We start from the raw sequence: 106,222 nt of genomic DNA, 5'->3' as shown, positions 1-106,222 counted from the left end.
GTGCGCTACCACGTGCTCCGCGGCGTGCTCGACACGCAGGGCGTCAAGGATCGCCGCCAGTCGCGTTCGAAGTACGGCGCCAAGCGTCCGAAGTAACAGCCATAGTAAGCCCCGGACGTGTTCCGGAACCGGCTGAAGTTTTAGAAGGAAGTTCAAGATGGCTCGTCGTCGTCGTCCCGAAAAGCGGGAAATCCTGCCTGATCCCGTCTATGGCGATCAGGTCCTTTCGAAGTTCATGAACTCGGTGATGCTGGACGGCAAGAAGTCCGTCGCCGAGAACATCGTCTACTCGGCGCTCGAAACCGTCGAGCAGCGCGCCAAGAAGGACCCGCTCTCGGTGTTCCACGAAGCGCTCAACAACATCAAGCCGGGCATCGAGGTCCGCAGCCGCCGCGTCGGCGGTGCGACCTATCAGGTTCCGGTCGAGGTGCGCCCCGAGCGCGCCCAGGCGCTTGCGATCCGCTGGCTGATCTCGTCGGCGCGCAATCGCAGCGAGCACACCATGTCGGCCCGCCTCTCGGGCGAGCTGCTCGACGCCTCGAACAACCGCGGCAACGCGGTCAAGAAGCGCGAAGACACCCATCGTATGGCCGAAGCGAACCGCGCCTTCAGCCACTACCGCTGGTAAAAATCGTAACTATATCGTGGGGAGTCGGCACGGCCGGCTCCCCACATCGCTAAGGAAGCAACGATCATGGCCCGCAGCCATCCGCTCGAGCGTTACCGCAATATCGGCATCATGGCGCACATCGACGCCGGCAAGACGACGACGACCGAGCGCATCCTCTATTACACCGGCAAGTCCTACAAGATCGGCGAAGTGCACGAAGGCACCGCGACGATGGACTGGATGGAGCAGGAGCAGGAGCGCGGGATCACGATCACGTCCGCGGCGACCACCTGCAAGTGGCGCGCCGAAGACGGCAAGGGTGAAGAGCACCTGATCAACATCATCGACACCCCCGGCCACGTCGACTTCACGATCGAAGTCGAGCGTTCGCTGCGCGTGCTCGACGGTGCCGTGGCTTGCTTCGACGGCGTTGCCGGCGTCGAGCCGCAGTCGGAGACCGTGTGGCGTCAGGCCGACAAGTACGGCGTGCCGCGCATGTGCTTCGTCAACAAGCTCGATCGCACCGGCGCCGATTTCTATTTCTGCGTCGACTCGATCGTCGAGCGGCTCGGCGCGCGTCCGGCCGTGCTGTATCTGCCGATCGGCATCGAAGGCGGCTTCAAGGGCCTCGTCGACCTCGTCGAGAACCGTGCGATCGTGTGGCTCGAGGAGTCGCTCGGCGCGAAGTTCGAATATCAGGACATCCCTGCGGACCTGGCCGAGAAGGCTGCCAAGTATCGCAGCGATCTGATCGAGATGGCCGTCGAGCAGGACGACGCGCTGATGGAGGCATATCTCGAAGGCAACGAGCCGTCGGTCGCCGACCTCAAGAAGCTGATCCGCAAGGGTACGCTCGCCATGGCTTTCGTGCCGGTGGTGTGCGGCTCGGCGTTCAAGAACAAGGGCGTGCAGCCGCTGCTCGACGCCGTCGTCGACTATCTGCCGAGCCCGCTCGACATTCCCGACGTGCAGGGCGTGAAGCTCGACGGCGAGACCGCAGACTCGCGTCCGCCGGAGGACAATGCGCCCTTCTCGGCGCTGGCGTTCAAGATCATGAACGACCCGTTCGTCGGCACGCTGACCTTCACCCGCATCTATTCGGGCACGCTGACCAAGGGCAGCTACCTGAACTCGGTGAAGGACAAGAAGGAAAAGATCGGCCGTATGCTCCTCATGCACGCGAACTCGCGTGAGGACATCGACGAAGCGCGCGCCGGCGACATCGTCGCGATCGCGGGCCTCAAGGAGACCACGACCGGCGACACGCTGTGCGACTCGGCGAACCCGATCATTCTCGAGCGGATGGAATTCCCCGAGCCGGTGATCGAGCTGTCGGTGGAGCCGAAGACCAAGGCCGACCAGGAAAAGATGGGCATCGCGCTCAATCGTCTGGCCGCCGAGGATCCCTCGTTCCGCGTTTCGACCGATCACGAATCGGGCCAGACGATCATCAAGGGGATGGGCGAGCTCCACCTCGAGATCCTCGTCGACCGCATGAAGCGCGAGTTCAAGGTCGAGGCGAATGTCGGCGCGCCGCAGGTGGCGTATCGCGAATATCTCGCGAAGAAGGTCGACATCGACTACACCCACAAGAAGCAGTCGGGTGGTTCGGGTCAGTTCGGCCGCGTCAAGGTGACCGTGGTTCCCGGCGAGCGTGGTTCGGGCTACCAGTTCTTCGACGAGATCAAGGGCGGCAACATCCCGCGCGAGTACATCCCGTCGGTCGAGAAGGGTTTCCGCGAGACCGCCGAATCGGGTTCGCTGATCGGCTTCCCGATCATCGACTTCGAGGTCCATCTGACGGACGGCGCGTACCACGACGTCGACTCGTCGGCGCTGGCCTTCGAAATCTGCGCCCGTGGCGCGATGCGTGAAGCGGCCCAGAAGGCCGGCATCAAGCTGCTCGAGCCGATCATGAAGGTCGAGGTCGTCACTCCGGAGGATTATCTGGGCGACGTCATCGGCGACATGAACAGCCGTCGTGGCCAGATCCAGGGCACCGACAGCCGCGGCAACGCGCAGACGGTCGAGGCGATGGTGCCGCTGGCGAACATGTTCGGCTACGTGAACCAGCTCCGCTCGTTCACCCAGGGCCGCGCGCAGTACTCGATGCAGTTCAGCCATTACGACGAAGTGCCGCAGAACGTGGCCGACGAAGTGAAGGCGAAGCTGGCGTAACGCGAAATCAACCGCTATGGGGCCGCCTTCTCGCGAGTCCCCTGGCGGTCCGGGAAATTTGAATCAGAAGGTAGGGAAACAATGGCCAAGGCAAAGTTTGAGCGGAACAAGCCGCACCTCAACATCGGCACCATCGGTCACGTCGACCATGGCAAGACCTCGCTGACCGCAGCGATCACCAAGGTGCTGGCCGAGAACGTCGCGGGCAACGCGGCGGTCGACTTCGCCAACATCGACAAGGCTCCGGAAGAGCGCGAGCGCGGCATCACGATCTCGACCGCGCACGTCGAGTACGAGACCGACAAGCGTCACTATGCGCACGTCGATTGCCCGGGCCACGCCGACTATGTGAAGAACATGATCACCGGCGCCGCGCAGATGGACGGCGCGATCCTCGTGGTCGCCGCCACCGACGGCCCGATGCCGCAGACCAAGGAGCACATCCTGCTCGCGCGTCAGGTCGGCGTGCCGACGATGGTCGTCTTCCTCAACAAGGTCGACCTGGTCGACGACGAGGAGATCCTCGAGCTCGTCGAGATGGAAATCCGCGAAGAGCTCTCGAAGCGTGACTTCGACGGCGACAACATTCCGATCATCCGTGGCTCGGCTACCGCCGCGCTTTCGGGCTCGGACGACAAGCTCGGCAAGGACGCGATCCTCGCGCTCATGGCCGCCGTCGACGAATCGATCCCGCAGCCGGATCGTCCGCTCGACAAGCCGTTCATGATGCCGATCGAAGACGTGTTCTCGATCTCGGGCCGCGGCACCGTGGTGACCGGCCGCGTCGAGACCGGCATCGTCAAGGTTGGCGAGGAAGTCGAGATCGTCGGCATCCAGGAAGCCGTCCGCAAGACCACCGTCACGGGCGTCGAAATGTTCCGCAAGCTGCTCGATCAGGGTGAGGCCGGCGACAACATCGGCGCGCTGATCCGTGGCGTGGGCCGTGAGGAAGTCGAGCGTGGTCAGGTTCTGGCCAAGCCGGGCTCGATCAAGCCGCACACCGACTTCAAGTCGGAAGTGTACGTCCTGTCGAAGGACGAGGGCGGCCGTCACACGCCGTTCTTCGCGAACTATCGTCCGCAGTTCTACTTCCGCACCACCGACGTCACCGGCACGATCGAGCTGCCCGAGGGCACCGAGATGGTGATGCCGGGCGACAACGTCGCGCTGGGCATCAAGCTCATCGCGCCGATCGCCATGGACGTCGGCCAGCGCTTCACGATCCGCGAAGGCGGCCGCACCGTGGGTGCCGGCGTCGTCGCCGAGATCCAGAAGTAAGCTAATCGAGGACAAACAGCCGCCCGGTACCCCAAAAAAGGGGTGCCGGGCGGTTGCCTTTTTATGAGGGGCGCTGTAAGGGCGCGCCTCCGGTTTTGGGTTTAACAGCAAGAGCCTCGAGTACGAGGCCCGCTCTTTCGCATCGGTAGGACCATGGAAACGCAGAATATCCGCATTCGCCTGAAGGCGTTCGACCATCGCGTGCTCGATCAGGCCGCCGGCGACATCGCCGACACCGCCCGACGCACCGGCGCACTCATCCGTGGCCCCATCCCGCTGCCGACTCACATCGACAAGTTCACCGTCAACCGCGGCCCGCACATCGACAAGAAGTCGCGCGAGCAGTTCGAGACGCGCACCTACAAGCGCATGCTCGACATCGTGCAGCCGACCCCGCAGACGGTCGACGCGCTGATGAAGCTGGACCTCGCCGCCGGCGTCGACGTCGAGATCAAGCTGGCCTGAGCCGGCTGAGGCCCTCGCGAAAGCGGGGGCTTTCTCTTTCCGACGCATTCCCGCACGGGATCGCAGGTGAAGGGGTGGACAGGGAAGCGCTGCTAACGTAAAGGCGCGCCTCCACACGAGATTCGCGATTCCCTTCAGGGGATTCGCCAGGTTCCTCCACCGGATCGATCCCGATCCAAAGCAAGGAACCGGAGGGCGCCACGGGCGCACTCATATCGCGATAGGGATACCGCCGGCCTCTTCGGAGAACCGGGCCTGCGTCCCCCGTCTTCCTTCCTTCGGGAAGGGGTCAGCCCGGACGGGGGCTCGCATCGATTTTTGGGCTGAGGCACGCACCCGGGGGAATGGTCCCGCGGGTGCCTCTGTATGGGAGTGAGTGGATCATGCGCACTGGCGTGATCGCGAAGAAGTTGGGGATGACCCGCCTGTTCCAGGACGACGGCCGCCACGTGCCGGTTACCGTCCTGGCGCTCGAAGGCTTGCAGGTCGTTTCCATCCGCGAAAAGGATCGTGACGGCTACACCGCCGTCCAGCTCGGCGCCGGCACGGCGAAGAGCAAGAACGTCGCCAAGCCGCAGCGCGGCCACTTCGGCAAGGCCGAAGTCGAGCCCAAGGCGGTTGTCGCTGAATTCCGCGTCGACGCGGACGGCCTGCTCGAAGTGGGCGCCGAGATTTCGGCCGACCACTATGTCGCCGGCCAGTTCGTCGATATCCAGGGTCGCACCCAGGGCAAGGGCTTCGCGGGCGGCATGAAGCGTTGGGGCTTCGGCGGTCTGCGCGCCACCCACGGCGTCTCGGTCTCGCACCGTTCGCTCGGTTCGACCGGTCAGCGCCAGGATCCGGGCAAGGTCTTCAAGAACAAGAAGATGGCCGGCCACATGGGCGACAAGTATCGCACCCAGCAGAATCTCGAGATCGTCGGCACCGACGTCGAGCGCGGCCTGATCTTCGTCAAGGGCTCGGTCCCTGGCTCGAAGGGCGGCTGGCTGTTCGTCAAGGACAGCGTGAAGGTTGCCCGTCACGCCGACGCGCCGTTCCCGGCCGGCCTCAAGCAGGTCGCCAACAACAATGACACCGCCCCCGCGGAAACCCCGGCTGAAGTGACCGAGGCTCCCGAGGCGACCGAAGGCCAGGAGGGCTGAACGTGAAGGTCAAGGTTCAAACCCTCGACGCCAAGGCTGGCGGCGACATCGAGCTCAAGGACGAGATTTTCGGTCTCGATCCGCGCGCCGACATCCTGCATCGCGTCGTCACCTGGCAGCTCGAAAAGCGTCGCGCCACGGCGCGCGGCACTCGCGAGCGCGCCGACGTCGCCCGCACCGGCAAGAAGTGGGGCCGCCAGAAGGGTGGCGGTACCGCCCGTCACGGCGATCGCCGCGCTCCGGTGTTCATCGGCGGTGGTAAGGCGCACGGCGCCCGCGTCCGCGACTTCAATCCGTCGCTGAACAAGAAGATCCGCGCGCTGGGCCTCAAGATGGCGCTGTCGAGCCATGCCAAGGCGGGCTCGCTGATCGTCCTCGACGCGTTCGGCACCGCCAAGACCGCCGAGCTCAAGGCGCAGTTCGCCAAGCTCGGCACCGGCAAGACCGCGCTGGTGATCGACGGCGAGGCCGGCAACGGCTTCCTCGCGGCCCGCAACCTGGTGGGCGTCAACGTCCTCCCGGCGGTCGGCGCCAACGTCTACGACATCCTGAAGCACGACACGCTGGTCCTGACCCGCGCTGCCGTCGAGAGCCTGGAGGCGCGCTTCAATGGCTAAGAAGCAGAAGGCCGCGATCGACAACCGTCACTATGACGTGATCGTCGCGCCGCACATCACCGAGAAGTCGACTCTGGTCTCCGAGCACAACGCGGTTGTGTTCAAGGTCGCCGGCGACGCCACCAAGCCCGAGATCAAGGCTGCCGTCGAGGCGCTGTTCTCGGTCAAGGTCACCGGCGTCAACACGATCGTCCAGAAGGGCAAGACCAAGCGCTGGAAGGGCAAGCCCTACACGCGGTCGGACATGAAGAAGGCCATCGTCACGCTCGCCGACGGCGACCAGATTGACGTTACCGCGGGAGTGAACGGGTAATGGCACTCAAGAACTACAACCCGACGTCGCCTGGCGTCCGCGGGCTGATCCTGATCGACCGCTCGGCCCTGTACAAGGGTCGTCCGGTCAAGGGTCTCACCGAAGGCAAGACCAAGACCGGCGGTCGCAACAACAAGGGTCACGTGACCTCGCGCGGCATCGCCGGCGGTCACAAGCAGCGCTATCGCATCGTCGATTTCAAGCGCCGCCTGTGGGACGTCGAGGGCACCGTCGAGCGGATCGAGTATGACCCGAACCGCACCGCTTTCATCGCGCTCGTGAACTACGGCGCCGACGAGAACGGCAAGGATCGTCTGGCCTATATCATCGCGCCGCAGCGTCTCGCGGTCGGCGACAAGGTGATCGCGGGCAAGAAGACCGACGTGAAGCCGGGCAATGCCATGGAACTGGCCTCGATGCCGGTCGGCACCATCGTCCACAATGTGGAGATGAAGCCGGGCAAGGGTGGTCAGATCGCCCGTTCGGCCGGCACCTATGTGCAGGTCGTCGGTCGTGACCGCGGCATGGTCATCGTCCGTCTGAACTCGGGCGAGCAGCGCTACATCCATGGCAATTGCATGGGCACGGTCGGCGCGGTGTCGAACCCCGACAACCAGAACCAGAATCTCGGCAAGGCCGGCCGCAATCGTTGGAAGGGCATTCGCCCGCTGACCCGCGGCGTTGCCAAGAACCCGGTCGACCACCCGCACGGCGGTGGTGAAGGCCGGACCTCGGGCGGCCGTCATCCGGTCACCCCGTGGGGCAAGCCGACCAAGGGTGCGCGCACCCGCCACAACAAGGCGACGGACAAGATGATCATCCGTTCGCGTCACGCCAAGAAGAAGGGCTAACCGCTCATGGCTCGTTCCGTCTGGAAGGGTCCGTTCGTGGACCTCCACCTCCTGAAGAAGGCGCAGACCGCGCAGGAGACCAACGCGCGTGCGCCGATCAAGACCTGGTCGCGCCGCTCGACGATCCTGCCCGACTTCGTCGGCCTCACCTTCAATGTCTACAACGGCCGCAAGTTCGTGCCGGTGTCGGTCAACGAGGACATGGTCGGCATGAAGCTCGGCGAATTCGCGCCGACCCGCTTCTTCCCGGGCCACGCCGCCGACAAGAAGGGTAAGCGCTAATGTCCAAGCCTCAGGCACCCCGCAAGGTCGGCGACAAGGAAGCGCTGGCCGTTGCGACCCAGATCCGCGGTTCGGCCCAGAAGCTGAACCTCGTCGCGGGCCTCATCCGCGGCCGCAAGGCCGGTGACGCGCTGAACATCCTTCAGTTCTCCACCAAGGCGATGGCGGTCGACGCGCGCAAGGTTCTGGCTTCGGCCATCGCCAATGCCGAGAACAACCACAACCTCGATGTCGACGCGCTCGTCGTCGCCGAGGCGTCGGTCGGCAAGTCGATCACGATGAAGCGCTTCGCGACCCGCGGCCGTGGCAAGTCCACCCGCATCCTGAAGCCGTTCAGCCGTCTGCGCATCGTCGTGCGCGAGCAGGAAGAAGCATAATGGGTCACAAGAGCAACCCGATCGGTCTGCGTCTGCAGATCAACCGCACCTGGGACAGCCGCTGGTTCGCGGAGGGCGCCGATTACGGCCGTCTCCTCCTCGAGGACCTCAAGATGCGCCAGTACATCCTGAAGACGCTGCCGCAGGCCGCGATCTCCAAGGTGGTGATCGAGCGTCCGGCCAAGCTGTGCCGCGTCTCGATCTACGCGGCGCGCCCCGGTGTGATCATCGGCAAGAAGGGCTCGGACATCGAGAAGCTGCGCAAGACGCTCGGCGCGATGACCAGCTCGGACGTGTCGCTGAACATCGTCGAGATCCGTAAGCCCGAAGTCGACGCCAAGCTCGTCGCCCAGGGCATCGCCGATCAGCTGGAGCGCCGTATCGCGTTCCGTCGTGCCATGAAGCGCGCCGTCCAGTCGGCGATGCGTCTCGGCGCCGACGGCATCCGCGTCGCTTGCGGCGGCCGTCTCGGCGGCGCCGAGATCGCGCGTTCGGAAGGCTATCGCGAGGGCCGCGTGCCGCTGCACACGCTGCGCGCCAATCTCGACTACGCCGAGGCCGAAGCCCACACCGCCTATGGCGTGTGCGGCGTCAAGGTCTGGATCTTCAAGGGCGAGATTCTCGGCCATGATCCGATGGCGCAGGACCGGCTCAACATGGAGGCCCAGACCTCCGGCGTGCGTCCCGCGCGCGAAGACCGCCGCTAAGGACTAGAACATGCTGCAACCGAAGAAATTTGCGCACCGCAAGCAGTTCAAGGGCCGCATTCACGGCACCGCCAAGGGCGGTACGTCGCTGAACTTCGGCTCCTATGGCCTGAAGGCGCTCGAGCCCGAGCGGATCACCGCACGCCAGATCGAGGCGGCCCGCCGCGCGATCACGCGTCACATCAAGCGCCAGGGCCGTCTCTGGATCCGCATCTTCCCGGACGTTCCCGTTTCGTCGAAGCCGGCCGAAGTCCGCATGGGCTCGGGCAAGGGCGCTCCGGAATATTGGGCAGCCCGCGTCAAGCCCGGCCGCATCCTGTTCGAGCTGGACGGCGTTCCCGGCCCGCTCGCAGCGGAAGCGTTCAGCCGCGCGGCGATGAAGCTGCCGATCAAGACCAAGGTCGTGGCGCGCCTCGGCGACACGTCGCACCTGGAGGGTTGATAGAATGACCAAGGCTACCGATCTCCGGGCCAAGACCGACGACCAGCTCTCGGAAGAGCTGGGCAACCTCAAGCGCGAGGCGTTCAATCTCCGCTTCCAGGCTGCGACCTCGCAGCTCGAGAAGCCGAGCCGCGTCCGCGAGGTCCGTCGCGACATCGCCCGCATCAAGACGCTGCAGACCGAGCGTAACCGCTCGGATGCGAAGTAAGGAAACGAGACCATGCCGAAGCGCGTGCTGACCGGGAACGTGGTTTCCGACAAGGGCGACAAGACGGTCGTCGTGCAGGTGGAGCGTAAGGTTAAGCACCCGCTCTACGGCAAGATCATCCGTCGCTCGAAGAAGTATCATGCCCATGACGAGGGCAACGAGTATCGGGCCGGCGAGACCGTGCGCATCGAGGAGACTGCGCCGATCTCGAAGTTGAAGACCTGGAAGGTGATCGAGCGGGTCAACACCCACGCGACCCCCGCCAAGGCCGACAACGCCTGAGGTCTTCGGACCTGAGTTTTAACTGGAACCACCGGGCCCTGGGTCCCGGCAGGCCAAACGAGAAGGAACCGGATCGATGATCCAGATGCAGTCCAATCTCGACGTCGCTGACAATAGCGGCGCGAAGCGGGTGCAGTGCATCAAGGTGCTGGGCGGGTCGAAGCGTCGCTTCGCCGGCGTGGGCGACGTCATCGTCGTCAGCATCAAGGAAGCTGCTCCCCGCGGCAAGGTGAAGAAGGGTGACGTGCATCGCGCCGTCATCGTCCGCACCGCCAAGGATGTCCGTCGTACCGACGGCTCGGTGATCCGCTTCGACGGCAATGCCGCGGTGCTGGTCAACAAGAACGAGGAGCCGATCGGCACGCGTATCTTCGGGCCGGTGGTCCGCGAGCTGCGCTCGAAGGGCTTCATGAAGATCATTTCGCTCGCGCCCGAGGTGCTGTGATGGCTGCTGCCAAGATCAAGAAGGGCGACCAGGTCATTGTCCTGTCCGGCAAGGACAAGGGGCGGACCGGTGAGGTCGTCAAGTCGCTGCCGAAGGAAGGCAAGGTCGTCGTGTCCGGCGTCAATGTCGCCGTGCGCCATGTCAAGCCGAGCCAGGGCGATCCCCAGGGCGGCCTGAAGCGCTCGGAAGCGCCGATGCACGTTTCGAAGGTCGCGCACGTGACCGCCGACGGCAAGCCGACCCGCGTCCGCTTCGAGGAGCGCGACGGCAAGAAGGTTCGCGTCGCCGTCAAGACCGGGGAGGTCATCAATGGCTGATAAGTATACCCCGCGCCTCAAGAAGCAGTACGACGAGACCATCGCCAAGGCGATGACCGAGAAGTTCGGCTACAAGAACGCGCTCGAGATTCCGCGCATCGACAAGATCGTGCTGAACATGGGCGTCGGCGAGGCCACCCAGGACAAGAAGAAGGTCGAGCAGGCTGCTTCGGAGATGGAGCTCATCTCCGGCCAGAAGCCCGTCATCGCCAAGGCGAAGAAGTCGATCGCACAGTTCAAGCTGCGCGAAGGCATGCCGATCGGCTGCAAGGTCACCCTGCGCCGCGAGCGGATGTACGAGTTCCTCGATCGCTTCATCACGATCGCGCTGCCGCGCGTTCGCGACTTCCGTGGCCTCAACCCGAAGTCGTTCGACGGCCGTGGCAACTATGCCTGCGGTCTCAAGGAGCAGCTGATCTTCCCGGAGATCAGCTATGACAAGGTCGACAAGATCCGCGGCATGGACGTGATCGTCACCACCACCGCCAAGACCGACGAGGAGGCTCGCGAGCTTCTCCGTCTCTTCGGCTTCCCGTTCCCGCAGGATGCGGACGGCGAAGCGAAGCAGGCAGCGTAAGGGAAAGAGAACTTAAGTCATGGCGAAACTGAGTTCGATCAACAAGAACGAGCGTCGCAAGCAGCTGGTGAAGAAGTACGCCGGCAAATATGCGAAGCTCAAGGCGATCGCGAACGACGAGTCCCTCGATGAAACCGAGCGCCTCATCGCGCGGCTGAAGATGGCCGAGATTCCCCGCAACGGGAACCCGACCCGCATCCGCAATCGGTGCGAGCTGACCGGCCGCCCGCGCGCCTATTACCGCAAGTTCCGTCTCGCACGCGTCATGCTGCGCGATCTGGCCAACAAGGGCCTGATCCCCGGCGTCACCAAGTCGAGCTGGTAAGGACTACGAGATGGCTTTGACCGATCCCCTGGGTGATATGCTCACCCGCATCCGCAACGGCCAGCGCGCCCGCAAGGACTCTGTCCTGACGCCGGCGAGCAAGCTGCGTGCGCGCGTTCTCGATGTTCTCCAGCGCGAAGGCTACATCCGTGGCTATAGCGAGGAGCAGATGGGCCCTGCCGCTGGCATCCGCATCGAGCTGAAGTATTTCGAGGGCCAGCCGGCGATCAAGCACGTCGCCCGCGTCTCGAAGCCCGGCCGCCGCGTCTATTCGGGTTCGCAGGAACTGCCCCGGATCCGCAACGGCCTCGGCATCACGATCGTTTCGACGCCTCGCGGCGTTCTCTCGGACGCGGAAGCGCGCGAGCAGAATGTCGGCGGCGAAGTGCTCGCGGAGGTGTTCTGATATGAGCCGCATCGGCAAGAAGCCGGTCAGCGTACCGGCGGGCGTCACCGCCTCGATCGACGGCGGCGTGCTGAACGTGAAGGGCCCCAAGGGCGCCCTCTCGCTCAACCTGCGCGACGAGATCAGCTACACACTCGAGGACGGCGGCATCCTGGTGAAGCCGGCCAACGAGACCAAGGCGGCGCGTGCCTTCTGGGGCATGCAGCGCACGCTGGTCCAGAACCTCGTCACCGGCGTGACCGAGGGCTTCACCAAGAAGCTCCTGATCACCGGCGTCGGCTATCGCGCTGCGTCGCAGGGCAAGGTGCTCAAGCTCCAGCTCGGCTATTCGCATGACGTGAACATCGACGTGCCGGAAGGCATCGAGATCAAGACCCCCGATCAGACCACGGTCGAGATCTCGGGGATCGACAAGCAGAAGGTCGGCCAGATTGCGGCCGAGATTCGCCGCTGGCGGAAGCCCGAGCCGTACAAGGGCAAGGGCATCAAGTACGACGGCGAATTCATCTTCCGTAAGGAAGGGAAGAAGAAGTGATCAGCACCAAGGGTCTTTCGCTTTTCGAAAAGCGTCGCCGCCGCAATCGCTCCGCGCTTCGTGCGCGCAGCGCTGGCCGTCCGCGCCTGTCGATCCACCGCTCGGGCAAGCACATCTATGCCCAGGTGATCGACGATGCCGAGGGCAAGACGATCGCCTCTGCCTCGACGCTCGAGAAGGACGTGCGCGGCCAGACCGGCGCGACCGTCGCCGCGGCGCAGGAAGTGGGCAAGCGCGTTGCCGAGGCCGCCAAGGCCGCCGGCGTCACGCAGGTCGTCTTCGATCGTGGCGGCTTCCTCTATCATGGTCGCGTCAAGGCGCTGGCCGATGCCGCTCGTGAGAGCGGGCTGGAGTTCTGAGAATGGCTGACGAAATCAACCAGGCGCCGGTCGAGGCGCAGGATGCCGGCCAGGAGCAAGGCCGTGGTCCCCGTGGCGGCCGTGGCCGCGGCGGCGGCGGTGATCGTGGTGGCCGTGGCGGCCGCGAAGGCGGCGGCCGTGGCCGTCGCGACGATCGTCGCGGCGCGCAGGACGACGGTGGCGAGGAGCTGATCGAAAAGCTCGTTCACATCAACCGCGTCTCGAAGACGGTGAAGGGCGGCAAGCGCTTCGGTTTCGCGGCGCTGGTCGTCGTGGGCGACGGCAAGGGTCGCGTCGGCTTCGGTCATGGCAAGGCGCGCGAAGTGCCGGAAGCCATCTCCAAGGCGACCGCTTCGGCGAAGAAGGCGATGGTTCGCGTTCCGCTCAAGGAAGGCCGCACGCTGCACCATGACGGCAAGGGCCACTTCGGTGCCGGACGCGTCACGGTCCGCACTGCGCCTGCCGGTACCGGCATCATCGCGGGTGGCCCGATGCGCGCCATCTTCGAGAGCCTGGGCGTTGCCGACGTCGTGACCAAGTCGGTCGGCACGTCGAACCCCTACAACATGATCCGCGCCACTTTCGAAGCGCTCGGCGAGCAGACCTCGCCGAAGAGCGTTGCGCAGCGCCGCGGCAAGAAGATCGCCGACCTGCTCGGCCGTGGCGGTTCGTCGACCGCCGAGGCCGACGCGGCCGCGATCGCGGAGTAAGCGACATGGCGAAGATCAAGATCCAGCAGATCGGCTCGCCGATCCGCCGCACCAAGGATCAGCGCGCGACGCTGATCGGGCTCGGCCTCAACAAGATGCACAAGGTCTCGGAGCTGGAAGACAGCCCCGAGGTCCGCGGCATGATCCGCAAGCTGCCGCACATGGTGAAGGTGCTCGAGGGCTGAGCCTTCGTCTCCTGTCCAGGGTGACAGAAAGTTTGTGACAAAGTGCGGAAGGGGGGCTAAGGGCCCCCCTTCCAATTTTCCAGCGCGACAAAAGCGAAAGCGAGTGCACGACATGAAACTGAACGATCTCCGCGACAACGCAGGCGCCCGTCCCTCCAAGATCCGCGTCGGACGCGGCATCGGCTCGGGCAAGGGCAAGACCGCCGGCCGGGGCCAGAAGGGCCAGAAGAGCCGCGAAGGCGTCTCGATCAACGGCTTCGAGGGCGGCCAGATGCCGCTCCACATGCGCATCCCGAAGCGCGGCTTCAACAATCCGTTCGCCAAGGACTATGCCGAAGTGAATCTCGGCGCGATCCAGAAGGCAGTCGATTCGGGCAAGCTCACCGGCGCCGACATCACCCAGTCCGAGCTCAACGCAGCGGGCCTGACCCGCGGCGGCAAGGACGGCGTGCGTCTGCTCGGCAAGGGCGCGCTGACCGCCAAGCTCAACTTCACCGTCGCCGGTGCGTCCAAGTCGGCGATCGAGGCGGTCGAGAAGGCCGGCGGTTCGGTGACGATCCCCGAGATCGTTCCCGCCGCCGAGAAGGCCAAGGCCAAGCACCGCTCGGTGCAGAAGGTCATTGCCGCCAAGAAGGCCGGCAAGGCCTGATCTCTCGAGGGGCGGGGCAACCCGCCTTTCGTTCGTGCCGGACCCCGTCGAACCGCGACGGGCGCAGGCCGAACGGACTTGGGGGCAGGCGCCGCATTGCCCTCGGGACCGAAGGACTTATATGAGCGGCGGGGGCGGTCGAACGCTTTCCCGCCGCTTTGGTTTCCAGGATAATCGCGAACATGGCATCCGCAGCCGACCAACTCGCCTCCAGCATCAATCTGTCGAAGTTCGGCAAGGCGACCGAGCTCAAGAAGCGCCTGTGGTTCACCCTCGGCGCGCTGATCGTTTTCCGGCTGCTCAGCTATGTGCCGCTTCCCGGTGTCGATCCGACCCAGCTCAATCTGCTCGCGCAGCAGACCTCGGGCGGCGTGCTCGACTTCTTCAACAACTTCACCGGCGGCGCATTGAACCGCATGTCGGTCGTCGCGCTCGGCGTGATGCCCTACATCACCGCCTCGATCGTCGTGCAGCTCGCCACCTCGCTGAGCCCCACGCTCAACGCGATCAAGAAGGAAGGCGAGAGCGGGCGCAAGCGGCTCAACCAGTACACCCGCTACGGCACCGTCGGCCTCACCGCGGTGCAGGGCTATTTCATCGCGGTCGGGCTCGAGACCTTCGGCGCCAGCCAGGGGCTGCAGGCAGTGATCGAGCCGGGTCTGCTGTTCCGCGTCGGCGCGGTGATCAGCCTTGTCGGCGGCACGCTGTTCCTGATGTGGCTCGGCGAGCAGATCACCAGCCGCGGCGTCGGCAACGGCATCTCGCTGATCATCATGGCGGGCATCGTCGCGCGCCTGCCCACCACGCTCGTCCAGCTGTTCGAGAGCGGCCGCACCGGCACGATCGATCCGCTGCGCCTGATCCTGATCCTCGTCGCGGTCGCCGCGATCGTTCTCGGCATCTGCTTCATGGAGCGCGCCCAGCGCCGCATCCTGATCCAGTATCCCAAGCGCCAGACCGCGCGCGGGGTGCAGGCCGAGCGCAGCCATCTGCCGCTCAAGCTGAACACCGCCGGCGTGATCCCGCCGATCTTCGCCTCGTCGCTGCTGCTGCTGCCGCTGACGATCACCCAGTTCGCCGGCAACATGACCGCGGGCGAGAGCCAGTGGGGCGATTTCGTGATCAGCCTCAACACCTGGCTGCGCCACGGCTCGCCGGTCTACATGGCGCTCTATGCCGCGGGCATCATCTTCTTCTCGTTCTTCTACACCGCCGTGGTGTTCAATCCCGAGGAGACTGCCGAGAACCTCAAGCGCTATGGCGGGTTCATCCCCGGCATCCGCCCGGGCAAGAACACCGAGACCTATTTCGATTACGTGCTGACGCGCATCACCGTGATCGGTGCGGCGTATCTGACGGTGATCTGCCTGCTGCCCGAATATCTGGTGTCGGCGATGGGCATCCCGTTCCTGATGGGCGGCACTAGCCTTCTGATCGTGGTCAACGTAACGATGGACACGGTGACGCAGATCCAGTCGCACCTGCTGGCGCACCAGTATGGCGATCTGATCAAGAAGGCGAAGCTGAAGGGCCGCATGCGCTGAACGCGCAGCTTGGGACGGGGATAACCGAGTGAACATCATCCTGTTGGGCCCTCCGGGTGCAGGCAAGGGCACCCAGGCGAAGTGGCTCGAGAGCGAGCGCGGCATGGTCCAGCTCTCGACGGGCGACATGCTGCGCGCCGCGGTCAAGGCGGGCACGCCGACCGGGCTCAAGGCCAAGGCGGTGATGGAGGCGGGCGAACTCGTCTCGGACGCAATCGTCTCGGGGATCATCGGCGAGCGGCTCGACATGGCCGATACCGATGCCGGCGCGATCTTCGACGGCTATCCGCGCACCCAGGCGCAGGCCGAGTCGCTCGACGGGCTGCTCGCCGAGCGCGGCCGCAAGCTCGATTACGTCATCGAGCTCGAGGTCAACGAAGAGGCGCTGGTCGAGCGCGTCGAGGGCCGCTTCACCTGCGCCCAGTGCGGCGAGGGCTATCACGATCGCTTCAAGCAGCCCAGGGTCGAGGGCACCTGCGACGTCTGCGGCAGCCACGAGTTCAAGCGCCGCCCCGACGACAATGCCGAGACGGTGCGCACGCGCATGGCCGAATATCGGGCCAAGACCGCGCCGATTCTGCCCTTCTACGAAGCCAAGGGCCTCGTCCGCCGCGTCGACGGCATGGCGGACATCGAAGAGGTCAGCCGGCAGATCGCCGCGATCCTCGACGGGCAGGGCTGATTCGGCGTACCCTCCCGGCAACGGGAGGGTTTCCTATGCGCGCTTGCCTGCTTGCATTGCCGCTGCTTGCCGCAGTGCCGGCCTCGGCCGAAGTCATCGCGTCTTCCGAGACCAGCTTCGCCAGCCATCACGTCCTCACCGTCGCCGCGCCGCCGGCGCAGCTATGGGCAACGCTGCTTCGCCCCGCCAGCTGGTGGGACGGCGCACACAGCTATAGCGGCAATGCCGCCAATCTCAGCCTCGATGCCCGACCGGGCGGCTGCTGGTGCGAGAAGACGCCGGGCGGCGGCGTCGAGCATATGCGGATCGTCTATCTCGCCGCGAACGACACGCTGCGGATGACCGGCGGGCTCGGCCCGCTCCAGGCGATGCCGGTCGCCGGGGTGATGACGATCACGCTCAAGCCCGCGGGGGCGGGCACCACGCTCACTCTCGACTATGCGGTCGCCGGCCCGGGCCTCGCGAGCCTCGCCGCGCCGGTCGATCAGGTGCTCGGCGTGCAATGGACGCGGCTCAAGGCCGCGGCGGAGCGTCAAGGGCAATGACCAAGGCACGCGACATCGCCCCGTCGCCGCCCCCCGAGGCGCCGCTCGCCGCGTCGCAGCGCGCGGCTGCCCGGCTCCAGATCGGCGAGCGTTTCTATGCCGTCGCCGAGGTCGAGGTGACGCCCGCCGGCCTGCTCGCGATCGGCGGCATGGTCGGCGCGATCCTGCTCGGCGCCGCCGCCGTGGTCCGCGCCGCGCGGCGCTGAGCGGGCTTTCGCGCGCCGGCGCACATGACAAAATCTTCATGCGCGCGTCACCGCCGCGTGAGCCCGTGGCTGCCAGAAGAGGGCAGGGCCGGCCGCCTTGCCGGTTCCTTCTGCCACGGAGGATTTCGATGAAGCTTTCCCGCATCCTGCTCCCGGCTGCCGCGGTGGCGATGATCGCCGCGCCGACTCTCGCCAGCGCCGCGGCCGCGCCCGCCGCCAAGCATCACAAGGTTGTGAAGGCGGCCAAGACCGCGAAGACCGAAAAGACCGTCAAGAAGGCGAAGAAATAATTCGACACCGGTGCCTTGCCCTTGCACCGGCGCGGCCGGCGGAAGATCCCCCTCTTCCGCCGGCCGCTTCGCGTGTCCCGCGCAGGGAGGGGGAGGGCTCTCGCCGCCGCCTCCGGCTTGGCGCGCGCGCAACGTTCGTGTATGGGTCTTGTTCCGGCAAAAGCGGTCCGCGGCGCTTGACAGCGCCCCTGCGGCTGCATATGTCGCGCAACTTCCGAAACACCGGTTGCCCGGCGGCGCTTGCCTGCGCACGTCGCGCCACTGCATTTTCGGAGCAACGCTACGAGATGGGGTGCGAGCTGCCATGCAGGCACCCCGTGGAGCTGGGAGAATAATTTCATGGCACGTATTGCGGGTGTCAACATCCCGACCAACAAGCGCGTTCTGATCGCGCTGCAGTATATCCACGGCATTGGCCCGGCCAAGGCCAAGGAGATCACCGACAAGCTCGCGATCGCTCCCGAGCGTCGCGTGCAGGACCTCACCGATCAGGAAGTTCTCCAGATCCGCGAGGCGATCGACGCGAACTACACCGTCGAGGGTGACCTCCGTCGCGAGACGGCGATGAACATCAAGCGCTTGATGGACCTCGCCTGCTATCGCGGCCTGCGCCATCGCAAGGGCCTGCCGGTCCGCGGCCAGCGCACGCATACCAATGCGCGCACCCGCAAGGGCAAGGCCAAGCCGATCGCCGGCAAGAAGAAGTAAACCGTCCGGGGGACGGTTTACTCCGCCGGAGTTCGGCTTCGGCGCAGTGACCACCCCACTCTAGGGATAAAGGTCAGAGATAATGGCACGTGAACCGCAGCGCATTCGCCGTCGCGAACGCAAGAACATCACCGCCGGCGTCGCCCATGTGAACGCCAGCTTCAACAACACCATGATCACCATCACGGATGCTCAGGGCAACGCCATTTCGTGGTCGTCGGCCGGCATGATGGGCTTCAAGGGCTCGCGCAAGTCGACCCCTTACGCCGCCCAGGTCGCCGCCGAAGATGCGGGCCGCAAGGCCGCCGAGCACGGCGTTCGCACCCTCGAGGTCGAAGTGAAGGGTCCGGGTTCGGGCCGCGAGTCGGCGCTGCGCGCGCTGCAGGCGGTCGGCTTCCAGATCACGTCGATCCGCGACGTGACCTCGATCCCGCACAACGGCGTTCGTCCGTCGAAGCGCCGTCGCGTCTGATTTGCAATCCTGCCCGGCTTACGGGCCCCGGGGGCGGGGTCCGGACCGGGCAGCAGTTACCTGGCAGGATAGCCCCATCCTGCCCAACATGAGGAAAGCCCGTGTCGGTCAACCCTAAGAACTGGCAGGAACTCAAGAAGCCCAACGGTCTCGAAAAGAAGGCCGGTGGCGACCCCAAGCGCAAGTCGACCTTCGTGGCCGAGCCGCTCGAGCGCGGTTTCGGCCTTACGCTCGGTAACGCGCTGCGCCGCGTGCTGCTCTCGTCGTTGCAGGGCGCCGCGGTCACTTCGATCAAGATCGAGAACGTCCTTCACGAGTTCTCGAGCCTCGCCGGCGTGCGCGAGGACGTGACGGACATCGTCCTCAACGTGAAGCAGATCGCGCTCAAGATGCAGGGCGAAGGCCCGAAGCGTCTCCAGCTCTCGGCCACTGGCCCGGCGGAAGTCAAGGCCGGCGACATCGCCGTTTCGGGCGATATCGAGGTGATGAACCCTGAGTTGGTGATCTGCCATCTCGACGACGGCGCGACGCTCAACATGGAGCTCACCGCCGACACCGGCAAGGGCTATGTCCCCGCCCAGTCGAACCGCCCGGCCGATGCGCCGATCGGTCTGATCCCGGTCGACGCGCTGTACAGCCCGGTCCGCCAGGTCTCGTACAAGGTCGAGAACACCCGCGTCGGTCAGGAGCTCGATTACGACAAGCTCACCCTGACGATCGAGACCGACGGCACGATCACCCCTGAGGACGGCCTCGCCTATGCGGCGCGCATCCTGCAGGACCAGCTCGCGCTGTTCGTCCACTTCGACGATTCGGCGGTCACCCGTCAGGCGCCGATCGGCATGGCGGCGCCGGCCTCGGCCGATGGCGCTGCGGCTGCCGGCGATACCGCGCAGATCAATCGTTACCTTCTCAAGAAGGTCGACGAGCTCGAGCTGTCGGTGCGTTCGGCCAACTGCCTCAAGAACGACAACATCATCTATATCGGCGATCTGGTCCAGAAGACCGAGGCCGAGATGCTGCGCACGCCGAACTTCGGCCGCAAGTCGCTCAACGAGATCAAGGAAGTCCTTTCGAGCATGGGGCTCCGCCTCGGGATGGAAATCCCGGGCTGGCCGCCCGAGAACATCGAAGAGATGGCCAAGAAGCTTGAGCAGGAAATTATGGGGTAAGCCTTTCCCTGCCGTCGCTCTGGCGAGAGCTGGAGTGGCGGCGGGGGAGGAACCCCAAGGGATCCCGGCCTTCGCCGGGATGACGGTAATCGGGTGGCTCACCGTCCCACCTGGCTTGGGGTTCCGTAAGACGGCCCCCTGACGAACGAGAAGGAAGTTACCATGCGTCATCGCGTCGGCGGCCGTAAGCTGCAGCGTACCTCGGCCCATCGTGCCGCCCTGTTCCGCAACATGAGCGCCGCGCTCATCAAGCACGAGCAGATCACCACCACGCTCGCCAAGGCGAAGGAACTTCGCCCCTATGTCGAGAAGCTGATCACCCTCGCCAAGAAGGGCGGCCTTTCGAACCGCCGTCTGGCGCATGCCCGCCTGCTCGACGACGCGCAGCTGGTGAAGCTGTTCGACACGCTCGCCGCGCGCTACGCCGATCGCAACGGCGGCTATACCCGCATCATCAAGGCCGGCATCCGCGCGTCGGACGCCTCGCCGATGGCGGTGATCGAGTTCGTCGACCGCGACGTCTCGGCCAAGGGCCAGGATTCGGGCCCGGTGCTGATCGACGAGGACTTCGACGAAGCCGCCTGATCGGCGCCGTCGCGGTTGAATTCGGGAAGAGGCCGGGCCATCAGGCTCCGGCCTTTTTCCGTTTCCGGAGTCTGCCGTGACCGACCCCATCGCCTATCCCGAGACCCGCCGCGAAGATCTGGTCGAGGAGCAGTTCGGCATCGCGGTGGCGGACCCGTATCGCTGGCTCGAGAACGACGTCCGCAACGATGGCGAGGTCGCTGCCTGGGTGGCGACGCAGAACGCGGTCACCGACGCCTATCTCGCCGGGCTGCCGGGCCGCGACTGGTTCCGCACCCGTATCCGCCAGCTCTTCGACTATGAGCGCTTCGGCTTGCCGCAGAAGAAGGGCGGCCGCTATTTCTACATGCACAATAGCGGGCTGCAGAACCAGGCGGTGCTGTTCGTCCGCGATCAGCTCGACGGCCCCGGCCGCGTCCTGCTCGACCCCAATGGTTGGTCCGAGGACGGCGCCACCGCGCTCTCCGAATGGATCCCGTCGGACAATGGCGAGCATCTGCTCTACGCGGTGCAGGACGGCGGCAGCGACTGGCGGGTCGCGCGGGTGCTCGACGTCACTACGGGCAGGGAGACCGGCGACGTCGTCCATGGGATGAAGTTCACCCTCGCCGCGGCCTGGGCGAAGGACGGCAGCGGCTTCTTCTATTCGCGCTATCCCGAGGTCGCCGAGGCCGAGAAATTCCAGGCGCCCAACGCGAACCACAAGATCTGGTTTCACCGGCTCGGCACGCCGCAATCGGCCGACCGGCTGGTCTACGAGACCCCCGCAGCGCCGAGCCACAGCCACTATGCCCAGGTGACCGACGACGGCCATTGGCTGGTGATCACCACCAGCGAAGGCACCGACGATCGCTACGAGATCACGCTGGCCGATCTCAACGACCCCGCCTGGCCGACGCGGACGATCATCCACGGGCTCAACCATCACTGGTCGCTCGCCGGCAATATCGGCACGCGCTTCTACTGGACGACCAACAACCATGCCCCGCGGATGCGCGTGGTGACGATGGACATCGGCGCCAGCGAGCATCCCGAGCCACACGCGCTGATCCCGGAGGACAAGGCCACGCTGGAGGGCGCGGCGATCGTCGGCCATGTCCTCGTCGCGAGCTATCTGGTCGACGCGCGCACCGAGATCCGCCGCTATGCGCTCGACGGGACGCGGCTCGAGCCGGTGGCGCTGCCCGGGATCGGCACCGCCTCGGGCTTCGGCGGCGAGCAGGACGATCCCGAGACCTTCTACGCCTTCACCAGCTTCAACGAGCCGACGACGATCTACCGGCTCAACATCGCCACCGGCGAAAGCGCGCCCTGGGCCGCGCCGAAGCTGTTGTTCGATCCCGCCGACTATCATGTCGAGCAGCGTTTCTATGCCTCGAAGGACGGCACGCGCGTGCCGATGTTCGTGGTGCGCAAAAAGGGCCTGACCGGGCCCGCGCCGACGTTGCTCTATGCCTATGGCGGGTTCAACATCCCGCTCACCCCCAGCTTCTCGTCGTCGCGGATCGCGTGGATGGAGCAGGGTGGGGCGGTCGCGATCGCCAACATTCGCGGCGGCGGCGAATATGGCAAGGCGTGGCACGATGGCGGGCGGCTCGCCAACAAGCAGAACAGCTTCGACGATTTCATCGCCGCGGCCGAATATCTGATCGCGCAAGGGATTGCCGGCGCGGGGCAGGTCGCGATCCAGGGCGGCTCGAACGGCGGGCTGCTCGTCGGCGCGGTGGTCAATCAGCGCCCTGAGCTGTTCGCCGCGGCGCTCCCCGCGGTCGGCGTGATGGACATGCTCCGCTTCGATCGCTGGACCGCCGGCCGCTATTGGGTCGACGATTATGGCCGGCCTTCCGACGAGGCGGATTTCCACCGCCTCTACGGCTATTCGCCGTATCACAACGTCCGGGGCGGACGCGCCTATCCGGCGATCCTCGTCACCACCGCCGACACCGACGACCGTGTCGTGCCCGGGCACAGCTTCAAATATACTGCGGCGCTGCAGGCGGCCGAGATCGGCGACAAGCCGCACCTCGCCCGAATCGAGACGCGCGCGGGCCATGGCTCGGGCAAGCCCACCGACAAGGTCATCGAGGAAGCGGCCGACATCTGGGCGTTCGCCGCGGAGTGGACCGGGCTCGCGGTGAAGCGGGGCTGACGATCGTTCAGCCGTGCGAAAGCCGCGCCTTCCTAGCGTTCGTTACGCGAGGGCAAGGGAGGGAACCAATGCAGTTTTTTCGACCGCTGGGCGGCGCCGGCGCAGCACTCGCCGTCATGACCATGGCCGTGCCGGCCGAGGCCCAATCGTGGCGCTCGCGCGGGCCGCAGCGCCATCATCACCATCATCGCGAGGACAAAGTCGATGCTGGCGGGCTGATCCTCGGCGCGCTGCTCATCGGCGGGATCTTCGCCGCCACATCCGCCGAGAAGAAGCGCCGCGAGCGCGAGGCGGCCTATTTCGAGAATTACGAAGCGCCGCCGCTCGACGCGGGCACGCTCGATGGCGGGCCGGCGGCCGCGGGCGATGGCGGGCCGGGGGCCGGGGGCGATGGCGCTCCGCCGCCGCCCGAGGGATCGCCGGTGCCCGACATCCCCGCGCCGGGCGCCGCCGACTATGACGGGCTCTACGATCAGGATGCCGCCGCCGATCGCTGCGCCGTCGCCGCCGAGACCCAGGCGCAGCAATTCGCCCGGCTCGCCCGGGTGACGGCGATCACCGACAATCTGTGGAACGGCAAGAGCTGGGTGATCAAGGGCCGCGTCGAGGTCGCCGAGAGCTACAACGACGCGACCAAGCCGAGCCATAAATTCCGCTGCTCCCTGCGCGCCGGCAACGAGCCGGTGGTCCTGATCGAAGGGCTCGGGACGATCTGAGCCTTCATCGCCCCAAGGGCGGAGTTCGACGCGAAACCGCTGATCGCGCGGTCCGGCCACGCGACCCTGGGGGAGAGATGCCCGGGGGCGTGGGAGAAGAGACGATGCTTCGATCGCTCGCAAGCGGTGCGGCGGTCGCCGCTGCGCTGTCGCTGGCCATGCCCGCCGCGGCGCAGGACGATCGACACGAGCGTCGCGGCACATCGTGGCGCTCGATCGTCGGCGCGCTCGTCCTCGGCAGCCTGTTCGGCGTTCCGACGAGCGCCGATACCGGCGTCGAGGACGGCATCTCGGTGGAGATCGATCCCGACGGCTATCACGCGCCGCCGGGCGAGGCGCCTCCCGGCTCGCCCGAGCAGATCGCCGAGGCGCGTTGCGGCGATGCCGTCGAGGCGGCGGCGCAACGCTATGCCGGCAGCGCCGAAGTCGTCTCGATCACGTCCTATGTCGCGCTCGGCAAGCGGGTGATCATCAAGGGCAAGGTCGATCTCGCGCAGGGCTTCAGCGACGCAGTCAAGCCGCAGCACAAATTCCGCTGCGAGCTCCGCCGGGGCAGCGCGCCGGACGTCAGGATCGACGGCCTGAGCCCCGCCTGACCCGTTCATCGTAGCGACAGCCCGGCATCGGCAGCTTCTCGCGCGAAGGGGAGAGGCCGATGCTGACTCGCGCGGGGATGGCGATGCTCCTGCTGGCGACACCGGCGGCGGCGCAGCGGGCGTCGGTCGATAGCGTCGCACGAGCGGCCGGCGCCGACTATCTCGCCGCCGAGCAAGGCGTCGGCCTGTCGATCGGCATCGTCCGGAACGGCAAGGTCTCCACATGGCATTTCGGATCGATCGCGAAGGGCGGTCCCGCGCCGGGCGACGCGGCGGCGTACGAGATCGGCTCGATCGCCAAGACGATCACCAGCCTGTTGCTCGCCCGCGCGGTGGTCGCCGGCAAGGCCAGCCTCGACGACGATGTCCGCAAATATCTCGACGGCGACTGGCCCAATCTCGCCTTTGAGGGCGAGCCGATGCGGCTGCTCCATCTCGCCAACATGACCTCGGCGCTGCCTGACAATCTCCCTGATCTCTCGGCGATCAAGGACGATCCCGGCCGCTTCCGCATGGCCAGGGCGATCGCCGCCTATGACAAGGGCGATTTCCTTGCCGATCTGCACAAAGTGTCGCTCGCCCGGCGCCCCGGCGCCGAAGTCGCGCATTCGAACGTCGGCGCGCAGCTGCTGATCTATGTCGTCGAGCGCATCTACGGCGCGCCGTACGAGACGCTGCTCGCCCGCGAGATCGAGAAGCCGCTGGGCTTCGCCGCTGGCGCGGCGGTCACCGGCTACGACGCCGGGGGCGTCGCGGCCGCGACGCTGCCGCGCGAGAAATTCGGCTGGCGCTATTCGCTCGCCGACATGCTCCGCTACGCCGCGCTCCAGCTCGACGAGAAGGATCCTGCGGTGGCGCTCAGCCACAAGGGCACGTGGTTCACGCTCGACAAAAAGACCTGGGTGGCGCTCAACTGGATCGTCACCGCGCTGCCCGGCGGCGGGCGCCAGCTGCGCACGTCGGGCGGGACCTTCGGCTTTTCGAGCGTGATCCAGCTCTATCCCGAACGCGGGCTCGGGATCGTGCTGCTCGCCAACCGCTCGACTCCGACCGCGCAGGGCAAGCTTTCGGAAATCGCCGACCGGATCGCCAGCGAATGACCGCCTTCGAGAAGCGCCCCGATCCTCGGTGGATTTGAATAGCTATTAAGAAAAAGCGGGTATCGCACGTATAGATTGCGCGCGGGGTGTCCGATGTTCGGCCGAAAGCGATTGAAGGCGGCGGCTCCCGACGTCGAGGTCGATGCTGCCAAAGCGGCGTATCAGGAATTGATGGCGCAGATCATGTCGGAGGCGCCCACTTGCCACTCGCTGGTGCTGGCCGCGAAGTTCGTCGGATATTTCAGTTCTCCGTCGGACCGACGCGATCCCGACCAGATCACGGTAGACGACATCGACAAGCCGGTCATCTGCCAGGCGAACCATGAGGGCCGACTGATCGAAGGGCTCTCTTTCACCTTTGTCGGCCAGCGCGGCGAACGGGGCGTCGTGTATCTGTTCGAGGAATTCGGCGATATCGCTCCTGAAGGAAACGCGCAGCGATTCCGGGTGCCTGTCAGCAAGTTCGAGAGCGGCGTTCGCGACTATCGTATCGTTCTAAGGGACGTGATGCAGAAGATGCGGCCGGTACCGGCCCATGATGTCGAGCAAGCTGCTCGGCTTCAGGCGCAGCTGAAGCAGTTTTTGGGCTGACGGCAATGCTGTCGCGCCGACTACGCCAAGGCCGGCAATCTGTACGCCGGGCAGGTTTATCTTAACGGTCGCGCCTTATGACCTGCGCTCGTCTGCACGAAGGGGAGTGGCATGGCGATCATCAAATTCTGCGCATCGATTGCGCTGATGGTGCTCTGGGGCCCGTATCTCCTGTACGTCTGGGCGGTGCCTGCGGCGGTGCCGGAATGGGCGTATGGCCCGGGCCTGCGGCGCGTCTTCATGCTCAGCTCGAATTTCGAGCCGACGGTGTTCACCTTGCTGTTCGGCCTCGGCTTCACCGGGATCGCGTTGCTTGGAGTCGGGGCGGTGCTGAGCGGCAAGGCGCAGTTCCAGAACTGAGGTGCAGCCACGCCCTTCCCATGGCGGCCGCATCTGCTATGCGCGCTGGGCATGGAACATCATGCCGATTCAATCCTGATCGTCGATTTCGGGAGCCAGGTGACCCAGCTGATCGCGCGCCGCGTGCGCGAGGCGGGAGTCTATAGCGAGATCGCTCCCTTCAATTCCGCCGCCGAGGCCTTTGCCCGGATGCGGCCCAAGGGGATCATCCTCTCCGGCTCGCCTGCCTCGGTGCTCGACGAAGGCAGCCCGCGGGTGCCGCAGGAGATCTTCGATTCGGGGCTGCCCATCCTCGGCATCTGCTACGGCCAGCAAGTGATGATGGAGCAGCTGGGCGGCACCGTGCAGCAGGGCGATTCGGGCGAGTTCGGGCTCGCCTTCATCGAGATCCAGGACGGCTGCGTGCTGTTCGACGGGCTCTGGGCCGAAGGCGAGAGCCATCAGGTCTGGATGAGCCATGGCGACAAGGTCACCGCGCTCGCCCCGGGCTTCCGCCCGGTCGCGGTCAGCCCCGGCTCGCCCTTCGCGGTCGTCGCCGACGATGCCCGCCGCTATTACGCCACCCAGTTCCACATGGAGGTGGTCCACACCCCCGACGGGGCGAAGCTGCTCGCCAATTTCGTCCGCCATGTCTGCGGGCTGCAGGGCGACTGGACGATGGCCGAGTTCCGGCAGGCCAAGATCCGCGAGATCCGCGAGCAGGTCGGCTCGGGCCGGGTGATCTGCGGGCTTTCGGGCGGCGTCGACAGCGCGGTCGCCGCGGTGCTGATCCACGAGGCGATCGGCGAGCAACTCACCTGCGTGTTCGTCGATCACGGGCTGATGCGCGCCGGCGAGGCCGATCAGGTCGTCAGCCTGTTCCGCGGCCACTACAACATCCCGCTCGTCCATGTGAACGCCGAGACGCTGTTCCTCTCGGGCCTCGCCGGGGTCACCGATCCCGAGGCCAAGCGCAAGTTCATCGGCAAGACCTTCATCGAAGTGTTCGAGGAAGAGGCGAGGAAGATCGGCGGCGCCGATTTCCTCGCCCAGGGCACGCTCTATCCCGACGTGATCGAAAGCGTCAGCTTCACCGGCGGGCCCTCGGTGACGATCAAGAGCCATCACAATGTCGGCGGCCTGCCCGAGCGGATGAACATGAAGCTCGTCGAGCCGCTGCGCGAGCTGTTCAAGGACGAGGTCCGCGCATTGGGCCGCGAGCTCGGCCTGCCCGACATCTTCGTCGGCCGGCACCCGTTCCCGGGGCCGGGCCTCGCGATCCGCATTCCCGGCGAAGTCAGCAAGGAACGCTGCGACATCCTCCGCAAGGCCGACGCGATCTATCTCGAGGAGATCCGCAATGCGGGGCTCTACGACGCGATCTGGCAGGCCTTCGCGGTGCTGCTGCCGGTGCGCACCGTCGGGGTGATGGGCGATTACCGCACCTATGACTATGTCCTCGCGCTGCGCGCGGTGACCTCGACCGACGGCATGACCGCGGTCGCCTTCCAGTTCCCAGGCGATTTCCTGCCGCGCGTCGCGACGCGGATCGTCAACGAGGTCCGCGGGATCAACCGGGTGACCTATGATTTCACCTCCAAGCCGCCCGGCACAATCGAGTGGGAGTGAGGGGGGCTGCCGCCGCGCGCCGGACGCGCCGATAATATTTGCCCGGCGGCGTCGATTCCCCGCAATCTCGTTCGTCGTCCCAAGTGAGAGGCCAGAAGGGCCGGCTCGAGCAAGGAGACGGATGATGCGGGTAATGGTATTCGTGAAAGCCACCGAGGCGACCGAGCAGGGCATGGCGCCCACGCCCGAGATGCTCGCGGCGTTCGAGGCGATGGACAAGTTCACCGAGGAGCTGGTCGAGGCCGGCGTGTTCGTCGCGGCGGCGGGGCTCAAGCCGAGCAGCGCGGCGCGGCGCATCACCTTCGACGGTCCGCGCGCCACGGTGATCGATGGCCCGTTCGCCGAGACCCGCGAGCTGATCGCGGGCTTCTCGATCTGGGAAGTCAAGGACATGGACGAGGCGCTGGAATGGGCGAAGCGCTGCCCCAATCCGATGCCGGGCGCGCAGATCGAGATCTGGCCGTTCCTCGAGGCGGCGGATCTCGGCGATTTCGTCTCGCCCGAGGAGCTCGCGGCACCGCGCGAGGGCGAACGCGGCAAGCTCGGCGTCGCCTGACGTCATTGGGCGGGTCGGGCGCCGGGCGCGTTCGCCCGCCCGAAAAGGCGCAGCGCGATTTGCCAACCGAATCGGCGGCGTAGTATCACCGGGTCTGTCGACGGGTCGGTAGGATAAAATATTGCGTAATCGGATGCTTGGTCGTCGCACGCGGCTCGCCGCCGCGCTTGTCGCGCTGCTTGCCGGCTGCAGCCCTGCCGAGCCCGAGCAAAATGCGACGCGCTCGATCACCTTTCAGGGCAATGCCGAAGAGCTGATCCTGCCCAGCCCTGCGCCGGCCGAAGCCAACGCCGCAGAGGCGGCCGGCCCCGCGATCAATCTCGCGCCGGACGGGCTCAGCCTCGTGCTGCCGAGCGGCGCCGCGCGGCAGGTGACCTTCGGCATGCCGCGCGCCGACGCCACGCGGATGATCGCTGCTGCGCTCGGCAATCCGATCGAGGAGGGCGACCAGCAGGAATGTGGCGCCGGCGCGCTGTCGTTCGCCAATTTCCGCGACGGGCTCGGCCTCTATTTCGAGGGCGGCAAGTTCGCCGGCTGGGATCTCGACGGCCGCGAAGGCGGCCGCTTCGCCACGGCGGCCGGGGTCGGCATCGGCTCCACCCGTAAGCAGCTCGAATCGGCGCATGCGATCACGCTCGAGGATTCGACGCTCGGCATCGAATTCACCAGCGGCGGGCTGTCTGGCCTGCTCAGCACGCGCGAGCCCTCGGGCGAGATCACCAACCTATGGGCCGGCATGACGTGCATCGCCCGCTAACGGCGACGGCGAAAATCTCGCGGGCGGCGGAGGCCAAAGGCGCCACGCACCATAGATCCGGCTGGAGTGAAGCCCGGCCGGATCGATGGCAGACTAGCGTTGACGATCAGCGTTTGGGAATGACGGCGCCGGTGAAGGCCCCGTTGTTCGGCGCGACATTGTCGGGATTCGCGTCGAGCAGATTGTCGCCATAGCTGAAGATCGCGGAGCTGTTCGCGAAGGAAACGCCGGTGGTGTTGCCGGTGATCGTCGTGTCGCTGACGCGAACCGTCGCGAAACCGCCATTGGCGATGATGCCGGTGCCGTTGCCGCTGACCGTCGAATCACTGAGGATGACGCCTGCCGCCGCGGTCCCCGCGAACGCATTCACATTAAGCCCCGCGGTGTTGTTTCCGGAAAGCTCCGAATCATAGATCGTGATCCGGTTGCGCGTGCCCGTGTTGCCGGTCGAATCGACGCGCACACCGTTGCTGGAGTTATTGACCGCGAACACGTTGCGCATGGTGACCAGCGCGGTGCCCGTGCCGGTCGGCTGAACGAGGACGCCGGTGCCGCCATCGGCAACGGTGACATGGGTCAGATAGACCTCGACATTGGTCGTCGGCTGAATTGAAACGCCGCTGCCGCTCTTCTGATTTTGAATGAACACGTCCTCGACGATCAGGGACCTGCCCGTCACGAACCGGATGCCGTTGAGTCCCGGGGTGGTGCCGGCGCCGTCGATGGACAGCCCGCGCAGCTTGACGTCGATCGTGCCCGGCGTGGCAGTCGCCGAGTCGTTGACGACGACGCCGTTGATGCCGCCCGAATTGAGCACGCTGCCGAAGGTACCGGAGCAATCGATGGTCATCGACTTGGTGATGGTCACCGTGCCAAAGCCGCCCGGATCGAGGCAGTTGATCTCGCCACCCGCGGCGGTCTTGGAGATCGCACCCGCGAACGTCTTGCACGGCGCGGTGCGGCTGCACGGGTTGACGTCGTCGCCGACGCCGGAAACCCAGGTCCGGGTCGCCTGCGCGGCGGCCGGCGATGCCCAGAGGGCGGCCGCGCTCATCGCGGCGATTGCCAGTTTCGTCTCAAATCGCATGATTGTCTCCCCTGTACGTGGTCGGGAAGGATGCGGCCCTCATGCCCCCCCCCGCATATTTTAATTAAAGAATGCACCTTCCTGAAGCTATTTGCAAGCAACCCTCGGATTCTGCTTTGCTGATCGCGCGGGTGTCCAAGGCCTGCTTGCCAGCCGCATAGCAAGGAGCGAACACGCGCATAGATGACGATCGAATCTGCGATCCCCGTCGATGGGCCGGTCACGGTCGCGCTGTGGCGCGCCTGCGGCCTCACCCGCCCGTGGAACGACCCCGACGCCGATTTCGCCCTCGCTCTCGACAGCCCGAGCTCCACCGTCCTCGTCGCGCGCGGCGCCAGCGGCATCGACGGCAGCGTGATGGTCGGCTTCGACGGGCATCGCGGCTGGGTCTATTATCTCGCCGTCGCGCCCGATGGCCGCCGCGCCGGGCTCGGCCGCGCGCTGATGGAAGCCGCCGAGACTTGGCTCCGCGCCCGCGGCGCCCCCAAGATCCAGCTGATGGTCCGCGAGGACAATCACCAAGCGCTCGGCTTCTATCAGGCGCTCGGGCTCGAACCGCAAAAGGTCGTCACGCTCGGCCGCTTTCTGAAGGACGATTCATGACGATCACGATGTACGGCATCAAGAATTGCGACACGATCAAGAAGGCGCGCGACTGGCTCGCCGGGCATGCGATCGCCTATGATTTCCACGACTACAAGACCGCCGGGATCGACGCCGCCAGCCTCGCACGCTGGATCGCAGCGGAAGGTTGGGAGACCGTGCTCAACCGCGCCGGCACCACCTTCCGCAAGCTCGACGATGCCGACAAGGTGGGTCTCGACGCCGCGAAGGCGACCGCGCTGATGCTGGCTCAGCCCTCGATGATCAAGCGCCCGGTGCTCGAGCATCCCGGCGGCCTGCTGATCGGCTTCGCGCCCGATCGCTACGCCCGCGCGCTGCTCTGAAAAGCATCCACGGTTGAGGGCGCGGATTCTCTCCGCTGGCGGATTCGTTCGATTTCCGTTACGTTCGCCAGCCAGAAAAAGACAGACATGGGAGGGATGCGTGGCGACCTGGATCCGGCAGCGGCCTACGGGCTGGTTCACCCTCATCGCGGTGCTGTTGGTAGCGTGGGGGCTGCTGGGCTGCCTCTCGCTCTATCTGCACATCGCCTATGGCCCCGACATCGATCCGGCCGCCACCGATTGGGACCGCGCCTTCTACGCCGCACTGCCGGCGTGGCTGAACGCGGTCTATGCCGTCGCGGTGGGCACGGGGCTGCTCGGCTCGATCGCGCTGCTGATGCGCTCGCGGCTCGCCCGGCCGCTCTATCTCGTCTCGCTGATCGCGGTGATCGTCCAGTTCGGCACTCTCTTCCTCACCACCGACCTCATCGCGCACAAGGGCGTGGTCGTCGCCACCGGCTTCCCGATCTTCATCGCGCTGATGGCGGTCTTCCAGATCTGGTTCGCAGGGTACGCCCAGCGCCGCGGCTGGCTCGGTTGAGCTGAGGGCGCCTCCGCTGGCGCCCGCGACCGCGCGGCGCTAGACAGCGGCCATGTCCACCTACACGCTCGATACCGGCACCAGCCGCGCCAATCCCACGCCCGCGCCGATGAAGCGGCTGACCATCCCCGCGATCCGCAACCGCAAGGGCAAGGATCCGGTAGTGATGCTGACGGCATACACCACGCGGATGGCGCAGCTGCTCGATCCGCATTGCGACGTGCTGCTCGTCGGCGACAGTCTCGGCCAGGTGATCTACGGCCTGCCTTCGACCCTGCCGGTGACGCTCGACATGATGATCGCGCACGGCGCCGCGGTGGTGCGCGGCAGCTGGCATTCGGTGGTGATCGTCGACATGCCCTTCGGCAGCTACGAGGCGAGCCCCGAGCGCGCCTTCGAATCGGCCGCGCGCGTGCTCGCCGAAACCGGCGCGGCCGGCGTGAAGCTCGAAGGCGGCACCGCGATGGCGCCGGTGGTCGAGTTCCTCACCCGCCGGGGGATTCCGGTGATGGGCCATATCGGGCTCACCCCCCAGGCAGTGAACGCCCTCGGCGGCTATGGCGCGCGCGGCCGCAGCAATGCCGAACATGCCAGCATCCTCGACGATGCCCGTGCGATCGCCGATGCCGGCGCGTTCGGCATCGTCGCCGAGGGTGTGGTCGAGGGGCTCGCCAACGAGATCACCGCCGCGGTGCCGGTTCCGGTGATCGGCATCGGCGCCTCGGCGCAATGCGACGGGCAGGTGCTGGTGACCGAAGACATGCTCGGCCTGTTCGAGCGCACCCCGCGCTTCGTGAAGCGCTACGACGATCTCGCCGGCCGCATTTCCGCCGCGGTTGCTACCTATGCCGCCGAAGTCCGGTCGCGGGACTTTCCGGGCGCAGAACAAGTCTATCCGGCGCGCGACTGAGCCGCTAGCGAGCACGCTTCCTTTAGGCAGTGCCCGCGGCTAAGGTCCGCGGCCGCACGACCACCCATGGAGTCAATTTTGGCGCTTCCTCCCTCCGGCATCACTGACGAAGCCTTTCTGCGCGAAGTCGACGAGGAGTATCGCCGCGACCAGGCGGCGCAGATCTTCCGGCGCTATGGCCGGCTGATCATCGGCCTCGTCGTGGTCGGGCTGATCGCGCTCGCCGGCTGGCTCTATTGGCAGCATCACAGCCAGAGCACCGCCGGCCGTCAGGGCGAGGAATTCGACGCGGCGATGCGGCTGGTCGAGCAGGGCCAGGCCGACAAGGCGATGCCCGCGCTCGACAAGATCGCCACCGGCGGCAACCCCGGCTTCGCCGCGATGGCGCGGATCAGCCAGGGCAATCTGCTGCTCCAGAAGAATGACGCCAAAGGTGCTGCCGCCAAGTTCGCGGAAGTCGCCGGCAACAGCAAATTCCCGCAGCCGGTTCGCGATCTCGCGCTGATCCGCCAGACCGCCGCCGAGTTCGACAGCCTCAAGCCGCAGGTCGTGATCGACCGGCTGAAGGGGCTGACCAATCCCAATTCGCCATGGCTCGGCACCGCCGGCGAGCTTGTCGCCGCGGCATATCTCAAGGCAGGCAACCGTGCGGAGGCCGGCCGGCTCTACGGACAGATCGCGCAGGGCGGCGAGAAGGTGCCCCAATCGATACGTCAACGCGCGGTTCAGCTGGCCGGCGTACTCGGTGTCGACGCGATCGATCAGTCGAAGGAAACCAAGGCTCAATGAACAACAAGGTGAGGGTGGCTGCTGCTCTCGCGGCGCTCGCGATGGTGAGCGGCTGCGGGATCTTCAAAGGCAGCGGCAAGAAGACGCCCGTGCTCGGCGAGCGCGTGCCGATCCTCGTCTCGGAGAGCGATGTCGTCGCCGACAAGTCGCTCGCCGGAGTCGAGGTGCTGCTTCCCGAGGCCGCGGCCAATGACGGCTGGCGCCAGCCGGGCGGCAACGCCGCCAAGTCGATGGGCCATCTCGCGCTCGCGGCGAGCCCGTCGCGGATCTGGTCGAAGGACATCGCCAAGCCGTCCAAGAAGGAGCGGCTCGCAGCTGCGCCGGTCGTGTCCGAGAACAAGCTGTTTGTGATCGACACCGATGGCGTCGTCCACGCGCTGGCCGCCGACACCGGCGCCGAGCTGTGGCGCGCGAGCACCGCCAACGAGGACGGCAACAAGGGCGCGCGCTTCGGCGGCGGCGTCAGCGTCGAGGGCGAGCGCGCCTTCGCGACCAATGGTCTCGGCGATGTCGTCGCGCTCAACACCGCCGATGGCGCGGTGGTCTGGCGCAAGCGCCCCGGCGGTCCGCTGCGCGGCGCGCCGACGCTGGCCAATGGCCAGGCCTATGTCGTGACGCAGGACAACCAGCTCTTCGCGCTCAATCAGGAAACCGGCGAAGTCGCGTGGACGGTCTCGGCCAGCCTCGAATCGCAGGGCGTGTTCGGCGTCGCCGCGCCCGCCTCGGCGCAGGGCACCGTCGTCGCGGGCTTCTCGTCGGGCGAGCTCAACGCCTATCGCTACGAGAATGGCCGTTCGCTGTGGGACGTGGTGCTCTCGCGCACTTCGATGTCGACCTCGGTCTCGTCGCTGTCGGACATCGATGCCGAGCCGGTGATCGATCAGGGCCGCGTCTATGCGATCGGGCAGGGCGGCCGCATGGTCGCGATGGACATCGCCAGCGGCAATCCGCTCTGGGAGCAGAGCATCGCCGGCATCTCGACGCCTTGGGCGGCGGGCGAATGGCTGTTCGTCGTCACCGATGACGCGCGTCTGCTCGCGATCGCGCGCGGCACCGGCAAGATCCGCTGGATCTCGCAGCTGCGCCGCTACCGCAACGAGAAGAAGTCGAAGAACCCGATCAGCTGGGTCGGCCCCGTTCTCGCCGGCGGCCGCCTCGTGCTCGGCAACAGCGAAGGCGAGATCGTCTTCGCCTCGGCGGCCGACGGCAGCGTGAGCGGAACGATGGACACCAAGGAGTCGATCTCGCTCCCGCTCGTCGTCGCCAACAACACGCTCTACGTCCTCGACGACAAGGGCCGGCTGTCGGCGTATCGCTGAGTACCTTCCCCTCCCTGCAAGGGAGGGGCTAGGGGTGGGTTAGTAACGGGCGGGGCTCGATGCCCCGCCCGTTACTTTGTTTATACCGCCCGATGAGTCTATTAGGCGCGCAGACGCGCGCACCCACCCCCAGCCCCCCCTGCAAGCAGGGAGGGGAGTGAGTAAAACAATGCCCCTTCCCACCGTCGCCATCATCGGACGCCCGAATGTCGGCAAGTCGACGCTGTTCAACCGGCTGGTCGGCAAGCGTCTCGCGCTGGTCGACGACCAGCCCGGCGTCACGCGTGACCGTCGCGAGGGCGAGGCGAACCTGCTCGGCCTCGAATTTCGGGTGATGGACACCGCCGGCTATGAGGACGAGGACGCCGCGACGCTCCCCGGCCGGATGCGCGCGCAGACCGAGGCGGCGGTGCGCGAGGCCGATGTCTCGCTGTTCCTGATCGATGCCCGCGCCGGGGTGACGCCGCTCGACGAAGAGATCGCCCGCTGGCTGCGCAGCACCGATCGCCCGGTGGTGCTGATGGCCAACAAGGCCGAGGGCAGGGCAGGCGAGTCGGGCATCCTCGAGGCGATGGCGCTCGGCCTCGGCGATCCGATCCCCTTCTCGGCCGAGCATGGCGAGGGCGTCGTCGATCTGTTCGAGGCGCTGCTCCCGCATGTCGAGCGCGACGAGGAGGAAGCGCCCGAGGACGACGAATCGCCCGATGCGCCGCTCAAGCTCGCGATCGTCGGGCGCCCCAATGCCGGCAAGTCGACTCTGGTCAATCGGCTGCTCGGCGAGGAGCGGATGATCACCGGTCCGGAGGCCGGGATCACGCGCGATTCGATCTCGGTCGATTGGGAGTGGGAGGATTTCGAGGGCGGCATGCGCAAGGTCCGCCTGATCGACACCGCGGGGCTGCGCAAAAAGGCCCGTGTCGAGGAGAAGCTCGAAAAGCTCTCGGTGATGGACACGCTGCGCGCGATCGACTTTGCCGAGGTCGTCGTGCTGCTGCTCGACGCCACCCGCGGGCTTGAGGTGCAGGACCTCAAGATCGCCGATCGCGTCCTCCAGGAAGGCCGCGCGCTGATCATCGTGATGAACAAATGGGACGTGGCCGAAGAGGCTTCGAGCCTGTTCAACGGCGTCAAGAAGGCGCTCGACGAGGGGCTGGCGCAGGTCAAGGGCGTGCCGTTGCTCACTGTCTCGGCGGTGACCGGCAAGGGCCTCGACACGATGATGAAGGTCGCCTTCGAGACCCGCGACGCGTGGTCGCGCCGCGTCTCGACCGGCCAGCTCAATCGCTGGTTCGAGCGCGCGCTCGAAGCCAATCCGCCCCCCGCGCCCGGCGGCAAGCGGATCAAGCCGCGCTACGTCACCCAGAACAAGAGCCGTCCGCCCAGCTTCGTGCTGTTCGGCACCCGCGTCGATCTGCTGCCGGTCAGCTATCAGCGCTATCTGATCAACGGGCTGCGCAAGGAATTCGATTTCGGCGCCGTCCCTGTCCGCCTGTCGCTGCGCGCGCCCAGGAACCCGTTCGACCGCGACAAGGGCAAATAGCGAGATTCCTCCCCCTTGGCGGGGGCGGTTTGGAGCCACGCGATGCCCTCCGGAAACCTCCCGGCATCATCCATCAACGCCCTGTTTACGTTCCCCGCTTATCATCGCGGCGTACCGTCGGGGGTATGCAACGGGGTATGGACGTGACGATCGGCAATGATCCGCTGGTGAACTGGGAAAGCTTCCAGCAGGCACGCTCGGAGCTCGGCGCGAATTTCGTGCGGATCCTCGGCTATTTCCGCGAGGACGGCATCAAGTCGGTCGACCGGATCGAGGACGCGATGCGTGGCCACAATGCCACGGCGATGGTGATCCCCGCGCATACGCTCAAGGGCGAATCGCGCCAGTTCGGCGCCGATCCGCTGTCCGAGGTGGCCGAGACGATCGAGATGATCGCGCGCGGCTGCATCGAGCGCCGCGAGACGCCGACCGAGGCGCTCGAGCACGTCGTCAAGCTGCGCCCGCTGTTCGAGACCACGCTCGACATGCTCGAGCGCGAAGCCAACCCGCTGGTCGCGCGCAAGCCCGCCGCGGCATTCGGACGCCGCCCGGTTCTCTGACCTTCTGAAAGGGTATGTGCTCCGGCGAAGGCCGGAGCCATGGGTTCAGGCCGTCTCGCTTGCTGCCACTGCTCCGGCCTTCGCCGGAGCACTGCAGGGAGATTCTAGCTCGCTTCCTCGGCCTTGCTGTTGAGCTGGATGTAGTTCTCCAGCCCCATCCGTGCGATCATGTCGAACTGGCGCTCGAGCGTGTCGACATGCTCTTCCTCGCTCTCGAGGATGTCGGTGAACAGGTCGCGGCTGACATAGTCGCGCACCGCTTCGCAATGCGGGATGGCTTCCTTGAGCACCGCGATCGCCTCGACCTCGACCGCGAGATCGGCGCGGAGAATCTCCTCGACGGTCTCGCCGATGCGCAGCCGGCCGAGCAGCTGGAAATTGGGCAGGCCTTCGAGGAACAGGATGCGCTCGGCCAGCCGGTCGGCGTGCTTCATCTCGTCGATCGATTCGTGGCGCTCGAGCTCGGCGAGCTTCCGGATGCCCCAATTGTCGAGCAGCCGGTAATGCAGCCAATATTGGTTGATCGCGGTGAGCTCGTTCTTGAGCACCTCGTTGAGATAGTCGAGGACCTTGGCGTCGCCCTTCATGGCTGTCTTCCCTGTGTTTGCAGGGATGCCATAGCGCCAAAAAGCCGCGCCGAAAACCGCAGAAATCCGCGGTTTTTCTAGTTGAGAACGCTACGCAGCCGCGCGTTCGTCGTTGATGATCTCGCGCGCGAACGGCACGCATTGGCCGCATTTGGCGCTGCGCCCGAGCGCACGATAGGCCTGGCAGGCGCTGGTCGCGCCGTCGCGCGCCGCGGCACGCACATCATTCTCACGAATTGCATTGCAAACGCAGACGACCATGAAACCCTCACGCCTCGATGGTCCGGATGTACGGCTAATGAGAGCGATTCGCAAGGGTATTGCGAAGCATTCGCAGTTATACGGAGGCCGGTCCGCGTAACTTTTGCAAACTTCCGCGCGCCAGACTCCGCCACAACCATTCGAACGGCCCGAATCGGAAGCGCGCGAGCCAAGGCTTGGACCAGAACAGCATCGCTGCCCAGAGCGCCGCCACCACCGGATAGAGCTGCCAGCGCGAGAGCTGGCCGAACCAGCCCAGCCCATAGCCATAGAACAGCGCGGTGCAGATCAGGCTGGTCGCGAGATAGTTGGTGAACGCCATCCGTCCCGCCGCCGCCAGCCGCGTGGTGAGCGCGCCGCCCGGCCGCGCCAGCAGCAGGATCAGGCACACCCAGCCGGCGATCATCGCCGGGCGCAGCGGCACCGGCAGCGTCCAGCCCGCCCAGGCCATCGCCGACAGGCTGAATTGCGCGCCGACGATCCATCCCGCCAGCGCGAGCCAGGCGGGCAGGGTGACGCCCCAGCAGACCAGCAGCCAGCGCCGATAGCGTGCCCGCGGCCATTCGCCGCGCAGCATCCCGCTGCGCAGCCCCGCCATGCCGAACAGCATATAGGCGAGCGTCTCGGGTCCATAGACCCATAGCAGCATGAGCGGCGACAAGCCGTGCGCGACGAGCCGCGCCTGCAGGATGCCGCCATAGCCGCCGCGATGGATCGCGATCTCGCGCGCGATGTCGGTGGCGGGCGGCACGCCCATCAGCTGGATGATCGCCGGGAGGTCGCGGCCCTCCTGCACGGCGATCGGGAAGCCCGCGAAGAGCAGCGTCGTCGCCGCGATCAGCGCCAGCCCGAGCCCCAGCATCCGCTCGACGGGCAAGTCGCGCAGGCCGAAGGCCAACATGCCGATCATCGCATAATGCGCGAGGATGTCGCCCTCCCAGACCAGCCAGAGATGCGCGAAGCCGAAGACGAGCAGCCAGAACATGCGGCGATAATGGACTGCGGCGGCGCTCTCGCCCCTGGCTTCGGCGCGCTCGATCACGAGCAGCATCGAGGCACCGAACAGGAACGAGAACAGCCCGCGCATCCGGCCGTCGAACAACACGAAGTTGACTGCCCAGGCGGCGAGGTCGGCGCCGTGCCAGCCGCCCCAGGCGCGCGGATTGAGATAGGCCGCCTGCGGCAATCCGAAGCTGAGGATGTTGAGCAGCAGGATGCCGAGCACCGCGACGCCGCGGATCAGGTCGAGCGAGGCGAGCCGCGCAGACGGGCTGGGGTCGGCGGGCAGGGCGGCCTCGGGCATCGCCCCGCGCTACAGCCAGCTGGCGATCTGCTCCAGCGACTTCTTCTCGAGCGCGTGCGCCGGGATCGTCGCGTCGTCGGCGGGATAGCCGGCGACGATCACCATCACCGGCTTCTCATGGTCCGGGCGCCGGCACACGCGATTGAGGAAGCGCATCGGGTTCGGGGTGTGGACGAGCGACGCCACCCCGGCCTCGTGCAGGGTGGCGAGCAGCAGCCCGCAGGCGAGGCCGACGCTTTCGGTGACATAGTAATTCTGCTTGAGGTCGTCCGGGTCGGGCCCGCCGCGGCGCTGGGCGAAGACCACGATCAGCCACGGCGCGGTCTCGAGATAGGGTTTGTCGGCGCCGGTGCCGAGCGGCCACAGCGCCTCGAGCCACTCGCTGCCGGCACGGCCGTCATAGAAAGCGCGCTCTTCTTCCTCGGCGGCGATGCGGATGGCGCATTTGGCCTCGGGGGAGGAGACCACGGCGAAATGCCAGGGCTGGCGGTTGGCGCCGCTCGGCGCGGTCCCCGCCGCGGCGAGCGCGGCTTCGATCACTTCGCGCGGCACCGGATCCTCGCGGAACGCGCGGCAGCTCCGCCGCGTGCGCAGCGCGTCGGCGAACGCCCGCGCCCGCGCGATGCGTTCGGCATCGGCAAGTTCGGGATAAGGCTGCCAGGGAAAGGCCTCGGGATCGGGCATCGTGCAGATCGTGCACAATCCACGGCGAAAAGCGAGTCAGGGCTTATGCGGTGGGTCGGTGAAACGATTTTCCTTGCGGATCACCAGCTTGAGGCCCGACCAGATATCGTCGACCGCGCAGACTTTGATGTCGACAAGGCCCGTCGGCAGCGCGATTTCGCGGATGACGTTCTCGGTCATGTCGGTGTCGGTCTTTGCCGCCTTTTTGGGCCACGAGACCCAGATGAAGCCGTTCGGCGCCATCAGCGGCTGGAGCGCGGCGAGCTCGCGTTCGAACCGCGCGCGTTCGGTGACGAACAAATGCGCGCATTGCAGCCCGTCCGAAGCGGTCGGCTGCTCCTCGATCTGCGCGCCTACGGGGTCGATCTCGGCGCGCACGCTCTCGGGCATGTTGTGGAACCAGCAGCGCATGCCGCGCTTCAGGCCCAGCTTGTCGGCGAGCGGCGTTGCTGAATAGCCTGCGGTCATCGGCGTGGCCTCCGGTCGCTCACCTTAGACGCAATTGCCGCGGGGGGAAGGGGTACGCGCACACCGCTGTCGATCAGCGCAGCTTTGTGCCCGGCGAAAGCCGGAGCCCCGGGTTTTGCCGGCCCGCGCGCCGCCGACGCTCCGGCCTTCGCCGGAACACTGCGCCTTCGGTTTTACGCCAGCGCCGCGTCCTCGCCCATCAGCGCGGGGAAGAAACCTTCATGCGCCGCGCGCAGATCGGCGAGCGAGACGGTCCAGTCGCCCTCGTCGAGCTCGAAGATGATCCGGTCCTTGATCGTCCGGCCAAGGTGATCGGCGGGGACGTCGGCCTTGTGCGCCGCGACCATGAAGTCGGCGAGGCACGAATCGCAGACGGTTACGATGTAGAGCCCCTGATCCTCGCCGAACAGCGAGCCGGCGATGCCGAAAGGCTGCGGTTCGTTGACCAAGGCGCCGATCCCCGAGGCGAGCGCCATCTCGGCGACCGCCACGGCAAGCCCGCCGTCGGAGACGTCATGGCATGCGGTGATCGCGCCGCTGGCGATCTGCTCGCGGATGAAGTCGCCGGTGCGGCGCTCGGCGGCGAGATCGACGGGGGGCGGGGGGCCGTCCTCGCGGCCGTGGATTTCGCGCAGCCAGATCGACTGGCCGAGATCGCCGCCGCGCTCGCCGATCGTCAGGATCGTGTCGCCGACGCCCTTGAAGGCGATCGTGCAGCTGGTCGAATAGTCCGCGAGCAGGCCGAGCCCGCCGATCGCCGGGGTCGGCAGGATCGCCGAGCCGCCGCCGGTCGCCTTGCTCTCGTTGTAGAGCGAGACGTTGCCCGAGACGATCGGGAAGTCGAGCGCGCGGCAGGCGTCGCTCATGCCCTCGAGGCAGCCGACGATCTGGCCCATGATCTCGGGGCGCTGCGGGTTGGCGAAGTTGAGGCAGTTGGTCACCGCGAGCGGATTGGCGCCGACCGAGGTCAGGTTGCGCCACGCTTCGGCCACCGCCTGCTTGCCGCCCTCGACCGGGTCGGCGAAGCAATAGCGCGGGGTGCAATCGGTGGTGATCGCGAGGCCCTTTTGCGTGCCGTGGACGCGGACCACCGCGGCGTCGCCGCCCGGGCGCTGGACGGTATCGGCGCCGACCATGTGGTCATATTGCTCCCAGATCCAGCGCCGGCTGGCGATGTCGGGCGAGCCCATCAGCTTGATCAGGTCCGCGGCCGGATCCTTGCTCTCGGGCACGTCGGTCAGCGCCGCGCGCTTCGGCGTCGGCACGTGCGGACGCTCGTAGAGCGGGGCTTCGTCGGCGAGCGGGGCGAGCGGAATGTCGGCGACGATGTCGCCCTTCCATTTGAGCACCATCCGGCCGGTGTCGGTGACATGGCCGATCACCGCAAAATCGAGCTCCCATTTGCGGAAGATCGCCTCGGCGAAGTCCTCGCGGCCGGGCTTGAGCACCATGAGCATCCGCTCCTGGCTCTCGCTCAGCATCATCTCGTACGGCGTCATGCCGGTCTCGCGCTGCGGCACGTCGTCCATGATCAGCTCGATGCCGACGCCGCCCTTCGACGCCATCTCGACCGAGGACGAAGTCAGCCCCGCGGCGCCCATGTCCTGGATCGCGACGATCGCGTCCGATGCCATCAGCTCGAGGCACGCCTCGATCAGGAGCTTCTCGGTGAAGGGATCGCCGACCTGGACGGTGGGGCGCTTCTCCTCCGAATCCTCGCCGAAATCGGCCGAGGCCATCGTCGCGCCATGGATGCCGTCGCGGCCGGTCTTGGAGCCGACATAGACGATCGGATTGCCGACGCCCGAGGCGGCCGAGTAGAAGATCTTGTCGGTCTGGGCGACGCCGACGGTCATCGCGTTGACGAGGATATTGCCGTCATAGGCCGGGTGGAAGTTCACTTCGCCGCCGACGGTCGGCACGCCGACGCAATTGCCGTAGCCGCCGATGCCGTGGACCACGCCGGCGATCAGATGGCGCATCCTGGGATGATCGGGCCGGCCGAAGCGCAGCGCGTTCATGTTCGCCACCGGTCGTGCGCCCATCGTGAACACGTCGCGCAGGATGCCGCCGACGCCGGTCGCCGCGCCCTGATAGGGCTCGATGTACGACGGGTGGTTGTGGCTCTCCATCTTGAAGATCGCCGCCTGGCCGTCGCCGATGTCGACCACGCCGGCATTCTCGCCGGGGCCGCAGATCACCTGCGGGCCGGTGGTCGGCAGCTTCTTCAAATGGATGCGGCTCGATTTGTAGCTGCAATGCTCGGACCACATCACGCTGAAGATGCCCAGCTCGGTCAGATTGGGCTCGCGCCCCATCGCGTGCAGGACGCGATCATATTCCTCGGGGGACAGGCCGTGCTCGGCGACGATCTCGGGCGTGATTCCGGTCATGCGCGCAGCCCTTAGCGGCGGGGGCGCGGCACGGCTAGTGGGCCGATACCCGAAGTCACGCCAGCGGCGGGAAGATATCGGCGGCCGCGTGGTTCTCGGGCTCGGTCGTCGCGCGCATCCCGTCGGCGGTTAGGTGCGGTGGTGTGGCGGACGCGGTGCAGCGCCTGACCGATCTTTCCGGGAGGTGACGACGAAAGTGAGCGAGTCGCCGGCCGTCTTCCAGTCCCTCCATCGGGCTGCGCCTGACACCTCCCCTTGCCGGGGAGGCCAAGGGCCTCACAAAATTTCGCGCACCTTCTCCGGCGGGCGCCCCAGCCGCACGCCCTTCTCGGTCACCACCAGTGGCCGTTCGATCAGGATCGGGTTCGCCGCCATCGCGTCGAGGATCGCGTCGTCGTCGGCGCCCTTGAGCGGCTTGGCGGCGTCCTCGGCGATGCGCAGCCCCTCGCGCGCGGTCATGCCGGCGCGCTGATACAGGTCCTTGAGCGTCTCGCGCGATGGCGGAGTCTTGAGATATTCGACGATCTCGACCTCGACGCCCGACGTCTCGTTGAGGATCGCCAGTGCCTCGCGCGACTTGGAGCAGCGAGGGTTGTGGTAGATCGTCGCCTTCACTTCGCCTCCTCCTTGCGCCACTCGGCGAGCGCGGCGCGATATTCTTCCGAACCCCTGATCCGGGAGAGATAAGTGATCGGCCGCTTGCTCTTCCAGGGCTGACCCTCGCCGCCATAACCGCCCCGCGAGCCGCAGGTCGATTGGCAGCTCCCGTCATGATCGTCGAGGTGGAGCCACCGGCCGTTGCGGGACAGCGTCATATGGCAGCCTTCGACACGGCTTCCTGCCGGCGCGACATAATCGAGCGCGTCGCCTTTTGCCCGCGCGATGCCGGAAAGCCCGCAGCTATGGCCGTTGGCGAAGTTCAGGCGCAGGTTGAAATAGGCGTGGCGCGCATCGACCGGCACGATCTCGACCACGTCGTCGCTCCAATATTTGTCGCCCTCGACCGTCGCGTTCTCGAAATGGGTGCTGTAGCGGCCGGCCAGCGTCTTGACGGGATCGAGCGGGGCGGCGGCGATCGTCGTCGCGCCCGCCGCGATTCCCGGCAACAGCCGGCCAAGCCCCATCAGCCCGCTGCGTCCTGCTTCGCCAGCCATTCTTCCAGCCACTTGATCGTATAGTCGCCCTTCTGGAACTCGGGGTCGTCGAGCAGCGCCTGGTGCAGCGGGATCGTCGTCTTGACGCCTTCGATCACGAACTCCTCGAGTGCGCGCCGCAGCCGCATGATGCAGCCCTGCCGGGTGCGGCCATAGACGATCAGCTTGGCGATCATCGAGTCATAGTAAGGCGGGATCTTGTAGCCCGAATAGATGCCGCTATCGACGCGGACGTGCATCCCGCCCGGGGCGTGGAAATGCACGATCTTGCCCGGCGAGGGCGCGAAGGTCCGCGGGTCTTCGGCGTTGATCCGGCATTCGATCGCGTGGCCGCGAAACTCGATGTCGTCCTGCTTCACCGACAGGCCATGGCCCTCTGCGACCCGGATCTGCTCGCGGACGAGATCGAGCCCGGTGATCATCTCGGTCACCGGATGCTCGACCTGCAGCCGGGTGTTCATCTCGATGAAGTAGAATTCGCCGTCTTCCCACAGGAACTCGATCGTGCCGGCGCCGCGATAGCCCATATCGGCCATCGCCTTGGCGACGATGCCGCCCATCCGTGCGCGCTCCTCGGGCGTGATCACCGGCGAGAGCGCTTCCTCGAGCACTTTCTGGTGGCGGCGCTGGAGCGAGCAGTCGCGCTCGCCGAGATGGATCGCATTGCCCTCGCCGTCGCCGAACACCTGGAATTCGATGTGGCGCGGATTGCCGAGATATTTTTCGAGATAGACGGTGGCGTCGCCGAACGCAGCCTTGGCCTCGCTGCCCGCCTGCAGCATCTGCGCTTCGAGATCGGCCGGGTTGTGCACGACCTTCATGCCGCGCCCGCCGCCGCCCGATGCAGCCTTGATGATCACCGGATAGCCGGCCTTCTCGGCGATGCGCTTGGCTTCGTCGATATCGCTGATCGCGCCGTCCGAGCCGGGGACGAGCGGCAGGCCGAGCGCGCCCGCGGTGCGCTTCGCCTCGATCTTGTCGCCCATCGTGCGGATATGCTCGGGCTTGGGCCCGACGAAGAGCAGCCCGTGCGCCTCGACGATCTCGGCGAACTGGGCGTTCTCCGAAAGGAAGCCATAGCCCGGATGGATCGCGTCGGCGCCCGAGATCTCGGCAGCCGAGATGATCCGGGGGATGTTTAGATAGCTCTCCGCCGCGGCGGGCGGCCCGATGCAGATCGCCTCGTCGGCGAGCCGCACATGCATCGCGTCGGCGTCGGCGGTGGAATGCACCGCGACGGTCTTGATCCCCATCTCGTGGCAGGCACGGTGGATGCGGAGCGCGATCTCGCCGCGATTGGCGATCAGCAGCTTCTTGATCTCGGGCATGTCTGTTTTCCTAGGCGGCACCAGCCCACTCCCCCATCCGGCCACCCAGCGCCGATATCCTGTGGGTGGCCGGGTGGGGGAGCGGGCTGGTGCGGCTCCAAATCAAAAGTGCTTACTCGACGACCACGAGCGGCTGATCGAACTCCACCGGCTGGCCGTTCTCGACGAGCACCGCCTTGACCGTTCCGGCGGCGGGCGCCTGGATCGGGTTCATCACCTTCATCGCCTCGATGATCAGCAGCGTGTCGCCCGCGGCGACCTTGTCGCCGACCGCGACGAACACCTTCGCCTCGGGATTGGGCTTGAGATAGGCGGTGCCGACCATCGGCGATTTGACGGCGTTCGCGGCGATCGCGGGCGCGCCGGCTTCGGCGGCGGCAGGCGCGGCGACGGGGGCCGCCGCGGCGGCTGCGGCAGGGGCCGCATATTGCACGGCGGGCGCGGCGGTGACGGTGCGCGCGACGCGCACGCGGCGTTCGCCGTCCTCGACCTCGATCTCGGTGAGCTGGGTATCGTCGAGCACTGCGGCGAGCTGGCGCACCAGCTCGATGTCCACGTGCATTGCCCCTTGTTTCTTATCTTCGGCCATTGCGACCCTTTATCCGATGAAAGCGCGGGCTCATGTCAGAGTCGCGCCGCGGCTTCAAGCGCAAGCATGTACGACAGCGCTCCGAAGCCCGCGATGGTTCCGCGTGCGGCGCGACCGACATAGGAACGATGCCGGAATTCCTCGCGCGCATGCGGGTTGGAAAGGTGGACCTCGATCACCGGCGTCGTGATGCTCTTCACGGCATCGTGCAACGCGATCGAGGTGTGCGTGTACCCGCCCGGATTGAGGATCACGGCTTTCGCGCCCCGGGCCTGCGCCTCGTGCAGCCAGTCGATCAGATGCCCCTCATGGTTCGATTGGCGCATGTCGATTGCGAGGTCGAGCGCCTGCGCGCGATCCTCGAGCTGCCCGGCGATATCGTCGAGCGTGTCCGAGCCATAGATCTCCGGCTCGCGCAGCCCCAGCAGGTTGAGGTTGGGGCCGTTGAGGACGAAGATCGTATCGGTCAAGACTCGGGTCCGATGATAGTTACGCTGGCGGCATGGCCATAGCGGGTCGGGGCGCCGAGCGCAAAACGGCGATGGCCACACCAACGTTGGACATCGCCGCCGCGGCGCCTAAATGGGCCGCGACGGAGAATTTGATGGCGCACACGGACGGAACGGTCAGCATAATTGTCAATGGCGAGCACAAGCGGATCACCGCGGGGCTCACGCTGCTCCAGCTCGCCGGGGAGCTCGGCCTCGTGCCCGAGAAGATCGCGGTCGAGCGCAACCTCGAAGTGGTGCCGCGCTCGACGCTCGGGCAGGTGATCGTCGACGATGGCGACGAGCTCGAGATCGTCCATTTCGTCGGCGGCGGCGATCATGCCCGGCCGCTCGGCGACGACAGCTGGAGCGTCGCCGGCAAGACCTTCCGCTCGCGCCTCATCGTCGGCACCGGCAAGTACAAGGATTTCGCGCAGAACGCCGCCGCGGTCGAGGCGTCGGGCGCCGAGATCGTCACCGTCGCGGTGCGCCGGGTGAACGTGTCCGATCCGAACGCGCCGATGCTCACCGACTATATCGATCCGAAGAAGATCACGTATCTGCCCAACACCGCGGGTTGCTTCGATGCCGAGTCGGCGATCCGCACCTTGCGGCTGGCGCGCGAGGCGGGGGGCTGGGAGCTGGTCAAGCTCGAGGTGCTCGGCGAGGCGCGGACGCTGTATCCCGACATGGTCGAGACGCTGCGGGCGACCGAGGTCCTCGCCAAAGAGGGCTTCAAGCCGATGGTCTATTGCGTCGACGATCCGATCGCGGCGAAGCGGCTCGAGGATGTCGGCGCGGTGGCGATCATGCCGCTCGGCGCGCCGATCGGCTCTGGGCTCGGCATCCAGAACCAGGTGACGATCCGGCTGATCGTCGAGGGCGCCAGCGTGCCGGTGCTGGTCGATGCCGGAGTCGGCTCGGCCTCCGATGCGGCGGTGGCGATGGAGCTGGGCTGCGACGGCGTGCTGATGAACACGGCGATCGCCGAGGCGAAGGATCCGATCCTGATGGCCGCGGCGATGAAGGCGGCGGTCGAGGCGGGCAGGCTCTCCTATCGCGCCGGGCGCATGGGCAAGCGCCGCTATGCCGATCCGTCGAGCCCGCTGGCGGGGCTGATCTGAATGCGCCGGTTGCTGGTTCTGGCGGCCCTGACGCTGACCGGTTGCGGCGGACCGAAGGTCGTGTTCGAAAATTCGACCACGGTGCCCGAGCACGTCAACAACACGGCCGAAACCGATGCGGGCCGCTAATCGTATAGCCGCATTGATGGCGGCGTTTGCGGTCGCCGGATGCAATCCGTCGCCTCAGGCTTCGGCGCCGGTCAATGCCGGGCCGATCTCCGCCGAACCCGCGACGCTTACCGCGGCCGACGGGGTCAAGGTCACCGGCGTCTATACTAGAGCGACCAACCCTAAGGCGCTGATCCTGCTGTTCCATCAGGCCGAGTCGGGCAAGGACGAATATGCCCTGATCGCGCCGCGGCTCGCACAGGCGGGCTATTCGTCGCTGCGGATCGATCAGCGCGCCGGCGGGGCGATGTTCGGCGCCAATGCGACGGTGCAGGCGCTCGGCCATGCGACGGGTTATCTCGAGGCGCGGCCGGACCTCGAAGCGGCGCTCGCCTGGGCAAAGGACAAGAAATTGCCGGTCGTCCTGTGGGGCAGCAGCTATTCGGCGTCGCTCGCCTTCCTCGTCGCCGCCGATCACCCTGATGCGGTGCGCGCAGTGATGGCCTTCTCGCCCGGCGAATATTTCGACGACAAGACGCTGGTGGCGAAAGCGGCGGCGAAGGTGAAGGCGCCGGTGTTCGTCACTTCGGCGCAGGACGGCCATGAGATCGATGCGGCCCGCGCGATCCTCGATGCGGTGCCGTCTTCGGACAAGCAGCAATTCGTGCCCAAGCTTGGCGGTGTCCATGGGTCCTCGACTTTGCTCCGCGCCAGGAACCCCGAAGGCGCCGAACCGGCGTGGAAGGCCGTGATGGCGTTTCTCGCGGGCGTCACCAAGGGCTGAGCGCGCTCAACCGCGCTTGCGCGCCAGCCAGATCGCCCGTCCGCCGGCCGCCTCGTCGTGCGGCGCGAACGCCATTTCGATCAGCCCGTGCTCGGCGAACAGCGCACGATAGTCCGCCGGGGCGAGGCTGGCATGATAGAGTTCCTCGCCGAACTGGCAGCCGATGCTCTCGTCAAGCGCCGAGCCGCTGTTGAACAGCAGGGCGCCGCCGGGCTCGAGCCAGTCGGCGGCCTTGATCAGCAGCGCGGCCTGCTCCTCGGGGCGCAGATGGAACAGGCTGTCCCATGCGATCACGCCGTGGAAGCGCGTCTCGAGTTCCAGACTACGCATATCGGCGCGGATCCAGTGGTGGCGGGCGAAGCGGGTGCGCGCAAGCGCGATCATCCGCTCGGAGACGTCAACGCCGGTCAGCTGGCGCTCGCGGTCGATCAGATAGCGCGCGATCGGCTCGCCCGCGCCGCAGCCGAGATCGAGGACATTGCCGCCTTTGGGCACGCCGAGCAGAAAGCGATCGAGCCAGCCCTTCTCGACGAAATTCTGGCGGCGCGCTTCGTCGAACGCGTGGGCATTGCGCTCATAATGCTCGGCAATCCGGTCGGGCATTGCAGGAACCCCGCCGGCTGCGAACCGTTGTTGGGATGCACGCTAGTACAGGGCGCAACTACGCGCCGGTTCGCGGCCAGGAGTTTGAAATCATGGGTGAACTCGTCGACAAGATCAAGGGCAACCTCAACGAGGCGGCAGGCAAGATCAAGCAGGAGAGCGACAACCCGGACACCCGCGACGAGGGTGCCGCGCAGGAGCTCAAGGGCAAGGGCCAGCAGTTCGCCGGCAAGGTCAAGGGCGCGCTCGGCGACGATATCTGACGTCGCCCGGATCGCTAGAGGAGGAACGGGGCGGTCTCACGCGAGGCCGCCCCGTTTCGCGTCAATCGGGCCCGTTTCGCATCAATCGGGGACGTAGAACGACCAGAGGCCGCTCGGCAGCTTGCTCGCCGCGAAGCGCACCGGGCGGTGCGATCCGCCGATCTCGCAGACCATATAGGATTGCATCTGCACCGGCTCGAGCGGGTTGGGCAGGTTCACCGTCTTGCTGCCCAGCCAGCGCCATTGCTGCTGCCACACCTTCACGCCGGAAATCGCGAGCTGATCGCCTTCCCTGCCGATGTGTGCCGTCTTCCAACCCATGTCATTCTCCTCGCCCTCATTATAGAGGTCCGAGGCGGGTCAGCGGTCGCGGATCGCGCTGATTGTCGTGCCCGGGGTGATGAATTCGACATCGGTCCTGAGATGGAGCAGCCGCACGCCGGTCTCGGCCAGCGCACGCGCCAATGCGGGGGCGAAGTCCGCGGTCCGCTCCACCGTCTCGGCCCAGCAGCCATAGGCCCGGCCGAGCGCGGCGAAATCCGGATTGTGCAGCTTGGTGCCCGATAGCCGCGCGGGATATTCGCGCTCCTGATGCATGCGGATCGTGCCGTATGCGCCATTGTCGATGATCAGCACGACGATGTCGGCGCCGTGCTGCACGGCGGTGGCCAGCTCCTGCCCGTTCATCATGAAATCGCCGTCGCCGGCGAGCGCGACCACTTGCCGCTCCGGCGCGCGCAGCTTGGCCGCAATCGCCGCGGGGACGCCATAGCCCATCGCGCCGGCGGTCGGTGCGAGCTGCGAGGGCTGGGGGCCGTAGCGCCAATAGCGGTGCCACCACGCCGAGAAATTGCCCGCGCCGTTGCAGATGATCGTATCCGCCGGCATCGCCTCGCGCATCGCCGCGACGCATTGGCCGAGATCGAGCGCGACGCCGTCGCGCGGTGCCGGGGTCGACCAGTCGAGCCATTCGGCATGGGCTTCGGCGCCGGCGCAGCGCGGCGCGACGGTCCAGTCGATCCGCGAGGTCGCGTTGGCGAAACCCTGCATGTCGGCGCAGATCGCCAGATCGGTGCGGAAGACGCGCTCGAGCTCGTTCGGGTCGGGGTGGACATGGACCAGCGTCTGCCCCGGATGGTCGGGGGTGATCAGCGCATAGCCGTCGGTGGTCGCCTCGCCGAGCCGCGCGCCGACCGCGATGATCAGGTCGGCGTTCTTGATCCGCGCCACCAGCCGCGGATTGGGGCCATAGCCGAGATTGCCCGCGAACACGGGGCACTCCTGGGGAAGCGCGTCCTGCCGCCGAAAGGCGCTCGCCACCGGCAGCCCGACGCGCGCCGCGAAGGTCGCGAACGCCGCGCCCGCCGCGGGCGTCCAGCCGGCGCCGCCGACGATCGCGATCGGGCGCTCGGCGTCGCCGACCATCTCGGCCAGCGCCTGCATCGCGCGGCGGTCGGGCGCCTGCGCGATTCGTGGCAGCGGCGGCCGGTCGAGCGCCTCGACCTCGTCGCACAGCATGTCCTCGGGCAGCGCGATCACCACCGGTCCCGGCCGGCCGCTGGTCGCGACATTCCACGCCCGCGCGACATATTCGGGGATCCGCGCCGCATCCTCGATCCGCGTCGCCCATTTGGCGAGCGGGGCGAACATCGCCGGGAAATCGACCTCCTGAAAGCCTTCGCGGTCGCGCATGCCGCGGTCGACATCGCCGATGAACAGCAGCATCGGCTGCGAATCCTGCATCGCGACATGGACGCCGATCGAGGCGTTGGTCGCCCCCGGCCCGCGCGTGACGAAGGCGACGCCCGGCCGCCCGGTCATCGCCCCGTCGGCGCAGGCCATGAAGCCGACGCCGCCCTCCTGCCGGCACGTGACGAGGTCGATCTCGGGCGTGTCGTGCAGCGCGTCGAGCACGGCGAGGAAGCTCTCGCCCGGCACGTGGAAGATGCGGTCGCAGCCTTGCGCGACCAGATTGTCGACGAGGATCCGGCCCCCGGTTCGTTTCGCGGTCATGCCGCCTGTCTAGCCCGAGGTCCGCGCCCGGCGTAACCCCCCGTGCGCGCTTCGGTCATGCCGCGCCGGAATGGCGGCTCAGCTCGCCCACTCGGCGCGGAGCTGGTCCTCGCTGCCGTTGAAATGATTATAGTCGATCGCGCCGCCGGTGTTGCCGGGGATGCCCGGCACGGTCGATTTCTTCTCGGCATATTGCCACAGCCAATAGCTCGGCCAGCTCTTCTGGACGTGCGCGCTGGGATTGTATTCGGCGAGCCACAGCCGGTGCGCGCCCCAGAAGGGGTCGATGCGATCGCCGAGCTTCTCCTTGATCAGATGCCCGCTGTAGAGCACCGCGCGCCGCCCGAGCTTCTCGTGGATCCGCTCGAGAAACTCGCGCGCCTGATCGAAGCTCATCTGGAACTTGGCGTCGATCTCGTAATCGAGCGCGACGAGCGTGTTCTCGTCGGGCTGCGCCTTCATCAGGAAATTGTCGACCTGCGCCGCGACCGGCGCGTTGGTGCCCCAGTGATAGGCGCCCCAGAGCAGCCCCGCGGCCTCGGCGACGCCGCGGCGGTCGCTATAGGCCTTGTCCTTGCCGGTCTGGCCGGTGGTCGCCTTGTGGATGATCCCGCGCACGCCCGCGGCGCGCGCCTCGGCGAAGCTGTTGACGACATTGGCGTGATAGATGTCGATCACCACCGGGATGCGCGGCGCCTCGGCCGAGGTCGCGATCGGCGTCCGCGGTGCGGCGGGGGGGGGGGCGGGGGCCGGCAACGGCGCCGGCAACGGCGTGGGCAGGGGTGTCGGCAGCGGTGCCGTGCCGGCGGCGAAGGGCGTCAGCGGCCCGACGCCGCCCGCCCAGACATAGGCATTCTCGTCGAGTTTGTACCACAAAGGATTGCCGTCGACCGAGAGCCCCGCGACGATCGCCTGGACGTTGATCGTCGTGCCGGCGAGCAGCTTGCGGAGCACCGGCGCGTCGGTGGTCGCGGCGCCCTGGCGCAGATTGACCTTGGCGGTGGTGGTGACCTGACCCGAGATCAGGATTTGCGGGTGCTGCGGCATGGCTCAACCCACCGCGTCGTCGGAGGTCGGGCCGGTCACCGCGGGCGCTGCCGCCGCCGCGTTGGGATCGGGCAGCGCGGGCGTGGCGGCGGCGGGCGTCGCCACGCCGATCGCCTCCTGACCGGCCGGTGTTCCCGGCGCGGCGTTCACCCGGCTCATAAAGCCTTCGATGAAATCCGCGCCCGAATAGCCGGCGCCGAGCAGCGCGACGATCTGCGCCGATGCGATCGCGTGGATGTCGGTGATCAGGCTCACGCTCGCCAGCGATCCCGCGATCGCGCCGATCACTAGCGAGGTCACCATCCGGCTCGGGTCGATCGCCTGCGATACCGAGGTGCTGGTATTGCTAACCGCGTCGTTGACCTTTTTGAGGCCGACGATCGCGCGAATAGCCTGGCCCAGCGCGCCGATCATCGCGCCGAGGCCAAGAAGCTGCATCCAGGTTGTTGCGTCGAGTGTCGTTTGCACAGTTCAGCCCCCTCTGCCGACTGTCGAGTCTCTACTTGGGAGGATTGCATAGATGCGCGGGAATGCAAGCGATGTTCTTGCATCCGTGCGGTGGCGCGATGCCGATGCCGGCTTCGCGGCACAAAAAAAGGGGCCGCGCGGCAATGCCGCACGGCCCCTTCGCATCGTCCGCCGGATTAGAAGCGGAAGCCGATCCCGGCGACGACCTGGTCGCGGTTCAGCTCGGCGTCGTCGTAGCGCGAATAGCGATACTCGACCTTGCCGTAGAACTTGCCGAAGCTGCGCTCGACGCCCGCGCCGAGGCGGTAGCCGTCGAAATTCTCGCCGGTGCCGGCAAAGCTGACGCGGGCATTGGTGTAGCCGCCCTTGCCGTAGACGAGGATCGCGCCGGGAACGACGAAGCCCGCGCGCACGCCGGCATAAAGGTCACGGCCGGCGCTGACGTCCGCGCGCTCGGTGGTCGAGCCGGTGATCTCGGCGTCCGCGCCGATCACCACATTGCCCAGCTGCTGGTCATAGCCGATCGCGCCGCCATAGGCGAAGCCCGACTCACCGTCGCCAAGGCCACCGACATGGTCCCAGCCGGCCACGACTTCGGCGCGCGGGCCGGTGAAGCTGCCATCCTGAGCGAAAGCGGGGGTTGCCGTCGCTGCCACCAGGGCGAGCGCCGTCGTTGCGAGAATACGCATTGTGATTCCTACTTTTAGATTTGGTACTTCAGGTTCGGATGGCCATCCGAGCGCCGAGATAGGCTTCCATTTCGCAGGTGCAATATGGCAATTTAATTACGGTTATCGGTGTGACTCTTCTGCCACAGGGTCAGATTCGTACAAAAGTTGAAAGTCGGTTCAGGTTCGCTTGACCGGCTGGCGGGCGCGGGATTATCGCCGCGCGAGGTCAGGAGAGAATCGCGCATGAAGAAGCTCTATCCCAACGCCGAGGCAGCGCTGGAAGGGCTGCTATTCGACGGCATGACGTTGTGCGCTGGCGGCTTCGGCCTGTGCGGCATCCCCGAACGGCTGATCGATGCGGTCCAGGCCGCGGGCGTCCGGGATCTCACCATCGCCTCGAACAATGCCGGGATCGACAATGAAGGCCTCGGCAAGCTGCTGCGCAGCCGTCAGGTCAGGAAGATGATCTCCTCCTATGTCGGCGAGAACAAGGAGTTCGAGCGGCAGTATCTGAGCGGCGAGCTCGAGGTCGAGTTCTGCCCGCAGGGCACGCTGGCCGAGCGCTGCCGCGCGGGCGGCGCGGGCATTCCCGGCTTCTACACCAGGACCGGCGTCGGCACGCAGGTCGCCGAGGGCAAGGAGGTCAAGACGTTCGACGGCGAGGACTATATCCTCGAACGCGGCATCCGCGCCGATCTGTCGATCATCAAGGGCTGGAAGGCCGATGAGAGCGGCAACCTGATCTTCCGCAAGACCGCGCGCAACTTCAACCAGCCGATGGCCACCGCGGGCAAGGTCTGCGTCGCCGAGGTCGAGGAAGTCGTGCCGGTCGGCAGCCTCGATCCCGATCAGATCCATCTGCCGGGCATCTATGTGAAGCGGCTGATCGTCGGCGCGCCGTACGACAAGAAGATCGAGTTCCGCACCACGCGTCCGCGCCCGGAGGCGGAGGCGGCGTGATCCTCGCGCGGCTTCCTGCCGGCCTCGGCGTCGCCGGGGCGGGCGCGCTGCTGCTCTCGGGCTGCGTCGCCGCGGTGGTCGCCGCGCCGCTCGCCGCGGGGGCGGGCGTCGCCCGATCGGCGCAGAACGGCCCGGCGAAGCGGGAGCGCAAGCGCGCGCAGCAGGCCGCGCCGAGGCCGGGGCAGATCATCACCGCGCCCGACGGCAGAAAGCTCCAGGTCACCGGCCTCACGGCATTGCCGCCGCCCGACGGCACCCGCGCGCCCGCCGCGCCAACGGCCGCTGCACCCGCGGGGATGCAATATCTCTACGGCTCGGGTGAGGCGGCCGCGCTCAGCATCCAGGCGTGGCAGGCGCTGTGGACCTATCTCAGGAACGAGATCGGCTATCGCCGCGACAAGTCCGGGGTGCGCTCGGTGGCGCTCGCACCCGGCTCGACGCTCGACAATCCGCGCTTCGAGGCTTGCGGCAAGCGCCCGATGGCGGTGGTGCTCGACATCGACGAGACCGTGCTGCTCAACCTCGGCTATGAGCGCGACGAGGCGATGCGCGGTGCGGGCGGCTATGACGCGGCGCGCTGGAGCCGCTGGGAAGCGACCGGCGCCGACAAGGTCGCCGCCGTCCCCGGCGCGGCCGAGGCGCTCGCCGCGGCGCGGCGCGAAGGCTTCACCGTGATCTTCAATTCGAACCGCTCGGTCGCCACCGCCGCGCAGACCGCCGCCGCGCTCGACCATGCCGGGCTCGGCCCTGCCGATCTGTTCGACACTTTGTGGCTGCGCGGCGAAGGCGAGCCGGGCGGCAAGGACGCGCGCCGCGCGAAGATCGCCCAGCGCTATTGCATCGTCGCGATGGCGGGCGATCAGCTCGGCGATTTCAGCGATCTGTTCAACGCGCCCGACGCCGCGGTGGCCGCGCGGCGCAACAGCGTCGGCGGCACCTTGCTCGCGCCGCTCTGGGGCGCCGGCTGGTTCATGCTGCCCAACCCCGTCTACGGCACCGGCCTCAAGGGCGGCGTCGACGAGATATTCCCGCCTGAAAGCCACTGGGCGGACCCGCAGGAGAAGAAGTAGATGCCCTGGACCCGTGACGAAATGGCCGCGCGCGCGGCGAAGGAGCTGCGGGACGGCTTCTACGTCAATCTCGGCATCGGCATTCCCACGCTCGTCGCCAATCACATCCCCGAAGGCGTCGAGGTCACGCTCCAGTCGGAGAACGGCATGCTCGGCATCGGTCCGTTTCCCTATGACGACGAAGTCGATCCGGATCTGATCAACGCGGGCAAGCAGACGATCTCGGAGCTGCCGAGCTCGGTCTATTTCTCGTCGTCGGACAGCTTCGCGATGATCCGCGGCGGGCATATCGATCTGACCGTGCTCGGCGCGATGGAAGTCAGCGAGAAGGGCGACATCGCCAACTGGATGATTCCCGGCAAGATGATCAAGGGCATGGGCGGGGCGATGGACCTCGTCGCCGGGGTCAAGAAGATCATCGTGGTGATGGAGCACAATTCCAAGGCGGGCGATCCCAAGTTCATCCCCGAATGCACGCTGCCGCTCACCGGCAGGAACGTCGTCGACATGATCATCACCGATCTCGCGGTGTTCCAGCGGCCCGATCACGACAGCCCGTTCAGGCTGATCGAAGTCGCGCCGGGCGTGGGCGAGGACGAAGTCGCGGCGAAGACCACGGCACGGTACACGCGTTGACGGCGAGGCCGCGCGGCGGGTTCCGCAGCCTCGGCTCGAGAAAGCTGGCGCGGCTCGGCCTGATCGGCGACGAGGTCGTCGTCCGGCTCGACGGCGATCAGCTGGTGCTGACCGGCGCCGACGGCGGGACGCTCGCCATCCCGGCGGCGGCGGTCGATCGGCTGCGGCATTTCGGCACCGAGCTGGTGCACGAGCTTCCGGAGAACATTCCGCCGACGTTCGAAGTGAAGATCTGGTGGGGCGGCCGGCGCGCGCCGGTGTTCCTCACCCCCTTCGCCGATCACAAGGCCTATGGCGCGGTGATCGGCGGCTTCGCCGAGCGCGTCGCGGCGTGGCGCGGAATCGATCGGCTGATGGTCGGGCCGGGCTATACCACTGCGATCGTCAATCTGCTGATCGTCGTGCCGCCCTGCCTGTTGCTTTTTGGGCTGCTGCTCGCCTTGTCGATCTGGGACAGCGCATGGTGGTGGCTCGCCACGGTCCCGTTGCTCGCGCTGTTCGCCTGGCTCGGCGGTCGCAACATCGTGTCGCGCTGGCCGCGGCGGGTCGCCAGCATCGCGGCGTTCAAGACGCATCTGCCCTGAGGCGCGCGGGGGCGCATCGCCCGAATTGACGCTATGCCGGGCGAGGCGTAGCGTCGGCAAATGTCAGGCTGGTTCCGCCGCCGTTATCTCGACCTTCTGGGCTCGATCTACATCTACAACGAGCATCGCGGCTACACGAGCATCGATCGTGTGCTCGAGGCGGTGCGCGCGCGTTCCCCCGACGATCATGCGCTGATCGCCGCGATCGAGAAGCACCGCGGCGACGAGCGCAAACATTATCTCATGTTCAAGCGCTGGTTCGAGCTGCAGGGCAAGATGCCGCTCGCGGTCGATCGCACCTGTGGCCATATCGATCGCTTCGTCGAGATCATGTTCCACCGCACGATCGACGAGCTCGACACCAATGCGGTGATCGCCAGCGACGCCGAGTTCGAGAAGCTCTGCCGGGTGATCTCGCTCACCGAGCAGCGCGGCTACAAGCAGGTCGACATCCTGCTCCGCCACCCGCTGGTCACCGGCGACAAGGTGCTGATGAAGATCTTCCGCATCATCGAGAAGGACGAGCCGAGCCATTGGGCGCCCTATGACGGCTGGCTCAGGGCGAACGGCAAGCGCGATCCGAAATGGTGGGAGCGCGCGATCGACACCTTCATCCATTCCGAGTTGCTCTTCCTCAAGCTGCCGGTGCTGTTCCTCAACCCGTTCGTGAAGCGCCGCACCGACTGGGCCGATATGCACGATCCCGCGCACCGGCTGGCGACGCCGCTGCCGGCGGGGCTGTAGCGCCGGGGCGAGCCGAGGCCCGCCCCGGGCCGGTCATGCGACCGCGCAGCGCCAGCAGATCAGCTGGCCGTCCTCCGCATCCAGCCGCTCGCCCACCCGGACGAAGCCGGCGCGTTCGAGCACGCGTTGCGAGGCGATGTTGTCGATCGCGGTCTCGGCGGTGATCGCGCTGAGGTGCGGCGCGGCGCGCGCCCATGTCACGATCGCGCCGATCGCGCGCGTCGCCACGCCGCGGCGCCGGTGCGCGGGCGCGATCCCGTAGCCGATGTCGATGCTGCCCGCCTGTGGCGGCCGGGTGATCGAGCAGAGCCCGACGACGGTATCCGCCTCGACGATCAGCCACGATGCGGGGGAGAAGTCCGCCGCGATCCGCGCCGCTACGTCGGCGAGCATCATCAGGATTTCGGGCGGGGCGATCGGCGAGTCGGCGAGCGCGTGCCCGCGCGGGCCGAGATTGGCGAGAAGCGCGGCATAGTCGGCCGCGGTGGTTTCGATGATCATGATACCTCGGAAGAAACAGGTGCCGGTGGTCCGGCCGATGTCGCTTCGCGCGCCGTCAGCGCCGCATCGTGCCCACGCACGTCGACGCTCGGCCGCGCAAGCGGTCGGAGGCGACGGGGGTGAGCAAAGGCGATCTCCTGTGAGGGTTGGAGACCATCTGCTGCGGAGCGGCGCGTTTGTAAAGCACCCCGCCTATTTTCAGAATGCCGGCCGCTCGGCTATCGGGCGCGCATGCGTATCCTTCTGACAGGCTCGTCCGGCTGGCTCGGCCGCTTCCTCGCGCCGATGCTGCGCGCGCGCGGCGATGTCGTGATCGGGCTCGATATCGCGCCGGGCGCCGACACCGACATCCTCGGCTCGGTCGCCGATCGCGGCCTGGTCGACCGTGTTTTCGCCGACCATGGCATCGAAGCGGTGATCCATGGCGGCGCGCTCCACAAGCCCGACATCGCCCGCTATCCGGCGCAGGCGTTCATCGACGTCAATATCACCGGCACCCTCAATCTGCTCGAAGCCGCGGTGGCGGCGGGGCATGATCGCTTCGTGTTCACCTCGACGACCTCGCTGATGATCAGCGAGGCGATCCGCGCCGAGCGCGCCGATCACGCGGTCTGGCTCGACGAGACCAGCGGCCCGCTCGCGCCGCGCAACATTTACGGCGTCACCAAGCGCGCCGCCGAGCAGCTCTGCCGCCTCGCGCATCGCGAGCAGGGGCTCAACTGCGTCGTGCTGCGCACCAGCCGCTTCTTCCCCGAGGAGGACGACACCCACCGCGCGCTGTCGGGCGAGAATATGAAGGCGAACGAGCTGCTCCACCGCCGCCTGACCGTCGAGGATGCCGCGCGCGGCCATCTCGTCGCGCTGGATCGCGCGCCGCAGATCGGCTTCGGCACCTTCATCCTCTCCGCGCCGACGCCGTTCGATCGCGGCGAATGCGGCGAACTCAAACGCGATGCCGCGACAGTAATCGCCCGGCATTTCCCCGATGCAGCCAAGTTATACGCCAGCAAAGGCTGGGAACTGCCGCAGAGCATCGGTCGCGTCTATGACGCGGCGCTTGCCGAGAAACTGCTCGGTTTTCGCTGCGAGACCGATTTCGCGAGCGTGCTCGATTCTATTCGGCAAAACAAGCCGTTACCGTTCGCGCATGATCCGGATTACGTTTCGCCGAAAGAAATTGCGGGCGTGGGATAACGGGTCCTCCGCGCCTTGTGTTTGATGTTACGACACAAGAGCTTCGGGGAATTTCGAAATGCGCTGGATCGTCCGCGGGCTGACTGCCCTCGCTGCATTGCTGCTGCTCGTCGTGGTGGTCGTCTATGCCGGCTCCGAATGGGTGATCCGTCAGGGCCATGCCGTCCCGACCGTCGACATCGCGGTGCCGAAGGACGCCGCGTCGCTCGCCGAGGGCGCGCGCGTCGCGCGTCTCGCCAGCTGCCGCGACTGTCACGGCCCGAACGGCGAGGGCAAGGTGCTGTTCGAGGATCCGATGCTCGGCCGCATCGCCCCGCCGTCGCTCGCCCGTGCCGCCGCGACGATGACCGATGCCGAGCTCGCCCGCGCGATCCGCCACGGCGTCAAGAAGGACGGATCCTCGCTGTTCATCATGCCGATCCACGCGATCGGCCATCTCTCGGACGAGGATGTCGGCCGCGTCATCGCGTGGATCCGCACGCTCAGGCCCGGCCCCAAGGATACGCAGGCGACGATGTCCTACGGCCCGATCGGCCGCGCGCTGATCCTCGCCGGCAAGCTTCCCGCGATGGCCACCGCGTCGACGGTGTCGCAGCCGCGGCGCCCCGCCGACATGGGCCGCTATGTCGTCGATTTCGCCTGCACCGCCTGCCACAAGCTCCATCAGGCCGGCACGATGGAGGACGGCAGCACCAGGGTTCCCGCGCTCGCGCCGGTCGTCGCGGCCTATGATCCGGCCCGGCTCAGGAAGCTGCTCCGCACCGGCGTCGGCACCAGGCCGGATCACGGGATCATGAGCGTGGTGGCGCGCGAGAGCTTCTCGGTGCTCACCGATGGCGAGATCGCCGCGATCCAGGCCTATCTCAAGGCCGAGGCGATCAAGGCCCCGCCGCAATAGCTCTGCTTGCTGTCGGAAAATTGCGTAGCGGGTTGCCCCGGCGCACGATCGGACTAGATCGCCTGCATGGCCAGCAAACCGCGCACCCTGTACGAGAAGATCTGGGCGGACCATGTCGTCGAGCGCCGCGCCGACGGCACCTGCCTGATCTATATCGATCGTCACCTCGTCCACGAAGTCACCAGCCCGCAGGCGTTCGCCGGGCTTCGCGCCGCGGGGCGCCCGGTGCGCCGGCCCGATCTCACCCTTGCGGTGCCCGACCATAACCTGCCGACCACCGCGCGCGTCGACGCCGCCGGCCACGCGCTGCCGATCGCCGATCCGGCCAGCGCCGGCCAGCTCGCCGCGCTGCGCGCCAATGTCGCCGAGTTCGGCGTGCCCTATATCGACGCGCTCGATGCGCGGCAGGGGATCGTCCATGTCGTCGGCCCCGAACAGGGCTTCACGCTTCCGGGCACCACGCTCGTCTGCGGCGACAGCCATACCTCGGCGCACGGCGCGCTCGGCGCGCTGGCGTTCGGCATCGGCACCTCCGAGGTCGAGCACGTCCTCGCCACGCAGACCTTGCTGCTCGCCCCGTCGAAGACGCTCGAGATCCGCGTCGACGGTAGTTTGGGTTTCGGGGTCAGCCCCAAGGACGTCGTCCTCGCGATCATCGGCAGGATCGGCGCCGCGGGCGGCACCGGCTATGTCATCGAATTCACCGGGGAGGTGATCCGCGCGATGTCGATCGAGGGACGCCTCACCGTCTCGAACATGTCGATCGAGGGTGGCGCGCGCTCGGGGCTGATCGCGCCCGACGAGACGACGTTCGACTATATCAAGGGCCGTCCGCTCGCCCCCGCCGGCGAAGCGTGGGACAGGGCCGTGGCCTATTGGCGCACGCTCCCCACCGATGCCGGCGCCGTCTATGACAAGTCGGTCGTCCTCCACGCCACCGACATCGCCCCGTCGCTCACCTGGGGCACCAGCCCCGAGGACGTCGTTGCGATCACCGGCGCGATCCCCGATCCGGAGAGCTTCGCCGACGCCTCGAAGCGCGTCGCCGCGCAGAAGTCGCTCGACTATATGGGTCTCGCCGCCGGCACCGCGATGCAGGATATCGCGATCGAGCATGTCTTCATCGGCAGCTGCACCAACAGCCGCATCGAGGATCTGCGCGCCGCCGCCGCGGTGGTGAAGGGCCGTCATGTCGCCGATCGCATCCGCCAGGCGCTGGTCGTCCCCGGCTCGGGGCTGGTCAAGCTGCAGGCGGAGAAGGAGGGGCTCGACCGCATCTTTACCGAGGCCGGCTTCGAATGGCGCGAGCCCGGCTGCTCGATGTGCCTCGCGATGAATCCGGACAAGGTGCCCGCCGGCGAACGTTGTGCTTCCACCTCGAATCGAAACTTCGTAGGAAGGCAGGGTCCGGGCGCGCGAACCCATCTGCTTTCCCCCGCCATGGCGGCGGCGGCGGCAGTCACGGGGCGCCTCACCGATGTCAGGGAGCTGATGTCGGCGGATGCGTGAGGGGAGTGTGTATGAAGCGGGCGCTGATCGTGTTGATCGTCGGAACCGTGCTGAGCGGCCTCGCCGCGGCCTATGCCTCGGCGCACAGCAAGCAGCCGTCCTCGGCGCAATCCCCCGACCCGAACTGAGGCGCGTCCGTCGCGGTTGGCGGGCGATTGCCGCAGCCGCGCTGGCCCTGTTCGCCGCGCCGCTCGCCGCGCACGCCCAGACGGCGCCCGAGGTCGAGCTCTGGCGGCTCGATTGCGGGGACCTCGACGTCTCCGACTTCGCCGAATTCAGCGACACGCATCGCTATGACGGCAAGCCCTACAAGCTCGTCGACAGCTGCTATCTGATCCGCCACGGCAGCGACTATTTGCTGTGGGACACCGGCCTCGGCGGCGACATCCTCGGCCAACAGGTCGTCGACGGTGTCTTCACGCTCACGCTCAAGTCCCGGCTCGTCCCGCAGCTCGCGCAGATTGGCGTCAAGCCGGGGCAGGTGCGCTTCGTCGGGATCAGCCATCGCCATTTCGATCATATCGGCCAGCTCGGCGACTTCCCCCGGGCGACGCTGCTGATCGGGGCGGGCGACTTCGCCGCGATCAAGGCGGACAATCCAAAAGCGGCCGGATTGTTCAAGCCGTGGCTCGACGGAACGTCGAAGGTCGAGGCGGTGGCAGGCGACAAGGACGTGTTCGGCGACGGCAGCGTCGTCATGCTCGCCATGCCCGGCCATACGCCGGGGCATCATGCGCTGCTCGTCCGGCTGAAGGGCGCAGGGCCGGTGCTGCTCTCGGGCGATCAATTCCACGCCACCGAGAGCTTCGAGCACGATCAGGTGCCCGTCTTCAACACCGATCGCGCCGACACGCTCGCGTCGATCGTTCGCTTCAAGCAGATCGCCGCCAATCTCAAGGCGAAGGTCGTGATCCAGCACGAACCCGCCGACGTCGCAAAATTGCCCCTCTTCCCCCGGAGTGCCCGCTGATGGAACCCGTTCGCCAGGTCGAAGGGCGCGCCTATCCGTGGGGCGCCAAGAATATCGACACCGACATCATCATTCCCGCGCATTGGCTCAAGACCACCACGCGCGAGGGCCTCGGCAAGGGCGCGTTCGAGACCGTCCGCGCCCAGCCCGGCAACGTCTTCGACGATCCGCGCTATGCCGGCGCGCCGGTGCTGATCGCCGGCGACAATTTCGGCTGCGGGTCGAGCCGCGAGCATGCCGCCTGGGCGCTCGCCGATCTCGGCGTCAGGGCGGTGATCGCGCCGAGCTTCTCGGACATCTTCTCGGGCAATGCCTTCAAGAACGGCATCGTCCCCGTCGTGTTGCCGCAAGAGGCGATCGATCGGCTGGTCGAGGTCGCCCGCGACAGCGAAGTCACCGTCGATCTCGAGACGATGACCGTCACCACGCCCTTTCAGGATCGCTTTCCGTTCGCGCTCGATCCGTTCCGCCGCCAGTGCCTGCTGGAGGGGCTGGACGAGATCGGCATGACGCTGGCAAAAGATACCGAGATTTCGAAATACGAATCCGGTGTCGCATCCTCGCGTCCCTGGATCGCAGTGGGAGCGGGCAATGAAGGCACTATTGTCACAGGCGCCGGGCGGACCTGAAACTCTAAGCGTCGCGGAGCTGGCCGATCCCGTACCGGGCAAGGGGCAGGTGCTGGTCGCGGTCAAGGCCTGCGCGATCAACTATCCCGACGTCCTGATCATCGAGGATAAATATCAGTTCAAGCCGCCGCGGCCCTTCGCCCCGGGCGGCGAGATCGCCGGCGTGGTCGAGGCGCTGGGCGAGGGCGTCACCCAGTTCGCGATCGGCGATCGCGTGCTCGGGGTGATCGGCCATGGCGGGCTGGCCGAGAAGGTCGTGGTCGACGTCGCCCGGCTCTACTGGCTGCCCGAGGGGCGCAGCTTCGCCGAGGGCGCCGCGCTGCTGCTCACTTATGCCACCACGATCCACGCGCTGCGCGATCGCGGGCATCTCGAGTCGGGTCAGACGCTGCTGATCCTCGGTGCCGCGGGCGGCGTCGGCCTTGCCGCGATCGAGCTCGGCAAGGCGTTCGGCGCGCGCGTCGTCGCCGCGGTCTCTTCGGAGGCGAAGGCCGAGGCCGCGCGCGCGGCGGGTGCCGACGAGACGCTGGTCTATCCGCGCGCGCCGTTCGACAAGGAGCAATCGAAGGCGCTCAGCGAAGCCTTCAAGGCCGCGGTCGGCCCGCAAGGTGCCGATGTGATCTACGATCCGGTCGGTGGCGACTATGCCGAGCCTGCCTTGCGCGCGATCGGCTGGGAAGGGCGCTATCTCGTCGTCGGCTTCCCCGCCGGCATCCCCAGGCTGCCGCTCAACCTCACCTTGCTCAAGAGCTGCGACGTCTGCGGCGTGTTCTGGGGTGCCTTCGCAGCCCGCGATCCGCAGGCCAATCAGGCGCATGTCGCCGAGCTGTTCCGGCTCTGGGCAGCGGGCGAGATCGCGCCGCGGGTCACCGAGACGTTTTCGCTGGAGGACGGCGGCAAGGCGATCGCCAAAATGGCGGCGCGCGAAGCGATCGGGAAGCTGGTGGTGACCGTCTAAAAATCCTCCCTCGCGCAGCGGGGGAGGGGGACCGCGAAGCGGTGGAGGGGGCCTCTCCCCGAGCGTCGTATTTGCGGAAGCGCCCCCTCCGTCGCCTTCGGCGCCACCTCCCCCGCTGCGCGAGGGAGGATTGAGCATGTTGCCTCCCGCCGCCCGCCGACCTATCTCGGCCCGAACCGGATACCAAAGGGCAGCAGCACATGACCACATTCGACGATCGCGAGCGCGCATTCGAGGCGAAGTTCGCCCGCGACGAGGACATGGCCTTCCGCGTCACCGCGCGGCGCAACCGGCTGCTCGGCCAATGGGCCGCTGCCAGGCTCAACCTCACCCCCGAGGAAACCGACGCCTATGCCAAGGCGGTGGTCCAGGCCGATTTCGAGGAAGCCGGCGACGAGGACGTGATCCGCAAGCTGCTCGGTGATCTGCTCGCCGCGGGTGTCGAGATCGACGACGCCAGCGTGCGCCGCGCGCTCGAGGAAAAGAGCGTCGAGGCGCGCCGCCAGCTGATGGGCGAAGCCTGATGCCGATGGCCGCGTCCGAGATCGAGGAGCTGATCCGCGCCGGCATTCCCGATGCCCGGGTCGAGATCACCGATCTCGCCGGCGACGGCGACCACTATGCAGCGCGCGTCGTCGCCCCCATGTTCCGGGGGATGCCGCGCGTGCGCCAGCACCAGGCGGTTTATGCAGCGCTCGGCGGGCGCATGGGCGGCGTGCTCCACGCGCTCCAGCTGACCACCGAAGCGCCAGAGGAGTGAGTGAAGTGACCGACGACGTTCAGGCGCGCATCCAGGGGCTGGTCGACGCCAATCCCGTGCTGCTGTTCATGAAGGGCAGCCCGCTCTTCCCGCAATGCGGCTTTTCGAGCCGTGCCGTGGCGATCCTCAACCATCTCGGCGCCGAGTTCGAGAGCGTCGACGTGCTCCAGGATCAGGGCGTCCGCCAGGGCATCAAGGCCTTTTCGGACTGGCCGACGATCCCGCAGCTCTATGTCGGCGGCGAATTCGTCGGCGGCTCGGACATCATGATGGAGATGTACGAAAGCGGCGAGCTCGCCCAGCTGCTCGGCGACAAGGGCGTGACGGCAGGGGCCTGAGCGCCTGATTCCCGAAAACATCGTCACCCCGGCCTTGTGCCGGGGTCCACTGTGCCGCGACGGAGAAGCAGGAGGGTCTTGCTGCTCGCCCGGCCTCTTGGTGGACCCCGGCACAAGGCCGGGGTGACGCATTTGAGGCAGGCGCAGGCGACTTGCGTCCGAGTCGCATCTCGATCTGGGAAACCCCGGGTCGGGTGGGTCGACGCGAGACCGGTAAGTAAGCGGTCGACCCACCCTGGAATGAAGCGTCAAAACGCTCGGGGTATCCTCAGCTTTGCACCCCGCGTGCCAGTTTGCCCGAACCGCGCTTTTCCAGCACTTTCAGTGGTTAACGGCTCGATCCACCAAGCCGCCTCTGTAAATTTTCCCGACAGCCCGTGGCCGTGCGGCGTTTCCGTCACGTTGCTGTCAGAATCCGTTCATCGGCCATTCAGTGACTTGACTACAGACGTAATCGTAACGATTACACAAGTAGTCAAAGAGGGAACCCATGACCGAACGGATCAGCGACGCCGAACATGCGGTGATGGAGGTGCTCTGGGAAGAGTCGCCGCTCACGGCGCAGGAAGTCGCCGAGCGGGTTCCCGCCGAGCGCGACTGGAGCGCCAACACCGTCAAGACCCTGCTCGGCCGGTTGCTCGCCAAGAGCGTGATCGCGCACGAGGAAGACGGCCGGCGCTATCGCTATCGGCCGCTGGTCGATCGCGCCGACTATGTCGGCGGCGAGTCGCGCCGCTTCATGGATCGGCTGTTCGGCGGCAAGCTCACGCCGTTGGTCGCGCACCTCGCCGAGCGCGACGCGATCACCGATCAGGACATCGCCGAGATCGAAGCGCTGCTGAAGGAGCTCAAGTCATGATCGCCCCTGCTTTCATCGGCTTCGCACTCGAGACCTTCGTCGCCACCACGCTGCTGATGCTGCTCGTGCTGGCGCTGCGCGGACCCGTCCGCAAGGCCTTCGGGCCGCACATGGCCTATGCGCTGTGGCTGTTGCCGGTCGTCCGGCTGCTGCTGCCGCCGCTGCCCGAGAGCTGGCGCGAGCAGGCGGCGGCGCCGGTCGCCGCGGCGAGCGACATCGTCGCGGTCTATATCGTCGAGCCGCTCGGCGCCGCGCCGGCGGCCGGGGCGGAGGGCAGCTTCGGGCTGTGGATGGTGGTGCTGCTGCTCTGGGCGGCGGGCGCGGCGCTGTTCCTCGCCTGGCATCTGGTCTCGCACAGCCGCTACACCGCGACTTTGCTGCGCGCCGCCCGCGTCGACCGCACGATCGCGCAGGGCAAGGTGCGGGTGATCGAGACCGACGCCGCGCACGGGCCTTTGGCCTTCGGCGTCTTCCGCAAATATGTCGCGTTCCCGCGCGATTTCTCGGAGCGCTACGACGAGCAGGAGCGCGATCTCGCGCTCGCGCATGAGCTCGGCCATCATGTCCGCGGCGATCTGATCGCGAACTGGGTCGCGCTGATCGTGCTCGCGCTCCACTGGTTCAATCCGGTCGCATGGCGGGCGTTCCGCGCCTTCCGCGCCGATCAGGAAATGGCCTGCGACGCCCTTGTGCTCGCCGGCCGCGCCCAGGCACTGCGCCATGCCTATGGCCGTGCGATCGTCAAGTCCGCGCATGGGGGTGCGGTCTCGGCGGCATGTCACTTGCACACGATCAACGAAGTCAAAGGGAGGTTACGCATGCTTTCGAGGAACCGGCCATTTTCCCCCACCCGCGTCGCCACGGGACTGATTGGCGTCGGCGCGCTCTCGGTCGCCGCGCTCGGCTTCACTGTCTCGGGCAGCCAGGCCGCCGAGACGCTCAAGAGCAGGGTCGAGACCGTCACCGGCGTCAGCCTCGGCCAGGAAGTTCCCGCGCCGCCGGCGCCCGGCGCGCCGCCGGAAGCGCCCGAGGCCGCCGAAGCCCCCGAGGCTCCGGAAGCGCCCGAGGCACCCGCCGCCGCGGCCGCGCCGCGGGTCGAGCGCCACGTCTATCGCTATTCGAGCGACGACAAGCATGCCGGCAAGCAGGTCCGCAAGATGGTCATCGTCCGCGCCGACGGCACCCGCGACGAGATCGACATGCCAGATCCCGAGGCGATCCGCGCCTCGATCCCCGATGTCCGCGACGGCAAGTGCGGCAAGGGCGAGGGCAAGCCGACGGTCGAGCACCGTCAGGACGGCGGCCGGAAGATCATGATCATCTGCACCGATCGCATCGAGATGGCCGCGGCCGATGCCGAGCGCATCGCGATGCGCAGCAAGCGCTTCGGCCTCGACAGCGCCCGCATGGGGCTGCGCATGGCGCGCCGCTCGCTCGAGAACGAGACCAACATGACCGCCGACGAGCGCGCCAAGGCGCTCAAGGGCATCGACGAGGCGATGGCCGAGCTCGAGAAGCAGCGCGACGACGATTGACGAGAGGGGAGGGGTGTTCGCGGCACCCTCGTTCCGCGAACACCCTTCACACGGGGCCGGCTGAACTCCTTCGCAGCCGGCCCCGTTTCATTTGCGGAGGTAGCGGGCATTCCGCGCTCGGGCGAAGGCCGGAGCGTTGGCCGCCCAGGGCTCCGGGCTCGGCCGGGAGGGGCGGCGGTCTTGTCATTGCGGCTCCTACCCGCCACATCGCAGCGATGATCGAGGCTCCCACTGGCGTCGCGCTCGCGGTCGAGCCGCTGGTCACGCGCGTCCTCGCGCCCAACCCGTCGCCCTTCACCTATACCGGCACCCAGACCTATCTGATCGGCACCACCACGCTCGCGGTGATCGATCCCGGGCCCGACGAGCCCGCGCATCTCGACGCGCTGCTCGCCGCGATCGCCGGCCGCCCGGTGGCGGCGATCCTGTGCACGCATACGCACCGCGATCACAGCCCCGCCGCGGCGCCGCTCAAGGCCGCCACCGGCGCGCCGATCATCGGCTGCGCCCCGCTCACCCTCGAAGACGCCGGACCGCGCGCCGACGCGGCGTTCGACACCGGCTACGCCCCCGATCGCGTGCTGGCGGACGGCGAGAGCGTGTCCGGCCCCGACTGGACGCTCACCGCGATCGCCACGCCCGGCCATACCTCGAACCATCTCGCCTTCGAATTGCCGGAGGCTGGGGCGCTGTTCACCGGCGATCATGTCATGGGCTGGTCGACCACCGTGGTCGCGCCGCCCGATGGCGACATGGCCGCCTATATGGCCAGCCTCGACAAGCTGATGGCCCGCGCGGACCGCATCTATTATCCCGCGCATGGCGATCCGATCGAGAAGCCGCAGCGCTTCGTCCGCGGGCTGATCGGGCATCGCAAGCAGCGCGAGGGCCAGATCCTCCGCCTGCTCCGCGAGGATGTCGGCGCGATCCCCGCGATGGTGGCGCGCATGTATGTCGGCCTCGATCCGCGGCTCACCGGCGCCGCCGGCCGCTCGGTGCTCGCCCACCTGCTCGATTTGCGCGCGCGCGGGCTCGTCCAGGGCGATGGCTATATGTGGAAGCTCGCCGCATGAGGCGCTGGGGAATCGCCCGGTTCGCGCTGCTGCTGCTCGCGCTGGTCGCCACGCTCGGCGCGGGCTTCTGGTTCCTCGGCGCCACCGTCAAGGATCACTTCCGCGGCCCCGATCCGGTCACCGTCGCGCAGGCGAGCCTGCAGGGGCTGCGCGAGCAGAACCGCCTCTCCACCTTCGCGGCGCGCTATGTCGCGGTGGTCACCTCGCGCCAGAGCCGGCTCGGGCTCGGCGCCGAGAAGACGCTGATCATGCCCGGGATGGTCCGCTACGAAGTCGATCTGGCGAAGCTCCAGCAGAAGAGCCTGTCGTGGGACGCGGCGAACAACCGCCTCACCATCCTGCTGCCGCCGCTCGAGGTGATCGGCCCCGATGTCGATCTCGACGGCATCCGCGAATATTCGCAGGGCGGGCTGCTGATGCGCTTCACCGATGTCGAGGCCCAGCTCGACGCCGCCAATCGCAAGGCCGGCCAGCAGGAGCTGATCCGCCAGGCGCGCGACCCCACCCCGGTCAAGCTGGCGAGAGACGCCACCCGCCGCGCGATCGAGCGCAGCTTCGCGATGCCGCTCAAGGCCGCGGGGATCGACGCGAAGGTCGCGGTCTATTTCCCCGACGAGCGGCCGAGCGAGGATTGGGACCGCTCGCGCGGCCCCGAGGACGTCGTCGCGAACCGCTACTAATCATACTTGATCCGCGCTTCCCCACGGGCCATCTGCCTCGCATGGACGCACGCAATGGAATGGGCGGAAGCCTGTCGGGCCTCGACCTTCGCGCCGAGATCGATCGTCTGCGCAAGGAGCGCAACGCCGTCATCCTTGCGCATTATTATCAGAAGCCCGAGCTGCAGGATCTCGCCGATTTCGTCGGCGACAGCCTCGATCTCTCGCGCAAGGCGGCCGAGACCGATGCCGATGTCATCGCCTTTTGCGGCGTCCGCTTCATGGCCGAGACCGCCAAGATCCTCTCGCCCGACAAGATCGTCGTCCTCCCCGACATGAACGCGGGCTGCTCGCTCGAAGACAGCTGCCCGCCCGAGCAGTTCGCCGCCTTCCGCGCGCAGCACCCCGATCACATCGCGCTGACCTACATCAATTGCTCGGTCGAAGTGAAAGCGCTGAGCGACATCATCGTCACCAGCTCCTCGGCCGAGAAGATCCTCAGCCAGATCCCGCCCGAGCAGAAGATCATCTTCGGCCCCGATCGCAATCTCGGCGGCTATCTCACCCGCACGCTCGGCCGCGAGATGCTGCTCTGGCCGGGAGTGTGCATCGTCCATGAGGCATTCTCGGAGACCGAGTTGCTCAAGCTCGAGGCGCAATATCCGAACGCGCCGATCGCCGCGCACCCCGAATGCCCGCCGCACATCCTCGATCATGCCGATTATGTCGGCTCGACCCGCGGCATCCTCGATTTCGCCAAGAGCTTCCCGGGCGACACGCTGATCGTCGCCACCGAGCCGCACATCATCCACCAGATGGAAAAGGCGCTGCCCGAGAAGAATTTCATCGGCGCGCCGGGCGCCGACGGCAACTGCAACTGCAATATCTGCCCGTACATGGCGCTCAACAACATGGAGAAGCTCTACCTCGCGCTCCGCGATCTCGCGCCGCGCATCGAGATCGAGGAGGGCATGCGCCTCAAGGCGAAGAAGAGCCTCGATCGCATGCTCGAGATGGCGAGCGCCAGCGTCGGGCAGGGCGATCTCGGCCCGGTCCCCGCGGTCGGTGGCGACCCGAAAAAGGGCGACTGATCTCTAATTCCTCCCTCGCGAAGCGGGGGAGGGGGACCACGAAGTGGTGGAGGGGGCCTCTCCGCGATCGACTTGCTCGCGGCTACACCTCCTCCGTCGCCTTCGGCGCCACCTCCCCCGCTACGCGAGGGGGGAACTTCAGACCGTCACCATGTCGTACACGACCACCTTCGTCCAAAGGTGCCCGCACTGGGCGATGAACTCCTTGTGCAGCGGATGGTCCTGATAGGTCTTCTGGTCGGCGACATTATCGAACACCAGCATCTCGGAGACGTGGAAGCTGGCATCGACCACGTCGCGCGCCTCGGTCGACGCCGGCACGCCGACTTCGATGCCGCGCACCACCGCGATCTTGCCCAGCCCGCGCACCCCGGCGATCAGCGCGTCGCGATCGGCGGCCGATCCGGGATTCTTCAGCCAGAAGAACACGTGATGGACGATCTTGCCCGCGGTCGCCGCGGCAGCCGAAGCCGGCGCCGCCCCCGTCATCGCCGCGGCGCCCAGTGTGACACCCTTCACGACATCCCTGCGATTGACTGGCATCTTGTCATTGCTTCCTTCCCGGGCGGCCCGGTTCGGGCCGTGTAGTGCCTGATATGTCTTCGCCGCATGACGTGGGTCAAGGTCGTGCCTCTCATGTGGTGAAGTGGAAGGAAGTGCTGCGCTGTTGCGGCGAAGTGGTCAGCCATTTCAGCAACGGCTCGATCCGCGCGCAGTGCTTTCCCCAGTTGGGGTCCGGCTCGGGGGCCTCGCTCTGGATGGTCAGTTTGAAGCCGAGCGTCGGGTGGACCCATCGGGAGAGATACCACGCGTCATCGATATCATCATATGTTATCGTGCATCTGTCGCCGCGGTTCAGCGCAACGTCATTGAGAATGTAGCTTGAAGGGCCGCGACCCCCAGCCCACACGGTTCCGTCCGCGGGCTTTGCGACACGATATTCCTCCGGGATCGGACCCGAATTCCACGAACCCCGCGAGAGCACGGCTATCTGCACGATCGATCCTGCGGCCGCCTTTCGTTCTTCTGGTGTGAGCGGAACCGGGCCTTTGTGGCTGAGCGACATCGACCCGTGTCGGGTCGCGCGCGCGCCGACCGCGAAATGGTGGACCAGCCCGGGGCATTCGTTGCTGTTGATAGCCGGCGCGATCGCGCTGGAGACGATCGCGCGAAAGCCGGCCTCGGCTTTGCTGCGCCCGTCGTCGAAATATCCTTTGATCCATCCATTTGGTATGAACAGGCGGGTGCCGTCGAAATCGAGAATCTTCACCGAACGCAGCGCGTCCGCTTCCGCCTTCGGTAGCGTCGGGCAGTTCAGTGCAATCTGCGGTTCGTCCTCGCCGGCGGGATCGTCCTGCCGATCGCAGCCTGCGATCAGACTCACGATCAACAAAGCCGCCCCCGCGCCACCGGCAGCGCGCAAGGCTGTAAATCCCGAATACCGCATTACCCTCCCCATCGTCAGCGCGGGGACGATCTAGGCTGTTTCGCCAGTTCCGAACAACGGCAGCGCCTCGCCCGCTTCGCCCGCGTCCGCGAAGTTCGAAACCGTAACCCCCACCAGTCGGATGCCCTTTTCGGGCGGCAGCACCAGCCCGATCAGCTCGCGGCTCGCGGTCCGCAGCAAATCCTGCGTCCGCACCACGCCTGCGAAGCTCTTGCTCCGGGTGATCTGCCGGAAATCGGCGAACTTGACCTTCACCGTCACCGTGCGCCCGAATGCCTGCGCCTTGTCGCACCAGTCCCAGACCTCGTCGGCCATGCGCAGCACGCCCGCCTCGATCTCGACAGGCTCGGTCAGGTCGCGGTCGAAGGTCGTCTCGGAGCCGGAGGACTTGCGTTCGCGCGACGGATTGACCGGCCGGTCGTCCTCGCCGCGCGCGATCGCGTGATACCATTCGGCCGAGCTGCCGAAATGCATCCGCAGGAAATCGAGCGATTTGGCGCGCAGGTCCGCCCCGGTCTCGATCCCGAGCCGTTTCATCTTGGCCGCGGTCACCGGCCCGACGCCGTGGAAGCGCTTGACCGGCAGCGTCTCCACCCAGGCCGCGCCCATTTCGGGCGTCACCGCGAACTGCCCATTGGGCTTGCGCTGGTCCGAGGCGAGCTTGGCGAGGAACTTGTTGTACGAAACGCCCGCCGAGGCGGTCAGCCCGGTCTCCGCGAGGATGCGTGCGCGGATTTCCTTCGCGGTCGCCCAGGCGGTCGCGATCCCGCGGCGATTGGCGGTGACGTCGAGATAGGCCTCGTCGAGCGACAGCGGCTGGATCAGCTCGGTATAGTCGGCGAAGATCGCGTGGATCTGCTGCGACACGGCCTTGTAGACGTCGAAGCGCGGCGCCACGAAGACCAGCTCGGGGCAGCGCCGCAGCGCGGTCACCGAAGGCAGCGCCGATCGCACCCCGAAGGTCCGCGCCTCATAGCTCGCCGCCGCCACCACCCCGCGCGCCGCGGCATAGCCCACCGCCACCGGCCGCCCGCGCAATTCGGGCGCGTCGCGCTGCTCGACCGACGCGTAGAAGGCGTCCATGTCGATATGGAGGATTTTGCGGACGGTGCCGGTCACGCCCGCGGTGTAGCGCCGATCGAACAAGTGGGGAACGGTCGGCGTTCAACTCCTTCCCGCAAGGGAAGAGGGCATGGACACCCATCGTCACCCCCGCGAAAGCGGGGGCCCATCGTCCACGATACCCGCAGGCACGACCGTTGCGCTCGCGGCGAGCATCGGCGATGGGCCCCCGCTTTCGCGGCGGTGATGGAAGGGAAGCGAATCCCCGGGCTTTCGCCGGAATGGCGGCGAAGCTACAGCCCATTCATGCCCTTCACCCTCGACCATTTCGACCTCGCCGCCTTTGTCCGCGCCACGCTCGCCGAGGATCTCGGCACCGCCGGCGACATCACCTCCGCCGCGGTGATCCCCGAGGACGCGATCTTCGACGGCGTGATGGACAGCCGCGACGCGATCACCGTCGCCGGCCTCCCGATCGCCGAGGCGTTCTTCCGCGCGCTCGATCCCGAGGTGGCGATCGAGCGGCTGGTCGAGGACGGCCAGCGCGTCGCACCGGGCACCGATCTGCTGCGGCTGCGCGGGCGCGCCCGCGCGATGCTCACCGCCGAGCGTTCGGCGCTCAACACCGTCCAGCATCTCTCGGGCATCGCCACTCTGACCCGCGCCTATGTCGATGCGATCGCGGGCACCGGCGCCACCTTGCTCGATACCCGCAAGACCATCCCCGGCCTGCGCGTGCTCGAGAAATACGCCACCCGCATGGGCGGCGCGCAGAATCATCGCATGGGGCTGTGGGACGCGGCGATGATCAAGGACAATCATGTCGGCGTTGCCGGCTCGATCGGCGAGGCGGTGCGCCGCGCCGTCGCGGCGGGGATCGCGCGCGTCATCGTCGAGGTCGACCGGCTCGATCAGATCGCCCCCGCGCTCGATGCCGGCGCGACGCATCTGCTGCTCGACAATATGGACCCGCCGACGCTGGGCGCGGCGGTGGCGCTCGTCGCGGGCAGGGTGCCGACCGAGGCCTCGGGCGGCGTCCGCCTCGATACGATCCGCGCGATCGCCGCGAGCGGGGTGACCTATGTCAGCGTCGGCCGGCTGACCCAGTCGGCTCCGGCGGCCGATATCGGGCTCGATTTCGCCGCCGCCTGAACCGGGCTTGCAATGTAGGATTTGGTCTGTTGGGCTGGCGCGGCGCGCCGCCATGCGCGCAGGCTCTTTGAACCGTCGAATTCGCCTACAGGTTTGCGCAATTTTGTTTCAACCGCGCGCAACGCAAGAGTCGTTCTACTGCGACTCTTGCGACTCTTGACCCGCGAAATCCTATTTCCGACTCGCCGGCTGATCCAACGTCGCGGTCGACGGGTGATGTTTGTCGAGATGCTTCTTGATCAGCTTGAGGTTGCGCGAGTTCGATCGGAAGAACAGGTCGGGGATCGCGCCGATCCACGGGATCAGCCCCAGCACCCAGTCGAACCCGACATTGCCCGCCATCCGCGCGACCTGCGTCTTCGACATGCCGAGGTTGCGTGCCTCCCATGCCATCCAAGCACCCATCGCCGCGGCGACGGTGGTGCCGATGCCGGGGACAAAGTCGAGCACCACGTCGAGTCCGATCGGGAAGCGCGTGCCCGGCAGCGTCAGGCTGCGCTCGAGCAGATGCTCCATCGCCTCGATGCGCCGCCGCACCGATGCCGGATCCTTGCCGAGCGGCAGGTTCTTCGCCGCCGCGGTCCATCCCATCGCCATCTGTTCGGGTCTCGCCACACGTCACTCCGTCTCGTTTCGCAGATGGTTCAACGGGTGCCACGCACGCGCGTTCCGCTGCCATCCATCCAGCCGCAATGCGACCAGAGACCAACGTAGGGGCTGAGCGATTGGAATATAAGAGGAATCCCCGGTGAGCGCGGCATCGGCCTCGGCAATTCGCTGCGCCCGCGCCGCCAGGTCGGGCGCCTCGCGCCCGGCGAGGATCAGCGCCTCTAGCGTGTCGGGGCAGGCGACGCAGGCGGTCTGCACGAACCAGCGGCCGCTGTCATAGGGCGCGACGGCATCGATCAGCTTCAGCTCGGCGGTCGCGCCGGGCCCGACGCGGCGCGGCTCGATGCCGATCGCAACCAGCGCCTCGGCGAGATGCGCCCAGACCAAAGTGGCGCCGGGGCCCGCGGGCAGCGCGATGCGGACGACGAGCGGCTCGGGATGCTGGCGCCGCCACGCCGCGACCTGCGCGCGCGCCGCATCGCGCCGCGCCGCGATCGGCAGCGTCGCCCAGCCGGGTTGGGCGGGCAGGGCGGCCGAATCGAGCTTGCCGGGGAGGATCGTCTCCACCGGCGCCCAGTGGGGCTGGACTTCGCGGGTGAGCGCGGCGCGGTCGATCGCCATCGCGATCGCGGCGCGGTTGGCGGGATCGGCGAGGAACCCCTCGCGCAGCATCACCGCCAGCCCGAACAGCCCGTTGGGCTGGTCGAGCCGGACATTGGCCGGGGCCAGCTTCGCCGGGTCGACGATCGGCCAGTCGGCAAAGGTCCCGCCGAGGACGAGGTCCGATTCGCCGGCCTTGAAGCGCGCGATCGCCAGCGCGGCGCGCTCGCCGTGGAGCCGCACCGTCTCCTCGGGCTCGGGCGTCGCATTGTCCTGCCGCTGCGGATCGCGGGCGGGGATGAGCAACGGTCCGCCGGCCATCGCCCGGGCGAGGAAGGGGCCGCTGCCGTCGAGCGTGCCGGTGCGGAACACCGCGAGCTCGGGCTGGGCGAAGAGCTTGAGCAGATCCGGGCGCGGGCGCTTGAGCCGCACCTCGATCACCGTCGGAGTCATCTCGACGATCTCGTCGATCACCGCGAGGAAGGGGGCCAGCGCGTTGCGGCTGGCGGGGGCGGCGGCGCGGCGCAGCACCCGCACCACTTGCGCCGCGGTCACCGGGGTGCCGTCGGGCCAATAGGCCTCGCGCAGGCGGAAGATGTAGCTGCGCCCGTCATCGATGACGATCCAGCGCTCGGCGAGGCCGGGTTCGATCTGGCCGGTGGCGTCGAAACGCACCAGTCCCTGCGCGGTCGCCCCCATCAGCACGCGTTCGGCGGGGTCGAGCGGGCCGGCGCTCGGATCGGCGGCACGCGCCTCGCCGCCGATCGCGCTGACCACGACCGGAGCATCGTCCTTGCGCTGCCCGTTGCCGCACCCGCCCGTCGCCAGCCCCAAGGCGAGCAGCACAGGCAGGATCGAGCGGTTCATGCGGGCTTCCAGCGATGGCGGACAGCCGTGGGTCTATGGCCCGGGCCGCATGCTGCCAACCCCTCTCCGAACCTCCTTGGCCGCTGCGCGCCGCATCGCAGCGCAATTTTGGGAACCTGCGTCCGAGTCGAAGGTTGTGGGGTTGCCCCAATCCCCCAGTCGAGGAGTAATTCGATGGCGCGTATTCTGGGACAAGCCGCGACCGCATTGGCCGCGCTCTCGCTGGCCGCGACGCCGGCGCTCGCCGCGCAAGGCGCTGCTTCCCAACTCTCGTTGCGTTCCTCGACCGAGGCCGAGAACGCATCCGAGCTCGGCGGCGCTCCGATCATCGCGATCATCGGCCTCGTTGCGATCGTTGCCGGCGGCATCATCATCGCGACCGAAGGCAATGACGATCCCGACAGCCCATAGGCTGGTGCGGACGGCGGGAGTCTGCCACCGGCACTTGAGAAACGGCAGAAATCCGTGAGTTTTCTCCCGGAGCCAACTTTGCTTTGACCTCCCTCTTGTACCCTCGATTCGGGTGTGCGATCAAGCCGCATGCCGATGAGGGCGTGTACACGGGAAGGGGACAAGTAATGACGGTCTATGCTGGAGCGCTAGTGGCACAGAGCCCGCTTGCGGTGGCCGCGAAGCGCTATGGAGCAGCCTGTCGGGCAATGGTGGGCCGCCCCGGGCCCGTCACATCCGACGAAAACCCGATGGAGCTGGACCTCGGCGACGGGAACACGTTCGCTGACAATATGGGCTGCGGCGTCGTCGTCGTCGATCAAGTCGACCGCGACACTCAGACCCTCCAGCGCGTGGTGTTGACGAGGGAAGACCTTGAGAAGCTATTGACTTGGATCGGCTGACCCGAGACGATCCCGGCGCGAAGCCAGAAGGGGGTCCGGCTGAGTTCGGGCCCCTTTTTCTTTGGGAGGGGTTGTGACTGGGGACCGAGCGCTGGAGGACATTGGAGACGGCTTCAAGCCATTCGATCTCGAAGATCTTACCGAGGCGAGCGATCATCGGCGGGTCGAGTACATCGAAATCGCCGGTTGCCAGCCGGCGGGCCCTTGACGTCGTTTCCTCGTATTCCGCTAGGGCCGCCTCGTAGATGGTCAAGGCGCCGGGGGCTCCGATGTGCGTGGCTTGGAGCGAGCGGCGGAGTTGCGTCGGCTGTCCGGGAATGAAGGATTGCAGTTCCGGCGGATACGCTCGGCGGAAGCTCAGCCGCCCTGTTTTGGGATGCGATTGGATGTGCTTCACGATTATTCCCATGGCCGCGTTTGTACCTCCGCCTTGTACGTTGGCGGGAGTGCAAGCCGCAGAAATCAGCCGTTTTCTCGGGAAATCAAGCCCTTGGGTCGATTTTGGTGCGGACGGCGGGACTCGAACCCGCACGCCCCGAGGGGCAGAAGATTTTAAGTCTCCGGCGTCTACCGGTTCCGCCACGTCCGCACGTCGCCGCCTGCCAAGCGCATGAGGCCGGAACCGTCAAGCGGTCCCGGCCTCATTCGCGTGCTGGCAAGAGCCCTCGGATCGCTCAAACGTTGAGACGGACGCGCATTTCCTTGCCGGGCTTGAAATAGGGGACGCGCTTGGCCGCGACGTCGACGGTCTCGCCGGTACGCGGGTTGCGGCCGGTGCGCCCGTCGCGGGCGCGGGTGGAGAAGGCGCCGAAGCCGCGCAGCTCGACGCGGCCGTCCTCGGTGAGGCGGGCGACGATCTCGTCGAAGAAGACCGAGACGATCTTCTCGACCTCGCGTGCGGACAGACCGGGATTCTCATCGACCAGCCGTTGCACGAGTTCCGAACGGATCATCCGCACCCTCCCTTGGCGCACCTGGACCGTAATTCGTCCGGCGCAAAAATCCCCAACTCGGGAACGCTTTAGCGCCGTTTCCCAACCTGCATCAACCCGAAGATTAACAGGTTACGGGATTAATTTGAGTCAAAAGCGACGGGAAGCGGCCGGAACCGCTTCCCGTGCCCCTGGATCAGTTCTTCTCGTTGCGAGCCTTGAGGGCCTCGCCGAGGATGTCGCCGAGCGACGCGCCCGAATCGGACGAGCCATACTGGGCCACCGCCTGCTTCTCTTCGGCGATCTGCATCGCCTTGACCGAGAAGGTCGGCTTCTTCGAGCGATCGAAGCCGGTGACCATCGCGTCGAACTTCTGGCCGACCTGGAAACGCTCCGGACGCTGCTCGTCGCGGTCGCGGCCGAGATCGGTGCGCTTGATGAAGCCGGTCGCGCCGTCCTCGCCAACCTGCACCTCGAGGCCCGCGTCGCGAACTTCGAGAACCGAGACGGTGACGACCTGGTTCTTGTTGAGCTTGTCGCCCGCGCCGGCCGCAACCGCTGCCGACGGACCGCCGCGCTCGAGCTGCTTCATGCCGAGGCTGATGCGCTCCTTGTCGGGCTCGATCGCGAGCACGATCGCCTTAACGGTCTCGCCCTTGCGATGCAGGTTGAGCGCGTCCTCGCCCGAGATGCCCCAGGCGATGTCCGACATGTGGACCATGCCGTCGACGTCGTTGTCGAGGCCGATGAACAGGCCGAACTCGGTGGCGTTCTTGACTTCGCCCTCGACTTCGGTGCCGACCGGATGGGCAGCCGCGAAGGCCTCCCACGGATTGGCCTGGGCCTGCTTGAGGCCGAGCGAGATGCGGCGCTTCTCGGCGTCGACCTCGAGGACGACGACATCGACTTCCTGCGAGGTCGAGACGATCTTGCCCGGGTGGACGTTCTTCTTGGTCCAGCTCATCTCCGAGACGTGGACGAGGCCTTCGATGCCCGGCTCGAGCTCGACGAACGCACCGTATTCGGTGATGTTGGTCACGCGGCCGGTGAGCTTCGCGCCGACCGGATACTTGGCGGCGGCGCCATCCCACGGATCGCTCTCGAGCTGCTTCATGCCGAGGCTGATGCGCTGCGTGTCGCGGTTGATGCGGATGATCTGCACCTTCACCGTGTCACCGATGTTGAGCACTTCGCTCGGATGGTTGACGCGCTTGTAGCTGAGGTCGGTGACGTGGAGCAGGCCGTCGATGCCGCCGAGATCCACAAACGCACCGTAATCGGTGATGTTCTTGACGACGCCGTCGATCACCTGGCCCTCGGCCAGCGACTGGATCAGGCCCGAACGCTGCTCGGCGCGGGTCTCTTCGAGAACGGCGCGACGCGACACGACGATGTTGCCGCGCTTGCGGTCCATCTTGAGGATCTGGAAGGGCTGGGGGATGTCCATCAGCGGCGTGACGTCGCGCACCGGGCGGATATCGACCTGCGAGCCGGGGAGGAAGGCCACCGCGCCCGAAAGGTCGACGGTGAAGCCGCCCTTGACGCGGCCGAAGATGACGCCCTCGACGCGCGCGGTCTTGGCGAACTCGGCCTCGAGCTTGTCCCACGCGGCTTCGCGGCGGGCGCGGTCGCGGCTGAGCATCGCTTCGCCGTTCGCGTTCTCGACGCGGTCGACATAGACTTCGACTTCGTCGCCGACCTTGAGCTCGGCCTTCTGGCCCGGCGCGGCGAATTCACGCAGCGGCACGCGGCCTTCGGACTTGAGGCCGACGTCGATGACCGCGAGGTCGTTCTCGATGCCGGTCACGGTGCCGATCACGACGCGGCCTTCGAAGCCGTCCGCCTGACCGAGAGTCTGTTCGAGGAGCGCCGCGAAATCGTCGCGGCTGGGGTTTGCCGAAGTGGCCATAGAGGATCAGTTCCTGTCTAACGTTTTTTCCGGCCGGCCGGTTGAATCCGGCGGTCTTGAAAGGCCGAAATTGCCGCGGCGGCCGAACGCCGGTCGCGGCATCCGCGCGGACGGAAACAGTGCGGAGGACCAGACGCGGACTAGTGCGAAAAGGGCGCGCGGGACTGCTCCACCGCGCCATACCTCCGCGAGCCTCTGCCCGCAGGACGCGCGCCCCTTAGCCGAACTGGCGCGCGGAGGCAAGGTCGGCGCGCCGGCCATTGCCGCGAACTGCCGGTCATGTCAGGGGCGCGCGACCCAGGAGAAGAACGCGCCATGGACCATGTCAACCAGACCTTCGAATCGACCACCGTCACGCTCGACGGCAACAGCTATACCGACTGCACCTTCCGCGAGGTCACCTTCGTCTATGCCGGCGGGCCGCTCGAGATGAGCAACTGCGCGATGGACCGCTTCGCGTTCCAGTTCGACGGCGATCTCGCGCGCGGGCTGTTCACCCTCTACCAGCTGTTCGGCACCGAGGGCATGCTCACCATTCTGCGCGGCTTCACCGAGCCGGGTGCCGGCGGCGAGGTGACCCTGCCGGTCGGCTGAGCTCAGCCCGCCGCCTTCGACCGCTCCTCGACCAGCGCGATCGCGCGCTGGATCGCGGCGTCGATCGACAGGAAGCTGGTATCGAGCACCACGGCGTCGGCCGCCTGCCGCATCGGCGCCTCGGAACGGTGCGCGTCGCGCTCGTCGCGGGCGCGGATATCGGCGAGAACCTTGTCGAGGCTGATCGTCGCGCCGTTCTTGCGCAGCTCGAGATGGCGGCGCTGCGCGCGGATCGTCGGGGTCGCCTTGACGAACAGCTTCACATCGGCGTCGGGGGCGATCACCGTGCCGATGTCGCGTCCGTCGAGCACCGCGCCGCCGGGCTGGCGGGCGAAGCTGCGCTGCCGCTCGAGCAGCGCGGCGCGCACCAGCGGATGGGCGGACACCACCGAGGCGAGCTTGCCGACCTCGTCGGTGCGCAGCCACGGATCGTTCAGCAGCGCGTCGTCGAACTCGCAGGCGGCGACGGCGTCCGCCTCGGATGCGGGATCCCCCTGCGCGCGCAGCACGCTGGCCGCGACCGCGCGATAGAGCAGCCCGGTGTCGAGATGCGGCAGCGCATAATGCCGCGCCAGCGCGCGGGCGATCGTGCCCTTGCCCGATGCGGCGGGTCCATCGACGGCGATGATCATCGAACGCAAACTCTCTTACTGGCCGAGCGCGTCAAGCGTCTGGAAGAAATCGGGATAGCTGGTCGCCACCGGCGCGACGTCGTCGATCGTCACCGGATCGCGCGCGCCGAGCCCGGCGACGGTCATGCTCATCGCGATGCGGTGATCGAGCTTCGAGGCGACATGCCCGCCGCCCGGCAGCGGATCGCCGCCCGAGCCTTCGATCGTCAGCCCGTCCTCATGCTCCTCGGTGCGCACCCCGATCGCCTCGAGCGCGGTGCGCATCGTCGCGATCCGGTCCGATTCCTTGACGCGCAGCTCGTGCGCGCCGCGCGCCACGGTGCGGCCCTCGGCAAAGGCCGCGGCGACGAAGAGGATCGGATATTCGTCGATCATGCTCGGCGCGAGCGCGGGCGGCACCGCGATCGCCTTGAGCGGCGCGTGGCGCACGCGCAGATCGGCCACTGCCTCGCCGCCGACCTCGCGCGCGTCGATCTCGGCGATGTCGGCGCCCATCAGCTTGAGCGCGGTGATCAGCCCGGTGCGCGTCGGGTTCATGCAGACGTTGCGGATGACGATCTCGGAACCGGGGACGATCGACGCCGCGACCATCCAGAAGCCGGCCGAGGAGGGGTCGCCCGGGACGCGGATGTGCTGCGGGCTGAGCTCGGCCTCGCCGGTGATCGAGATGATCTTGCCCTCGGGGCCGTCCTCGACGGTCAATTCGGCGCCGAAGCCGCGCAGCATGCGCTCGCTATGGTCGCGCGTCGGCACCGGCTCGATCACCCGGGTGATCCCGGGGGTGTTGAGCCCGGCGAGCAGCACTGCCGACTTGACCTGCGCCGAGGCGACCGGAAGCGTGTATGCGATCGGCACTGCGGGGTTGATCCCGCGGACCATCAGCGGCAGCCGGCCGCCGGGCGAGGCGGTGATCTCGGCGCCCATCCGCGCCAGCGGCTCGATCACCCGGCCCATCGGCCGGCCCGAGAGCGAGGCGTCGCCGGTGAAGGTGGCGGTGATCGGGTGACTCGCGACGAGGCCCATCAGCAGCCGGGTCGAGGTGCCCGAATTGCCCATGTCGAGCGCCGCCTGCGGCTGGAGCAGCCCGCCGACGCCGACGCCGTGGACGCGCCAGACGCCGTCGTCGTCGCGCAGGATCTGCGCGCCCATCGCGCGCATCGCCGCGGCGGTGGCGAGCACGTCCTCGCCTTCGAGCAGCCCCTCGATCCGGCTTTCGCCGACCGCCAGCGCCGAGAACATCAGCGCGCGATGGCTGATCGACTTGTCGCCGGGAACGGTGACGGTGCCGCGCAGCGGACCGCGCGCGGAGACGGTGAGGGGGCGGGGCTCGGCGTGTGACATCGCGCGCGGCTTTGACAGCCGCCTTGCGTCATGGCAAGGCGCGCCCCACTTTCCGGGACACACCCGAAATCCGAGATATTTTGAAAGGCAAGAGGCAACACATGGTGAAGCCGGAATGGGGCACCAAGCGCGCGTGCCCGAAGTGCGGGACCCGCTTTTACGATCTGACCAAGGACGAGCCGGTCACGTGCATCAACTGCTCGTTCAGCTGGGAGCCGGAGCCGATCCTCAAGTCCAAGCAGCCGCTGCCCTTCGAGGCGGTCAAGACCAATGCCGACAAGCCGGAGGCGGCCGACTCCGATCTGGGCGATGAAGATCTGGACATCGCCGAGGACGAAGAGCCCTCGCCCGATGACGATGTCGATCTGGGCGGCGACGACGATCTCGGTGTCGAGACCGGCGGCGACGAGGACGAACAGTAAGAAAAAATCGGGGGCAGGGGCGCTATCGCAAAAAGCGTCCTTGCCAAACCCGCGGGGCCCTTCTAATGGGCCCTCCTCCCGGGGAAATGGGGCCGTAGCTCAGCTGGGAGAGCGCTGCAATGGCATTGCAGAGGTCAGGGGTTCGATCCCCCTCGGCTCCACCATTCCCCCTCTCGCGCCAGACCGGCGCGGGCTTGCGAAACCGCTAGCTTCCGAACAGCCCCAGCCATCGGCCGGGGCTTTTTTCTTGCCCGATCTCAGCCGAGGATGCCGGGCAGGTCGAGCGCATGTTGGCGCGCGCAGTCGATCGCGATGTCGTAGCCGGCATCGGCGTGGCGCATCACCCCGGTGGCGGGGTCGTTCCACAGCACCCGCTCGATTCGCCGGGCGGCTTCGGCGGTGCCGTCGCAGACGATCACCATCCCCGAATGCTGCGAGAAGCCCATGCCGACGCCGCCGCCATGGTGGAGCGACACCCAGGTCGCGCCGCTGGCGGTGTTGAGCAGCGCGTTCAATAGCGGCCAGTCGGAGACCGCGTCGCTGCCGTCACGCATCTTCTCGGTCTCGCGATTGGGTGAGGCGACCGAGCCCGAATCGAGGTGATCGCGGCCGATCACGATCGGCGCCTTGAGCTCGCCGCTGGCGACCATCGCGTTGAAGGCGAGGCCGAGCCGGTGGCGGTCGCCGAGCCCTACCCAGCAGATCCGCGCGGGCAGTCCCTGGAAGCGGATCCGCTCGCCGGCCATATCGAGCCAGTTGTGGAGATGCGCGTCGTCGGGGAGCAGTTCCTTCACCTTCGCGTCGGTCTTGCGGATGTCCTCGGGATCGCCCGACAGCGCCGCCCAGCGAAACGGTCCGATGCCGCGGCAGAAGAGCGGGCGGATATAGGCGGGGACGAAGCCGGGAAAGTCGAACGCGTCGGTCACGCCTTCCTCGAACGCCATCTGGCGGATGTTGTTGCCGTAATCGACGGTGGGAATGCCCTGCGCGTGGAAAGCGAGCATCGCGCGGACGTGGATCGCCATCGAGGCGCGGGCGGCCCTGTCGAGGACGTCCGGGTCCTCGCTGCGGGCGCGCTCCCATTGGTCGAGCGTCCAGCCGAGCGGCAGATAGCCGTTGCGCGGATCGTGCGCCGAGGTCTGGTCGGTCACCGCGTCGGGGCGGATGCCGCGGCGGACCATCTCGGGATAGATCTCCGCGGCATTGCCGAGCAGCCCCACGGAGACGGCGCGGCCCTCGCGATGCGCCTGCTCGACGATCGCGAGCGCGTCCTCGATGGTCTTCGCCTCGGCGTCGAGATAGCCGGTGCGCAGCCGCATCTCGATCCGCGAGGGCTGGCATTCGACGGCGATGCACGAAGCGCCGGCCATCGTCGCCGCCAGCGGCTGGGCGCCGCCCATCCCGCCGAGCCCGGCGGTGAGGATCCAGCGGCCCTCGAGGCTGCCGCCATAATGCTGGCGACCCATCTCGGCGAAGGTCTCGTAGGTGCCCTGCACGATGCCCTGCGAGCCGATATAGATCCAGCTGCCCGCGGTCATCTGGCCGTACATCATCAGGCCCTTGCGATCGAGCTCGTTGAAATGCTGCCAGTTCGCCCAGTGCGGCACGAGGTTGGAGTTGGCGAGCAGCACGCGCGGCGCATCTTCATGGGTGCGGAAGATACCGACCGGCTTGCCCGACTGGATGAGCAGGGTCTCGTCACCTTCGAGCCGGCGCAGGCTGGCGACGATCGCGTCATAGCTCTCCCAATCGCGCGCGGCGCGGCCGATCCCGCCATAGACGATCAGCTCCTCGGGCTTCTCGGCGACCTCGGGATCGAGATTGTTCATCAGCATGCGCAGCGGCGCTTCGGTGAGCCAGCTCTTCGCGCTGATCTCGGTCCCATGGGGCGCGCGGATGGTGCGGTTATTGTCGCGGCGGGTGGTCATTTTGGGTCCAGTCGAGGCAGGCGGTGAGGATGGCGCGGAGCTCGGCGGCGAGCGGCGCGGCGCGGGCGGGGTCCCACGGCGTCGGCCAGTTGGTCGCGTCGGGAGTGTCGGGCTCGTCGATATAGCCGCGGCAGGCGAGCTCCATCTGGATCGCGTGCACGCCGGTCTCGGGTCGGCCGTGATGGCGGGTGGTCCAGCCGCCGCGGAAGCGGCCATTGACCACCAGCGAGCGGCCGGTGGCGGCGCAGGCCTGCTCGACTGCCCGCTCGAGCCCCGCATCGCAGGTCGCGCCGTTGTTGGTGCCGATATTGAACTGGGGCAGCTCGCCGTCGAACAGGCGCGGCATGTGGCTGCGGATCGAATGGCAATCGTATAGCACCGCAGAGCCGTGCACGTCGCGCAGACGGGCGAGTTCGGCGGCGAGCGCGGCGTGATAGGGGGCGAGCCAACGGGCGCTGCGCCGGCCGATCTCGGCATCGTCGGGCTCTTGCCCCGGTAGATAGAGCGGCTCGCCGTCGAAGGTGCTCGTGGGGCAGAGTTCGGTGGTGGTCTGGCCGGGGTAGAGCGAGACGCCGCCGGGATCGCGATTGACGTCGATCACGCTGCGCGAGAGCGTGGTGCGGACGATCGTCGCGTCGAGCTCGGCGGCGAAGCCGTAGAGCCGGTCGATCCACCAATCGGCATCCTTGCGCGCGCGCCAGAGCGAGACGTAGCGCGGCGCGAGGTCTTCCGGGATGTCGGTGCCGGTATGCGGCATGCCGAGCACCAGCGGTGCCTCGCCGCGCCGGACGATCAGCCAGTCGGGATCAGCCATGCGCCACCGCCGGAACCGCGATCCCGTGCACCGTCGCGATGTCGTGCAGCCGGCCCGAGCGGACGATCCGTGTCGCCGCGGCGATATCGGGGTGGAAGTAGCGATCGTCCTCGAGATGCGCGACCACGGCGCGGACCTCGTCGTGCACCGCGTGGATCGCATCGCTGCTCCGCAGCGGCGCATGCAGATCATAGCCCTGCGCCGCGGCGAGCAGCTCGATCGCGATGACATGGCCGGCATTGTCGGCCATCGCCATCAGCCGGCGGGCGCCGTGCGCCGCCATCGAGACATGATCCTCCTGGTTGGCCGAGGTCGGAATCGAATCGACGCTGGCCGGATAGGCGCGCTGCTTGTTCTCGGAGACGAGCGCGGCGGCGGTGACCTGCGGGATCATGAAGCCCGAATTGAGTCCCGGGCGCGGGGTGAGAAAGGCGGGAAGTCCCGACAGCGCCGGATCGACCAACATCGCCAGCCGGCGCTCGGAGAGCGAGCCGATCTCGCACAGGGCCATCGCGATCATATCGGCGGCGAAGGCGACGGGTTCGGCGTGGAAATTGCCGCCCGAAAGCACTTCGTCGGTGTCGGCGAAGACGAGCGGGTTGTCCGAGACGCTGTTCGCCTCGGTGGCGAGCGTTGCGCCGGCCTGGCGCAGCAGATCGAGCGCGGCGCCCATCACCTGCGGCTGGCAGCGCAGGCAATAGGGGTCCTGGACGCGCTTGTCGTCCTCGCGGTGCGAGGCGCGGAGCGGCGATTCATGCATCATCGCGCGCAGCATCGCCGCGACCTCGATCTGGCCGCGATGCCCGCGCAGTTCGTGGATGCGCGGGTCGAAGGGCGTGTCCGAACCCTTGGCCGCCTCGGTCGAGAGCGCGCCGGCGGCGAGCGCGGCGGCGAACAGCGCCTCGGCCTCGAACAGCCCGGCGAGCGCATAGCCGCAAGAAAATTGGGTGCCGTTGAGCAGCGCGAGCCCCTCCTTGGGGCCGAGCCGGACCGGCGCGAGGCCGGCGGCGCGCAACGCCTGCTCGGCGGGGAACCGTCCGCGCGGGGTGTCGATCTCGCCCACCCCGATCATCGCCGCGGCCATGTGCGCGAGCGGAGCGAGGTCGCCCGACGCGCCCACCGAACCCTGCGCCGGCACCACCGGCAGCAGGTCGCGCGCGAGCATCGCCTCGAGCAGGTCGAGCGTCTCGGGGCGCACCCCCGATGCGCCGCGTGCGAGGCTGGCGAGCTTGAGCGCGAGCATCAGCCGCAGCACCGGGCGTGGCATCGCCTCGCCGACGCCGGCGGCGTGCGAGACGACGAGGTTGCGCTGGAGCGTGTCGAGATCGGCGGGGGCGATGCGGATGCTGGCGAGCAGCCCGAAGCCCGTGTTGACGCCGTAGACCGCTTGATCGCGCGCCGCGATCCGCGCGATCGTGTCGGCGCCGCACTGCACCACGGCCCGGCAGGTCGTATTCAACCGCGCACCGGCGCCGCGATAGATCGCGCGCCATTGCTCGAGCGGCACGGCGCCGGGTTCGAGCGTGATCATGCCTGTCCTCCCCAGATACGCGCATGGAGCGGATTGAAGCCCATGCGATAGACGAGCGCGGCGGGCTCGCTGATGTCCCAGATCGCGAGGTCGCAGCGCTTGCCCGCCTCGAGCGTGCCGATGGTGTCGAGCCGGCCGAGTGCCCGCGCCGCCTCGCGCGTCATCCCGGCGATGCATTCCTCGACGGTGAGGCGGAACAAGGTCGCCGCCATGTTCATCGCGAGCAAAGGCGAAGTGAGCGGCGACGTCCCCGGATTGCAATCGGTCGCCACGGCGATCGGCACGCCGGCGGCGCGCAGCGCGTCAATCGGTGGCAGGCGCGTCTCGCGGGTGAAGTAAAAGGCGCCGGGGAGGAGCACCGCGGCGGTGCCCGCGCGGGCCATCGCTTCGACGCCCGCCTGATCGAGATGCTCGAGATGGTCGGCCGAGAGCGCGCCATATTCGGCAGCGAGCGCGGCACCGTGCAGGTTGGAGAGCTGCTCGGCGTGCAGCTTGACCGGCAGGTCGTGCGCGCGCGCAGTCTCGAACACGCGGCGGACCTGATCGGCGCTGAACCCGATCCCCTCGCAAAAGGCGTCGACCGCGTCGGCGAGCCCGGCGATGGCGGGAATCATCTCGCTGCACACCGTCTCGACATAGCCATCGGCATCGCCGGCGAATTCGGGGGGCAGCGCGTGTGCGCCGAGGAAGGTCGCGGCGATGCCCACCGGCCGCGCTTCGCCGAGCGCGCGGGCCGCCTCGAGCATCTTGCGCTCATCGGGCAGCGACAGGCCATAGCCCGACTTGATCTCGATCGTGGTGACGCCCTCCGCCAGCATCGCGTCGAGCCGCGGCAGCGCCTCGGCGACCAGCGCCTCGCGGCTGGCGGCCCGCGTCGCCTGCATCGTCGAGACGATGCCGCCGCCGGCGCGGACGATCGCCTCGTAGCTCGCGCCTTCGAGCCGCAGCTCGAATTCGCGTGCGCGGTTGCCGGCATGGATGAGATGGGTGTGGCAGTCGATCAGTCCGGGCGTGATCCAGCGGCCGTCGCAATTATGCGCGATCGCGGCGTCGAACGCCGGCGCGTCGCCACGCGGCCCGGCATAGACGATCTCGCCGTCGCGCATCGCCACCAGCGCGTCCTCGACCACGCCGAGTCCGGGCAGGTCGGCGCGCAGCGTGGCCAGCCTGGCATTGCTCCACAGCTGCTCGACGCGCACGCCTTCTCTCTCCTTCAAGCGACTCCAACGAGTCTCTAGGATGTCGGTTTAAATGTCTATACATTTGTCGGCGAACGGCGCGGAGAGAGCGATGCAAGGCTGGTGGTTCGAGGCAGCGCTGCTGGCGGAGGGGTGGGCCGAGCGGGTGCGCATGACGGTCGAGAGCGGCCGGATCGCCACGCTCGCGGTTGACGCGGCGCCCGAGCCCGGCGACGCGCGCGCCGGTGTCGCGCTGCCCGGAGTCGCCAATCTCCACAGCCATGCCTTTCAGCGCGGCATGGCCGGGATGGCCGAACGGCGCGGGCCGGGCGCGGACAGCTTCTGGACGTGGCGCGATCTGATGTACCGCTTCGCCAACGCGATCGGCCCCGACGCGCTCGAGGCGATCGCGGCGCTCGCCTTTGTCGAGATGCTCGAGGCCGGCTTCGTGCGCACCGGCGAGTTCCATTACGTCCACCACGATCGCGACGGCACGCCCTTCGCCAATCCCGCCGAGATGGGCGCGCGCCTCGCCGCCGCGGCGGCCGAGACCGGGATCGGGCTTACGCTCTTACCGGTGCTCTATATGACCTCAGGGTTCGGTGGCGCTGCGCCCAGGCCCGAGCAGCGTCGCTTCGTCCATGACATCGACGGTTACGCCGGGCTGATCGAGGCGTCACGCGGAGCGGTCGCAAGCCTCGCCGACGCCCGGGTCGGCGTCGCGCCGCACAGCCTGCGCGCGGTGACGCCGGAAGGGCTCGCCGCGGCGGTGGCGATCGCCGGCGAGCGCCCGATCCATATCCACATCGCCGAGCAAACCGACGAGGTCGAGGATTGCCTGCGCCATTCGGGCCAGCGCCCGGTCGCCTGGCTGCTCGATCATGCGCCGGTCGACTCGCGCTGGTGCCTCGTCCACGCCACGCATGTCACGCCCGAGGAGCTGGCAGGCATCGTGCGCAGCGGCGCGGTGGTCGGGCTGTGCCCGATCACCGAGGCCAATCTCGGCGACGGCATCTTCCCCGCCGCCGCGCTGCTCGAAGCCGGCGGCAGCTTCGGAGTCGGCTCGGATTCGAACGTACTAATCGATTGCGCGCAGGAGCTGCGCAGCCTCGAATATTCGCAGCGGCTGCTCCAGCGCGCGCGCAACCTGCTGTCGCGCCCCGATTGCCCGTCGACCGGGCGCACGCTGTTCGATGCGGCGCGGCGCGGCGGCGCGCAGGCGCTGGGCGTCGCGGAGGCGGAGCTGGCGCCGGGCGCGCGCGCCGATTTCGTCACGCTCGATCGCGCGCATCCGACGCTGGCCGGGCGCGCGGGCGACGCATTGCTCGATGCCTTCGTCTTCGCCAATGGCGGCGGCATGATCGACGGTGTCTGGCGCGGCGGCAAGCAATGGGTGCGGGGCGGGCGGCATGTCGCGCGCGACGCGGTGGTGCGGCGCTATGCGACGACGCTCGCCGCGCTCGGAATCGCGGCGCGATGAGCGCGGCGCGCCCGCTCTACCAGATCATCCGCAGCGCGATCGAAGGCCGGATCATGGCAGGCGAGCTGCATCCCGGCGATCGCATTCCGGCCGAGCATGAACTGATGGCCCGATATGGCTGCTCGCGGATGACCGTGAACAAGGCGCTCTCGGCGCTGGCGAGCGCCGGGCTGATCGCCCGCCAGCGCCGCCGCGGCTCGTTCGTCACCCAGCCGCGCATCCACATGGCGGCGCTGCAGATCCCCGATATCCGCGAGGAGATCGAGAAGCGCGGCCATGCCTATGCGCTGCGGCTGATCGCGCGCGAGACGCTCGATCTCGGCAGTGCACGCGGCGCGGTGCTGCGCCCGGCGCCGCGCGGCAAGCTGCTGGCGCTGCGCTGCGTCCATCTCGCCGACGGCCGGCCCTATGCTGTCGAGGATCGGCTGATCAGCCTCGCCTCGGTACCCGCCGCCGCCGATGCGGACTTCGCCGAAACCCCGCCCGGCAGCTGGCTGCTCGCGCATGTGCCCTGGACCGAGGCCGAGCACCGCATCACTGCGGTCGCCGCCGGCGATGCGGCCGCGCTGCTCGCGGTGCCCGCCGACAAGCCGTGCCTCGCGCTCGAGCGCTGGACGTGGCGCGAGACCGAATCGATCACTTGGGTGCGCACCGTGTTCCACGGCGATAATTTCGATCTCACCGCGCATTTCACCGCGCAGGGCTGATCGCCAGAATCTGCCGCTGCCGATCGAGGCGGATCACGCGATCGGCCGAGGCGTCGAGGAGCATCTGCTCGGTGATCCGCTGGAAATAGGCGACGAAGCTCCGTACTTCCGCGTCCGACATCACCGCTTCGGTTGATCGCCCCTCGGCCGCGCAGCGCGCCCGCAAGCCGTGCTCCTGCTCGATCCGCCATGTGGCGACCGTGGCGAAATCGGGCGCCGCGAGCAGCGCCAGCCCGTCGATGCGATCGAACAGCCGTGCATAGGGCCCGGTCAGCTGGTCGTTGACATAGCCCCGCCATGCGCCGCTGGCATCGGCCTCGCGCTCGAGCGCGTTGACCGGCACGGCCAGCATCCCCGGCGATTGCGGGCGCGCGCCGAGGCACCAGCCTTCGAGGATCAGCACATCGGCCGGCGCTTCGAACCGCGGCCATTGCGCGCGCGGCACCGGCTCGTCGCGCGCCTTGTCGAAGCGCGGCAACGCCACCGGTCCGGCCGCGCCGAGCCGTTCGAGGATCGCCAGCCCGAGCGCGACATCGTGCGTGCCCGGCACCCCGCGGGTGCGCAGCAGCGGGTGGACCTGCGCCGCCAGCGCTGCCCGGCGGACGCCGTCGAGATAGAGATCGTCGAGCGAAAGCAGCGCGCAGCGGAGCCCGCGGGCAGCGAGCCGCTCCGCCAGCTGCGCCGCGACGGTCGATTTGCCGCTGCCCTGCGCGCCGGCGATGCCGAGCACGTACGGCGCCCGCGCACCGGCGCCGAACCGTGCCGGCAGCATCGCCGCGATCGCGTCCGCTACTTCACCCATCGCCGGATCGTGGCGCGCCGCCGCGCATCGGAAAGTCCCTCGCTTGCACTTTGTGCACATATCAGTGCTTGCGCGGTGCCAGCGCTGTCAAATATGCCCGTGCAGGGCCGGCGCCCTTCGCCTCGGCCGGGGGTGTGCAATGTCCAGCCGTCCGACGATCAAGGAAGTGTCGAAGATCGCAGGCGTGTCGTTCAAGACCGTCAGCCGCGTTCTCAACAACGAGAAGCACGTCAGCGAGGAGACGAGGCGGCGCGTCGAGGAGGTCGTCGCGCGTCTCAATTTCCGCCCGAGCCATGCCGCGCGCACGCTGGCGGGGCGGCGCTCGTTCCAGGTGGCGTTGCTCTACGACAATCCCAGCCCCTATTATGTCTATCACGTCCAGACCGGCGCGCAGCAGCGCTGCAGCGAGCTCGGCTATCGCCTTCTGCTCCAGCCGGTCGACAGCCAGTCGCCCGATCTGGTCTCGAACGTCATGGCGCTGATCGACGAGGCGCATCTCGACGGCGTGATCCTGTCGCCGCCGGTCACCGAGATCCCGGCATTGCTCGACGAGCTCGATCGTCGCGGGCTGCCCTATGTCCGCATCGCGCCCGGCGCGCGCAAGGAAGCCGGCATGGCGGCGACGATCGACGACGTCGCCGCGGCGCGCGAGGTGACCGAGCATCTGATCGGGCTCGGCCATCGCGCGATCGGCTTCATCCGCGGGCTCGACAGCCACGTTTCCACCTGGGAGCGGCTGCAGGGCTATCGCGAGGCGCTCGCCGCGCACGGCATCGCCTTCGACGAGGATCTCGTCGTCGCCGGCGAGAACAGCTTCACCTCGGGCGGCGAGGCGGCGCGCAAGCTGCTCGAGCGCCGTCCGCGTCCGACGGCGATCTTCGCCGGCAATGACGATATGGCGGCGGGCGTGCTCGCGGCCGCGCACGAGAGCGATATCGATGTGCCCGGCCAGCTCTCGATCGCGGGGTTCGACGATTCGGATCTGGCCAAGGCGGTGTGGCCGCCGCTCACCACGATGCGCCAGCCGGTACGCGAGCTCGCCTATGCGGCAGCGGATCTGATGCTCTCGCCCGAGACCGGGCAGCAGGTGACGCTCGAGCACAAGCTCATGGTCCGCGCGACCACCGGTCCGGCACCACGTTAACCATGGGATTGCAGTGCTGCCGCGGCATGCGTGTCCCGCACGAGGACGCGCGTTAACCCTCTTCCGGGCTGGTCATAAAAGTAAACGAAGCGTTAACTCGTGCGATGCAGACTCAGCTCGTCGCCGAGGGCCTTGCCCGCCGCCACCCGTTCCGCAGCCAGATGCGCCGCGTCACGGCGATCGAGCGCAAGCTCAGCGACGACAGCGACTGGAAGCTGTTCGGGCTGAGCTTCACGGCGTTTTTCGTCTGCTTCTACACCTTCATCATGTAGCGAGCGCGCCTCAGGGGATCGGATCGATCCCGTGGGGCAGGTCCTCGGCCTTGTAGAGCCGCCACGCGCAATATGCCGAGGCGAGGCAGAGCAGGAAGACCACCCAGATCGCATCGACCACGTCGATGCCGGGGATGTTGGTGAAGCCGAGAATCCCCACCGATCCCGCCACCATTGCCCCCGAATTGACGATGTTGTTCGCCGCCACGGTGCGCGAGGTCTGCGACTTGTCGACCGTGGTGGTGAGGAAGGCGTAGAGCGGCACGACGAACATGCCGCCGGTGATCGCGATCATCGCCAGATCGAACAGCACGCGCCACGCCTGCGGCAGCGCGAGGAAGTTCGCGGTCTTGAGCAGCGGCCCGTCGCCACCGGGGAAGAAGGCCGCGGCGAAGAAGAAATCGACGACGAACACCGACATCGCCAGCACCGAGGCGGTGGCGTATTTCGCCGAGACATGCCCCTTGAGCAGCCGGTTGATGATCACCGATCCGATCGCGATGCCGACCGAGAAGATCGCGAGGAACACGCTCGCCACGTCCTTCTGGGCATGGAACACGTTCTTGACGAGCGGCGGGAACAGCACGCCGAGCACCGCCGCGATCGTCCAGAACACGCTGATCGCGACGATCGCCAGATAGAGCCGCGGGATGTGCATCGTCGCGCCGATCAGCCGCGCCGATGCGCGGAAGATGTTGAAGTCGAGCTTCAATTTGGTCAGCGGCGGCGCGGGCGGGATGCGGAGCGAGGCGAACCAGCCGGTGATCGCGACGCCGACCACCGCGAAGGCGGCCACGGTCGGGCTGATCAGCCCGCCCGCGATCGTGCCGCACAGGATCGCGATATAGGTGCCCGCCTCGACGAGCCCGGTGCCGCCCAGCACCTCGTCCTCGTTGAGGTGCTGCGGCAGCACGGCATATTTGATCGGCCCGAAAAAGGTCGAGTGGATGCCCATGCCGACCAGCGCGACGAGCATCAGCGGCAGGCTCTTCACAAAGATGCCGAGCGCGCCGATCAGCATGATCAGCACTTCGGCGGCCTTGATGATCCGCATGATCTTCGCCTTGTCGTAGCTGTCGGCGATCTGCCCGGCGAGCGCGGAGAAGAGGAAGAAGGGCAGGATGAACAGCCCGGTGGCGATCGCGCTGAACTGCGTCTCCGCCTCGACCGAATTGTAGATCTGATAGGTCGCGAAGAAGATCATCGCGTTCTTGAACAGATTGTCGTTGAAGGCGCCGAGGAACTGGGTGACGAACAAAGGCAGGAAGCGGCGCTCCCTCATCAACCCGAGCGCACCGATCATATCCTGCCACGTCCTTGAAATGCGGGGCACCGCCCCGCCAAATGACGGGCCCGCATAGCCGAGCGATGCGGAACGTATCAACCGCCATGTGCGTCCCTCCTCCATGACGAAGATGGTTTCGGCCGGCGCACCAGCGGTGCTAGGACAGGGCGCATGCTGACGCTCCCCAACATCCTGACGCTGTCGAGGATCGTGACGGTCCCGCTGCTCGCGGCCTTTCTCTGGTGGCCGGACTGGCGCGCGGGCTACGCCATCGCCTTCGCGATCTACTGCCTGATGGGCATCACCGATTATTTCGACGGCTATCTCGCCCGGGCGCAGGGCGCGGTCTCGAAGCTCGGCATCTTCCTCGATCCGATCGCCGACAAGATCATGGTCGCCGCGGTGCTGCTGATCCTTGCCGGGCGCGGGGTGCTCGTGGAGGTCCATTTGATTCCGGCGCTGGTGATCCTCGTCCGCGAGATCGCCGTCTCGGGGCTGCGCGAGTTCCTCGGCGGGATCCGCGTGTCGCTGCCGGTGTCGCAGCTCGCGAAGTGGAAGACGACGCTCCAGCTCGTCGCGATCGGCGGGCTGATCCTCGCCGGCGCGCTGCCCGACATCTGGTGGCTCGAGCGGGTCGCGGTCGCCGGATTGTGGGGCGCGGCCGCGCTCACGCTGATCACCGGCTGGGACTATCTGCGCGTCGGCCTCAAGCACATGGACAGCTGATGGACCTGCTCTACTTCGCCTGGGTGCGCGAGCGCATCGGCATGGGGCAGGAGCAGGTCGAGCCGCCCGCGGAGGTGCGCAGCGTCGCCGATCTGATCGGCTGGCTCGCGACGCGCAGCCCCGGCCATGCCGAGGCGATGCGCGCGCCCGAGCGGCTCCGCGCCGCGATCGATCAGAAGTTCGTGCCGCTCGATGCGCCGCTCGGCGCCGCGCGCGAAGTGGCGCTGTTCCCGCCGGTCACCGGCGGATGATCCGCGTCTCGATCGACTCCGCGCCGATCGAGGTCGCGATCGAGCTTGCCGCGCTCGAGGAGCGCGGCGCGGGCGGCCTCGCCACCTTCACCGGGGTGGTCCGCGGCGACGACGGCGTCACCGCGCTCGAGCTCGAGCATTATCCCGGCATGACCGAGCAGGCGCTGATCGCGCTCGCCGAGACCGCCTGCGCGCGCTGGTCGCTGCTCGCGGTCACGATGGTCCACCGCGTCGGGGTGATGGTGCCGGGCGATCGCATCGTGTTCGTCGGCACTGCGGCGCAGCATCGCCGCGAGGCGCTCGACGCCTGCGGCTTCCTGATCGATCGGCTCAAGACCGACGCGCCCTTCTGGAAACGCGAGCAGTTGGGCGATGCCGCCCGCTGGGTCGATGCGCGCGCCAGAGACGTGGATGCGGCGACCCGCTGGGAAGCCGGCCAATAACCTCGCTTTGCTCCGGCGAAGGCCGGAGCCGTGGCGGAAAGCTAACGGCTGGATCACACCGCGCTCCGGCCTTCGCCGGAGCACGCCGGCCTTATCCCGCCCGCGCCGCCAGCATCTGCGCCAGATGCTGGCGCAGCGCCCGTGCGCGCTCGGGCGCGGTATGGCCCAGCACGCCCTGTGTCTCCGGGGGCAGATGCGCCATCGGATCGCCATCCGCGCGGAAAACGAAATGCTCGAACATCGCGCGCCACGCCGCGCGCTGCTCCTCGGGCAGGTCGCGCAGCGACAGCAGCCCGTGGACGAAGCAGTCGAGCGGCGCGAGCACCGCGCCCTCGGCCTCGCTCCACCAGTAATTGACCAGCAGGTTGAACGCGTCGAGCGAGCGGACGTGGTGCCACCACATATAGGGGATGTAGAGCGCGTCGCCGGGTGCGAGCTCGGCGTGCTGCGCGGTCGCCATCGCCTCGGCGAAGCGCGGAAAGCGTTCGAGATCGGGCGCATCGAAATCGACGAGGCTGACCGGCGCGCCGGCCGGGGTCGATTCATACGGCCCGACATAGAGGTTGCGCACTTGCTCGGGCGGAAACAGCGTGAAGCGCCGGTGCCCCGCGACGACGCAGGCGATGTTGCTCAGCGTGTCGTAATGGCAGGCGACGATCACGCGGCTGCCGATCCACATCCGCGGCGCGACGCCGTCGTCGACCAGCGCCAGCCGGTTATCTGCGGCGAAGCCCGGCAGGATCTGTGGGATGATCAGCGCCTGCCCGGCCAGCGCGGGGGGCGATTCCTCGCCCGCCGCCTGTTCGAGCCGGTCGACCAGCGCGCCGAGCGCGGCCTCGCGCTTCTGGAAGTTCATCACCCCGAAATCGTCGCCATAGAAGAAGCGCCCGCCGCTTGACGGCGCGCCGATCAGCACCTCGCAATTGGACGACAGGTCGAAGCCGCGCAGATAGTCCGCGATCGATTCCGCCTGCACCGCGGGCCAGTCGCGCACCAGTCCGCGCAGCAGCGCCGGCTGGCCGAGCGGCATGATCTCGTCGCGGAAGCGCGAGCGATCGACATCGTGCCATTCGCGGACGGGTCGCGGCGTGGGGAGCGTCATAGGCGCGCGACTGTGGCGCGCTCAGGCGGCGTCCGCCAGCACTTTCGCGAGCAGCCGGAAATCGCGTTCGCGTGGGCTTGCCTTGCGCCAGACCAGCGCGATGTGCCGCGCGGCATTGTCGGCCTCGAGCGGCCGCGCGGTGACATGGGTATGGTCGAGGATGCCGGCATCGACCGCCATTTGCGGCAGCATCGTCACGCCGAGCCCGTTGTCGACCATCTGCACCATGGTGTGGAGCGACGTGCCGAGCATCGTCGCCTCGGCGCGCAGCTCGGGGCGGTTGCATGCGGCGAGCGCATGGTCCTTCAGGCAATGCCCGTCCTCGAGCATCAGCAGCCGGTTGGCGTCGATATCGGCGGGGCGGATCGTCGGGGTCGGGTCCATCTCGCCTTCGGGAAAGGCGACGAACAGCCGGTCGTCGAACAGCCGCTCGGCCTCGACCTCGCCGCACGCGAAGGGGAGCGCGAGCAGCACGCAATCGGTGCGGCCATGGTGGAGCTGCTCGCAGGCCTGGCCGCTGGTCTCCTCGCGCAGGAACAGCTTGAGGTCGGGATATTCGCGCCGCAGCCGCGGCAGGATGCGCGGCAGCAGGAAGGGCGCGATCGTCGGGATCACGCTCATCCGCATCTCGCCCGACAGCGGCCGCCCGGCGGCGCGGGCGAGATCGCCCAGCTCGTCCGCCTCGCGCAGCACCCGCCGCGCCTTGTCGACGATCCGCTCGCCGAGCGGCGTGAACCGCACCACCCGCCGCGTCCGTTCGACCAGCACTACGCCGATCAGCGTCTCGAGCTCGCGAATGCCGGCGGAGAGGGTGGATTGCGTGACGAAGCACGCCTCCGCCGCCCGCCCGAAATGCCCCGCATCGTGCAGCGCGACGAGATACTGGAGCTGCTTGAGCGTGGGGAGGTAGGTTGCGGCCACTGATCGTCCCTGTCGATGATTATCATTCAAGTAAGCGTTTCGTACGATCTATCCAACCCTGTCTCAGACCGCCGCCGCGATTGGCTGGGGTCGGCGACCTGCGCTATCTGCGCTGCATGACCACCTTCGACCCTTCGATCTTCCACTGGGAGCCGGGCCAAGGCCCCCATGCCGCCGCGCTGGAGCGGATGTGCGCCGCATTTCCCAGACCCAGGGAGCCGATGGGAGAAGCCTGGTTCATGAGCGAGCAGCGCGAGACCTATCCAGAGCTGCTCGGAGACCTCGCCGCACTCACCGATACGCAGATCGTGCCTCCGCTCGTGGAGATTGCCACCGGAGCGAGCTGCTTCGGCCCGCGCGACGAGTGGACCGACTGGTATCATTATCTCCTGCCGCGCCTGCTCCAGCGCCCGCCGGGCCCCTACAGCCGCTCGCTCGCCGAACTGCTGATCACAGGCTTCATGGCAGAGCATCCCGATCCGGTCGGACGGGGGCCGTATCCGCTCTTCCGCGTCGACGCACTCGCGACGCTCGGGCGCTACGTCATGTCGCCGCACCTCTGGCGGAATGGAACGAGGTTTGCGTCGGAAAGTGGCGGCCTGAGCGACTGCGACTGTCTGTTGTCGGCCTCGCTCTTCTTCCGCCTGAAATATCTCGATGCCGGGGCGGTCGAACCATGGCTGGAGTCTGTGTTCGCCATCGAGGATCGCTACTGGATGGCGCAAATTCTCTTCTGGCTGATCGGCGCGCACCCGATCCTCAGCGGTGCCATCACCCAGCCGGCACAGTTCCCGGAGGGGTGGCCCTTCGCCGTTAGCTGGAACTGGTCGCATGCGCTGAGAGGAAACTATTCGGGCAATTTCGATCCGCCGGTAGCGGAAAGCCCGTTCCTGCTCGAGGAAAACCGACAAGCGGCGCTTCGCACGATCGCGCGCGTCGATCTGGCCAAGTTTATCGAGGACGTGCAGACCGATCCCGGCTTGCAGCACCTCGCCACTGAAATGGATGGCGCGGCGGAACGCTTCGCCGAGCTCTATGCGAGTCGCGCTTGACGAGGGCAGGGGCGTCACCGGGACGCCCCTGCGATATCACGCCGCCGCTTCGACCAGTTCCTCGGCCGGCAGCCGGATCAGATAGTCGAACGCCGAGAGCGCCGCGGTCGAGCCTGCGCCCATCGCGATGACGATCTGCTTGTACGGCACCGTCGTCGCGTCGCCCGCGGCGAAGATGCCTCGCTGCGAGGTCTCGCCGCGCGCGTCGATCTCGATCTCGCCGCGGTTCGACAGCGCGACCGAATCCTTGAGCCACTCGGTGTTCGGCACCAGCCCGATCTGGACGAAGATGCCTTCGAGCGCGATCTCGTGCGACGTGCCGTGGTTGCGATCCTTATAGACCAGCCCGGTCACCTTCTCGCCGTCGCCCTGCACCTCGGTGGTCAGCGCCGAGGTGATCACCTTGACGTTCGGCAGGGTCGCCAGCTTGCGCTGAAGCACCGCGTCGGCGCGCAGATCGCCGTCATATTCGATCAGCGTGACGTGCGCGACGATACCGGCGAGGTCGATCGCGGCTTCCACGCCGGAGTTGCCGCCGCCGATCACCGCGACGCGCTTGCCCTTGAACAACGGGCCGTCGCAATGCGGGCAATAGGCCACGCCCTTGTTGCGATATGCGTCCTCGCCGGGCACGTTCATCGTCCGCCAGCGCGCCCCGGTCGAAAGGATCACCGTCCGCGCCTTGAGGCTCGCGCCATTGGCGAGCTTCACTTCGTGCAGCCCGCCTTCGGTCGGCGCCGGGATCAGCTTCTCGGCGCGCTGCAGGTTCATCACGTCGACGTCATAATCCTTGACGTGCTGCTCGAGCTGCGCCGCGAGCTTCGGCCCCTCGGTGTGCGGCACCGAGATGAAATTCTCGATCGCCATCGTGTCGAGCACCTGCCCGCCGAAGCGTTCGGCCGCCACGCCGACGCGGATGCCTTTGCGCGCCGCATAGATCGCCGCCGCCGCACCGGCAGGACCACCGCCGACGACGAGCACGTCGAACGCATCCTTGATCTTGATCCGCTCGGCCGCGCGCGCCTCGGCGCCGGTGTCAAGCCTGGCGACGATCTGCTCGAGCTCCATCCGGCCCTGGCCGAAGGGTTCGCCGTTGAGGAACACCGTCGGCACGGCCATCACTTTCCGGGTTTCGACTTCGTTCTTGAACAGCGCGCCGTCGATCGCGACGTGCTTGATGCGCGGATTGAGCACCGCCATCAGGTTGAGCGCCTGCACCACGTCGGGGCAATTCTGGCACGACAGCGAGAAATAGGTCTCGAATGCGAAATCGCCGTCGAGATTTTTCACTTGCTCGATCAGCTCCTGCGCGGCGCGCGAGGGATGCCCGCCGACCTGCAGCAACGCGAGCACCAGCGACGTGAATTCATGCCCCATCGGCAGGCCCGCGAAGCGCACGCCGATATCGGTGCCGGCGCGGCGGATCATGAAGCTGGGCTTGCGGGCATCGTCCTTGCGGACGACGCTGATGTCGTCGGAGAGCGCCGCGATGTCGCCCAGCAGCCGCTCGAGTTCGCCCGATTTGGCGTCGTCGCCCAGGCTGGCGACGAGCTCGATCGGCTGCCGGATGTTGACCAGATAGGTCTTGAGCTGCTGCGTCAGATTGGCGTCGAGCATGAGGTACTCCAAAACTTGATCAGCCAGTGCTCCCGCGAAAGCAGGAGCCCAGGGTTACGAGATTCGCCGCCCGTGGCTCTGGGCTCCTGCTTCCGCAGGAGCACGATGGCCAGGGCCGAGAAGAAAACGGCCCGGGATGGTGGTCCACCCCGGGCCGAATCGGCGCCCCCACAAAGGGGGGAGGGGAGGGCGCCTTAACGGTTAGATCTTGCCGACGAGGTCGAGCGAAGGCGCGAGCGTCTCTTCGCCCTCTTCCCACTTGGCCGGGCAGACTTCGCCGGGGTGTGCGGCGATATACTGCGCAGCCTTGATCTTGCGCAGCAGCTCGGCGGCGTTGCGGCCGACGCCTTCGCTGGTGATCTCGACCAGCTGGATCACACCCTCGGGATCGACGACGAAGGTGCCGCGGTCGGCAAGGCCCTGGCCTTCACGCAGCACCTGGAAGTTGGTGCTGAGGACATGGTTCTGGTCGCCGAGCATGTAATAGTTGATCTTGCCGATCGCCGGCGAGGTGTCGTGCCATGCCTTGTGGCTGAAATGCGTGTCGGTCGACACCGAATAGACCTCGACGCCCATCTTCTGCAGCGTCGGGTAGATGTCGGCGAGGTCCTCGAGCTCGGTCGGGCAGACGAAGGTGAAGTCGGCCGGGTAGAAGAAGAACACCGCCCACTTGCCGCGGGTGTCGGCATCGGTGACCTGCACGAACTTGCCTTCCTTATAGGCCTGTGCGGTGAACGGCAGAATCGTGCTTCCGATGAGCGCCATGCGAATTTTCCTCCAATGGACGTGGTGTTGCGATGCGGCATATAGGCGCGCTGCACCGCAGTTTGAAATGGGAAGCCTCACTTGCGCTGATCGATTGCGTCACTCAATCTAGGTGGAATGATCGACTGAACGCGCAATGCGTTACCTGCCGAACTTCGCAGATATGAAAATGGCCCGGACGCCCCTCGGGGCGGCCAAGGCCATTTTGCAACGCAGCGAAAAGACTTAGCGCAGCGCGAGATACAAATTGTAGACGCTGGTGAGCGTCAGCACCACGCCGACCATCAGCATCAAGGTCTTGGGCTCGACGCGCTTGGCGAGCCGCGCGCCGAGCGGTGCCGCGATCACCCCGCCGATCAGCAGCCCGATCGTCGCGACGGTGAACGCCTTGAGACCGAGCTGGGTGATGAAGGTCGCCGAGATGGTGGCGGTGACGAAGAATTCGGCGGTGTTGACCGTGCCGATCGTGGTGCGCGGGCTCGATCCCTGGACGAGCAGGTTGCTCGTCACCACCGGGCCCCAGCCGCCGCCGCCCGCCGCGTCGAGAAAGCCGCCGGCGAGCCCGAGCGGCTCGACGATCTTGGGGCTGCGCTCGTGCGGCGGATAATGGCGGCTGCGCCAGAGCAGGTACAGGCCTATCGCAGTCAGATAGGCGAGAATGAACGGCTTGGCGGTCGCCGCGTGGATGTTGGAGAGCACATAGGCACCCAGCGCGCCGCCGATCACCCCGGGCACGGCGATGCGCAGGAACAGCTTCCAGTTCACGTTCTTGTGCAGCGCGTGGCTGATGCCCGAAACCGCGGTGGTGAAGGTCTCGACGGTATGGACGCCGGCCGATGCCATTGCCGGCGGCACGCCGAGGCTGAGCAGCAGCGTGTTCGAGATGACGCCGAACGCCATGCCCAGCGCCCCGTCGACCATCTGCGCGGCGAAGCCCACGGCGATGAACGGGAGAAGCGCCGTGAGGTCAATTCCGAAGATCATCCGCGCCCTTCATCCGTAGTTGGACGCGCAGGAATGCCGTGCGGGTCGAATTCCCACAAGATACATCGTGTTTAGCCGGGACAAGTCCGGAGAGGGGACGTTCTGGAAATCGGGCGCTTTGTGCATTAAATGGGCGCGGCAAAGGGGAACCGGCCATGTTCCGTCGCTTGAAGGCCTATCTCGATTCGATTCACGCGCGCGATCCCGCGCCGCGCAGCCGTGCCGAAATCCTGCTCTATCCGGGCGTGTGGGCGGTTTTCTATCATCGGATCGCGCACCGGCTCTACAAGGGCGGCTGGTTCTTCCTTGCCCGCGCGGTAAATCACTGGTCGCGCTGGATGACGGCGATCGACATCCACCCGGGCGCGACGATCGGCCGCAACTTCTTCATCGATCATGGCTTCGTGGTGATCGGCGAGACCGCCGAGATCGGCGACGACGTCACCATGTACCAATGCGTCACGCTCGGCGGCACCAGCCCCGACAATGGCGTCGCGGGCAAGCGGCACCCGACGATCGAGACCGGGGTGATCATCGGCTCGGGCGCGCAGGTGCTCGGCCCGATCACCGTCGGCGCGCGCGCGCGGATCGGCGCCAATGCGGTGGTGACGCGGGAGGTCCCCGAAGGCGCGGTGATGGTCGGCATCCCGGCCAAGCCGACGCTGGTCGAGGCGCGGACGTGGCAGAAGGACTTCGTGCCCTATGGCACGCCGTGCAGCGAGCTGTTCGATCCGTCGACCCAGAAGCTCGAGATCATGCGCTGCGAGCTCGAGACGCTGCGCAAGCGGCTCGACGCGATGATCGAGGCGCGCGAGGCGGGTGGCGAGCCGCAAAGCGACACGGGGCGCCGCGATCGCGCCTGATGGGTATCGTCACGCCGCTCCCGATCGGTCGTCCCAGCCAGGTAGGCTTCGAGCGTCTCGAATTGACCCGCATCCTCGATCTCTACGGCCGCATGGTCGCCGCGGGGCATTGGCGCGATTATGCGATCCAGTTCGATCACGACGCCGCGGTGTTCGCCGCCTTTCGCCGCGCTGCCGAGCACCCCGAATACCGGATCGAGAAGCGCCCCGCGCTGCGCAACCGTCAGGGCATGTGGGCGCTGGTCCACGAAGCCGGCATGGTGCTCAAGCGCGGCCATGATCTCGGCCCGGTGCTCGCGCCGGTCGAGCGCCGGCTGATGAAGCTGGTCGGCGACTAGAACCCCCTCTGGCCCCTCCCCTTCAGGGGAGGCGGTGGGGTGGGGGATGTCTCGACGAGACCTTGCGCGCCGAAGCGCCCCCCGTGCAGGAGGGGGTGTTACTTCGCCGGTGCCGCCGGCGCGGCCGGTGCTGCCGGCGCCTTGGGCCGCTCGGGCGTATATTGCGCCGAGGCGAGCTTCCAGCCGTCCTTCGTCTTCACCGCGAGGAAGCCGACCCGGATCGAGGCGGTGCGCGGCTGGCCGTCGGGGCCGGGGCGCTGGAAGGAAATCGTCGTGATGATCGAGGCGCTGTCGCCATAGCGCCGCACCAGCGGCGCGCTCAGCGTCGTCGCGGGGACTTCGCGCTTCTTGTCGGGGGCGTAGAAGCCGAGGAACGCGTCGTGCAGGTCGAGCTCGCCGAGCGGCGACACCTCGGCATAGTCATCGGTGATCAGCGCGGCGATCTGCTTCTGGTCGTATTGGCGCTCGGCCTCGACGAACTTGTTGACCAACGCGATCAGCGGCGCGTCTTCGGCGCTTTGCGCCGCCGCCGGCGCCGCCATGGCTGCCAGCGCCAGTGTCGTACCCAGGGCGAAAAACCCGCGATATCCAGCCAATGCTCTTCTCCCCTTCAGTCGTGCAAAAGGCCCGGGAGTCGCCTCCCGGGCCCGGTATTGGATAGGCGCGGCCTCAGGCGATCGCCACCTGTTGCGTCGGCGGCAGCCGCCCCTCGAGATCCTTGCCGAGCAGGCCGATCACGCTGCGGCGCATCGGTTGCCAGAAGGCCGAGAGGGTCAGCAGCGCCGAGCCGATCACCAGCGCGGTCAGCGCCGCGGCGAGCTCGACGGCACCGCTCTGCTCGAACAGCTCGAACATCGCCCAGAGCACATAGACGAGGCTCGAGACGAGCAGCGCGCGGCGGTCGACCGCCAGCGCCACCGCGGCGAACGCCACGTAGAGCGCGATCACCACGCCGGCCATCGGCACGCCGATCCGGTGGTCGAACACCCCGAGCATGTGGAAGACCGGGTGCGCGATCAGCGGCGCGGCGGCGAGGTGCAGCCAGAAGGCGACGTCCGAGCGGCGGGTGCGGCGCTCGCGATCGGACATGTCCCAGCGCATCGCGAACACGAAGACCAGCACGCCGGCGATCAGCAGCATCGGATTGAGCGCGTCCTTCGAGGCGGGGAAGAACGCGGTGATCGCGCCGACCGCGACCGCGACGAGCGCGAGCGCGCCGACCGCGACGGTGATCGGCACCATGAAGCGGCGCCAATGCACCCAGGTCGCGGCCGCGGTGGCGATGCCCACGATGATCCCGATCACGCCGGCGAGCTGCTGTTCCTGCAGGTCGGTGGTGAGGTTGAACTGCTCGGCGAGCCACGGCGCGTTGGCGCCCCAGATCGCGCCGAGGCCGGCGAAGAAGCCGCCGGCGAAGCCGAGCAGCAGCAGGATGCTGGGAAGCGCCATGCGGCGCTGTTTGGTGAAATATTCGGCGAGCAGCCAGCTCGTGATCGACACCGCGAAGCCCCCGAACGCCACCGCCACGCCAACCTGGCGCGGGCCGGCATGCGCGTCGATGTTCATGATCTTGCCGCCGATATAGAAGCCGATCCAGCCGACCGCGACGAGGATCAACGCCGCCGCGATGCTGACGAAGATGTCGTTGAAGCCGGTCAGCAGCCGGAAGCTCTCTTCGTCGACGGTCGGCGTCGCGCGTATCGTCGCCACATGGTTTCTGAGCGCAGCCGCCGCTTCGGGGGAGATCGCTCCCGCCTCCACAGCGCCTGCCAGGTCGCTTTCGCTATACATCGGCAATCCTCCTGTTGTGGGGTACGCCTAGCACAGGTGTGTTAGTGAAACAATACGGCATGACGCCTCAGCAGGCCGAGAGCCCGAAGGAGAAGCCGATCCGCAGGCAAAGTCCCTCGGTAATCCTGATCTTCGGGCGCCGGTCGACGGTCATCGGATCGGGTTTCGGCTCGGTCCGCCCGATGCGATCGGGGTCGCGCGTGCGGCAGACGAGGATCTCGTCGCCGGAAAGCTGACGGCGGCATTCGGGTTTGGCGAACAGGCGCGGCGCCGTGACGACCTCGTCGGGATCGACCACCTGTACCAATGCCAACAGCAAGAGCATCCGCCGCGCCTCCGGGCCGGAGACTGCGCCGCGATGTGCCCGGGCGCAATCGCTATTGCAGCTTCGACATGATCAGCATCGTCTGCTCGGCGCCCGAATTGGGGACGATCTCGCCCTTGCGGTCGATGATCTCGCTCCACTGCGCCGCGACGCTCTCGGGAGTCGCCTCGACCAGCCTCGCGCCCTGGGTGAGCGTGACATAGGCGGCCTGCACCACGCCCGCGCCGGCGCCGACGATCATGTTGGTCGGCGCGTCCTCGGAGACGAGGAACAGCGCGGCGGGGGCGACATTCTCGGGCGCGAACGCCGCGAACGCGGCCTCGGGGAAGATGTCCTCGGTCATCCGCGTCCCCGCCACCGGCGCGATCGTGTTGACCTTGATCCCGTATTTGGCGCCCTCGAGATGGAGCGTCTTGGTCAGCCCGGCGAGCCCGAGCTTGGCCGCGCCGTAATTGGCCTGGCCGAAATTGCCGAACAGCCCCGTCGACGAGGCGGTCATCAGGATGCGGCCGTAATTCTGCTCGCGCATCGTGTCCCACACCGCCTTGGTGCAATTGGCCGAGCCGTTGAGATGGACGTCGATGACGAAGCGGAAATCCTCCGGCTCCATCTTGGCGAAGCTGCGGTCGCGCAGCACGCCGGCATTGTTGATCAATATGTCGATGCGGCCCCAGCGCGCCTTCGCCGCCGCGACCATCGCGACCATCTGGTCGTAATCGGTGACGCTGCCGCCGTTCGACATCGCCTCGCCGCCTGCCGCCTCGATTTCGGCGACCACCGCGAGCGCCGCGTCCGAATGGCCGGTGCCGTCGCGCGCGCCGCCGAGATCGTTGACCACCACCCTCGCGCCGCGCCGCGCCAGCTCGAGCGCATAGGCGCGGCCCAGCCCGCCGCCGGCACCGGTGACGATCGCGACGCGGTTGTCGAAACTTATGGCCATGGAGCGCTCCTCAAGGTCGAGGAGCGCTTCCTAGACGGGTGACCGGCGCGTGTCAGCCACCGCGCTGGCGGCAATTGTCGAACTGGCCGCGCTTGCAGATCGGATAGTGATCGAGCGGGGCGGGGGCGGGATAGGCCTCGCTCGGGGAGGGCGAGGGCACGAAGATCACCGGCTGGCCCGGCATCGGCGTGCCGCTCGGCGCCGGCGCGCTCGGCATATAGCCGCCTTTGGGATCTTCCGCGGCCATGCCGGCGCCGGTCGTGCCGCGCGTCTCGGTCGTGGTGGTGGTCGTGGTGGTGGACTGCTGCGGCATCTCCTGCGCGATGGCGGTTCCGCTTGCCGCGAGTGCGGCGGCGAGGATGATCAGCTTCATGAGGCTCTCCTATGGTCTCCCCGCCGGGCAGCAAACGCGGCAGGGCCGCCTGGTTTCCGCCGCGCATGCGCAAAGGCGCCCCACCCGAAGGTGGAGCGCCCCGCGACGACCCTTATGGGTTTCGACGAATTACTTGCCGCCGCGCTGGCGGCACTGGTCCTTCACCGTCTTCGAGCAGGGCGGGTAGCTCTGCGGCGCGGGCGGCGGGGGGGCGGCCGTCATCGGCTCGGGTGCGGGCGCAGCTGCGGCGGGCGCGGCCGCCGGAGCGGGCGCCG

Annotated in this window: 133 protein-coding genes and 2 tRNA genes (1 of these 135 cut by a window edge); 90 read left to right on the top strand and 45 right to left on the bottom strand. The window is 67.4% G+C overall.

Annotated features, from left to right (window positions below):
- The 43 genes from rpsL to E5A74_RS16905 all read left to right on the top strand — a co-directional run.
- Positions 1-96 carry the final stretch of a 30S ribosomal protein S12 gene (rpsL, locus tag E5A74_RS17115; protein WP_029936467.1) on the top strand. Its footprint begins 276 nt before the window's first position, so 96 of the gene's 372 nt are visible here — the last part of the coding sequence; the start codon falls outside the window, past its left edge; the stop codon is at positions 94-96.
- 61 nt (positions 97-157) lie between these two features.
- Entirely contained in the window at positions 158-628 is a 471-nt protein-coding gene (gene rpsG, locus E5A74_RS17110) for a 30S ribosomal protein S7 (protein ID WP_135986844.1), read from the top strand.
- 66 nt (positions 629-694) lie between these two features.
- The gene (gene fusA / locus E5A74_RS17105) at positions 695-2,788 is read left to right on the top strand and encodes an elongation factor G (RefSeq protein WP_135986843.1); all 2,094 of its coding nucleotides are present in this window, start codon (positions 695-697) and stop codon (positions 2,786-2,788) included.
- A gap of 81 nt (positions 2,789-2,869) precedes the next feature.
- The gene (gene tuf, locus E5A74_RS17100) at positions 2,870-4,066 is read left to right on the top strand and encodes an elongation factor Tu (RefSeq protein WP_135986842.1); all 1,197 of its coding nucleotides are present in this window, start codon (positions 2,870-2,872) and stop codon (positions 4,064-4,066) included.
- Positions 4,067-4,219: 153 nt separating this feature from the next.
- Entirely contained in the window at positions 4,220-4,531 is a 312-nt protein-coding gene (gene rpsJ, locus E5A74_RS17095; protein WP_010545719.1) for a 30S ribosomal protein S10, read from the top strand.
- 383 nt (positions 4,532-4,914) lie between these two features.
- Positions 4,915-5,673, top strand: coding sequence for a 50S ribosomal protein L3 (gene rplC / locus E5A74_RS17090; protein WP_135986841.1), 759 nt, complete (start codon positions 4,915-4,917; stop codon positions 5,671-5,673).
- Between the two features lie 2 nt (positions 5,674-5,675).
- On the top strand, positions 5,676-6,290 hold the full coding sequence (rplD, locus tag E5A74_RS17085; RefSeq protein ID WP_135986840.1) for a 50S ribosomal protein L4: 615 nt from the start codon (positions 5,676-5,678) through the stop codon (positions 6,288-6,290).
- Positions 6,283-6,603 carry a 50S ribosomal protein L23 gene (locus tag E5A74_RS17080; protein WP_135986839.1) on the top strand — a complete coding sequence of 107 codons (321 nt, stop codon included), beginning with the start codon at positions 6,283-6,285 and terminating at the stop codon, positions 6,601-6,603. The genes rplD and E5A74_RS17080 overlap by 8 nt, the downstream gene beginning before the upstream one ends.
- Positions 6,603-7,454, top strand: a complete 852-nt coding sequence (rplB, locus tag E5A74_RS17075) for a 50S ribosomal protein L2 (protein ID WP_135986838.1) — start codon at positions 6,603-6,605, stop codon at positions 7,452-7,454. Before E5A74_RS17080 ends, rplB begins: the two co-directional genes overlap by 1 nt.
- A gap of 6 nt (positions 7,455-7,460) precedes the next feature.
- Positions 7,461-7,736 (top strand): 30S ribosomal protein S19, encoded by a 276-nt coding sequence (gene rpsS / locus E5A74_RS17070; protein ID WP_066797106.1) that lies wholly within the window; start codon positions 7,461-7,463, stop codon positions 7,734-7,736.
- Positions 7,736-8,113 carry a 50S ribosomal protein L22 gene (gene rplV, locus E5A74_RS17065; protein WP_037566464.1) on the top strand — a complete coding sequence of 126 codons (378 nt, stop codon included), beginning with the start codon at positions 7,736-7,738 and terminating at the stop codon, positions 8,111-8,113. Before rpsS ends, rplV begins: the two co-directional genes overlap by 1 nt.
- On the top strand, positions 8,113-8,820 hold the full coding sequence (gene rpsC, locus E5A74_RS17060; protein ID WP_135986837.1) for a 30S ribosomal protein S3: 708 nt from the start codon (positions 8,113-8,115) through the stop codon (positions 8,818-8,820). Before rplV ends, rpsC begins: the two co-directional genes overlap by 1 nt.
- Positions 8,821-8,830: 10 nt before the next feature.
- Positions 8,831-9,262 (top strand): 50S ribosomal protein L16, encoded by a 432-nt coding sequence (gene rplP / locus E5A74_RS17055; RefSeq protein ID WP_135986836.1) that lies wholly within the window; start codon positions 8,831-8,833, stop codon positions 9,260-9,262.
- Between the two features lie 4 nt (positions 9,263-9,266).
- On the top strand, positions 9,267-9,470 hold the full coding sequence (gene rpmC, locus E5A74_RS17050) for a 50S ribosomal protein L29 (RefSeq protein WP_135986835.1): 204 nt from the start codon (positions 9,267-9,269) through the stop codon (positions 9,468-9,470).
- 12 nt (positions 9,471-9,482) lie between these two features.
- On the top strand, positions 9,483-9,752 hold the full coding sequence (rpsQ, locus tag E5A74_RS17045) for a 30S ribosomal protein S17 (RefSeq protein WP_135986834.1): 270 nt from the start codon (positions 9,483-9,485) through the stop codon (positions 9,750-9,752).
- A gap of 76 nt (positions 9,753-9,828) precedes the next feature.
- Positions 9,829-10,197, top strand: coding sequence for a 50S ribosomal protein L14 (gene rplN / locus E5A74_RS17040; RefSeq protein WP_135986833.1), 369 nt, complete (start codon positions 9,829-9,831; stop codon positions 10,195-10,197).
- Positions 10,197-10,514 carry a 50S ribosomal protein L24 gene (rplX, locus tag E5A74_RS17035; RefSeq protein WP_135986832.1) on the top strand — a complete coding sequence of 106 codons (318 nt, stop codon included), beginning with the start codon at positions 10,197-10,199 and terminating at the stop codon, positions 10,512-10,514. The genes rplN and rplX overlap by 1 nt, the downstream gene beginning before the upstream one ends.
- Positions 10,507-11,091 (top strand): 50S ribosomal protein L5, encoded by a 585-nt coding sequence (gene rplE, locus E5A74_RS17030; protein ID WP_135986831.1) that lies wholly within the window; start codon positions 10,507-10,509, stop codon positions 11,089-11,091. The genes rplX and rplE overlap by 8 nt, the downstream gene beginning before the upstream one ends.
- A 19-nt stretch (positions 11,092-11,110) precedes the next feature.
- Positions 11,111-11,416: a 30S ribosomal protein S14 gene (gene rpsN / locus E5A74_RS17025; protein WP_010545733.1), complete on the top strand. Its 306-nt coding sequence runs from the start codon at positions 11,111-11,113 to the stop codon at positions 11,414-11,416.
- Positions 11,417-11,426: 10 nt separating this feature from the next.
- A complete protein-coding gene (gene rpsH / locus E5A74_RS17020) occupies positions 11,427-11,822 on the top strand; it encodes a 30S ribosomal protein S8 (protein WP_025560980.1) in 396 nt (131 codons plus the stop codon).
- Position 11,823: 1 nt separating this feature from the next.
- A complete protein-coding gene (rplF, locus tag E5A74_RS17015) occupies positions 11,824-12,357 on the top strand; it encodes a 50S ribosomal protein L6 (protein WP_135986830.1) in 534 nt (177 codons plus the stop codon).
- Positions 12,357-12,716, top strand: coding sequence for a 50S ribosomal protein L18 (gene rplR, locus E5A74_RS17010; RefSeq protein ID WP_206365906.1), 360 nt, complete (start codon positions 12,357-12,359; stop codon positions 12,714-12,716). Before rplF ends, rplR begins: the two co-directional genes overlap by 1 nt.
- Positions 12,717-12,718: 2 nt before the next feature.
- Positions 12,719-13,426, top strand: a complete 708-nt coding sequence (gene rpsE, locus E5A74_RS17005; protein WP_135986828.1) for a 30S ribosomal protein S5 — start codon at positions 12,719-12,721, stop codon at positions 13,424-13,426.
- Between the two features lie 5 nt (positions 13,427-13,431).
- Positions 13,432-13,611: a 50S ribosomal protein L30 gene (rpmD, locus tag E5A74_RS17000; RefSeq protein WP_044333362.1), complete on the top strand. Its 180-nt coding sequence runs from the start codon at positions 13,432-13,434 to the stop codon at positions 13,609-13,611.
- Between the two features lie 112 nt (positions 13,612-13,723).
- Complete coding sequence (rplO, locus tag E5A74_RS16995) at positions 13,724-14,260, top strand: 50S ribosomal protein L15 (RefSeq protein ID WP_135986827.1); 537 nt, start codon at positions 13,724-13,726, stop codon at positions 14,258-14,260.
- Between the two features lie 182 nt (positions 14,261-14,442).
- Entirely contained in the window at positions 14,443-15,804 is a 1,362-nt protein-coding gene (gene secY / locus E5A74_RS16990; RefSeq protein WP_135986826.1) for a preprotein translocase subunit SecY, read from the top strand.
- Between the two features lie 28 nt (positions 15,805-15,832).
- On the top strand, positions 15,833-16,486 hold the full coding sequence (locus E5A74_RS16985) for an adenylate kinase (protein ID WP_135986825.1): 654 nt from the start codon (positions 15,833-15,835) through the stop codon (positions 16,484-16,486).
- A 35-nt stretch (positions 16,487-16,521) separates the two neighbouring features.
- Positions 16,522-17,031: an SRPBCC family protein gene (locus E5A74_RS16980; protein ID WP_135986824.1), complete on the top strand. Its 510-nt coding sequence runs from the start codon at positions 16,522-16,524 to the stop codon at positions 17,029-17,031.
- Positions 17,028-17,237: a hypothetical protein gene (locus tag E5A74_RS20980; RefSeq protein WP_166745615.1), complete on the top strand. Its 210-nt coding sequence runs from the start codon at positions 17,028-17,030 to the stop codon at positions 17,235-17,237. Before E5A74_RS16980 ends, E5A74_RS20980 begins: the two co-directional genes overlap by 4 nt.
- A gap of 128 nt (positions 17,238-17,365) precedes the next feature.
- On the top strand, positions 17,366-17,527 hold the full coding sequence (locus E5A74_RS20975) for a hypothetical protein (protein WP_166745614.1): 162 nt from the start codon (positions 17,366-17,368) through the stop codon (positions 17,525-17,527).
- A 339-nt stretch (positions 17,528-17,866) separates the two neighbouring features.
- Positions 17,867-18,235: a 30S ribosomal protein S13 gene (gene rpsM / locus E5A74_RS16970; protein ID WP_135986822.1), complete on the top strand. Its 369-nt coding sequence runs from the start codon at positions 17,867-17,869 to the stop codon at positions 18,233-18,235.
- 82 nt (positions 18,236-18,317) lie between these two features.
- Positions 18,318-18,707: a 30S ribosomal protein S11 gene (gene rpsK / locus E5A74_RS16965; protein ID WP_025495450.1), complete on the top strand. Its 390-nt coding sequence runs from the start codon at positions 18,318-18,320 to the stop codon at positions 18,705-18,707.
- 101 nt (positions 18,708-18,808) lie between these two features.
- Positions 18,809-19,879, top strand: a complete 1,071-nt coding sequence (locus E5A74_RS16960) for a DNA-directed RNA polymerase subunit alpha (protein WP_135986821.1) — start codon at positions 18,809-18,811, stop codon at positions 19,877-19,879.
- Positions 19,880-20,041: 162 nt separating this feature from the next.
- Positions 20,042-20,464, top strand: a complete 423-nt coding sequence (rplQ, locus tag E5A74_RS16955) for a 50S ribosomal protein L17 (protein ID WP_135986820.1) — start codon at positions 20,042-20,044, stop codon at positions 20,462-20,464.
- Between the two features lie 76 nt (positions 20,465-20,540).
- The gene (locus tag E5A74_RS16950) at positions 20,541-22,613 is read left to right on the top strand and encodes a prolyl oligopeptidase family serine peptidase (RefSeq protein WP_240699862.1); all 2,073 of its coding nucleotides are present in this window, start codon (positions 20,541-20,543) and stop codon (positions 22,611-22,613) included.
- Between the two features lie 68 nt (positions 22,614-22,681).
- Positions 22,682-23,329: a hypothetical protein gene (locus tag E5A74_RS20970; protein ID WP_166745613.1), complete on the top strand. Its 648-nt coding sequence runs from the start codon at positions 22,682-22,684 to the stop codon at positions 23,327-23,329.
- 104 nt (positions 23,330-23,433) lie between these two features.
- Entirely contained in the window at positions 23,434-23,925 is a 492-nt protein-coding gene (locus E5A74_RS16935) for a hypothetical protein (protein ID WP_135986817.1), read from the top strand.
- A gap of 59 nt (positions 23,926-23,984) precedes the next feature.
- Entirely contained in the window at positions 23,985-25,025 is a 1,041-nt protein-coding gene (locus E5A74_RS16930) for a serine hydrolase domain-containing protein (protein ID WP_135986816.1), read from the top strand.
- Between the two features lie 93 nt (positions 25,026-25,118).
- Positions 25,119-25,616 (top strand): hypothetical protein, encoded by a 498-nt coding sequence (locus E5A74_RS16925; protein WP_135986815.1) that lies wholly within the window; start codon positions 25,119-25,121, stop codon positions 25,614-25,616.
- A 111-nt stretch (positions 25,617-25,727) separates the two neighbouring features.
- Entirely contained in the window at positions 25,728-25,976 is a 249-nt protein-coding gene (locus E5A74_RS16920) for a hypothetical protein (RefSeq protein ID WP_135986814.1), read from the top strand.
- 51 nt (positions 25,977-26,027) lie between these two features.
- Complete coding sequence (guaA, locus tag E5A74_RS16915) at positions 26,028-27,584, top strand: glutamine-hydrolyzing GMP synthase (RefSeq protein WP_135986813.1); 1,557 nt, start codon at positions 26,028-26,030, stop codon at positions 27,582-27,584.
- Positions 27,585-27,708: 124 nt separating this feature from the next.
- Positions 27,709-28,140 (top strand): YciI family protein, encoded by a 432-nt coding sequence (locus E5A74_RS16910; protein WP_135986934.1) that lies wholly within the window; start codon positions 27,709-27,711, stop codon positions 28,138-28,140.
- A gap of 121 nt (positions 28,141-28,261) precedes the next feature.
- Positions 28,262-28,897 carry a hypothetical protein gene (locus E5A74_RS16905; protein WP_168355597.1) on the top strand — a complete coding sequence of 212 codons (636 nt, stop codon included), beginning with the start codon at positions 28,262-28,264 and terminating at the stop codon, positions 28,895-28,897.
- 106 nt (positions 28,898-29,003) lie between these two features.
- On the opposite strand, the gene E5A74_RS16900 is transcribed toward E5A74_RS16905, so the two are convergent.
- The gene (locus E5A74_RS16900) at positions 29,004-29,951 is read right to left on the bottom strand and encodes a right-handed parallel beta-helix repeat-containing protein (protein ID WP_166745612.1); all 948 of its coding nucleotides are present in this window, start codon (positions 29,949-29,951) and stop codon (positions 29,004-29,006) included.
- 216 nt (positions 29,952-30,167) lie between these two features.
- Here E5A74_RS16900 and E5A74_RS16895 point away from each other — a divergent pair, with 216 nt between their 5' ends.
- From E5A74_RS16895 to E5A74_RS16860, 8 genes are all read left to right on the top strand, one after another.
- The gene (locus E5A74_RS16895) at positions 30,168-30,587 is read left to right on the top strand and encodes a GNAT family acetyltransferase (RefSeq protein WP_135986810.1); all 420 of its coding nucleotides are present in this window, start codon (positions 30,168-30,170) and stop codon (positions 30,585-30,587) included.
- Positions 30,584-30,931: an ArsC family reductase gene (locus tag E5A74_RS16890; protein WP_135986809.1), complete on the top strand. Its 348-nt coding sequence runs from the start codon at positions 30,584-30,586 to the stop codon at positions 30,929-30,931. Before E5A74_RS16895 ends, E5A74_RS16890 begins: the two co-directional genes overlap by 4 nt.
- A gap of 100 nt (positions 30,932-31,031) precedes the next feature.
- Complete coding sequence (locus tag E5A74_RS16885) at positions 31,032-31,472, top strand: hypothetical protein (protein ID WP_240699861.1); 441 nt, start codon at positions 31,032-31,034, stop codon at positions 31,470-31,472.
- A 52-nt stretch (positions 31,473-31,524) separates the two neighbouring features.
- Positions 31,525-32,382: a 3-methyl-2-oxobutanoate hydroxymethyltransferase gene (gene panB, locus E5A74_RS16880; protein ID WP_135986808.1), complete on the top strand. Its 858-nt coding sequence runs from the start codon at positions 31,525-31,527 to the stop codon at positions 32,380-32,382.
- Positions 32,383-32,460: 78 nt separating this feature from the next.
- Positions 32,461-33,171 carry a tetratricopeptide repeat protein gene (locus tag E5A74_RS16875; RefSeq protein ID WP_135986807.1) on the top strand — a complete coding sequence of 237 codons (711 nt, stop codon included), beginning with the start codon at positions 32,461-32,463 and terminating at the stop codon, positions 33,169-33,171.
- The gene (locus E5A74_RS16870; protein ID WP_135986806.1) at positions 33,168-34,490 is read left to right on the top strand and encodes an outer membrane protein assembly factor BamB family protein; all 1,323 of its coding nucleotides are present in this window, start codon (positions 33,168-33,170) and stop codon (positions 34,488-34,490) included. The genes E5A74_RS16875 and E5A74_RS16870 overlap by 4 nt, the downstream gene beginning before the upstream one ends.
- A gap of 169 nt (positions 34,491-34,659) precedes the next feature.
- Positions 34,660-36,030 (top strand): ribosome biogenesis GTPase Der, encoded by a 1,371-nt coding sequence (gene der, locus E5A74_RS16865; protein ID WP_135986805.1) that lies wholly within the window; start codon positions 34,660-34,662, stop codon positions 36,028-36,030.
- A gap of 125 nt (positions 36,031-36,155) precedes the next feature.
- The gene (locus tag E5A74_RS16860) at positions 36,156-36,590 is read left to right on the top strand and encodes an Hpt domain-containing protein (RefSeq protein WP_240699860.1); all 435 of its coding nucleotides are present in this window, start codon (positions 36,156-36,158) and stop codon (positions 36,588-36,590) included.
- A 104-nt stretch (positions 36,591-36,694) separates the two neighbouring features.
- Here the strand turns inward: E5A74_RS16860 and bfr are convergent, their stop codons facing one another.
- The 11 genes from bfr to aroQ form a co-directional block, all read right to left on the bottom strand.
- Positions 36,695-37,177, bottom strand: coding sequence for a bacterioferritin (gene bfr / locus E5A74_RS16855; protein WP_135986804.1), 483 nt, complete (start codon positions 37,175-37,177; stop codon positions 36,695-36,697).
- 90 nt (positions 37,178-37,267) lie between these two features.
- Positions 37,268-37,438, bottom strand: coding sequence for a (2Fe-2S)-binding protein (locus E5A74_RS16850; RefSeq protein WP_135986803.1), 171 nt, complete (start codon positions 37,436-37,438; stop codon positions 37,268-37,270).
- 76 nt (positions 37,439-37,514) lie between these two features.
- The gene (locus E5A74_RS16845; protein ID WP_135986802.1) at positions 37,515-38,741 is read right to left on the bottom strand and encodes a DUF418 domain-containing protein; all 1,227 of its coding nucleotides are present in this window, start codon (positions 38,739-38,741) and stop codon (positions 37,515-37,517) included.
- A gap of 9 nt (positions 38,742-38,750) precedes the next feature.
- A complete protein-coding gene (locus E5A74_RS16840; RefSeq protein WP_135986801.1) occupies positions 38,751-39,425 on the bottom strand; it encodes a nitroreductase family protein in 675 nt (224 codons plus the stop codon).
- 36 nt (positions 39,426-39,461) lie between these two features.
- The gene (locus tag E5A74_RS16835; protein ID WP_135986800.1) at positions 39,462-39,893 is read right to left on the bottom strand and encodes a DUF3052 family protein; all 432 of its coding nucleotides are present in this window, start codon (positions 39,891-39,893) and stop codon (positions 39,462-39,464) included.
- 173 nt (positions 39,894-40,066) lie between these two features.
- Positions 40,067-42,286, bottom strand: coding sequence for a phosphoribosylformylglycinamidine synthase subunit PurL (gene purL, locus E5A74_RS16830; RefSeq protein WP_135986799.1), 2,220 nt, complete (start codon positions 42,284-42,286; stop codon positions 40,067-40,069).
- A gap of 276 nt (positions 42,287-42,562) precedes the next feature.
- Positions 42,563-42,901 (bottom strand): arsenate reductase (glutaredoxin), encoded by a 339-nt coding sequence (gene arsC, locus E5A74_RS16825; RefSeq protein WP_135986798.1) that lies wholly within the window; start codon positions 42,899-42,901, stop codon positions 42,563-42,565.
- Positions 42,898-43,440 carry a hypothetical protein gene (locus E5A74_RS16820; RefSeq protein WP_135986797.1) on the bottom strand — a complete coding sequence of 181 codons (543 nt, stop codon included), beginning with the start codon at positions 43,438-43,440 and terminating at the stop codon, positions 42,898-42,900. Before E5A74_RS16820 ends, arsC begins: the two co-directional genes overlap by 4 nt.
- Positions 43,410-44,768, bottom strand: coding sequence for an acetyl-CoA carboxylase biotin carboxylase subunit (gene accC / locus E5A74_RS16815; RefSeq protein ID WP_135986796.1), 1,359 nt, complete (start codon positions 44,766-44,768; stop codon positions 43,410-43,412). Before accC ends, E5A74_RS16820 begins: the two co-directional genes overlap by 31 nt.
- Positions 44,769-44,880: 112 nt before the next feature.
- Positions 44,881-45,357: an acetyl-CoA carboxylase biotin carboxyl carrier protein gene (accB, locus tag E5A74_RS16810; protein ID WP_135986795.1), complete on the bottom strand. Its 477-nt coding sequence runs from the start codon at positions 45,355-45,357 to the stop codon at positions 44,881-44,883.
- A 35-nt stretch (positions 45,358-45,392) separates the two neighbouring features.
- Positions 45,393-45,827 carry a type II 3-dehydroquinate dehydratase gene (aroQ, locus tag E5A74_RS16805; protein WP_135986794.1) on the bottom strand — a complete coding sequence of 145 codons (435 nt, stop codon included), beginning with the start codon at positions 45,825-45,827 and terminating at the stop codon, positions 45,393-45,395.
- Positions 45,828-45,961: 134 nt separating this feature from the next.
- Between aroQ and thiS the strand changes: the two genes are divergently transcribed.
- The 3 genes from thiS to E5A74_RS16795 are packed head-to-tail and all read left to right on the top strand — an operon-like array spanning position 45,962 to position 47,861.
- Positions 45,962-46,969, top strand: coding sequence for a sulfur carrier protein ThiS (thiS, locus tag E5A74_RS16800; RefSeq protein ID WP_135986793.1), 1,008 nt, complete (start codon positions 45,962-45,964; stop codon positions 46,967-46,969).
- Positions 46,970-47,098, top strand: coding sequence for a hypothetical protein (locus tag E5A74_RS21380; RefSeq protein WP_276469529.1), 129 nt, complete (start codon positions 46,970-46,972; stop codon positions 47,096-47,098).
- A 16-nt stretch (positions 47,099-47,114) separates the two neighbouring features.
- The gene (locus E5A74_RS16795) at positions 47,115-47,861 is read left to right on the top strand and encodes an alpha/beta hydrolase (RefSeq protein ID WP_240699859.1); all 747 of its coding nucleotides are present in this window, start codon (positions 47,115-47,117) and stop codon (positions 47,859-47,861) included.
- A gap of 6 nt (positions 47,862-47,867) precedes the next feature.
- Here E5A74_RS16795 and E5A74_RS16790 read toward each other — a convergent pair whose 3' ends face one another.
- On the bottom strand, positions 47,868-48,464 hold the full coding sequence (locus E5A74_RS16790; RefSeq protein ID WP_135986791.1) for a class I SAM-dependent methyltransferase: 597 nt from the start codon (positions 48,462-48,464) through the stop codon (positions 47,868-47,870).
- A gap of 92 nt (positions 48,465-48,556) precedes the next feature.
- On the opposite strand from E5A74_RS16790, the gene E5A74_RS16785 reads away from it, so the two are divergent.
- Entirely contained in the window at positions 48,557-48,727 is a 171-nt protein-coding gene (locus E5A74_RS16785; protein WP_135986790.1) for a CsbD family protein, read from the top strand.
- Positions 48,728-48,808: 81 nt separating this feature from the next.
- On the opposite strand, the gene E5A74_RS16780 is transcribed toward E5A74_RS16785, so the two are convergent.
- From E5A74_RS16780 to E5A74_RS16760, 5 genes are all read right to left on the bottom strand, one after another.
- The gene (locus tag E5A74_RS16780) at positions 48,809-49,048 is read right to left on the bottom strand and encodes a hypothetical protein (RefSeq protein WP_135986789.1); all 240 of its coding nucleotides are present in this window, start codon (positions 49,046-49,048) and stop codon (positions 48,809-48,811) included.
- A gap of 39 nt (positions 49,049-49,087) precedes the next feature.
- Positions 49,088-50,740, bottom strand: coding sequence for a thiamine pyrophosphate-binding protein (locus E5A74_RS16775; RefSeq protein ID WP_135986788.1), 1,653 nt, complete (start codon positions 50,738-50,740; stop codon positions 49,088-49,090).
- A 78-nt stretch (positions 50,741-50,818) separates the two neighbouring features.
- Positions 50,819-51,787, bottom strand: a complete 969-nt coding sequence (locus E5A74_RS16770; RefSeq protein WP_135986787.1) for a glycoside hydrolase family 25 protein — start codon at positions 51,785-51,787, stop codon at positions 50,819-50,821.
- Positions 51,788-51,790: 3 nt separating this feature from the next.
- Positions 51,791-52,225, bottom strand: coding sequence for a hypothetical protein (locus tag E5A74_RS16765; RefSeq protein WP_135986786.1), 435 nt, complete (start codon positions 52,223-52,225; stop codon positions 51,791-51,793).
- Positions 52,226-52,431: 206 nt separating this feature from the next.
- Complete coding sequence (locus E5A74_RS16760) at positions 52,432-52,944, bottom strand: outer membrane protein (RefSeq protein ID WP_135986785.1); 513 nt, start codon at positions 52,942-52,944, stop codon at positions 52,432-52,434.
- A 225-nt stretch (positions 52,945-53,169) separates the two neighbouring features.
- Here E5A74_RS16760 and E5A74_RS16755 point away from each other — a divergent pair, with 225 nt between their 5' ends.
- From E5A74_RS16755 to E5A74_RS16735, 5 genes are read left to right on the top strand one after another with little or no spacing between them, the layout of a single operon-like run.
- Positions 53,170-53,886 carry a CoA transferase subunit A gene (locus E5A74_RS16755; RefSeq protein ID WP_135986784.1) on the top strand — a complete coding sequence of 239 codons (717 nt, stop codon included), beginning with the start codon at positions 53,170-53,172 and terminating at the stop codon, positions 53,884-53,886.
- Entirely contained in the window at positions 53,883-54,956 is a 1,074-nt protein-coding gene (locus E5A74_RS16750) for an HAD family acid phosphatase (RefSeq protein ID WP_240699858.1), read from the top strand. The genes E5A74_RS16755 and E5A74_RS16750 overlap by 4 nt, the downstream gene beginning before the upstream one ends.
- Positions 54,957-55,592, top strand: coding sequence for a 3-oxoacid CoA-transferase subunit B (locus tag E5A74_RS16745; RefSeq protein WP_135986783.1), 636 nt, complete (start codon positions 54,957-54,959; stop codon positions 55,590-55,592). It begins immediately after the preceding gene.
- Positions 55,589-56,176, top strand: a complete 588-nt coding sequence (locus E5A74_RS16740) for a hypothetical protein (protein ID WP_135986782.1) — start codon at positions 55,589-55,591, stop codon at positions 56,174-56,176. The genes E5A74_RS16745 and E5A74_RS16740 overlap by 4 nt, the downstream gene beginning before the upstream one ends.
- A 60-nt stretch (positions 56,177-56,236) precedes the next feature.
- Positions 56,237-56,920: a ferritin-like domain-containing protein gene (locus tag E5A74_RS16735; protein ID WP_135986781.1), complete on the top strand. Its 684-nt coding sequence runs from the start codon at positions 56,237-56,239 to the stop codon at positions 56,918-56,920.
- A gap of 33 nt (positions 56,921-56,953) precedes the next feature.
- Here the strand turns inward: E5A74_RS16735 and E5A74_RS16730 are convergent, their stop codons facing one another.
- Complete coding sequence (locus E5A74_RS16730; RefSeq protein WP_135986780.1) at positions 56,954-57,421, bottom strand: GNAT family N-acetyltransferase; 468 nt, start codon at positions 57,419-57,421, stop codon at positions 56,954-56,956.
- A gap of 231 nt (positions 57,422-57,652) precedes the next feature.
- On the opposite strand from E5A74_RS16730, the gene E5A74_RS16725 reads away from it, so the two are divergent.
- From E5A74_RS16725 to nadA, 14 genes are all read left to right on the top strand, one after another.
- Positions 57,653-58,615 (top strand): NAD-dependent epimerase/dehydratase family protein, encoded by a 963-nt coding sequence (locus E5A74_RS16725; RefSeq protein WP_135986779.1) that lies wholly within the window; start codon positions 57,653-57,655, stop codon positions 58,613-58,615.
- Between the two features lie 58 nt (positions 58,616-58,673).
- Positions 58,674-59,513 carry a c-type cytochrome gene (locus E5A74_RS16720; protein ID WP_135986778.1) on the top strand — a complete coding sequence of 280 codons (840 nt, stop codon included), beginning with the start codon at positions 58,674-58,676 and terminating at the stop codon, positions 59,511-59,513.
- Between the two features lie 66 nt (positions 59,514-59,579).
- Positions 59,580-61,022, top strand: coding sequence for a 3-isopropylmalate dehydratase large subunit (leuC, locus tag E5A74_RS16715; protein ID WP_135986777.1), 1,443 nt, complete (start codon positions 59,580-59,582; stop codon positions 61,020-61,022).
- Positions 61,015-61,992 (top strand): N-acyl homoserine lactonase family protein, encoded by a 978-nt coding sequence (locus tag E5A74_RS16710; protein ID WP_135986776.1) that lies wholly within the window; start codon positions 61,015-61,017, stop codon positions 61,990-61,992. Before leuC ends, E5A74_RS16710 begins: the two co-directional genes overlap by 8 nt.
- A complete protein-coding gene (gene leuD / locus E5A74_RS16705; protein ID WP_135986775.1) occupies positions 61,992-62,621 on the top strand; it encodes a 3-isopropylmalate dehydratase small subunit in 630 nt (209 codons plus the stop codon). The genes E5A74_RS16710 and leuD overlap by 1 nt, the downstream gene beginning before the upstream one ends.
- Positions 62,584-63,579 carry an NADPH:quinone oxidoreductase family protein gene (locus tag E5A74_RS16700; RefSeq protein WP_135986774.1) on the top strand — a complete coding sequence of 332 codons (996 nt, stop codon included), beginning with the start codon at positions 62,584-62,586 and terminating at the stop codon, positions 63,577-63,579. Before leuD ends, E5A74_RS16700 begins: the two co-directional genes overlap by 38 nt.
- A 200-nt stretch (positions 63,580-63,779) precedes the next feature.
- Positions 63,780-64,103, top strand: coding sequence for a DUF1476 domain-containing protein (locus E5A74_RS16695; protein ID WP_135986773.1), 324 nt, complete (start codon positions 63,780-63,782; stop codon positions 64,101-64,103).
- The gene (locus E5A74_RS16690; protein ID WP_135986772.1) at positions 64,103-64,339 is read left to right on the top strand and encodes a BolA family protein; all 237 of its coding nucleotides are present in this window, start codon (positions 64,103-64,105) and stop codon (positions 64,337-64,339) included. The genes E5A74_RS16695 and E5A74_RS16690 overlap by 1 nt, the downstream gene beginning before the upstream one ends.
- A gap of 5 nt (positions 64,340-64,344) precedes the next feature.
- Entirely contained in the window at positions 64,345-64,677 is a 333-nt protein-coding gene (grxD, locus tag E5A74_RS16685) for a Grx4 family monothiol glutaredoxin (RefSeq protein WP_135986771.1), read from the top strand.
- 490 nt (positions 64,678-65,167) lie between these two features.
- Entirely contained in the window at positions 65,168-65,536 is a 369-nt protein-coding gene (locus E5A74_RS16680; protein ID WP_135986770.1) for a BlaI/MecI/CopY family transcriptional regulator, read from the top strand.
- Positions 65,533-67,071 (top strand): M56 family metallopeptidase, encoded by a 1,539-nt coding sequence (locus tag E5A74_RS16675; protein WP_135986769.1) that lies wholly within the window; start codon positions 65,533-65,535, stop codon positions 67,069-67,071. The genes E5A74_RS16680 and E5A74_RS16675 overlap by 4 nt, the downstream gene beginning before the upstream one ends.
- A 215-nt stretch (positions 67,072-67,286) precedes the next feature.
- Positions 67,287-68,144 (top strand): MBL fold metallo-hydrolase, encoded by an 858-nt coding sequence (locus tag E5A74_RS16670; protein WP_135986768.1) that lies wholly within the window; start codon positions 67,287-67,289, stop codon positions 68,142-68,144.
- Positions 68,141-68,824 (top strand): DUF4230 domain-containing protein, encoded by a 684-nt coding sequence (locus E5A74_RS16665; RefSeq protein ID WP_135986767.1) that lies wholly within the window; start codon positions 68,141-68,143, stop codon positions 68,822-68,824. The genes E5A74_RS16670 and E5A74_RS16665 overlap by 4 nt, the downstream gene beginning before the upstream one ends.
- 41 nt (positions 68,825-68,865) lie before the next feature.
- On the top strand, positions 68,866-69,894 hold the full coding sequence (gene nadA, locus E5A74_RS16660; RefSeq protein WP_135986766.1) for a quinolinate synthase NadA: 1,029 nt from the start codon (positions 68,866-68,868) through the stop codon (positions 69,892-69,894).
- 138 nt (positions 69,895-70,032) lie between these two features.
- Here the strand turns inward: nadA and E5A74_RS16655 are convergent, their stop codons facing one another.
- The 3 genes from E5A74_RS16655 to dinB all read right to left on the bottom strand — a co-directional run bounded on the left by E5A74_RS16655 (position 70,033) and on the right by dinB (position 72,424).
- Positions 70,033-70,413: a Dabb family protein gene (locus E5A74_RS16655; protein ID WP_240699857.1), complete on the bottom strand. Its 381-nt coding sequence runs from the start codon at positions 70,411-70,413 to the stop codon at positions 70,033-70,035.
- Between the two features lie 115 nt (positions 70,414-70,528).
- A complete protein-coding gene (locus tag E5A74_RS16650; protein WP_135986764.1) occupies positions 70,529-71,284 on the bottom strand; it encodes a hypothetical protein in 756 nt (251 codons plus the stop codon).
- A gap of 87 nt (positions 71,285-71,371) precedes the next feature.
- Positions 71,372-72,424 carry a DNA polymerase IV gene (gene dinB, locus E5A74_RS16645; RefSeq protein WP_135986930.1) on the bottom strand — a complete coding sequence of 351 codons (1,053 nt, stop codon included), beginning with the start codon at positions 72,422-72,424 and terminating at the stop codon, positions 71,372-71,374.
- 285 nt (positions 72,425-72,709) lie between these two features.
- Between dinB and nadC the strand changes: the two genes are divergently transcribed.
- The gene (gene nadC, locus E5A74_RS16640) at positions 72,710-73,555 is read left to right on the top strand and encodes a carboxylating nicotinate-nucleotide diphosphorylase (RefSeq protein WP_135986763.1); all 846 of its coding nucleotides are present in this window, start codon (positions 72,710-72,712) and stop codon (positions 73,553-73,555) included.
- 171 nt (positions 73,556-73,726) lie between these two features.
- Here the strand turns inward: nadC and E5A74_RS16635 are convergent, their stop codons facing one another.
- Together E5A74_RS16635 and E5A74_RS16630 are read right to left on the bottom strand one after the other, a co-directional pair.
- Positions 73,727-74,146, bottom strand: a complete 420-nt coding sequence (locus tag E5A74_RS16635; protein ID WP_420822505.1) for a DUF4112 domain-containing protein — start codon at positions 74,144-74,146, stop codon at positions 73,727-73,729.
- A gap of 27 nt (positions 74,147-74,173) precedes the next feature.
- Positions 74,174-75,631, bottom strand: a complete 1,458-nt coding sequence (locus E5A74_RS16630; protein ID WP_135986762.1) for an ABC transporter substrate-binding protein — start codon at positions 75,629-75,631, stop codon at positions 74,174-74,176.
- A gap of 174 nt (positions 75,632-75,805) precedes the next feature.
- On the opposite strand from E5A74_RS16630, the gene E5A74_RS16625 reads away from it, so the two are divergent.
- Together E5A74_RS16625 and E5A74_RS16620 are read left to right on the top strand one after the other, a co-directional pair.
- A complete protein-coding gene (locus E5A74_RS16625; RefSeq protein ID WP_135986761.1) occupies positions 75,806-76,042 on the top strand; it encodes a hypothetical protein in 237 nt (78 codons plus the stop codon).
- Positions 76,043-76,209: 167 nt separating this feature from the next.
- Positions 76,210-76,485, top strand: coding sequence for a hypothetical protein (locus E5A74_RS16620; protein ID WP_135986760.1), 276 nt, complete (start codon positions 76,210-76,212; stop codon positions 76,483-76,485).
- Positions 76,486-76,987: 502 nt separating this feature from the next.
- Here E5A74_RS16620 and E5A74_RS16615 read toward each other — a convergent pair.
- From E5A74_RS16615 to rpsA, 3 genes are all read right to left on the bottom strand, one after another.
- Positions 76,988-77,074, bottom strand: a tRNA-Leu gene (locus E5A74_RS16615).
- Between the two features lie 85 nt (positions 77,075-77,159).
- Complete coding sequence (locus tag E5A74_RS16610; protein ID WP_135986759.1) at positions 77,160-77,438, bottom strand: integration host factor subunit beta; 279 nt, start codon at positions 77,436-77,438, stop codon at positions 77,160-77,162.
- Between the two features lie 175 nt (positions 77,439-77,613).
- Positions 77,614-79,326 carry a 30S ribosomal protein S1 gene (gene rpsA, locus E5A74_RS16605; RefSeq protein ID WP_135986758.1) on the bottom strand — a complete coding sequence of 571 codons (1,713 nt, stop codon included), beginning with the start codon at positions 79,324-79,326 and terminating at the stop codon, positions 77,614-77,616.
- Between the two features lie 315 nt (positions 79,327-79,641).
- Between rpsA and E5A74_RS16600 the strand changes: the two genes are divergently transcribed.
- A complete protein-coding gene (locus tag E5A74_RS16600) occupies positions 79,642-79,920 on the top strand; it encodes a hypothetical protein (RefSeq protein WP_135986757.1) in 279 nt (92 codons plus the stop codon).
- Between the two features lie 2 nt (positions 79,921-79,922).
- On the opposite strand, the gene cmk is transcribed toward E5A74_RS16600, so the two are convergent.
- Entirely contained in the window at positions 79,923-80,552 is a 630-nt protein-coding gene (cmk, locus tag E5A74_RS16595; RefSeq protein WP_135986756.1) for a (d)CMP kinase, read from the bottom strand.
- A gap of 15 nt (positions 80,553-80,567) precedes the next feature.
- Positions 80,568-81,893 (bottom strand): 3-phosphoshikimate 1-carboxyvinyltransferase, encoded by a 1,326-nt coding sequence (gene aroA, locus E5A74_RS16590; protein WP_135986755.1) that lies wholly within the window; start codon positions 81,891-81,893, stop codon positions 80,568-80,570.
- 101 nt (positions 81,894-81,994) lie between these two features.
- On the opposite strand from aroA, the gene E5A74_RS16585 reads away from it, so the two are divergent.
- Both E5A74_RS16585 and E5A74_RS16580 read left to right on the top strand, forming a co-directional pair.
- Positions 81,995-82,315, top strand: a complete 321-nt coding sequence (locus E5A74_RS16585) for a TIGR02300 family protein (protein ID WP_135986754.1) — start codon at positions 81,995-81,997, stop codon at positions 82,313-82,315.
- Positions 82,316-82,403: 88 nt separating this feature from the next.
- A tRNA-Ala gene (locus E5A74_RS16580) sits at positions 82,404-82,479 on the top strand.
- A gap of 93 nt (positions 82,480-82,572) precedes the next feature.
- Here the strand turns inward: E5A74_RS16580 and hutU are convergent.
- The 4 genes from hutU to hutI are packed head-to-tail and all read right to left on the bottom strand — an operon-like array spanning position 82,573 to position 87,787.
- Positions 82,573-84,243, bottom strand: a complete 1,671-nt coding sequence (gene hutU, locus E5A74_RS16575; RefSeq protein ID WP_135986753.1) for a urocanate hydratase — start codon at positions 84,241-84,243, stop codon at positions 82,573-82,575.
- Positions 84,221-85,057: an N-formylglutamate deformylase gene (hutG, locus tag E5A74_RS16570; RefSeq protein ID WP_135986752.1), complete on the bottom strand. Its 837-nt coding sequence runs from the start codon at positions 85,055-85,057 to the stop codon at positions 84,221-84,223. The genes hutU and hutG overlap by 23 nt, the downstream gene beginning before the upstream one ends.
- Entirely contained in the window at positions 85,050-86,588 is a 1,539-nt protein-coding gene (gene hutH, locus E5A74_RS16565; protein ID WP_135986751.1) for a histidine ammonia-lyase, read from the bottom strand. Before hutH ends, hutG begins: the two co-directional genes overlap by 8 nt.
- Entirely contained in the window at positions 86,585-87,787 is a 1,203-nt protein-coding gene (hutI, locus tag E5A74_RS16560; protein WP_135986928.1) for an imidazolonepropionase, read from the bottom strand. Before hutI ends, hutH begins: the two co-directional genes overlap by 4 nt.
- Before the next feature lie 91 nt (positions 87,788-87,878).
- Between hutI and E5A74_RS16555 the strand changes: the two genes are divergently transcribed.
- Complete coding sequence (locus tag E5A74_RS16555) at positions 87,879-89,246, top strand: formimidoylglutamate deiminase (RefSeq protein WP_135986750.1); 1,368 nt, start codon at positions 87,879-87,881, stop codon at positions 89,244-89,246.
- On the top strand, positions 89,243-89,953 hold the full coding sequence (gene hutC / locus E5A74_RS16550) for a histidine utilization repressor (RefSeq protein WP_135986749.1): 711 nt from the start codon (positions 89,243-89,245) through the stop codon (positions 89,951-89,953). The genes E5A74_RS16555 and hutC overlap by 4 nt, the downstream gene beginning before the upstream one ends.
- On the opposite strand, the gene E5A74_RS16545 is transcribed toward hutC, so the two are convergent.
- Positions 89,937-90,755, bottom strand: a complete 819-nt coding sequence (locus E5A74_RS16545) for a kinase (protein ID WP_240699856.1) — start codon at positions 90,753-90,755, stop codon at positions 89,937-89,939. The genes hutC and E5A74_RS16545 overlap by 17 nt on opposite strands.
- A 139-nt stretch (positions 90,756-90,894) precedes the next feature.
- On the opposite strand from E5A74_RS16545, the gene E5A74_RS16540 reads away from it, so the two are divergent.
- Positions 90,895-91,899: a LacI family DNA-binding transcriptional regulator gene (locus E5A74_RS16540; protein WP_135986747.1), complete on the top strand. Its 1,005-nt coding sequence runs from the start codon at positions 90,895-90,897 to the stop codon at positions 91,897-91,899.
- 104 nt (positions 91,900-92,003) lie between these two features.
- Positions 92,004-92,171 (top strand): hypothetical protein, encoded by a 168-nt coding sequence (locus E5A74_RS20965; RefSeq protein ID WP_166745610.1) that lies wholly within the window; start codon positions 92,004-92,006, stop codon positions 92,169-92,171.
- A 10-nt stretch (positions 92,172-92,181) separates the two neighbouring features.
- Here E5A74_RS20965 and E5A74_RS16535 read toward each other — a convergent pair whose 3' ends face one another.
- A complete protein-coding gene (locus E5A74_RS16535) occupies positions 92,182-93,474 on the bottom strand; it encodes an MFS transporter (protein ID WP_135986746.1) in 1,293 nt (430 codons plus the stop codon).
- A 153-nt stretch (positions 93,475-93,627) separates the two neighbouring features.
- On the opposite strand from E5A74_RS16535, the gene pgsA reads away from it, so the two are divergent.
- Genes pgsA through E5A74_RS16520 form a run of 3 tightly spaced genes read left to right on the top strand, consistent with a single transcriptional unit; the run spans position 93,628 to position 94,876 of the window.
- Positions 93,628-94,182 carry a CDP-diacylglycerol--glycerol-3-phosphate 3-phosphatidyltransferase gene (gene pgsA, locus E5A74_RS16530; protein ID WP_135986745.1) on the top strand — a complete coding sequence of 185 codons (555 nt, stop codon included), beginning with the start codon at positions 93,628-93,630 and terminating at the stop codon, positions 94,180-94,182.
- Positions 94,182-94,433, top strand: a complete 252-nt coding sequence (gene moaD, locus E5A74_RS16525) for a molybdopterin converting factor subunit 1 (protein WP_135986744.1) — start codon at positions 94,182-94,184, stop codon at positions 94,431-94,433. Before pgsA ends, moaD begins: the two co-directional genes overlap by 1 nt.
- Entirely contained in the window at positions 94,430-94,876 is a 447-nt protein-coding gene (locus E5A74_RS16520) for a molybdenum cofactor biosynthesis protein MoaE (RefSeq protein WP_135986743.1), read from the top strand. The genes moaD and E5A74_RS16520 overlap by 4 nt, the downstream gene beginning before the upstream one ends.
- Before the next feature lie 91 nt (positions 94,877-94,967).
- On the opposite strand, the gene E5A74_RS16515 is transcribed toward E5A74_RS16520, so the two are convergent.
- Complete coding sequence (locus tag E5A74_RS16515) at positions 94,968-95,978, bottom strand: cupin-like domain-containing protein (protein WP_135986742.1); 1,011 nt, start codon at positions 95,976-95,978, stop codon at positions 94,968-94,970.
- Between the two features lie 21 nt (positions 95,979-95,999).
- Positions 96,000-96,899: a hydrogen peroxide-inducible genes activator gene (locus E5A74_RS16510; RefSeq protein ID WP_135986741.1), complete on the bottom strand. Its 900-nt coding sequence runs from the start codon at positions 96,897-96,899 to the stop codon at positions 96,000-96,002.
- Positions 96,900-97,015: 116 nt separating this feature from the next.
- Here E5A74_RS16510 and E5A74_RS16505 point away from each other — a divergent pair, with 116 nt between their 5' ends.
- The gene (locus E5A74_RS16505) at positions 97,016-97,951 is read left to right on the top strand and encodes a hypothetical protein (protein WP_135986740.1); all 936 of its coding nucleotides are present in this window, start codon (positions 97,016-97,018) and stop codon (positions 97,949-97,951) included.
- A gap of 36 nt (positions 97,952-97,987) precedes the next feature.
- Here the strand turns inward: E5A74_RS16505 and ahpF are convergent, their stop codons facing one another.
- From ahpF to E5A74_RS16490, 3 genes are all read right to left on the bottom strand, one after another.
- Positions 97,988-99,568 (bottom strand): alkyl hydroperoxide reductase subunit F, encoded by a 1,581-nt coding sequence (ahpF, locus tag E5A74_RS16500; RefSeq protein ID WP_135986739.1) that lies wholly within the window; start codon positions 99,566-99,568, stop codon positions 97,988-97,990.
- Between the two features lie 201 nt (positions 99,569-99,769).
- Positions 99,770-100,333, bottom strand: a complete 564-nt coding sequence (gene ahpC / locus E5A74_RS16495) for an alkyl hydroperoxide reductase subunit C (protein WP_135986738.1) — start codon at positions 100,331-100,333, stop codon at positions 99,770-99,772.
- Between the two features lie 225 nt (positions 100,334-100,558).
- Positions 100,559-101,317, bottom strand: a complete 759-nt coding sequence (locus E5A74_RS16490) for a sulfite exporter TauE/SafE family protein (protein WP_135986737.1) — start codon at positions 101,315-101,317, stop codon at positions 100,559-100,561.
- Positions 101,318-101,472: 155 nt separating this feature from the next.
- On the opposite strand from E5A74_RS16490, the gene epsC reads away from it, so the two are divergent.
- A complete protein-coding gene (gene epsC, locus E5A74_RS16485) occupies positions 101,473-102,180 on the top strand; it encodes a serine O-acetyltransferase EpsC (RefSeq protein ID WP_135986736.1) in 708 nt (235 codons plus the stop codon).
- Positions 102,180-102,518 carry a DUF2794 domain-containing protein gene (locus tag E5A74_RS16480; RefSeq protein WP_135986735.1) on the top strand — a complete coding sequence of 113 codons (339 nt, stop codon included), beginning with the start codon at positions 102,180-102,182 and terminating at the stop codon, positions 102,516-102,518. The genes epsC and E5A74_RS16480 overlap by 1 nt, the downstream gene beginning before the upstream one ends.
- 98 nt (positions 102,519-102,616) lie before the next feature.
- Here the strand turns inward: E5A74_RS16480 and E5A74_RS16475 are convergent, their stop codons facing one another.
- The 5 genes from E5A74_RS16475 to E5A74_RS16455 form a co-directional block, all read right to left on the bottom strand.
- The gene (locus tag E5A74_RS16475; protein WP_135986734.1) at positions 102,617-103,114 is read right to left on the bottom strand and encodes a nuclear transport factor 2 family protein; all 498 of its coding nucleotides are present in this window, start codon (positions 103,112-103,114) and stop codon (positions 102,617-102,619) included.
- A gap of 73 nt (positions 103,115-103,187) precedes the next feature.
- Positions 103,188-104,309, bottom strand: coding sequence for a hypothetical protein (locus tag E5A74_RS16470; RefSeq protein WP_135986733.1), 1,122 nt, complete (start codon positions 104,307-104,309; stop codon positions 103,188-103,190).
- A gap of 67 nt (positions 104,310-104,376) precedes the next feature.
- On the bottom strand, positions 104,377-104,634 hold the full coding sequence (locus E5A74_RS16465; protein WP_135986732.1) for a hypothetical protein: 258 nt from the start codon (positions 104,632-104,634) through the stop codon (positions 104,377-104,379).
- Positions 104,635-104,686: 52 nt separating this feature from the next.
- A complete protein-coding gene (locus tag E5A74_RS16460) occupies positions 104,687-105,574 on the bottom strand; it encodes an SDR family NAD(P)-dependent oxidoreductase (RefSeq protein WP_135986731.1) in 888 nt (295 codons plus the stop codon).
- A gap of 52 nt (positions 105,575-105,626) precedes the next feature.
- A complete protein-coding gene (locus E5A74_RS16455; protein ID WP_135986730.1) occupies positions 105,627-105,947 on the bottom strand; it encodes a hypothetical protein in 321 nt (106 codons plus the stop codon).
- Positions 105,948-106,222 lie beyond the last annotated feature (275 nt).

Source organism: Sphingomonas naasensis, from assembly GCF_004792695.1.
In the GTDB taxonomy this organism is placed as follows: Bacteria; Pseudomonadota; Alphaproteobacteria; order Sphingomonadales; family Sphingomonadaceae; genus Sphingomonas; species Sphingomonas naasensis.
Note: the sequence above shows the minus strand (reverse complement) of the source record. Positions and strands in the feature narration are given on the sequence as shown.

What these genes read in the sequence shown, in the direction of transcription:
- E5A74_RS16480 (WP_135986735.1), top strand. Translation starts at nt 102,180, where the DNA reads ATGGGTATCGTCACGCCGCTCCCGATCGGTCGTCCCAGCCAGGTAGGC.
- rplO (WP_135986827.1), top strand. Translation starts at nt 13,724, where the DNA reads ATGAAACTGAACGATCTCCGCGACAACGCAGGCGCCCGTCCCTCCAAG.
- moaD (WP_135986744.1), top strand. Translation starts at nt 94,182, where the DNA reads ATGGACCTGCTCTACTTCGCCTGGGTGCGCGAGCGCATCGGCATGGGG.
- E5A74_RS16860 (WP_240699860.1), top strand. Translation starts at nt 36,156, where the DNA reads ATGCAACGGGGTATGGACGTGACGATCGGCAATGATCCGCTGGTGAAC.
- hutG (WP_135986752.1), bottom strand. Translation starts at nt 85,057, where the DNA reads ATGGCTGATCCCGACTGGCTGATCGTCCGGCGCGGCGAGGCACCGCTG.
- rpsQ (WP_135986834.1), top strand. Translation starts at nt 9,483, where the DNA reads ATGCCGAAGCGCGTGCTGACCGGGAACGTGGTTTCCGACAAGGGCGAC.
- E5A74_RS16720 (WP_135986778.1), top strand. Translation starts at nt 58,674, where the DNA reads ATGCGCTGGATCGTCCGCGGGCTGACTGCCCTCGCTGCATTGCTGCTG.
- nadC (WP_135986763.1), top strand. Translation starts at nt 72,710, where the DNA reads ATGCCCTTCACCCTCGACCATTTCGACCTCGCCGCCTTTGTCCGCGCC.
- leuD (WP_135986775.1), top strand. Translation starts at nt 61,992, where the DNA reads ATGGAACCCGTTCGCCAGGTCGAAGGGCGCGCCTATCCGTGGGGCGCC.
- E5A74_RS20970 (WP_166745613.1), top strand. Translation starts at nt 22,682, where the DNA reads ATGCAGTTTTTTCGACCGCTGGGCGGCGCCGGCGCAGCACTCGCCGTC.
- E5A74_RS16925 (WP_135986815.1), top strand. Translation starts at nt 25,119, where the DNA reads ATGTTCGGCCGAAAGCGATTGAAGGCGGCGGCTCCCGACGTCGAGGTC.
- E5A74_RS16470 (WP_135986733.1), bottom strand. Translation starts at nt 104,309, where the DNA reads ATGTATAGCGAAAGCGACCTGGCAGGCGCTGTGGAGGCGGGAGCGATC.
- E5A74_RS16775 (WP_135986788.1), bottom strand. Translation starts at nt 50,740, where the DNA reads ATGACCGCGAAACGAACCGGGGGCCGGATCCTCGTCGACAATCTGGTC.
- E5A74_RS16760 (WP_135986785.1), bottom strand. Translation starts at nt 52,944, where the DNA reads ATGCGTATTCTCGCAACGACGGCGCTCGCCCTGGTGGCAGCGACGGCA.
- ahpF (WP_135986739.1), bottom strand. Translation starts at nt 99,568, where the DNA reads ATGCTCGACGCCAATCTGACGCAGCAGCTCAAGACCTATCTGGTCAAC.
- E5A74_RS16520 (WP_135986743.1), top strand. Translation starts at nt 94,430, where the DNA reads ATGATCCGCGTCTCGATCGACTCCGCGCCGATCGAGGTCGCGATCGAG.
- E5A74_RS20975 (WP_166745614.1), top strand. Translation starts at nt 17,366, where the DNA reads ATGAAGCTTTCCCGCATCCTGCTCCCGGCTGCCGCGGTGGCGATGATC.
- E5A74_RS16680 (WP_135986770.1), top strand. Translation starts at nt 65,168, where the DNA reads ATGACCGAACGGATCAGCGACGCCGAACATGCGGTGATGGAGGTGCTC.
- E5A74_RS16795 (WP_240699859.1), top strand. Translation starts at nt 47,115, where the DNA reads ATGGCGGCGTTTGCGGTCGCCGGATGCAATCCGTCGCCTCAGGCTTCG.
- rpsJ (WP_010545719.1), top strand. Translation starts at nt 4,220, where the DNA reads ATGGAAACGCAGAATATCCGCATTCGCCTGAAGGCGTTCGACCATCGC.
- bfr (WP_135986804.1), bottom strand. Translation starts at nt 37,177, where the DNA reads ATGAAGGGCGACGCCAAGGTCCTCGACTATCTCAACGAGGTGCTCAAG.
- E5A74_RS16785 (WP_135986790.1), top strand. Translation starts at nt 48,557, where the DNA reads ATGGGTGAACTCGTCGACAAGATCAAGGGCAACCTCAACGAGGCGGCA.
- E5A74_RS16700 (WP_135986774.1), top strand. Translation starts at nt 62,584, where the DNA reads ATGAAGGCACTATTGTCACAGGCGCCGGGCGGACCTGAAACTCTAAGC.
- E5A74_RS16890 (WP_135986809.1), top strand. Translation starts at nt 30,584, where the DNA reads ATGACGATCACGATGTACGGCATCAAGAATTGCGACACGATCAAGAAG.
- E5A74_RS16600 (WP_135986757.1), top strand. Translation starts at nt 79,642, where the DNA reads ATGGACCATGTCAACCAGACCTTCGAATCGACCACCGTCACGCTCGAC.
- rplQ (WP_135986820.1), top strand. Translation starts at nt 20,042, where the DNA reads ATGCGTCATCGCGTCGGCGGCCGTAAGCTGCAGCGTACCTCGGCCCAT.
- E5A74_RS16840 (WP_135986801.1), bottom strand. Translation starts at nt 39,425, where the DNA reads ATGCCCGATCCCGAGGCCTTTCCCTGGCAGCCTTATCCCGAACTTGCC.
- rpsK (WP_025495450.1), top strand. Translation starts at nt 18,318, where the DNA reads ATGGCACGTGAACCGCAGCGCATTCGCCGTCGCGAACGCAAGAACATC.
- rpsC (WP_135986837.1), top strand. Translation starts at nt 8,113, where the DNA reads ATGGGTCACAAGAGCAACCCGATCGGTCTGCGTCTGCAGATCAACCGC.
- rpsN (WP_010545733.1), top strand. Translation starts at nt 11,111, where the DNA reads ATGGCGAAACTGAGTTCGATCAACAAGAACGAGCGTCGCAAGCAGCTG.
- nadA (WP_135986766.1), top strand. Translation starts at nt 68,866, where the DNA reads ATGGACGCACGCAATGGAATGGGCGGAAGCCTGTCGGGCCTCGACCTT.
- ahpC (WP_135986738.1), bottom strand. Translation starts at nt 100,333, where the DNA reads ATGGCGCTCATCGGAAGCACGATTCTGCCGTTCACCGCACAGGCCTAT.
- E5A74_RS16895 (WP_135986810.1), top strand. Translation starts at nt 30,168, where the DNA reads ATGACGATCGAATCTGCGATCCCCGTCGATGGGCCGGTCACGGTCGCG.
- E5A74_RS16935 (WP_135986817.1), top strand. Translation starts at nt 23,434, where the DNA reads ATGCTTCGATCGCTCGCAAGCGGTGCGGCGGTCGCCGCTGCGCTGTCG.
- E5A74_RS16725 (WP_135986779.1), top strand. Translation starts at nt 57,653, where the DNA reads ATGCGTATCCTTCTGACAGGCTCGTCCGGCTGGCTCGGCCGCTTCCTC.
- E5A74_RS16610 (WP_135986759.1), bottom strand. Translation starts at nt 77,438, where the DNA reads ATGATCCGTTCGGAACTCGTGCAACGGCTGGTCGATGAGAATCCCGGT.
- E5A74_RS16930 (WP_135986816.1), top strand. Translation starts at nt 23,985, where the DNA reads ATGCTGACTCGCGCGGGGATGGCGATGCTCCTGCTGGCGACACCGGCG.
- E5A74_RS16835 (WP_135986800.1), bottom strand. Translation starts at nt 39,893, where the DNA reads ATGACCGCAGGCTATTCAGCAACGCCGCTCGCCGACAAGCTGGGCCTG.
- rpsG (WP_135986844.1), top strand. Translation starts at nt 158, where the DNA reads ATGGCTCGTCGTCGTCGTCCCGAAAAGCGGGAAATCCTGCCTGATCCC.
- E5A74_RS16900 (WP_166745612.1), bottom strand. Translation starts at nt 29,951, where the DNA reads ATGAGCGCGGCCGCCCTCTGGGCATCGCCGGCCGCCGCGCAGGCGACC.
- accB (WP_135986795.1), bottom strand. Translation starts at nt 45,357, where the DNA reads ATGGCCGAAGATAAGAAACAAGGGGCAATGCACGTGGACATCGAGCTG.
- E5A74_RS16780 (WP_135986789.1), bottom strand. Translation starts at nt 49,048, where the DNA reads ATGGGTTGGAAGACGGCACACATCGGCAGGGAAGGCGATCAGCTCGCG.
- E5A74_RS16620 (WP_135986760.1), top strand. Translation starts at nt 76,210, where the DNA reads ATGACGGTCTATGCTGGAGCGCTAGTGGCACAGAGCCCGCTTGCGGTG.
- E5A74_RS16665 (WP_135986767.1), top strand. Translation starts at nt 68,141, where the DNA reads ATGAGGCGCTGGGGAATCGCCCGGTTCGCGCTGCTGCTGCTCGCGCTG.
- tuf (WP_135986842.1), top strand. Translation starts at nt 2,870, where the DNA reads ATGGCCAAGGCAAAGTTTGAGCGGAACAAGCCGCACCTCAACATCGGC.
- rplF (WP_135986830.1), top strand. Translation starts at nt 11,824, where the DNA reads ATGAGCCGCATCGGCAAGAAGCCGGTCAGCGTACCGGCGGGCGTCACC.
- E5A74_RS16465 (WP_135986732.1), bottom strand. Translation starts at nt 104,634, where the DNA reads ATGCTCTTGCTGTTGGCATTGGTACAGGTGGTCGATCCCGACGAGGTC.
- E5A74_RS16505 (WP_135986740.1), top strand. Translation starts at nt 97,016, where the DNA reads ATGACCACCTTCGACCCTTCGATCTTCCACTGGGAGCCGGGCCAAGGC.
- E5A74_RS16710 (WP_135986776.1), top strand. Translation starts at nt 61,015, where the DNA reads ATGCGTGAGGGGAGTGTGTATGAAGCGGGCGCTGATCGTGTTGATCGT.
- E5A74_RS16850 (WP_135986803.1), bottom strand. Translation starts at nt 37,438, where the DNA reads ATGGTCGTCTGCGTTTGCAATGCAATTCGTGAGAATGATGTGCGTGCC.
- E5A74_RS20965 (WP_166745610.1), top strand. Translation starts at nt 92,004, where the DNA reads ATGCAGACTCAGCTCGTCGCCGAGGGCCTTGCCCGCCGCCACCCGTTC.
- rpsA (WP_135986758.1), bottom strand. Translation starts at nt 79,326, where the DNA reads ATGGCCACTTCGGCAAACCCCAGCCGCGACGATTTCGCGGCGCTCCTC.
- rpsM (WP_135986822.1), top strand. Translation starts at nt 17,867, where the DNA reads ATGGCACGTATTGCGGGTGTCAACATCCCGACCAACAAGCGCGTTCTG.
- E5A74_RS16460 (WP_135986731.1), bottom strand. Translation starts at nt 105,574, where the DNA reads ATGGCCATAAGTTTCGACAACCGCGTCGCGATCGTCACCGGTGCCGGC.
- E5A74_RS16585 (WP_135986754.1), top strand. Translation starts at nt 81,995, where the DNA reads ATGGTGAAGCCGGAATGGGGCACCAAGCGCGCGTGCCCGAAGTGCGGG.
- rplN (WP_135986833.1), top strand. Translation starts at nt 9,829, where the DNA reads ATGATCCAGATGCAGTCCAATCTCGACGTCGCTGACAATAGCGGCGCG.
- E5A74_RS16820 (WP_135986797.1), bottom strand. Translation starts at nt 43,440, where the DNA reads ATGGCTGGCGAAGCAGGACGCAGCGGGCTGATGGGGCTTGGCCGGCTG.
- secY (WP_135986826.1), top strand. Translation starts at nt 14,443, where the DNA reads ATGGCATCCGCAGCCGACCAACTCGCCTCCAGCATCAATCTGTCGAAG.
- hutC (WP_135986749.1), top strand. Translation starts at nt 89,243, where the DNA reads ATGAGCGCGGCGCGCCCGCTCTACCAGATCATCCGCAGCGCGATCGAA.
- E5A74_RS16845 (WP_135986802.1), bottom strand. Translation starts at nt 38,741, where the DNA reads ATGCCCGAGGCCGCCCTGCCCGCCGACCCCAGCCCGTCTGCGCGGCTC.
- epsC (WP_135986736.1), top strand. Translation starts at nt 101,473, where the DNA reads ATGTTCCGTCGCTTGAAGGCCTATCTCGATTCGATTCACGCGCGCGAT.
- E5A74_RS16695 (WP_135986773.1), top strand. Translation starts at nt 63,780, where the DNA reads ATGACCACATTCGACGATCGCGAGCGCGCATTCGAGGCGAAGTTCGCC.
- pgsA (WP_135986745.1), top strand. Translation starts at nt 93,628, where the DNA reads ATGCTGACGCTCCCCAACATCCTGACGCTGTCGAGGATCGTGACGGTC.
- E5A74_RS16540 (WP_135986747.1), top strand. Translation starts at nt 90,895, where the DNA reads ATGTCCAGCCGTCCGACGATCAAGGAAGTGTCGAAGATCGCAGGCGTG.
- fusA (WP_135986843.1), top strand. Translation starts at nt 695, where the DNA reads ATGGCCCGCAGCCATCCGCTCGAGCGTTACCGCAATATCGGCATCATG.
- E5A74_RS16790 (WP_135986791.1), bottom strand. Translation starts at nt 48,464, where the DNA reads ATGCCCGACCGGATTGCCGAGCATTATGAGCGCAATGCCCACGCGTTC.
- E5A74_RS16630 (WP_135986762.1), bottom strand. Translation starts at nt 75,631, where the DNA reads ATGAACCGCTCGATCCTGCCTGTGCTGCTCGCCTTGGGGCTGGCGACG.
- E5A74_RS16735 (WP_135986781.1), top strand. Translation starts at nt 56,237, where the DNA reads ATGTCAGGCTGGTTCCGCCGCCGTTATCTCGACCTTCTGGGCTCGATC.
- E5A74_RS16555 (WP_135986750.1), top strand. Translation starts at nt 87,879, where the DNA reads ATGCAAGGCTGGTGGTTCGAGGCAGCGCTGCTGGCGGAGGGGTGGGCC.
- E5A74_RS16770 (WP_135986787.1), bottom strand. Translation starts at nt 51,787, where the DNA reads ATGCCGCAGCACCCGCAAATCCTGATCTCGGGTCAGGTCACCACCACC.
- E5A74_RS17080 (WP_135986839.1), top strand. Translation starts at nt 6,283, where the DNA reads ATGGCTAAGAAGCAGAAGGCCGCGATCGACAACCGTCACTATGACGTG.
- rplC (WP_135986841.1), top strand. Translation starts at nt 4,915, where the DNA reads ATGCGCACTGGCGTGATCGCGAAGAAGTTGGGGATGACCCGCCTGTTC.
- E5A74_RS16670 (WP_135986768.1), top strand. Translation starts at nt 67,287, where the DNA reads ATGATCGAGGCTCCCACTGGCGTCGCGCTCGCGGTCGAGCCGCTGGTC.
- hutU (WP_135986753.1), bottom strand. Translation starts at nt 84,243, where the DNA reads ATGACCACCCGCCGCGACAATAACCGCACCATCCGCGCGCCCCATGGG.
- purL (WP_135986799.1), bottom strand. Translation starts at nt 42,286, where the DNA reads ATGACCGGAATCACGCCCGAGATCGTCGCCGAGCACGGCCTGTCCCCC.
- cmk (WP_135986756.1), bottom strand. Translation starts at nt 80,552, where the DNA reads ATGATCATCGCCGTCGATGGACCCGCCGCATCGGGCAAGGGCACGATC.
- E5A74_RS16690 (WP_135986772.1), top strand. Translation starts at nt 64,103, where the DNA reads ATGCCGATGGCCGCGTCCGAGATCGAGGAGCTGATCCGCGCCGGCATT.
- rpsS (WP_066797106.1), top strand. Translation starts at nt 7,461, where the DNA reads ATGGCTCGTTCCGTCTGGAAGGGTCCGTTCGTGGACCTCCACCTCCTG.
- E5A74_RS16730 (WP_135986780.1), bottom strand. Translation starts at nt 57,421, where the DNA reads ATGATCATCGAAACCACCGCGGCCGACTATGCCGCGCTTCTCGCCAAT.
- E5A74_RS20980 (WP_166745615.1), top strand. Translation starts at nt 17,028, where the DNA reads ATGACCAAGGCACGCGACATCGCCCCGTCGCCGCCCCCCGAGGCGCCG.
- E5A74_RS21380 (WP_276469529.1), top strand. Translation starts at nt 46,970, where the DNA reads ATGCGCCGGTTGCTGGTTCTGGCGGCCCTGACGCTGACCGGTTGCGGC.
- E5A74_RS16920 (WP_135986814.1), top strand. Translation starts at nt 25,728, where the DNA reads ATGGCGATCATCAAATTCTGCGCATCGATTGCGCTGATGGTGCTCTGG.
- leuC (WP_135986777.1), top strand. Translation starts at nt 59,580, where the DNA reads ATGGCCAGCAAACCGCGCACCCTGTACGAGAAGATCTGGGCGGACCAT.
- E5A74_RS16490 (WP_135986737.1), bottom strand. Translation starts at nt 101,317, where the DNA reads ATGATCTTCGGAATTGACCTCACGGCGCTTCTCCCGTTCATCGCCGTG.
- rpsH (WP_025560980.1), top strand. Translation starts at nt 11,427, where the DNA reads ATGGCTTTGACCGATCCCCTGGGTGATATGCTCACCCGCATCCGCAAC.
- E5A74_RS16870 (WP_135986806.1), top strand. Translation starts at nt 33,168, where the DNA reads ATGAACAACAAGGTGAGGGTGGCTGCTGCTCTCGCGGCGCTCGCGATG.
- rplE (WP_135986831.1), top strand. Translation starts at nt 10,507, where the DNA reads ATGGCTGATAAGTATACCCCGCGCCTCAAGAAGCAGTACGACGAGACC.
- accC (WP_135986796.1), bottom strand. Translation starts at nt 44,768, where the DNA reads ATGCCCGAGATCAAGAAGCTGCTGATCGCCAATCGCGGCGAGATCGCG.
- rplB (WP_135986838.1), top strand. Translation starts at nt 6,603, where the DNA reads ATGGCACTCAAGAACTACAACCCGACGTCGCCTGGCGTCCGCGGGCTG.
- E5A74_RS16755 (WP_135986784.1), top strand. Translation starts at nt 53,170, where the DNA reads ATGAAGAAGCTCTATCCCAACGCCGAGGCAGCGCTGGAAGGGCTGCTA.
- E5A74_RS16980 (WP_135986824.1), top strand. Translation starts at nt 16,522, where the DNA reads ATGCGCGCTTGCCTGCTTGCATTGCCGCTGCTTGCCGCAGTGCCGGCC.
- E5A74_RS16515 (WP_135986742.1), bottom strand. Translation starts at nt 95,978, where the DNA reads ATGACGCTCCCCACGCCGCGACCCGTCCGCGAATGGCACGATGTCGAT.
- rpsE (WP_135986828.1), top strand. Translation starts at nt 12,719, where the DNA reads ATGGCTGACGAAATCAACCAGGCGCCGGTCGAGGCGCAGGATGCCGGC.
- der (WP_135986805.1), top strand. Translation starts at nt 34,660, where the DNA reads ATGCCCCTTCCCACCGTCGCCATCATCGGACGCCCGAATGTCGGCAAG.
- E5A74_RS16625 (WP_135986761.1), top strand. Translation starts at nt 75,806, where the DNA reads ATGGCGCGTATTCTGGGACAAGCCGCGACCGCATTGGCCGCGCTCTCG.
- dinB (WP_135986930.1), bottom strand. Translation starts at nt 72,424, where the DNA reads ATGGACGCCTTCTACGCGTCGGTCGAGCAGCGCGACGCGCCCGAATTG.
- E5A74_RS16745 (WP_135986783.1), top strand. Translation starts at nt 54,957, where the DNA reads ATGCCCTGGACCCGTGACGAAATGGCCGCGCGCGCGGCGAAGGAGCTG.
- rplX (WP_135986832.1), top strand. Translation starts at nt 10,197, where the DNA reads ATGGCTGCTGCCAAGATCAAGAAGGGCGACCAGGTCATTGTCCTGTCC.
- guaA (WP_135986813.1), top strand. Translation starts at nt 26,028, where the DNA reads ATGGAACATCATGCCGATTCAATCCTGATCGTCGATTTCGGGAGCCAG.
- E5A74_RS16675 (WP_135986769.1), top strand. Translation starts at nt 65,533, where the DNA reads ATGATCGCCCCTGCTTTCATCGGCTTCGCACTCGAGACCTTCGTCGCC.
- rpmC (WP_135986835.1), top strand. Translation starts at nt 9,267, where the DNA reads ATGACCAAGGCTACCGATCTCCGGGCCAAGACCGACGACCAGCTCTCG.
- E5A74_RS16635 (WP_420822505.1), bottom strand. Translation starts at nt 74,146, where the DNA reads ATGGGATGGACCGCGGCGGCGAAGAACCTGCCGCTCGGCAAGGATCCG.
- rpmD (WP_044333362.1), top strand. Translation starts at nt 13,432, where the DNA reads ATGGCGAAGATCAAGATCCAGCAGATCGGCTCGCCGATCCGCCGCACC.
- panB (WP_135986808.1), top strand. Translation starts at nt 31,525, where the DNA reads ATGTCCACCTACACGCTCGATACCGGCACCAGCCGCGCCAATCCCACG.
- E5A74_RS16455 (WP_135986730.1), bottom strand. Translation starts at nt 105,947, where the DNA reads ATGAAGCTGATCATCCTCGCCGCCGCACTCGCGGCAAGCGGAACCGCC.
- E5A74_RS16545 (WP_240699856.1), bottom strand. Translation starts at nt 90,755, where the DNA reads ATGGGTGAAGTAGCGGACGCGATCGCGGCGATGCTGCCGGCACGGTTC.
- rplP (WP_135986836.1), top strand. Translation starts at nt 8,831, where the DNA reads ATGCTGCAACCGAAGAAATTTGCGCACCGCAAGCAGTTCAAGGGCCGC.
- aroA (WP_135986755.1), bottom strand. Translation starts at nt 81,893, where the DNA reads ATGTCACACGCCGAGCCCCGCCCCCTCACCGTCTCCGCGCGCGGTCCG.
- E5A74_RS16910 (WP_135986934.1), top strand. Translation starts at nt 27,709, where the DNA reads ATGCGGGTAATGGTATTCGTGAAAGCCACCGAGGCGACCGAGCAGGGC.
- E5A74_RS16765 (WP_135986786.1), bottom strand. Translation starts at nt 52,225, where the DNA reads ATGCAGCTTCTTGGCCTCGGCGCGATGATCGGCGCGCTGGGCCAGGCT.
- hutH (WP_135986751.1), bottom strand. Translation starts at nt 86,588, where the DNA reads ATGATCACGCTCGAACCCGGCGCCGTGCCGCTCGAGCAATGGCGCGCG.
- rplV (WP_037566464.1), top strand. Translation starts at nt 7,736, where the DNA reads ATGTCCAAGCCTCAGGCACCCCGCAAGGTCGGCGACAAGGAAGCGCTG.
- thiS (WP_135986793.1), top strand. Translation starts at nt 45,962, where the DNA reads ATGGCGCACACGGACGGAACGGTCAGCATAATTGTCAATGGCGAGCAC.
- E5A74_RS16535 (WP_135986746.1), bottom strand. Translation starts at nt 93,474, where the DNA reads ATGATCGGTGCGCTCGGGTTGATGAGGGAGCGCCGCTTCCTGCCTTTG.